Origin of the sequence: Microcoleus sp. A2-C3 (assembly GCF_036706065.1) — a bacterium.
Taxonomy (GTDB): Bacteria; Cyanobacteriota; Cyanobacteriia; order Cyanobacteriales; family Microcoleaceae; genus Microcoleus.
The window spans coordinates 1-93,748 of the sequence record NZ_JAUBVX010000025.1 but is presented as its reverse complement, the minus strand read 5'-3'; the positions used below and the strand labels follow the sequence as shown (position 1 = coordinate 93,748).

Annotated in this window: 89 protein-coding genes, 1 tRNA gene and 2 pseudogenes; 50 read left to right on the top strand and 42 right to left on the bottom strand. The window is 45.2% G+C overall.

The window, feature by feature from the left end; genetic code table 11:
• The 3 genes from QUB66_RS15670 to QUB66_RS15660 form a co-directional block, all read right to left on the bottom strand.
• On the bottom strand, positions 1-657 hold a 657-nt coding region (locus tag QUB66_RS15670; protein WP_332971250.1), incomplete at its 3' end, for a cadherin-like domain-containing protein.
• 497 nt (positions 658-1,154) lie between these two features.
• Complete coding sequence (locus QUB66_RS15665) at positions 1,155-1,847, bottom strand: response regulator transcription factor (RefSeq protein WP_332966162.1); 693 nt, start codon at positions 1,845-1,847, stop codon at positions 1,155-1,157.
• Positions 1,837-2,943, bottom strand: coding sequence for a sensor histidine kinase (locus QUB66_RS15660; RefSeq protein ID WP_442923270.1), 1,107 nt, complete (start codon positions 2,941-2,943; stop codon positions 1,837-1,839). The genes QUB66_RS15665 and QUB66_RS15660 overlap by 11 nt, the downstream gene beginning before the upstream one ends.
• A gap of 644 nt (positions 2,944-3,587) precedes the next feature.
• Here QUB66_RS15660 and QUB66_RS15655 point away from each other — a divergent pair.
• The 10 genes from QUB66_RS15655 (at position 3,588) to QUB66_RS15610 (ending at position 17,383) form a co-directional block, all read left to right on the top strand.
• Positions 3,588-7,343, top strand: a complete 3,756-nt coding sequence (locus QUB66_RS15655) for a DUF4347 domain-containing protein (protein ID WP_332966158.1) — start codon at positions 3,588-3,590, stop codon at positions 7,341-7,343.
• 332 nt (positions 7,344-7,675) lie between these two features.
• On the top strand, positions 7,676-8,014 hold the full coding sequence (locus QUB66_RS15650; protein ID WP_332971249.1) for a potassium transporter TrkA: 339 nt from the start codon (positions 7,676-7,678) through the stop codon (positions 8,012-8,014).
• Positions 7,999-9,756, top strand: coding sequence for a potassium-transporting ATPase subunit KdpA (gene kdpA, locus QUB66_RS15645; RefSeq protein WP_332966157.1), 1,758 nt, complete (start codon positions 7,999-8,001; stop codon positions 9,754-9,756). Before QUB66_RS15650 ends, kdpA begins: the two co-directional genes overlap by 16 nt.
• A gap of 75 nt (positions 9,757-9,831) precedes the next feature.
• Positions 9,832-11,937 carry a potassium-transporting ATPase subunit KdpB gene (kdpB, locus tag QUB66_RS15640; protein ID WP_332966156.1) on the top strand — a complete coding sequence of 702 codons (2,106 nt, stop codon included), beginning with the start codon at positions 9,832-9,834 and terminating at the stop codon, positions 11,935-11,937.
• Between the two features lie 99 nt (positions 11,938-12,036).
• Positions 12,037-12,645 (top strand): Uma2 family endonuclease, encoded by a 609-nt coding sequence (locus QUB66_RS15635; protein ID WP_332966155.1) that lies wholly within the window; start codon positions 12,037-12,039, stop codon positions 12,643-12,645.
• Positions 12,646-12,701: 56 nt separating this feature from the next.
• On the top strand, positions 12,702-12,971 hold the full coding sequence (gene kdpF, locus QUB66_RS15630) for a K(+)-transporting ATPase subunit F (RefSeq protein ID WP_332966152.1): 270 nt from the start codon (positions 12,702-12,704) through the stop codon (positions 12,969-12,971).
• Positions 12,972-13,130: 159 nt separating this feature from the next.
• Positions 13,131-13,760, top strand: a complete 630-nt coding sequence (gene kdpC / locus QUB66_RS15625; RefSeq protein ID WP_332966151.1) for a K(+)-transporting ATPase subunit C — start codon at positions 13,131-13,133, stop codon at positions 13,758-13,760.
• A gap of 200 nt (positions 13,761-13,960) precedes the next feature.
• On the top strand, positions 13,961-15,112 hold the full coding sequence (locus QUB66_RS15620) for a universal stress protein (RefSeq protein ID WP_332966214.1): 1,152 nt from the start codon (positions 13,961-13,963) through the stop codon (positions 15,110-15,112).
• Positions 15,113-15,430: 318 nt separating this feature from the next.
• Complete coding sequence (locus tag QUB66_RS15615; RefSeq protein ID WP_332966150.1) at positions 15,431-16,669, top strand: cation:proton antiporter; 1,239 nt, start codon at positions 15,431-15,433, stop codon at positions 16,667-16,669.
• Positions 16,670-16,909: 240 nt separating this feature from the next.
• A complete protein-coding gene (locus QUB66_RS15610; protein ID WP_265239161.1) occupies positions 16,910-17,383 on the top strand; it encodes a hypothetical protein in 474 nt (157 codons plus the stop codon).
• Between the two features lie 355 nt (positions 17,384-17,738).
• On the opposite strand, the gene QUB66_RS15605 is transcribed toward QUB66_RS15610, so the two are convergent.
• Positions 17,739-18,671 carry an ADP-ribosylglycohydrolase family protein gene (locus QUB66_RS15605; protein WP_265239160.1) on the bottom strand — a complete coding sequence of 311 codons (933 nt, stop codon included), beginning with the start codon at positions 18,669-18,671 and terminating at the stop codon, positions 17,739-17,741.
• Positions 18,672-18,880: 209 nt separating this feature from the next.
• Between QUB66_RS15605 and QUB66_RS15600 the strand changes: the two genes are divergently transcribed.
• Positions 18,881-19,003 carry a hypothetical protein gene (locus QUB66_RS15600; protein ID WP_265239159.1) on the top strand — a complete coding sequence of 41 codons (123 nt, stop codon included), beginning with the start codon at positions 18,881-18,883 and terminating at the stop codon, positions 19,001-19,003.
• Positions 19,004-19,022: 19 nt separating this feature from the next.
• On the opposite strand, the pseudogene QUB66_RS29750 reads toward QUB66_RS15600, so the two are convergent.
• The 7 genes and pseudogenes from QUB66_RS29750 to QUB66_RS15570 all read right to left on the bottom strand — a co-directional run.
• Positions 19,023-19,070: pseudogene (locus QUB66_RS29750) on the bottom strand (hypothetical protein); the annotation flags it as partial.
• 24 nt (positions 19,071-19,094) lie between these two features.
• Positions 19,095-19,937: pseudogene (locus tag QUB66_RS15595) on the bottom strand (IS4 family transposase); the annotation flags it as partial.
• A gap of 567 nt (positions 19,938-20,504) precedes the next feature.
• Positions 20,505-20,750 carry a hypothetical protein gene (locus tag QUB66_RS15590; RefSeq protein ID WP_265238855.1) on the bottom strand — a complete coding sequence of 82 codons (246 nt, stop codon included), beginning with the start codon at positions 20,748-20,750 and terminating at the stop codon, positions 20,505-20,507.
• A gap of 181 nt (positions 20,751-20,931) precedes the next feature.
• On the bottom strand, positions 20,932-21,582 hold the full coding sequence (locus tag QUB66_RS15585; protein ID WP_265238854.1) for a class I SAM-dependent methyltransferase: 651 nt from the start codon (positions 21,580-21,582) through the stop codon (positions 20,932-20,934).
• 6 nt (positions 21,583-21,588) lie between these two features.
• A complete protein-coding gene (locus QUB66_RS15580; protein ID WP_332966149.1) occupies positions 21,589-22,050 on the bottom strand; it encodes a cupin domain-containing protein in 462 nt (153 codons plus the stop codon).
• A gap of 83 nt (positions 22,051-22,133) precedes the next feature.
• A complete protein-coding gene (locus QUB66_RS15575; RefSeq protein ID WP_265238852.1) occupies positions 22,134-23,309 on the bottom strand; it encodes a serpin family protein in 1,176 nt (391 codons plus the stop codon).
• A gap of 71 nt (positions 23,310-23,380) precedes the next feature.
• Positions 23,381-23,671 carry a hypothetical protein gene (locus QUB66_RS15570; RefSeq protein WP_332966148.1) on the bottom strand — a complete coding sequence of 97 codons (291 nt, stop codon included), beginning with the start codon at positions 23,669-23,671 and terminating at the stop codon, positions 23,381-23,383.
• Between the two features lie 221 nt (positions 23,672-23,892).
• Between QUB66_RS15570 and QUB66_RS15565 the strand changes: the two genes are divergently transcribed.
• From QUB66_RS15565 to QUB66_RS15555, 3 genes are all read left to right on the top strand, one after another.
• Entirely contained in the window at positions 23,893-25,341 is a 1,449-nt protein-coding gene (locus QUB66_RS15565; RefSeq protein ID WP_332966147.1) for a folate/biopterin family MFS transporter, read from the top strand.
• A gap of 188 nt (positions 25,342-25,529) precedes the next feature.
• Positions 25,530-27,026: a carotenoid oxygenase family protein gene (locus QUB66_RS15560; RefSeq protein ID WP_332966146.1), complete on the top strand. Its 1,497-nt coding sequence runs from the start codon at positions 25,530-25,532 to the stop codon at positions 27,024-27,026.
• A 184-nt stretch (positions 27,027-27,210) separates the two neighbouring features.
• Positions 27,211-28,113 (top strand): DUF4436 family protein, encoded by a 903-nt coding sequence (locus tag QUB66_RS15555; RefSeq protein WP_332966144.1) that lies wholly within the window; start codon positions 27,211-27,213, stop codon positions 28,111-28,113.
• 233 nt (positions 28,114-28,346) lie between these two features.
• Here QUB66_RS15555 and QUB66_RS15550 read toward each other — a convergent pair whose 3' ends face one another.
• On the bottom strand, positions 28,347-29,225 hold the full coding sequence (locus QUB66_RS15550) for an SGNH/GDSL hydrolase family protein (protein WP_332966143.1): 879 nt from the start codon (positions 29,223-29,225) through the stop codon (positions 28,347-28,349).
• A gap of 38 nt (positions 29,226-29,263) precedes the next feature.
• Between QUB66_RS15550 and QUB66_RS15545 the strand changes: the two genes are divergently transcribed.
• The 10 genes from QUB66_RS15545 (at position 29,264) to QUB66_RS15500 (ending at position 38,537) form a co-directional block, all read left to right on the top strand.
• The gene (locus tag QUB66_RS15545) at positions 29,264-29,485 is read left to right on the top strand and encodes a nucleotidyltransferase family protein (RefSeq protein WP_321161649.1); all 222 of its coding nucleotides are present in this window, start codon (positions 29,264-29,266) and stop codon (positions 29,483-29,485) included.
• 99 nt (positions 29,486-29,584) lie between these two features.
• Complete coding sequence (locus QUB66_RS15540; RefSeq protein ID WP_265238846.1) at positions 29,585-29,815, top strand: hypothetical protein; 231 nt, start codon at positions 29,585-29,587, stop codon at positions 29,813-29,815.
• Complete coding sequence (locus QUB66_RS15535) at positions 29,790-30,077, top strand: type II toxin-antitoxin system RelE/ParE family toxin (protein WP_321161648.1); 288 nt, start codon at positions 29,790-29,792, stop codon at positions 30,075-30,077. Before QUB66_RS15540 ends, QUB66_RS15535 begins: the two co-directional genes overlap by 26 nt.
• A 106-nt stretch (positions 30,078-30,183) precedes the next feature.
• Positions 30,184-30,717 (top strand): RDD family protein, encoded by a 534-nt coding sequence (locus QUB66_RS15530; protein ID WP_332966141.1) that lies wholly within the window; start codon positions 30,184-30,186, stop codon positions 30,715-30,717.
• A gap of 38 nt (positions 30,718-30,755) precedes the next feature.
• Positions 30,756-30,944, top strand: a complete 189-nt coding sequence (gene rpmG / locus QUB66_RS15525; RefSeq protein ID WP_265238844.1) for a 50S ribosomal protein L33 — start codon at positions 30,756-30,758, stop codon at positions 30,942-30,944.
• A 164-nt stretch (positions 30,945-31,108) separates the two neighbouring features.
• Complete coding sequence (gene rpsR, locus QUB66_RS15520) at positions 31,109-31,324, top strand: 30S ribosomal protein S18 (protein WP_265238843.1); 216 nt, start codon at positions 31,109-31,111, stop codon at positions 31,322-31,324.
• Positions 31,325-31,626: 302 nt separating this feature from the next.
• Complete coding sequence (locus QUB66_RS15515; protein ID WP_265238842.1) at positions 31,627-33,639, top strand: ribonuclease catalytic domain-containing protein; 2,013 nt, start codon at positions 31,627-31,629, stop codon at positions 33,637-33,639.
• 411 nt (positions 33,640-34,050) lie between these two features.
• Complete coding sequence (locus tag QUB66_RS15510) at positions 34,051-35,496, top strand: 1-acyl-sn-glycerol-3-phosphate acyltransferase (RefSeq protein WP_332966139.1); 1,446 nt, start codon at positions 34,051-34,053, stop codon at positions 35,494-35,496.
• Positions 35,497-35,946: 450 nt separating this feature from the next.
• Positions 35,947-36,840 (top strand): sensor histidine kinase, encoded by an 894-nt coding sequence (locus tag QUB66_RS15505; protein ID WP_265238840.1) that lies wholly within the window; start codon positions 35,947-35,949, stop codon positions 36,838-36,840.
• A gap of 257 nt (positions 36,841-37,097) precedes the next feature.
• Positions 37,098-38,537 (top strand): IctB family putative bicarbonate transporter, encoded by a 1,440-nt coding sequence (locus QUB66_RS15500; RefSeq protein WP_332966136.1) that lies wholly within the window; start codon positions 37,098-37,100, stop codon positions 38,535-38,537.
• 253 nt (positions 38,538-38,790) lie between these two features.
• Here QUB66_RS15500 and QUB66_RS15495 read toward each other — a convergent pair whose 3' ends face one another.
• From QUB66_RS15495 to smpB, 3 genes are all read right to left on the bottom strand, one after another.
• Positions 38,791-39,021: an Osc7112_2153 family protein gene (locus tag QUB66_RS15495; protein WP_265238836.1), complete on the bottom strand. Its 231-nt coding sequence runs from the start codon at positions 39,019-39,021 to the stop codon at positions 38,791-38,793.
• A complete protein-coding gene (locus QUB66_RS15490; RefSeq protein ID WP_265238835.1) occupies positions 39,018-39,704 on the bottom strand; it encodes a tetratricopeptide repeat protein in 687 nt (228 codons plus the stop codon). Before QUB66_RS15490 ends, QUB66_RS15495 begins: the two co-directional genes overlap by 4 nt.
• A 554-nt stretch (positions 39,705-40,258) precedes the next feature.
• The gene (gene smpB / locus QUB66_RS15485) at positions 40,259-40,726 is read right to left on the bottom strand and encodes an SsrA-binding protein SmpB (protein ID WP_265238834.1); all 468 of its coding nucleotides are present in this window, start codon (positions 40,724-40,726) and stop codon (positions 40,259-40,261) included.
• A gap of 123 nt (positions 40,727-40,849) precedes the next feature.
• Between smpB and xrtO the strand changes: the two genes are divergently transcribed.
• The gene (xrtO, locus tag QUB66_RS15480) at positions 40,850-42,457 is read left to right on the top strand and encodes an exosortase O (RefSeq protein WP_265238833.1); all 1,608 of its coding nucleotides are present in this window, start codon (positions 40,850-40,852) and stop codon (positions 42,455-42,457) included.
• Entirely contained in the window at positions 42,435-45,299 is a 2,865-nt protein-coding gene (locus QUB66_RS15475; RefSeq protein ID WP_332966133.1) for a TIGR02921 family PEP-CTERM protein, read from the top strand. The genes xrtO and QUB66_RS15475 overlap by 23 nt, the downstream gene beginning before the upstream one ends.
• Here QUB66_RS15475 and QUB66_RS15470 read toward each other — a convergent pair.
• Together QUB66_RS15470 and QUB66_RS15465 are read right to left on the bottom strand one after the other, a co-directional pair.
• Entirely contained in the window at positions 45,272-45,430 is a 159-nt protein-coding gene (locus QUB66_RS15470) for a hypothetical protein (protein ID WP_265238831.1), read from the bottom strand. The genes QUB66_RS15475 and QUB66_RS15470 overlap by 28 nt on opposite strands.
• A gap of 2 nt (positions 45,431-45,432) precedes the next feature.
• Positions 45,433-45,732 carry a Rieske (2Fe-2S) protein gene (locus QUB66_RS15465; RefSeq protein ID WP_265238830.1) on the bottom strand — a complete coding sequence of 100 codons (300 nt, stop codon included), beginning with the start codon at positions 45,730-45,732 and terminating at the stop codon, positions 45,433-45,435.
• A gap of 359 nt (positions 45,733-46,091) precedes the next feature.
• Here QUB66_RS15465 and QUB66_RS15460 point away from each other — a divergent pair, with 359 nt between their 5' ends.
• The gene (locus QUB66_RS15460) at positions 46,092-46,295 is read left to right on the top strand and encodes a hypothetical protein (protein WP_332966132.1); all 204 of its coding nucleotides are present in this window, start codon (positions 46,092-46,094) and stop codon (positions 46,293-46,295) included.
• A 79-nt stretch (positions 46,296-46,374) separates the two neighbouring features.
• On the opposite strand, the gene QUB66_RS15455 is transcribed toward QUB66_RS15460, so the two are convergent.
• The 6 genes from QUB66_RS15455 to QUB66_RS15430 form a co-directional block, all read right to left on the bottom strand.
• Positions 46,375-46,581, bottom strand: a complete 207-nt coding sequence (locus QUB66_RS15455; RefSeq protein ID WP_332966129.1) for a hypothetical protein — start codon at positions 46,579-46,581, stop codon at positions 46,375-46,377.
• A gap of 5 nt (positions 46,582-46,586) precedes the next feature.
• Positions 46,587-47,006 carry a GIY-YIG nuclease family protein gene (locus QUB66_RS15450; RefSeq protein WP_332966127.1) on the bottom strand — a complete coding sequence of 140 codons (420 nt, stop codon included), beginning with the start codon at positions 47,004-47,006 and terminating at the stop codon, positions 46,587-46,589.
• A gap of 18 nt (positions 47,007-47,024) precedes the next feature.
• Positions 47,025-47,204: a hypothetical protein gene (locus QUB66_RS15445; RefSeq protein WP_332966125.1), complete on the bottom strand. Its 180-nt coding sequence runs from the start codon at positions 47,202-47,204 to the stop codon at positions 47,025-47,027.
• A gap of 39 nt (positions 47,205-47,243) precedes the next feature.
• Positions 47,244-48,053, bottom strand: a complete 810-nt coding sequence (locus tag QUB66_RS15440; protein WP_332966123.1) for a TIGR02391 family protein — start codon at positions 48,051-48,053, stop codon at positions 47,244-47,246.
• A 196-nt stretch (positions 48,054-48,249) separates the two neighbouring features.
• Positions 48,250-48,606: a hypothetical protein gene (locus QUB66_RS15435; protein WP_332966122.1), complete on the bottom strand. Its 357-nt coding sequence runs from the start codon at positions 48,604-48,606 to the stop codon at positions 48,250-48,252.
• 3 nt (positions 48,607-48,609) lie between these two features.
• Complete coding sequence (locus tag QUB66_RS15430) at positions 48,610-48,843, bottom strand: hypothetical protein (RefSeq protein WP_332966120.1); 234 nt, start codon at positions 48,841-48,843, stop codon at positions 48,610-48,612.
• 317 nt (positions 48,844-49,160) lie between these two features.
• On the opposite strand from QUB66_RS15430, the gene QUB66_RS15425 reads away from it, so the two are divergent.
• The 6 genes from QUB66_RS15425 (at position 49,161) to QUB66_RS15400 (ending at position 56,994) form a co-directional block, all read left to right on the top strand.
• Positions 49,161-49,301 (top strand): hypothetical protein, encoded by a 141-nt coding sequence (locus QUB66_RS15425; protein WP_332966119.1) that lies wholly within the window; start codon positions 49,161-49,163, stop codon positions 49,299-49,301.
• Positions 49,302-49,367: 66 nt separating this feature from the next.
• Positions 49,368-50,528, top strand: coding sequence for an iron-containing alcohol dehydrogenase family protein (locus QUB66_RS15420; protein ID WP_332966118.1), 1,161 nt, complete (start codon positions 49,368-49,370; stop codon positions 50,526-50,528).
• 418 nt (positions 50,529-50,946) lie between these two features.
• Complete coding sequence (locus QUB66_RS15415) at positions 50,947-52,131, top strand: aspartate aminotransferase (RefSeq protein WP_332966116.1); 1,185 nt, start codon at positions 50,947-50,949, stop codon at positions 52,129-52,131.
• A 388-nt stretch (positions 52,132-52,519) separates the two neighbouring features.
• Positions 52,520-55,117, top strand: coding sequence for a dynamin family protein (locus tag QUB66_RS15410; RefSeq protein ID WP_332966114.1), 2,598 nt, complete (start codon positions 52,520-52,522; stop codon positions 55,115-55,117).
• Between the two features lie 38 nt (positions 55,118-55,155).
• On the top strand, positions 55,156-55,698 hold the full coding sequence (locus QUB66_RS15405) for a hypothetical protein (protein WP_332966111.1): 543 nt from the start codon (positions 55,156-55,158) through the stop codon (positions 55,696-55,698).
• Positions 55,699-55,713: 15 nt separating this feature from the next.
• Positions 55,714-56,994: a hypothetical protein gene (locus QUB66_RS15400; RefSeq protein ID WP_332966110.1), complete on the top strand. Its 1,281-nt coding sequence runs from the start codon at positions 55,714-55,716 to the stop codon at positions 56,992-56,994.
• Between the two features lie 148 nt (positions 56,995-57,142).
• Here the strand turns inward: QUB66_RS15400 and QUB66_RS15395 are convergent, their stop codons facing one another.
• Positions 57,143-58,288, bottom strand: coding sequence for a hypothetical protein (locus QUB66_RS15395; RefSeq protein ID WP_332966109.1), 1,146 nt, complete (start codon positions 58,286-58,288; stop codon positions 57,143-57,145).
• A gap of 41 nt (positions 58,289-58,329) precedes the next feature.
• Positions 58,330-59,175, bottom strand: a complete 846-nt coding sequence (gene dapF / locus QUB66_RS15390) for a diaminopimelate epimerase (RefSeq protein WP_332966108.1) — start codon at positions 59,173-59,175, stop codon at positions 58,330-58,332.
• A 194-nt stretch (positions 59,176-59,369) separates the two neighbouring features.
• Between dapF and QUB66_RS15385 the strand changes: the two genes are divergently transcribed.
• Entirely contained in the window at positions 59,370-59,582 is a 213-nt protein-coding gene (locus tag QUB66_RS15385) for an Hfq-related RNA-binding protein (protein ID WP_265239432.1), read from the top strand.
• Here QUB66_RS15385 and QUB66_RS15380 read toward each other — a convergent pair.
• On the bottom strand, positions 59,566-59,811 hold the full coding sequence (locus QUB66_RS15380) for a hypothetical protein (protein WP_332966106.1): 246 nt from the start codon (positions 59,809-59,811) through the stop codon (positions 59,566-59,568). The genes QUB66_RS15385 and QUB66_RS15380 overlap by 17 nt on opposite strands.
• A 53-nt stretch (positions 59,812-59,864) precedes the next feature.
• On the bottom strand, positions 59,865-62,180 hold the full coding sequence (locus QUB66_RS15375) for a cation:proton antiporter (protein WP_265237931.1): 2,316 nt from the start codon (positions 62,178-62,180) through the stop codon (positions 59,865-59,867).
• A 118-nt stretch (positions 62,181-62,298) separates the two neighbouring features.
• Here QUB66_RS15375 and QUB66_RS15370 point away from each other — a divergent pair, with 118 nt between their 5' ends.
• The 3 genes from QUB66_RS15370 (at position 62,299) to QUB66_RS15360 (ending at position 65,233) form a co-directional block, all read left to right on the top strand.
• A complete protein-coding gene (locus QUB66_RS15370; RefSeq protein ID WP_265237889.1) occupies positions 62,299-63,390 on the top strand; it encodes an acyltransferase family protein in 1,092 nt (363 codons plus the stop codon).
• A 152-nt stretch (positions 63,391-63,542) separates the two neighbouring features.
• Entirely contained in the window at positions 63,543-64,484 is a 942-nt protein-coding gene (locus QUB66_RS15365) for a M23 family metallopeptidase (protein WP_375339819.1), read from the top strand.
• Between the two features lie 212 nt (positions 64,485-64,696).
• Positions 64,697-65,233: a late competence development ComFB family protein gene (locus QUB66_RS15360; RefSeq protein WP_265237890.1), complete on the top strand. Its 537-nt coding sequence runs from the start codon at positions 64,697-64,699 to the stop codon at positions 65,231-65,233.
• A gap of 302 nt (positions 65,234-65,535) precedes the next feature.
• On the opposite strand, the gene psb29 is transcribed toward QUB66_RS15360, so the two are convergent.
• Positions 65,536-66,249 carry a photosystem II biogenesis protein Psp29 gene (psb29, locus tag QUB66_RS15355; protein ID WP_265237891.1) on the bottom strand — a complete coding sequence of 238 codons (714 nt, stop codon included), beginning with the start codon at positions 66,247-66,249 and terminating at the stop codon, positions 65,536-65,538.
• A gap of 343 nt (positions 66,250-66,592) precedes the next feature.
• On the opposite strand from psb29, the gene QUB66_RS15350 reads away from it, so the two are divergent.
• On the top strand, positions 66,593-67,243 hold the full coding sequence (locus QUB66_RS15350; protein ID WP_332966105.1) for a chromophore lyase CpcT/CpeT: 651 nt from the start codon (positions 66,593-66,595) through the stop codon (positions 67,241-67,243).
• A 459-nt stretch (positions 67,244-67,702) separates the two neighbouring features.
• Here the strand turns inward: QUB66_RS15350 and QUB66_RS15345 are convergent, their stop codons facing one another.
• Complete coding sequence (locus QUB66_RS15345) at positions 67,703-68,065, bottom strand: STAS domain-containing protein (protein ID WP_265237893.1); 363 nt, start codon at positions 68,063-68,065, stop codon at positions 67,703-67,705.
• A gap of 60 nt (positions 68,066-68,125) precedes the next feature.
• Positions 68,126-69,169, bottom strand: coding sequence for an oxygen-dependent coproporphyrinogen oxidase (gene hemF / locus QUB66_RS15340; RefSeq protein WP_265237894.1), 1,044 nt, complete (start codon positions 69,167-69,169; stop codon positions 68,126-68,128).
• A gap of 189 nt (positions 69,170-69,358) precedes the next feature.
• Between hemF and QUB66_RS15335 the strand changes: the two genes are divergently transcribed.
• The 3 genes from QUB66_RS15335 (at position 69,359) to QUB66_RS15325 (ending at position 71,577) form a co-directional block, all read left to right on the top strand.
• The gene (locus QUB66_RS15335; RefSeq protein ID WP_332966104.1) at positions 69,359-70,429 is read left to right on the top strand and encodes an Mrp/NBP35 family ATP-binding protein; all 1,071 of its coding nucleotides are present in this window, start codon (positions 69,359-69,361) and stop codon (positions 70,427-70,429) included.
• A 165-nt stretch (positions 70,430-70,594) separates the two neighbouring features.
• Entirely contained in the window at positions 70,595-70,786 is a 192-nt protein-coding gene (locus tag QUB66_RS15330; protein ID WP_106149246.1) for an NAD(P)H dehydrogenase subunit NdhS, read from the top strand.
• 122 nt (positions 70,787-70,908) lie between these two features.
• The gene (locus tag QUB66_RS15325) at positions 70,909-71,577 is read left to right on the top strand and encodes an HAS-barrel domain-containing protein (RefSeq protein ID WP_332966102.1); all 669 of its coding nucleotides are present in this window, start codon (positions 70,909-70,911) and stop codon (positions 71,575-71,577) included.
• 613 nt (positions 71,578-72,190) lie between these two features.
• Here the strand turns inward: QUB66_RS15325 and QUB66_RS15320 are convergent.
• The 4 genes from QUB66_RS15320 to QUB66_RS15305 all read right to left on the bottom strand — a co-directional run bounded on the left by QUB66_RS15320 (position 72,191) and on the right by QUB66_RS15305 (position 77,340).
• Complete coding sequence (locus tag QUB66_RS15320; RefSeq protein ID WP_332966101.1) at positions 72,191-73,414, bottom strand: class I SAM-dependent methyltransferase; 1,224 nt, start codon at positions 73,412-73,414, stop codon at positions 72,191-72,193.
• Positions 73,415-73,521: 107 nt separating this feature from the next.
• Positions 73,522-75,003: a M16 family metallopeptidase gene (locus tag QUB66_RS15315; protein WP_332966100.1), complete on the bottom strand. Its 1,482-nt coding sequence runs from the start codon at positions 75,001-75,003 to the stop codon at positions 73,522-73,524.
• Between the two features lie 289 nt (positions 75,004-75,292).
• Positions 75,293-76,885 carry a M16 family metallopeptidase gene (locus QUB66_RS15310; protein WP_332966099.1) on the bottom strand — a complete coding sequence of 531 codons (1,593 nt, stop codon included), beginning with the start codon at positions 76,883-76,885 and terminating at the stop codon, positions 75,293-75,295.
• A 302-nt stretch (positions 76,886-77,187) separates the two neighbouring features.
• Positions 77,188-77,340 (bottom strand): hypothetical protein, encoded by a 153-nt coding sequence (locus QUB66_RS15305; RefSeq protein ID WP_332966097.1) that lies wholly within the window; start codon positions 77,338-77,340, stop codon positions 77,188-77,190.
• Here QUB66_RS15305 and QUB66_RS15300 point away from each other — a divergent pair.
• Both QUB66_RS15300 and QUB66_RS15295 read left to right on the top strand, forming a co-directional pair.
• A complete protein-coding gene (locus QUB66_RS15300; protein ID WP_265237905.1) occupies positions 77,339-77,953 on the top strand; it encodes a TetR/AcrR family transcriptional regulator in 615 nt (204 codons plus the stop codon). The genes QUB66_RS15305 and QUB66_RS15300 overlap by 2 nt on opposite strands.
• A gap of 152 nt (positions 77,954-78,105) precedes the next feature.
• Positions 78,106-78,612, top strand: coding sequence for a GNAT family N-acetyltransferase (locus QUB66_RS15295; protein ID WP_332971248.1), 507 nt, complete (start codon positions 78,106-78,108; stop codon positions 78,610-78,612).
• 8 nt (positions 78,613-78,620) lie between these two features.
• Here QUB66_RS15295 and QUB66_RS15290 read toward each other — a convergent pair whose 3' ends face one another.
• Positions 78,621-78,986 (bottom strand): hypothetical protein, encoded by a 366-nt coding sequence (locus QUB66_RS15290; protein ID WP_265237908.1) that lies wholly within the window; start codon positions 78,984-78,986, stop codon positions 78,621-78,623.
• A 121-nt stretch (positions 78,987-79,107) separates the two neighbouring features.
• Here QUB66_RS15290 and QUB66_RS15285 point away from each other — a divergent pair, with 121 nt between their 5' ends.
• Positions 79,108-79,869: a cobalamin biosynthesis protein gene (locus tag QUB66_RS15285; RefSeq protein ID WP_265237909.1), complete on the top strand. Its 762-nt coding sequence runs from the start codon at positions 79,108-79,110 to the stop codon at positions 79,867-79,869.
• Positions 79,870-79,876: 7 nt separating this feature from the next.
• Here the strand turns inward: QUB66_RS15285 and QUB66_RS15280 are convergent, their stop codons facing one another.
• Positions 79,877-80,242 (bottom strand): phage holin family protein, encoded by a 366-nt coding sequence (locus QUB66_RS15280; protein WP_265237910.1) that lies wholly within the window; start codon positions 80,240-80,242, stop codon positions 79,877-79,879.
• Between the two features lie 109 nt (positions 80,243-80,351).
• On the opposite strand from QUB66_RS15280, the gene QUB66_RS15275 reads away from it, so the two are divergent.
• Complete coding sequence (locus QUB66_RS15275; RefSeq protein ID WP_265237911.1) at positions 80,352-80,849, top strand: pentapeptide repeat-containing protein; 498 nt, start codon at positions 80,352-80,354, stop codon at positions 80,847-80,849.
• Between the two features lie 391 nt (positions 80,850-81,240).
• The gene (locus QUB66_RS15270; protein WP_332966096.1) at positions 81,241-81,516 is read left to right on the top strand and encodes a LapA family protein; all 276 of its coding nucleotides are present in this window, start codon (positions 81,241-81,243) and stop codon (positions 81,514-81,516) included.
• Positions 81,517-81,532: 16 nt separating this feature from the next.
• Here QUB66_RS15270 and QUB66_RS15265 read toward each other — a convergent pair whose 3' ends face one another.
• The 3 genes from QUB66_RS15265 to QUB66_RS15255 all read right to left on the bottom strand — a co-directional run bounded on the left by QUB66_RS15265 (position 81,533) and on the right by QUB66_RS15255 (position 84,924).
• Positions 81,533-82,483, bottom strand: a complete 951-nt coding sequence (locus QUB66_RS15265) for a hypothetical protein (RefSeq protein ID WP_332966095.1) — start codon at positions 82,481-82,483, stop codon at positions 81,533-81,535.
• Between the two features lie 155 nt (positions 82,484-82,638).
• Positions 82,639-83,700, bottom strand: a complete 1,062-nt coding sequence (locus QUB66_RS15260) for a hypothetical protein (RefSeq protein WP_265237917.1) — start codon at positions 83,698-83,700, stop codon at positions 82,639-82,641.
• Positions 83,701-84,249: 549 nt separating this feature from the next.
• Positions 84,250-84,924 carry an Npun_F0813 family protein gene (locus tag QUB66_RS15255; protein WP_265237918.1) on the bottom strand — a complete coding sequence of 225 codons (675 nt, stop codon included), beginning with the start codon at positions 84,922-84,924 and terminating at the stop codon, positions 84,250-84,252.
• Positions 84,925-85,673: 749 nt separating this feature from the next.
• On the opposite strand from QUB66_RS15255, the gene QUB66_RS15250 reads away from it, so the two are divergent.
• From QUB66_RS15250 to QUB66_RS15235, 4 genes are all read left to right on the top strand, one after another.
• Positions 85,674-85,747, top strand: a tRNA-Arg gene (locus QUB66_RS15250).
• A gap of 308 nt (positions 85,748-86,055) precedes the next feature.
• Positions 86,056-87,684 carry a site-2 protease family protein gene (locus tag QUB66_RS15245; protein WP_332966094.1) on the top strand — a complete coding sequence of 543 codons (1,629 nt, stop codon included), beginning with the start codon at positions 86,056-86,058 and terminating at the stop codon, positions 87,682-87,684.
• A gap of 137 nt (positions 87,685-87,821) precedes the next feature.
• Complete coding sequence (locus QUB66_RS15240; protein WP_332966092.1) at positions 87,822-88,769, top strand: PIN domain-containing protein; 948 nt, start codon at positions 87,822-87,824, stop codon at positions 88,767-88,769.
• Between the two features lie 16 nt (positions 88,770-88,785).
• Positions 88,786-89,427, top strand: coding sequence for a hypothetical protein (locus QUB66_RS15235; RefSeq protein ID WP_265237922.1), 642 nt, complete (start codon positions 88,786-88,788; stop codon positions 89,425-89,427).
• 19 nt (positions 89,428-89,446) lie between these two features.
• On the opposite strand, the gene QUB66_RS15230 is transcribed toward QUB66_RS15235, so the two are convergent.
• The 3 genes from QUB66_RS15230 to QUB66_RS15220 form a co-directional block, all read right to left on the bottom strand.
• Positions 89,447-90,826 carry a hypothetical protein gene (locus QUB66_RS15230; protein WP_332966090.1) on the bottom strand — a complete coding sequence of 460 codons (1,380 nt, stop codon included), beginning with the start codon at positions 90,824-90,826 and terminating at the stop codon, positions 89,447-89,449.
• Entirely contained in the window at positions 90,819-91,286 is a 468-nt protein-coding gene (locus tag QUB66_RS15225; RefSeq protein ID WP_332966088.1) for a hypothetical protein, read from the bottom strand. Before QUB66_RS15225 ends, QUB66_RS15230 begins: the two co-directional genes overlap by 8 nt.
• Positions 91,283-93,748: CHAT domain-containing protein (locus QUB66_RS15220; protein ID WP_332966087.1), on the bottom strand; the 2,466-nt coding region annotated here is incomplete at its 5' end. The genes QUB66_RS15220 and QUB66_RS15225, both read right to left, overlap by 4 nt.

Below are 93,748 nucleotides of genomic sequence, written 5' to 3'. Positions count from 1 at the left end.
AGTATAGCTGAAGGAACCGTCGCTGTTGAAAACTACCTTGCCATTGTTTGGCGAGGACACCAGTTTGGCAGTCAAGGTATCGCCATCGGAGTCGGAGTCGTTGGCTAGGACTCCGCGGGCTGGCAGGTTAAATACCTTGTCGTGGGGAATGCTGTAACTGTCTGGTTGTCCCGCAGGTGAAAAGTTGGTGACGTTGAGGTTCACCGGAATGGGGGGAGACGGCGATGTCCCATCGCTGACGCTGTAGCTGAAGTTGTCAAAACCTGCAAAACCCGGATTCGGAGTATAGCTGAAGGAACCGTCGCTGTTGAAAACTACCTTGCCATTGTTTGGCGAGGACACCAGTTTGGCAGTCAAGGCATCGCCATCGGAGTCGGAGTCGTTGGCTAGGACTCCGCGGGCTGGCAGGTTAAATACCTTGTCGTGGGGAATACTGTAACTGTCTGGTTGTCCCATTGCCGGCTGGTTAGTGAGGTGAATAACGAAAGTCTGGCTAGGCGAAGTATCGATACCACCGTTAGGTGTACCGCCGTTATCTTTCAGGTTTAAATTAATAGTAGCACTTCCGATCGCACCTATTGCAGGCGCAAAAGTCAATTGCCCCAAAGAGTCGATCGCAGGTGGTACGCTAAACAAAGCAGCATTGTCATTCCCCATCACTTGAAAACTAAGGCGTTGCTGAATTGGGAGATTTCATCATACTTTCATTCAGCAACGCCCCGTTAAAATATGTTTGTACAATATAATTTCCGGCTGATAAGTTAATTGGCGCTGTAGTACCGTTGTATATTTCTAAAGCTTTATTATTACTGCTATAGCAGTTCTCAGAAAGATAAGGATAGCCCAATGCCCAATGCCCTGTTTGGCCGAAGCGTACCTCACCTTTTTGAGAAAGGCTATACCTTCTACATATTCTGATAAAAATACATCTAATGATGGCATAATAAGAACATAATTAAATTAAATATTATAGATAAATATTACTACTATTTAATTATTTTTGTGTCAAGTAATTTTTCAAAACTTATTATAAATCTTATCAATTTAGGTTGCACCGTCAGGTGATGTTGAATGTTAACTGTTTGAACAATAGCGATGCAACCGGAAACGATATCAAACGATCAAGGTTTTGCGATTATTATAAACCACCAGACTTAAGATCGATCGCCTAACAGTTCTTTTGCTACCAATCCCTTCTGAATAGCGAGCACTGCTGCTTGAGTGCGATCGCGCACTTCTAACTTTTGCAAAATCGCGTGAACGTGCACCCGCACAGTCCCCGGAGCAATGTACAATATTTGTGCAATCTCCTGATTGCTTTTCCCACCAGCAACTAAAGCCAAAATTTCCTGTTCCCGCTTCGTCAGTGGATTGTCTAAAACTTCCGATTTTACCCCGACTTTCACAGGTTCAGCATGAGTAAAAACTGCCCTAATTTCCGCAGTTGCACCCTTATCCCACCAAGAAGCGCCCGACGCTACCGATCGAATTGCCAAAACCAAAGTTTCCGCCGCAATTCCCTTGAGACAATATCCGTGAGCTCCTGCAGCCATCAACCTTTCAATTAACGATTTTTGGGAATGGGATGTTAAAATTAAAACGGGAATTTCGGGATGTTGTTGTTTAATTTGGCGGCACGCTTCAAGGCCACCAATTCCCGGCAAACCTACATCCAAAACCACCACATCCGGCAAATATTCCTGAGTCAATTCAACCGCAGTTTCGCCATCTTCCGCCTCGGCAATTATTTGCAAGCAACTTTCCTGCTGCAATCGAGTTTGCAGTCCCAACCGAAACAGTTCGTCGTCTTCAACTAAGAGAATTCGTAAGGGAGAATTAGGTTTCATTGGCGGAGATTGCTGGTAGTCGGAATCCAAACAAAGCACCGTGGGGCAATTTGTTTTCTGCCCAAATTATACCGCCGTGGGCGTCAATAATTTGGCGAGATAAGTATAATCCCAATCCCGATCCTTTAGCTTGCCGATCGCTATTTCCTTGATAAAAACGCTCGAATAGCTGCGAGAGTTCCCCTGCGGTAATTCCCAACCCGCTATCGATCACTTTCACTACCTGATAATTTGAATGAGATGCCATCACAATTTCTACTTTGCCGCCTCGTGGAGAATGGTTGAGCGCGTTTGTTAGCAAATTAACAAAAACGCGCTGGAGTTGGACTGCATCGCCGTTTACCCACAAGGAGCGACGGAAATCTGACTCTCCGTAACTCGTACTAATATAAACTCGGCGCGCCGCTGATAAATCTGCGAGTGTGGCGATTACCTCTGTGGCTAAAGCTACTAAATTTACAGGAGCAAGTTGCAGTTTCAAACCTTCAGTATCGTTGCGGTAAACATCCAACAGGGTTTCTACTAATTGTAGCGACATTTTGTGCGATCGCGCCATTGTTTCGAGAACCTTTTGCTGATGGGGAGTGACATCGCCAAATTTTGCTGATTTAAAAGCTTTAATTGTTTCGATCGCCCCCAGCATCGGCGTTTTCAAGTCGTGACTCAAAGTAGACACAAAATCTTCTCGGATGCTGGCTAGCTGCTGCTGAGACTGTAACTGAGCTTTGGCGATCGCGATCGCTTCTTGGTACTGCTGATTGCGATCGCTCAAATATCCCGTCACTCCCAAAGCCATAATTGCGATCGCTCTATTTGCAACAGTTGCTAGGGCGATCGTTTCTCCAGGAGGAATAAACACATTCAACAGAGTCAAAACTACCGCTACCAGCGTAATTTGTAACTTTCCCAACCGACTCAAGCGCGAATTTGCCAGTATAATCGGCCCCGTGTAAAAGTATCCAAACAGATACTCCGACGGCGTGCTAAATTCCAGCGCTATCACAATAGCAAACAAAATGGCTATCGACCATCTTCCTCGCAAATACTTTTCTTGAAGTAGTAAATTTTGGGGGATTTTTAAGAAGTTTCTCAAGATTTTTATTAGCAAGAAAGAAAAATAATATAGCAATCGGCAAGGCGATGGCGGACTCGATCGATTGCTGAAAAAGATGAGCTTATTACTTAGGGCTTGCTGCCTCCTGCTACATCTAATTTACTCAAAATCTAAGAAAATGCGTTACGCCTTGGCCTATCTGGACAAAAATCTATAGGATTTAGGCATCGGGGCCCAGAAACCGGGTTTTTTTACGACAATACTTCGTCGCAGCCGACAGATTTGGTAAAAAACCCGGTTTCTTTGTCGGAGTGCATCCAGGACTGATCTAATTATGCGAGATGTCTAATGAAAAGTCGATGAGAAGTCGATGATAACTCACTCACGTTCTCAAATAGCTACGTGATTTAATAAAAATACGGTAGAAAGTGCGATCGAGCTGAAATCTTGCAGCATTCTCAATAAGCTCTAGGATGGGTTCACCTCCAAATTCGCAATAATTCACCGTAAATACTGTGCCACAATATCCACACCAACCCGGCGGATCTGCGGACAAACCTATAGATTCGATCGAGGGACTATGTATCAATAGATACTTGCTAAATATTTACATAGTTTTATGGAATCAACTGTTATGGTTGATGCAACAATTTTTAACTCTAGTTCAATCAGGAATAAGTGCTGTGATGCCAAACTTTAATTGTCAAGTTTCAGGAAGTGCGATCGCCTTTATCGATCGCCAAGTTACAGATTATCAAAGTTTGATTGCCGGGGTAACACCGGGTACCGAAGTTGTAGTGTTACATGGGAAAAGGGATGCGATAGATCAAATTACTCAAATCTTAGCTCATCGCACGAATATTAAGAGCATCCACATCATTTCTCACGGCAGTCCCGGCCGCTTGCAACTGGGTAGCGGCGGCTTGAGTTTAGACAATCTGGAAGCTTATTCAGAGAAATTGCAGCAGTGGCGGAATGCTTTTTGTCTGGGCGCGGACATTCTGATTTATGGTTGTAATGTGGCATTAAGTGCCGTTGCTTTCATCCAGCGCATCGCCCAACTCACAAATACCAACGTTGCCGCCTCCAAAAACCTCACCGGCAGTGCAGCAAAAGGTGGCGACTGGGAACTGGAAACGACAACCGGGAAAATAGCAGCCTCTTTAGCATTTCGGCCCGAAGTTCTAGCAGCATACAGCCACGTCCTTGCAACCTTCAGTGAAGCCAGGAACTATAGTGTACCAAATGCTGGAGACATTGATACGGGTGACCTTAATGGTGACGGTTTCCTCGACTTAGTAGTGACAGGTAAGCAGGATCGCTTCTTCCCAAGAGATATTTCCATATTATTGGGGACGGGTACTACGGGAAGCTTTGCTACTCCTATCAGCTTAGTTAAGCCAGCAGGTAAGGAGAATCCCAATGGCGTTGCAGTGGGCGACTTTAATGGAGACGGCAAACTCGATTTAGCTGTAGCGAATCGTAAGGATTTACAAGGTAACGGCAATTTCGTTTCCATCCGGCTGGGGACAGGTACTGGCAGTTTTGGTGATCCTACCAACTTCGGTGAAAATATAGATCATGCTTCGATCGTAGCCGGTGACTTTAATGGAGATGGCAAGTTAGATTTAGCCACAACTCCTTATCTCGATAACTTCATTTCAATATTTTTGGGAGATGGTGCTGGTAGCTTTGGCACTGCCGTTAAGATTAATACACAAACACGCAAGTTTACTCTTGACACAGCCGACTTTAACGGCGACGGCAAACTTGATTTAGTCACATCGAACTATTCATTGACTGATAACATCTCCGTTTTATTAGGAGATGGTAAGGGCAACTTTAACTCCCCCGTTAACCTTACCTCCCCTGGGACTGAGTATCGCACTGTTGTCACAGGCGACTTTAATGGCGACGGCAAACTCGATATCGCGGCTAATAATAACACCAATAAATCTGTCTCAGTCTTTTTGGGAGATGGTACGGGTAATTTTGATACTGCTAACAACTTTAGTGTCAAACGTTCTCTATCTTTTGGTCCCGAATCTGTGGTTGCAGGGGATTTTAATGGCGATGGCAAATTCGATTTAGCCACGCCTAGCTTCACGAATAAGGAACTTTCAGTCTTGTCAGGAGATGGTACGGGTAAATTTGGTACTCTCAGCAACTTTACGCTCCCGTATGCCCCGAACAATGATGCTTATTATATTGCTTTTGCGGTTGCGAGAGATTTTAATGCTGACGGCAAGTTGGATATAGCTACGGCTTCCGGTCAAAATGTCTCGGTTCTGCTGAATACATCGAATACAGTTAATTTCGGTGCGGTCACTTACAACAGTGTGGAAGGAACAACAGACACAGTAGTTAATATTCCCGTCAAGATCACCGGTGGCACTCCCTTAAACGATGTCGTTGTGCCAATTCTCCTCGACCCCACTAGCACAGCCACCGAAAATTCTGACTACACCTTTTCCCCTACTTCGATTACTTTCCCCGCAGGTGCAACAGGTGACGCACTCACCAAAAATATTGCAGTTACTATCAAGTCTGACAATATCTCTGAAAACCCAGAAACCGTAATTTTCAACCTTGGCACAATTACCGGTGGCATTGCGGGTTCCACAAAACAAACCACACTAACTATTTCAGATCAAGTTTCTGTTGCTTATGACATTGCCACCAATGCTGCCACCCTTGATGAAGGCAATAGCGGCAAAAAACCTCTAACTTTCACTGTAACTCGCAGCAACGTCACTAACGGGGCAAGTAGCGTCAAATATGCGATCGCAGGAACAGCTACCAACGGCAGCGATTATAACAATATCGGCGGTACTTCTGGGGCAAAAACTGCTACTGGCACGATTAATTTTGCGACGGGTGAAACATCAAAAACCATCACTCTGGATGTGTTGGGCGACACCACGGTTGAACCCGATGAAACTATTACCGTCACCCTGTCAGATCCCACAGGCATCGCAGCGGTAACACCGATAATTACCGCTGATACCGCTACCACGACTATTATTAACTACACTGCACCGACGCCAATATCGCCAACGCCGACACCGACGCCAATATCGCCAGTGCCAACGCCGACACCCACACCGACACCAATACCATCGGAAACTCCAACGCCAACGCCAGCGCCAACACCAGCGCCAACGCCAACGCCATCGGAAACCCCAACACCAACGCCATCGGAAACCCCAACACCAACGCCAGCCCCAACACCAGCGCCAGCCCCAATACCAGCGCCAATACCAGCGCCAGCGCCAACACCAACACCAGCGCCAGCGCCAACACCAGCCCCAACACCAACACCAGCGCCAGCGCCAACACCAGCCCCAACACCAACGCCTGCGCCAATACCAGCGCCAACACCAACACCAATTCCCACACCATCGGAAACTCCGACGCCAGCGCCAACTCCAACTCCGACACCAAGTTCAACTGAAAGTGATTGCATTTGCAATACTATTAAATATCCAAATTGGGATTTACCCAATGAAGCTGAAAATATTATCACCAGCAATGGCAGCGGTGAAATCCAGTTTGGTACTCCCGATAATGACGCTTTTTACGGCAGTTCAAATCCGAACATATTCGATGCGGGTTTCGGCAATGACAACTTATACGGAGGCGAAAACAACGATACTTTTTACGGAAACAAACAAAATGATTTTATTAGTGGCGATCGGGGAAATGATACCCTGTTTGGTGGCAAAAATAATGACATCATTGTTGGCGGTGAAGGTGAAGACCTCATTTTGGGCGATCGGGGCAATGATTCAATCAATGGCAAGGAAGATAACGACTTAATTTTTGGCAATGTCGGTGCTGATTTTATCGACGGCGGTGAAGGTAACGATCGCGGCTATGGGGGCAAGGGAAATGATATTATATTTGGCAGCGAAGGTGAGGATAGTCTTTACGGTAACTTCGGAGATGATAGTATCTGCGGAGGTGCTGGCAATGATTTCTTAAATGGAAATCAAAATAACGATTTGCTAGACGGATGCCTTGGGAATGACACTCTTTATGGTGGCAATGATAACGATACATTGCTGGGAGGTAGCGGTAATGATGTTTTGTTCGGAGAGAACGGTGATGACAGTTTGAATGGCGGTGATGGCACAGACCTTTTGTTCGGAGGAAATGGTGATGATTTGCTGACTGGCGGTTTGGGAAGTGATATTTTGTCAGGAGGTGCTGGCAATGATAAATTCTTGATTTCCACCAATTCTGGCATCGATACTATCTTGGATTTTGAGGATGGCAAAGATTTGCTAATACTCGCCAAAAATCTCACTTTTTCCCAACTGTCGATTACTCAAGAAAACAGTTCAACTTTCATCCGTTTGTCAGCAACCGGTCAAATTTTAGCCTCTCTCAATGGAGTGTCTGCCAGCTTGATCAGTGCTGCCAATTTCAACATAGCTTAGACAGTCCCGGACGAAGGTATTCTATATGTAGGGCGCGTAGTGCGCGCCTTACTGCTACTTGTAGCGCATCAAACTATATGAGTGCGTAAATCCTGTTTGTTAAAGCATCGATCGCAATTGTGGCGCAAAAAACAGCGTTTACACAGCATCTATACCTGCAAGTATAGATTTCAAACATTATCTAAACATTCGCCTATTAGTAAAAGTATATAGCAGATAATCATAAATCCTAAACAGTAACTTATATCTTAAGACTAATTATCAAACACCCCCAACTTCTGTACAGTAATCAATAAGAGTAAACCTAACCTTGCGACCTACGGGAGTCGTTCATGAGCTTTGTAGAACCAAAACTCATTCAAGTACCGATCCAATTCAACAGCAGTTATTGCGGCCTAACACTAAGTACCATACAATTGCCAGATAACTGCTATTGCTTGGGATTAATAAGAGAAGACAGATTAATTCTAGCCAGCGAAATTTCTACAATTTTCTGGGGAGATCGTATCTTAGCAGTAGCAATTAATCGGGCGATTGGCTGCGAACTAGAAGTAATCTTAAAGAAAACTCACCCAGTTTTGTGGACTTCTTTCCGAAGCCATTTTCCGAGGAGTGAAGCGGATTTATTCAACAACGAGGATTTTTTAACTAAGTTATGCTGCAAGGATTAACTCAAATCGGATTAACCCTAATCATTTTAATCGCGATCGCGCCCGTCTTGGGCAACTACATGGCGCGAGTGTACATGGGAGAACGAACTTTCCTCGATCCCGCCATTAAACCAGTAGAACAACTCATCTATAAAGCCGGCAACATCCGTGTTGTAGATTCCATGACAGGCTGGCAATATGCGCGATCGCTATTATACAGCAATCTAGCAATGGGCATATTTGTATTCTTAAGCTTCATGCTTCAGGGAATGCTACCTTTAAATCCCACCAGCCTCAGCGCACCAACCTGGGATACAGCCCTGCACACAACAATTTCATTCCTCACAAATACCGATCAACAGCATTACTCCGGCGAGACAACATATAGTTATCTATCGCAATTAACGCTGGGTTTTTTAATGTTTACCTCAGCCGCCACAGGTTTAGCAGTAGGAATTGCCTTTATTCGGGGACTTACCGGGCGCCCGTTAGGTAACTTTTACATCGATTTAATTCAATCAATCACCAGAATTCTACTACCAATATCTTTAATAATCGCCTTGCTATTGCTAATTTCGGGAGTACCGGAAACCCTAGCAGGCCCCCAAGTTGCCACCACCTTAGAAGGTAGCACCCAAGTTATTGCCCGCGGCCCAGTCGCTCACTTTGAAAGCATCAAACAACTAGGAGAAAACGGCGGCGGATTTTTCGGAATTAACTCGGCTCACCCTTTTGAAAATCCCAACCCTTTTAGTAACCTGCTGGCAACCCTAGCAATGGTTTCAATCCCTGCAGCACTCATTCATACTTACGGCAGATTTGCCAACAACAAAAAACAGGGATGGCTGATTTTTTGGATGGTATTTATAATTTATGTGGCCTTGATTGGCATTGCAGCAGTTGGTGAATACCAAGGAAATCCTCAAGTCAATAATTTACTGGGTTCCATACAACCAAATTTAGAAGGAAAAGAAGTTAGGTTTGGCTGGGCAGAAACTGTACTTTGGGCGGTGACTACGACTGGCACAATGTGCGGGGCTGTGAACGGAATGCACGATTCTTTAATGCCTCCCGCAGGTTTTGCTACTCTGTCTAACTTGTTTCTGCAAATTGTTTGGGGCGGACAAGGAACCGGAACAGCTTACTTATTTATTTACCTAATTTTGAGCGTATTTCTCACCGGATTGATGGTGGGTAGAACACCTGAGTTTTTGGGACGAAAAATCGAAAAACAGGAAATAGTTTTAGCCAGTGTAGTTTTGTTAGTTCACCCGATCGCAGTTTTAATCCCAGGCGCCATTACCCTCGCCTTTACCGACAGCTTGAGCGGCATCAGCAACCCTGGATTTCACGGCATCTCGCAAGTGATGTACGAATACGCTTCAGCGGCGGCAAACAACGGTTCAGGCTTTGAAGGATTAGGAGATTCTCAACCCGCAGCAACAGGACTTTGGTGGAACTTAAGCACCTGTTTTAGTTTGCTGATGGGGCGCTACGTGCCAATTGTGGCGATGCTGCTGCTAGCTGACAACATGACCAACAAACAACTGGTTCCCGAAACAACCGGAACACTCAGAACCGATTCCATTTTATTCACCTGCGTAACCGCAGGAGTAATCGTGATTTTGGGCGCGCTGACATTTTTCCCAGTCCTAGCTTTAGGGCCAATTGCTGAAGGATACGAAATCAGCAGCAGCAAATTAGAAGCAGCACCAGTATCTGCGCCATCGCCTCTGGGAACACCAACTCCTCCACCTCAGTAGCGAAAAAAGATCAACCTCACCCTTCTCATTCTCTGTGCTCTCTGCGTCCTCTGCGGTTCATTAAAAATCCAAATTATGGCTTCCTCCAATTCCCCCAATTCCGAAAAAACTCCCCGTTCCAGAGGCTCTCGCGAGTCTCGCAAACACACACCCAAAGCAAATACAAAAGGTCTTTATCAAAGAGCTTTTAAAGAAGCTTTTATCAAGCTAGATCCACGGGTAATGGTGAAAAACCCAGTGATGTTTGTGGTGTGGGTTGGCACAATTGTAACTGCACTTTTGACGATCGACCCCACGCTGTTCGGCCCAGTTCCAGGCAACAATCAGGTAGTTTTTAACGGTTTAGTCACGTTCATTTTGTTCTTTACTTTAGTATTTGCTAATTTCGCGGAAGCGGTAGCAGAAGGGCGCGGGAAAGCGCAAGCAGATGCACTGCGATCGACCAAAGCAGATACAACAGCCCGCAAACTCCTACCAGACGGTTCAATCCAGGAAGTTAGTTCGACATCTTTGAGACGGGGCGATCAAATTAAGGTGATCGCAGGCGATGTCATTCCCGCTGACGGCGAAGTGATCGCAGGTGTCGCATCGGTGGACGAATCTGCGATCACCGGCGAATCCGCACCGGTGCTGAAGGAACCGGGTTCGGACATCGCCAGTTCCGTCACCGGCGGTACGCGCATCCTCTCCGACGAGCTGACGCTGCGGGTGATGGCCGACCCAGGTAAGGGCTTTTTGGACAGGATGATCGCGCTGGTGGAGGGCGCAGAACGCTCAAAAACGCCGAACGAGATCGCTCTGACGGTGCTGCTGGCGGTGCTGACTCTGGTGTTTTTGATTGTGGTATCGACGATTCCGCCGATCGGCAATTATGTGAAAACTCCTGTGGGCGTGGTGACGCTGATTTCGCTGCTGGTGGCGCTGATCCCGACAACGATCGGCGGTTTGTTGAGCGCGATCGGCATTGCGGGGATGGATCGCGTCGCTCAGTTTAACGTGATAGCGACCTCTGGACGCGCCGTTGAGGCCTGTGGTGACGTGAATACGCTGATTTTGGACAAAACGGGGACGATTACGCTGGGCAACCGTTTAGCCGAGGAATTCATTCCGGTAAACGGTCATTCGCTGCAACAAGTGGCGCAGGTAGCGCTGACTGCGAGTGTGTTTGACGACACGCCAGAGGGAAAGTCGATCGTCCGTTTGGCCGAAAAGTCGGGCGCAGTCGCCGAGTTCGATCGCACCAACGATCGAGGAGCCACCGGGCTTGATTTTTCCGCAAAAACGCGGATGTCGGGTACCGATTTACCCGATGGTACGGAGGTTCGCAAGGGTGCGGTGGATGCGGTGAAGGGTTTTGTGCGATCGCGCGGCGGCAATATCGGCGCGGATCTCGATGAAGCTTACGAGCGGGTTTCGCGGTTGGGAGGCACGCCGTTAGGTGTTTGTCAAGGTAGCGACACCTACGGAATTATCTATTTGAAAGATGTGATTAAACCGGGAATTCGCGATCGGTTTGACCAACTCCGAAAAATGGGAATTCGCACCATCATGCTCACCGGAGATAACCGCATTACAGCCTCAGTAATTGCCGACGAAGCCGGGGTTGACGACTTCATAGCCGAAGCAACTCCAGAGGACAAAATCGAAGTAATTCGCAAGCAACAAGCCGAAGGCAAATTAGTAGCAATGACGGGAGACGGAACCAACGACGCACCCGCCCTAGCCCAAGCAAACGTCGGACTCGCGATGAATTCTGGAACCCAAGCCGCCAAAGAAGCCGCCAACATGGTGGACTTAGATTCTGACCCCACAAAACTCATTGACTTAGTAACAATCGGCAAACAATTGCTAATTACTCGCGGCGCGCTAACCACATTTTCGCTAGCCAACGACATCGCCAAATATTTTGCAATTATTCCGGCAATGTTTGCTCCAGTTGGCGCTTTAAACATCATGGGTTTAGCCAGCGGTCAATCAGCAGTTTTATCCGCATTAGTTTACAATGCTTTAATTATTCCCGCCTTAATTCCCCTAGCATTAACCGGGGTCAAATTTAGACCGCTGAGTGCCAATCAACTATTGCAGCGGAACATTTTAATCTACGGATTAGGCGGAGCAGTCGCACCGTTTATCGCCATCAAAGTCATTGATGTGTTTATTACTGCGATCGGGCTAGCATAGAGGTTCGGTAGCGAGCAGAGTACGAGATTTAATGGATAGAATAGATTTAGAGGTTCTGCCTCGACGCTCATCTGAAAACCACTCATTGCAAAATGACCTATGAATCCTCAACTTTTGGATAAACCAGTCAGTGAAAGCAACCAGTGCCTCACGCTTTATGATGTTAGCTGGGAGAAATTGGAAGCAATAGAAGCAGCTTTAGAAGATTTTCCAAATGTGCGGCTAGCCTACCTCTATGGAACCTTAGATATTATGTCTCCTCTTTCAGTAGAACATGAAGATGGTAAAAGCACTATCAGTCTCTTACTGCTGGCTTATTTTCAACACACAAACATCCGATTTTACAAGCGTGGTAGCAAGACTCTCGGCAGTATCCAACTAGGAGGAAGAAAAGAGCCTGATGAATCATTCAATCTGGAAACTAAGAAAGAGATTCCCGACATTGTAATAGAAGTAGTTGTCACCAGCGGCGGAGTAAATACTCTGGAAATCTACAGGCGAGTCAAGGTTCCCGAAGTATGGTTTTGGAAAAAAGGCAAGCTAGCCCTGTACCGTTTGCAAGACGAAGAATACAAACAAGTCGATCGCAGTGAATTGCTACCTGATTTGGATTTAACATTGTTCGTTCGTTGTGCCAATATCCCCGATCAATACGATGCTGTAGTTGAGTTTCGCAATCAACTGCGCGAGGGACAAGAGGAAGCATAATCAAAACATATTTGCTGCAATTTGTCAAGAAACATAATCGAAAAACAAGAGGAATTATGAAACGAAACGATTTGCTGAATGATATTTTGCCTAGAGATTTTCAAGACACCGTTGAGTTAGGACAAATGCTGTGGCAGCGCCACCCAATCCCGGTGCAGCTATTTCTAGTAATGTGCTTTAATTTGATAATAGCTCCCGCTGTGTATGCCGCTACAGATGAAAGTTTAACTAAAAAAGCTGCATGGGGTTTAAGCCTTTTGGGTTTAGTAATCATCGGACTCGCAGTTTATTTGTTTACTGTAATTTTTCAACCAGAAAGATTTTAGTTAAACATCTACATTCCGACTATTAGAAACCGGGTTTTTTCCCGAATCTGCGGGCTAAAACGAAATATTTCGCAAAAACCCGGTTTCTGAGTTCCAAAGACATCCGTTACATCCGTTACATAATCCGTTGCCGAACTTCCTTATTCATTGAGGTAATTTATGAGAGAATTAATCAGAGCAATTCGCGTGACTTTAGTTTTGTGGGGAATCACCGCAATTATTTATCCCTTAATCGTGCTAGTAATCGGTCAAGTCGCCTTCAACTCGCAGGCTAACGGCAGCTTAATTACTAAGCAGGGAGTTGTAGTCGGTTCATCGTTAATTGGTCAATCTTTCAGCTCGGATAAATATTTTTGGAGTCGCCCCACAACCACAAATTACAGTAGCTTTGCACCTACTGATTTCGACCCGACAAAGGCCGATAATTTAAGTCAGAGAACGGGGTTTTCTGGAGCTAGCAACCTTGCACCCACTAACTCGGATTTGCTGAAGCGAGGTAATGAGAAAGATGGTTTTCAAGGCGTGGAAGTAGAAATAGCCCGCCTCAACCAAGCCGGCATCAAACCGACGGCAGATTTAGTCTACACCTCCGGCTCTGGGCTCGATCCGCACATTAGTGTAGAATCAGCTAGGGCGCAAGTTGAGCGGATAGCAAAAGTGCGATCGCTAAATCTCAATCAAGTAGAAATGTTGGTATCCAAAAATACAGACGGCAGATTTCTCGGAATTTTCGGCGAACCGGGAGTTAACGTCCTCAAACTAAATTTAGCTCTCGACGGTTTACAATAGTTTAGAGTCAGTTGTTAGTTGTTATTTGTTAGTTGTTATTTGTTAGTTGTTATTTGTTAGTTGTTATTTGTTATTTGTTAGTTGTTATTTGTACCAACTACCAACAGTCAACAGCCAACAGTCAACAGTCAACAGTCAACAGCCAACAGTCAACAGTCAACAGTCAACAGTCAACAGTCAACAGTCAACAGTCAACTGCTATGATTCACTCTAGCGAACTCACAAACAATCCAGATGAGGTTTACGCCCAACCAAACCGCACTTACGATCGCCCGCGTCGCCGGGGAAAGCACAAAATATTTATCGGGATGGCCCCCGGTGTCGGCAAAACTTTCCGAATGCTAGAAGAAGGACACAGGCTTAAATCTGAAGGCATAGATGTGGCTGTCGGACTGTTAGAAACTCACGGGCGGAAAGAAACAGCAGCTAAAGCTGAAGGACTGGAAATAGTCCCGCGAAAAACTATGCTGCGAAGCGAAAAAAAGCTCGCAGAAATGGATGCGGAAGCAGTCATAGAACGCCGCCCTCAACTAGCATTAGTAGACGAACTGGCTCATACAAATATTCCCGGTTCTCTGCGAGAAAAACGACATCAAGATGTCGAAGCAATTCTCAATGCTGGAATTGATGTTTTTTCCACGCTCAACATTCAGCACATAGAAAGTCTCAACGATTTAGTAGCTCGAATTACTGGAGTTGTCGTGCGAGAGCGAGTGCCCGATAGCGTCCTCGAAACTGCTGACGAAATAGTGGTTATCGATGTCACGCCGGAAACTTTAGAAACAAGGTTGTTAGAAGGCAAAATTTACGCTCCCGAAAAAATTGAACAATCTTTAAAAAACTTTTTCCAGCGCCGTCATTTAATTGCTTTGCGAGAACTCGCCCTGCGAGAAGTTGCAGACAGTGTTGAAGACGATGCAGGAACTTTAAAAGGTCAAGTTTGCAACATTCACGAACGAGTTTTAGTATGCCTCTCTACTTATCCCAATTCCTTGCAACTGCTGCGGCGCGGCGCGAGGATTGCTAACTACATGAATGCCCCGTTTTATGCTGTGTTTGTAAACGATCCAGACAAATTTTTAACAAAACCGGAAAGCTTGCACGTTGAAACTTGTGAGAAACTATGTAAGGAATTTAACGGACAATTTTTGCGGGTAAACGGTAACAATATAGCCCAAGCAATTTCGGATGTAGCCAAACAGTATCGAATTACTCAAATTGTGGTCGGCGAAAGCCAGCAATCCCGGTGGAATTTGCTGCTGCGCGGCTCCTTGACTCAAAAGTTAGTGCGATCGCTCAAACACGTAGATTTGCACATCATCGCTACCGAAAAAAGCGGGGCTCCTAATTAGTCAGTTGACAGTTGACAGCTCGCCCTGAGCGACTTGTGATCCCGCGAAGTCGAAGCAAGCCGAAGGGTTGACAGCTCGCCCTGAGCGAAGCCGAAGGGTTGACAGTTGTATAAGTAAGTCCACCTAATTAAACATAAAAGACGGATCGATCTCCAGCTTGCTGTGTATATCTTGTCCCTTCTTCCTTCTTCCTTCTTCCTTCTTCCTTCTACTTAACAACTGCAACTTTCGGAGGGTAGCAGACTATAGCATAGGACGGATGCGCTAAAAGTATTTACCTGTTATAGTCGCAATTGTTAAACTGATTACAAGTGCGTCATGGTAGATCCTTACATTCTCAACTTGCTAGCAATTGGCATCCTCTTGCTGACAGTCACCTTGGCTTCGGGATGGATTTCGCGATTGCCACTTTCTTATGCTTTAATTTATTTAATTGTCGGTATCGGATTGGGGCCCTACGGCATCAACCTAATTCAATTGCGCCCCGAAGCTATATTTTTAGAAAGACTTACAGAATTTGTAGTAATTGTTTCTCTATTCAGTTGCGGCTTAAAAATGAATCGCCCGCTGCAACTTTGGGCTTGGAATTCCACAGCGCGGCTGATCGGTTTTTTAATGCCAATTTCGATTTTTGCTGTGGCTGCGCTAGCTCATTGGTTTGTGAAATTAGATTGGGGGTCGGCTATTTTATTAGGAGCAATTCTCGCTCCCACCGATCCAGTTTTAGCCTCAGAAGTTCAATTAGCTAATATAGACGATAGCGATGAATTGCGTTTTGGTTTAACATCGGAAGGTGGTTTAAACGATGCTTTATCTTTTCCCTTTGTTTACTTCGGTATTTATGCGATCAAAGATGACAATTTGTCGAACTGGTTTTTGCAATGGGCAGCAGTTGACTTAATTTGGGCGATCGCCGCAGGTATCGTCATGGGAATTTTAGTAGCTAAAGCCGTCACCTGGATCGATTTAAGATTGCAACGCTACAGACCGGCCGACCAATTAATGGAAGATTTCATCGCTCTCAGCACAATTCTGCTCACCTATTCCCTCACAGAAGTAGTCAACGGCTACGGATTCCTCGCAGTTTTTGTAGCAGGAATTGTCGTGCAGCGCAGTTACCGCGATCCAGAAAAACCGCTTTCCCAACTGCACTTTACCGAGCGCATTGAAAAGTTAATGGAAGTAGCAACTCTTTTACTATTAGGTTCGCTCCTGCGCCTAGAACCTATGTTGGCATATGGCGGCTACTCGCTTTTAGTAGGTGGATTGTTAATTTTTTTGATTCGGCCTGTGGGAGCTTGGATTAGTACGATCGGCAGTCCTTTGCATCCCGCCAGCCGATTGCTGTTCGGTTGGTTCGGCATTCGTGGCGTCGGTTCTATCTATTATTTTACCTATGCTTTGGGTCACGGTTTGAAAGGCGAAACTGCCGAGAAAGTAGCCTGGATAACCTTTACAACTATCGTAATTTCTGTGATAGTACACGGCATTAGCGCCACCCCGTTAATGAACTGGTACGAGCGCCGAATTAAACCCAAAGTACCGGATTTAATTTAATTCAGTAAGGTGCGTGACTTTAATAGTCCTGGACGCAACTGTCACACAACAATCGACTTGTAGGGTGCGTCAGGCGAAGTTCTCTAATGGCGATCGGGAATTTCGGGAGCTGACGCACCTTACTATATAATCTAAAATCGACTTGTAGGGTGCGTCAGGCGAAGTTCTATAACGACACCGAAAGAAAAAAAGATTATAATTTTTTCGATAACTCTAATATAAACATTCGCGGAATCAAACATGGATCGATTTGAATTTCAGCTAGCAATGCTGCAAAAAGGAGCAGAGGAACTAGAGAAAAAAATAGCTAACTTCACAACAATTCTGATGCAATTAAAAACTGCGGCAATTACCATTTGGGTAGCCTTGATTGGTTGGGTTTTTACAAGCAAAATAGATGCGTTGGTTCCCCTAGGATACGTTATAATTTTTGGTTTTTGGTTTTTAGAAGCTACCTACTGGAAGGTGCAATTTTATTACCTGCAAAGAGTCAATGCAATTACCCAATTCTTGAATAATGAAAGCGCCTTAAATGAAAGTTTTAATACTCGCTCAATTCCTGAAGGTCTTGTTCACCCGCTCGGTTCATTAAAAACAATTAAAATGCCTTCTTTATGGAGAGCTATCTGCGCTCCATCAATCTATATTTTTTATACCTTTTTGTTTGTTGTTAATTCGATCGTTTGGTTAATAACTCTTAAAACAGCCCTCTAACTGGGTAAGATCCCAATGTGCGATCGATCGCACAATATCTTCCATCCCAACTAACTAAAAGTGTAAATTGGAGGTTCAATTTGCTTGCTACTCCAAAAAACGGTTGCTTTTTGTATGGTTTGGCTTAAGAGTTCGCCTGTTTTCTTCTCAATACTCTGTTGGTTATTTTCAAAACACAGATTTAGACTTTTATCGCATCATTCGTTTGTTTGCAGAGTTGTTATGCCGCCTTCTACCTACAGGGAGCATCTCATTTTTGTAAAAAGCATTTTTTCTTATAGTGCTGTCCTCGCTCGCGTATCGTATAATACGCGAGCGAGGACAGCACTATATAAATGCAAAGCTGAGATGCTCCCTACCTACATCTCCAATCGACTAATTTTTGTAACTCTGAATATAAAATATCTTTACCTCTTAAATCAGCGAGCCATCTTTTAGGAATTGCTTTCATTCCATCGCGTATTCCAGCTATCCCACCCGCCACACACGCCGTTGTATCTGTATCTCTACCCAGAGAGATAGCAGCTTTTACAACCTCTTCGTAAGTATTTTTTTTCATCGCCCATTTAGCAGAACGTAAAGTATCAACCACATAGCCACTTCCCTGCCCATCAATACTATCGTCAGGTCTTACTGCCCACATTAGTTCTGCATATTCATCTGAGTCTTGACCATAGATTTCTTTAATTTTGGTTACTGCCTCTTTCCAAGAATTGGCTTTTCCCTCTAAAGTGTACCTAGCCCACAAACAGTATAAAGCACAACATATTTGCGATCTAAGATGTCCATGAGTCACAACTGACTGTTGATGAGCATCGTTAACAAGTTGTTCATCACTACCTTTATGCCATAGTGCCAGCGGCAGAACTCTCATTAATGAACCATTGCCCTTGGCTTGTTCAGTTTGTCCAGCTATTGCTGCCTTAACTCCTAATCTTAGTTTTCTAATAGCTTGACCTGTTTGGATGCCAACATCAAACACATTGCCATCGACTGCCATATACCCAGTTTCATACCAATCAACTAATCTCGTGCCAAAATTGTCAATATCTAATCTTCCGCAATCTAGGAGGGAAGACAACAGAACAAGTGCTTGTGCCCCATCATCAGACCAGGTTCCAGGTGCGATAGTTTTATGCGATCGATCGAAATAGTCAGGTGGGGTAAATTCTATTTCCGATACAGGAGGAATTTCAGTTTGTGCATGAAACTCATAAGGTACACCAAGGGCATCACCTATCAATAGCCCATAAACACCTCCTTCTATTCTTTCTTTGAGCTTTACCATGAATTTATCCTAAGCGATCGTATCCTTATAGGAAACATAACAAAGTATTCTACAGAAAATTTAAGTACATCTACCCAACATAGGGCGATCGCACTAAAAGTTTCTAGATAACATACCCAATTCGATGTAATACCCCGAAAGTTTCTGGAGCGAACCCCATAAAAGCATATTATACAGAAAAATTTAGGAAGCAATTTAAAAGGAAACCCGTGTCAGGACAGTTGCCGCCCGAAGCGGTTGATGCTGATACCCACGATCGCGATCGCTCTTTCAAACCATATCAATATCTATGGAATCGCCAGCCAAATCGTTTCTATAAGCCTTTGGCGTAGTTTTAACCTGTTGGCGAAACACTCTGGTAAAATGACTCTGACTTTGAAAGCCGACTTGATGACAAATTTCCCTGTCGGGGCGACAAGTCGCCTATAACGCTGATAGAATAAGCCTCATAGCTCTTAAGCCTTGTTGATAATTAGGTAGTTTATGTGGGGACAAAGACATTAATTCAACAACAACCTGCCAATTACCAAACATCGAATCGACCCATGATTCACCCCAAAGTCCAATATAAAAAGTGCTATGACGTGCATATTTTCTGTGACTTTCTGTTTTTCTACTTAGATATTCTTGAACTTGTTTTGACTTAATTTTTATCCCTTGGATTATACTCTTCAAGTATGCTAGTGATAACAGAATTAATAATTTACTCAATCGCTCGCCCGTAAGATTAGTCCTTTCTAGGTTATATCCTCCACCCTTAAAGTCTCTAAACATTTCTTCAATTCCAAATCTTTTTGCATAAGCATCAACTGCTGCTTGTATATTTGCCAAGCTTGTCAGAATATACCAAGGTTCTTCTGTAGTAATATTTCGATATTTACCCAGCCACTTACCGGCTAAATTAAACCCCGTAATTGGTGCGGTTTTTCGGATTGTTACTTCTTGATTGAAAAAGCTATTTCCTGGCTCTAATCCTAGCATTTTTAGTTCAGTCCATAACTCTAATTCCGTCTTGATACAAACATTTTTTTTTAGTCGTAAACAGAAATCTACTTTCTTCTCCCTCAGCCAGTTTGCCAGGGTAACACTACAAAATTCACGATCTCCTAACACGAGCAATTTATAATCTGATAAGCCGGCGAATACTGGCGTTAATACTAATTGTTGATTTTCTAATGTGCTGTTCCCTTGTTTGTCAAGAACTTTCCAATAGATAGGAATAGCTCTTTTTCGCCAAATCATGCTGACCATCAAAATATTATTTGATTGCCATTTCGTTTTTGTCTATTGCTAAATATACAACCTTATTTTGTTTGACATTACCTTTGGTCCAACCAATCACCAGTGGCAACCAAATATTATCTAGACTCCATTCATCCTCCGATAAAAATCTCTGAATCTTTTTTCTTCTACTTTAAAATTTAATGGGCATCCCTAGTTTTGTTGCTATGCTTTCCAATGTAACTTCTTTAATCGATTGCACTACTTGAATCAATAAAATTGTCAATAAGTAATTAGAAGGTGTCAGCTTTTCTGACAAATGGGCATGATATAATTCTGGTATCATTTAATTGTTTTTGGGTAAGAAGCTTTCTTACTCTATCTTTTTCTAGGCAATTTGTCTAGGATTGCCTGACTGTCTGATTTTCAGGCAACCTGTCACCCCGTCAGCAAATTTCCACAAGAGTCAACTCCCGCCGCCGAAGCAACTGCTTTGCTCTCTCGATGCGACATTTCATCACATACTGATGGGGTGTACTCCTGTAGATTGCTTGAACAAACTCACAAAATAATGCGAACTAATCTGCACCGCACTACTCAGTTTTTCCAAGCTCAAATTACCATAGCAGGAATAATTGCAATATCGCCGCTGGCATAATCTACCTCTTGCCAACTTCCATTAAACATAAAACTCGCCCGAAAATCATTTTTAGCTATGATAATAAAGTGGTGTTCTAAATCAGTTTCCGGTATTTCGTCAGCAGGTTCTAGCTCGTAAATGAGATTCATCAAACCATCCCATCCCAATTCAAAGCTAGAAAGGAGGTGCAAATGCGGTGCAGGTTCGTTATCAGACACGGCAAGTCTCGACTTCAAGCGATAAACAAGGTTTGATCGTTCGGAATTTAGTCCACAGATTCAGAAGACTAAAGTCCCAACGATTTGAGATATTGCACCACGGCTAATAACTTTGGAAAGAGCGGGCGGGACGCCCATCCCACAATCACAATTAAAATTGTAAGTTATTTAATTTGCGCTCCTAATCTGATGGCGATGCGGTTGGTTTCACCCCAACTAATAAAGCGAGTTCGCGCCACTTCCAATAACAATCTACATCTGTAAAACCAATTTCTCTAAACCAGCGCAATTGCGTTTCCACATCGAGCAATTTATTAGACGGATCGTCGGGCGAATCGCTAATACCGAGCGCCTCTCGAAATTTCTCGTGTAAAGCCTTTGTTGGGGATGCTACGTGCTCCAAATTGCCAAAAATGCCTCCGGGTTCCAAAAGCTCGAAAATCTCGGTGTAAAGGTCAAATTTGCGATCGTCCTTTACGTGATGGATAGCAAAACTAGAAACGATCGCATCAAACTTGCCCAAATCCGGCAGCGGTTCGTCAAAATTGTGCTCGATTACCGTGACATTCTTATCATCAGCAAAGCGAATTCTGGCTTTTTCCAGCATTGTCGGCGAAAAGTCGATCGCCACACACTCAACATTCGGGCGATCGCACTTAAGCAAACCCAACAACCGTCCATCACCCGTACCTACATCCAGAATACGGCGCACAGTTTTCGGCACCTCCTCCAACAAAACCGCCTCACCCTCAGTGCGGTGAGGAATACCATCAGCCTTAGCCAGATACCACAAAGCGTGTTCCGCCGAGCCCCAAAGATTGACTTGACTCATAATTTTTTAACCCTCATAAATCTCGCCATTTTTGCGAGTAAAAATCCAGCTATTATCGTGAGATTTAGCAACTAAATCATCATCGGGATAATTCGCTGAATCTCCCGGAGTGCGATCGCCAACTTCCAGATAAACAACAACAGAATTCGTGCGGTTAACCAAATGATGCCCATCAGCATCACCCGCCCGAAAACCAGCCGCCATACCCGGTTGCAGCGCTTCCTCACCCGCATTAGAAATCAGAGTAATCTCCCCTTCCAGAACATAGACTAACTCATCTTGACGAGAGTGCCAATGTCTCAGAGCAGAACAACTTCCCGGCGCAAGTCTCACCAAATTTACCCCAAAATTCTGCAAACCCGCAGCATCACCCAAGCGTTTCTTCACCCTTCCCGCCACCGCAGATTGAAATTGCAGGGGATAATTCGAGCCTGTAATATCCGGCACATTTTCAGGATTTACAATCATAAAATACTCCTTCCAGTAGTTGTGAGATCTCTCTTTTCTTGCTTCGCGTCCTTTGCGCCTTCGCGGTTCCTTCGTTTTAAATTCTAATCAGCCAGTGGATCAACCATACGACCCAGAAATAAGATACTATCCGATTGAGTGTCCCGAATCAGAAACATAAAAGGGCGATCGGCTCTAAACATTGGTGAAAGGCTCCTATCCTGCATCACAACCGCTGTAGCCGCCGCCGCCTCAGTCCCCTCCTCATTCACATCGACGAAAGCTTTGTGAATTACCGCTGAGATATACAGCCCTTGCTCATTACTTAGGTTAGATAAGTCAGTTTCCGCAGTTGTCATGCCAGTAAAGTCAGCCTTTTCCCTATCAAAAGCAAGCGGCATCCCCATCTCTGAAAGTGCTTGGTTGAGTTCAAACTCTGAAGTCAGCTTAAATTTAGGCAACCAAACTAATAACTCGCTCATTAGGGAGAGTGAAGATAGCCATTTCTTCAAGTTTTCGATTGTCAATTGCTGCTCCAACTGAGCCAACCCATCCAGCTTCCTTGGCAAGAGAATCACCATAGATAGCCGATCGCCCACATAAGGAAGTTCCAGCACTTCTAGGTCTTTTAGGGAAGCGTAGCGGAACGCTCCTTTCTGGTACATCATTAGCACATTAACCTGCCGATATGGTGCAATTGTAAAGGGTTCTTCCTTTGTGGAAATTGGCTCGAACTGACTTGCCCAGTTGCCTTTGAAATAGATAGCATTAGTCAAAACCAATCGTGTATCTTTGGTTAAAATCCCTGCACAAATTAGGTTTTGAATCTTCTCCTGAGTTTGTTGCGCCACCCAAGTGTTAATCGTCCAACGAGTCTCCTCAGTAGCTCCCATAAAGTCCACAAATGCTAGTGCAGCGTTGTAGTATTCTTGGGTAGTTTGAAGAAACACATCAAGGAAATGAAACCCCTGCTGTCCCCAAAGTCGATTAGCAGTGTTCAGTTGATAGCCGGAATTTTGACCCATATTGAGGTCAGCTATCAGTGCAGCAAAGGCTGGGTGCAGGTGCTTTTGTTTTAGCTGCAAGTGCAAAACATTGTCCATCTCCGAAGCTGTCTCGCTTCTAGCACCCGCATAAGTCATCGCCAGCGCTGTTGAGATGCTGTAGGGAGAGAAGAAAAGGTTTCCTTCTTCGTGGCGCAGTTTGTTATAAAGGTCGATCGCGAAAGCATTGTTGCCTTTCACCAAGATAGTCACATGATCTAAACTCTTTATTTTCATTGAATAAGTTCTCCTTTTTTATGGTTCGTTCTTAGTGGGACAGGCGTCCCGTCTGTGATTGTGAGTGTTCCTTATTTCAAAGGTTTAAAATTAGTAGGATTTTCCCTAATCGGCTTAATAAAACGGCTGTTAGCCCGCACAAAACAATTACCCTTATCCGTTGAAATCGGCAACCAAGGTTTACCCTGAGAGTCAGCAATCATAATTTGATTAGCATTATTTCCAGTCACCGCTTGCAAGCGTTCTCCCAGACGAAAAGTAGTCACCACCGGCCACTGAGAAATATTGTGTTTATTTCTTTCAAACAAATCAGCAGGCGCATCAACGCCATCTACAGAAACCGATCGAAATCGCTGAGCCATAAGGCTAGATTAACCCCAAATCCTCAAACCAAAACCACCGCCAGAGAGACAATTCTAATTTCTGCTTTCATCGATCGCAAAAAATCCTTAAATCCAAGCTCATCACAATTTTATACCCGCTGGCAGTCGCCCGTCACCTTAATATCCCACCTCCGACAGTTTCCGCAACCCATTAAGAATGTGTTATATAATATTTAGATTCATTAAGAAATATTGCAAAAATGCTTCTTTCACCCTCTGGCGCCAGCAAACTCAAAGAATCTTTAAAAGAAAAAGTATTCTTTGGGAATGAGCCAACCCCCGAACTCATAGCCATCTTACTGATTTACTTCGTCCAAGGCATTCTCGGACTAGCTCGCTTAGCCGTCAGCTTCTTCCTGAAAGACGATCTTGGCATGACTCCGGCCGAAGTATCAGCAATGATGGGTGTTGTCGCCCTACCTTGGATTATCAAACCCTTGTTCGGCTTCATGTCGGACGGTTTGCCCATATTCGGCTACCGCAGACGACCTTACATCGTCCTCTCCGGGCTCTTGGGCACGTCAGCATGGGTGAGCCTTGCAACAATTGTACACACGCCACTGGCCGCCACAGGGGCGATCGCCCTAAGTTCCCTCTCCCTCGCCGTCAGCGACGTCATCGCCGACTCCCTCATAGTCGAAAGAGCTAGAAAAGAATCCGTCGCCGACGCAGGTTCCCTGCAATCCTTATCCTGGGGCGCATCAGCCCTCGGCGGACTAATCACCGCCTACCTCAGCGGCTACCTGATGCAACACTTGGGCACCAACACCATCTTTTTAATTACCGCATCATTCCCGCTCATCGTATCAGCAACAGCCTGGTTAATTACCGAAGAAAAAGTCAACAAAAAAACCGACTTTGCAACAGTAAAAAACCAATTCAAACAACTGCGGCAAGCTGTTACCCAAAAAACAATTTGGTTGCCCACCGCCTTTCTATTCCTGTGGCAAGCCACCCCAAGCTCCGACTCAGCCTTCTTCTTCTTCACAACCAACGAACTAGGCTTTCAACCAGAATTTCTCGGTCGAGTGCGCCTCGTCACCAGCATTGCTTCTCTCCTCGGCATTTGGCTGTTTCAGCGATACCTCAAAGCAATTCCATTTAGAGTAATTTTCGGCTGGTCAACAGTCATTGCAACAGCCTTGGGCTTGACTACATTATTATTAGTAACTCATGCCAACCGAGCATTAGGAATAGACGACCAGTGGTTCAGCATCGGAGACAGCCTGATCCTGACAGTAATCGGACAAATTGCCTATATGCCAGTGCTGGTGCTCTCAGCGCGATTGTGTCCTCCCGGTGTCGAAGCCACATTATTTGCAGTGCTGATGTCAGTCACCAACTTAGCCGGACTTATTTCCCACGAAGGCGGTGCACTTTTGACCCACTTACTCGGAATTACCGATCGCAATTTCGACAACCTCTGGCTGCTAATAACCATCACCAACCTCTCCACACTGCTACCCCTGCCATTCCTAAATTGGCTTCCCGCAGAAAATGCAGAACTCAGCGACCAAAACAATCAAGAATTACTCCCCTTATTACAACCAGAACTAGGAGGCGCAAAACAAGGCGGCCAGAACTTCATACCCGAATACTTTCCAGACTTAGTACCGACAGTCAGATCAGAAAAACGCCGATCTGACTAACGCAAAAGAAGGAAGAAGGAAGAAGGAAGAAGGAAGAAGGAAGAAGGAAGAAAATTGACTGCGAATATCTTTCTAGTTTGATTTCATCTCCTTTCATCTCCTTTCATCTCCTTTTTTCTTACTTTATTTCTTTCTCTCTGCGCCCTCTGCGCCCTCTGCGGTTAAATCAATAAAAACTTATTCCACCAATGCAAAACTTACAAACTTCCGAATCTCAAATAGCAGCCAAAAGCTTATCATACGATCGCACAGACTGGCAGCGCGGCTACGAATCCCAACCCAACGAATCCGACTACTGGATTGACGACATAGAAGGCGAAATCCCAGAAGGCTTACAAGGCACATTCTTTCGCAACGGGCCCGGATTGCTAGATGTCAACGGCCAGCGCATCCATCACCCCTTCGACGGCGACGGGATGGTTTGTGCGATCGCAATTTCCGACGGCCGCGCCCACTTCCGCAACAGATTCGTCCGCACCGAAGGCTACCTCGCCGAACAAAAAGCCGGAAAAATCCTGCACCGAGGCGTTTTCGGCACACAGAAACCCGGAGGCTGGCCAGCCAACATCTTTGATGTCAAAATCAAAAACATAGCCAACACAAACATCATTTATTGGGGCGACAAACTGCTAGCACTCTGGGAAGCAGCACAGCCCTACAGACTCGACCCCCGCAGCCTAGAAACACTCGGATTAGACACCCTAGACGGCATCTTAGAACCCGGTGAAGCCTTCGCCGCCCACCCCCGAATTGAAAAAGGCAAAAATGGAGCCGGAGACAGATTAGTCAACTTTTCCGTCAAGCCCGGTTTATCAAGTACAATTACCATTTACGAACTCGACACAAGCGGCAAACTTTTACAAAAACACGCCCACGCAATCCCCGGTTTTGCCTTCCTGCACGACATGGTAATTACCCCGAATTACTGCATATTCTTCCAAAATCCCGTCAGCTTCAATCCCCTACCATTCTTGTTAGGATTTCGGAGTGCGGCCCAGTGCATTCAATTTTCGCCAAACAAGCCCACGCAAGCAATTTTAATTCCCCGCAACGGCACTGACGAGGTGAAGATATTAGAAACCGAACCTTGTTTTGTCTTCCACCACTGCAACGCATGGGAAGAAGACGGCGAAGTTTTTGTGGACTCAGTTTGCTACGAATCATTTCCAACAGTAGAACATGACGGCGATTTTCTGGAGATTGATTTTAACACTATTCCAGCGGGGGAATTGTGGCGGTTTCAGCTCAATTTAAACGAGAAAACTGTCAAGCATCAAGTTGTTGAAAGTCGGTGCTGTGAGTTTCCGACTTTGCATCCAAATAATGTCGGACAACCTTACCGATATCTTTACATCGGTGCCGCAGATTCTCCCACGGGGAATGCTCCTTTGCAAGCTATTCTCAAAGTTGATTTCGTGACTGGTGAAAGGCAAGTGTGGAGTGTTGCGCCGCGCGGTTTTGCGGGAGAACCTGTCTTTGTTCCCCGTCCCGATGCTATGGCGGAGGATGACGGCTGGCTGCTAGTTTTGATGTATGATGCAGCTAATCATCGATCGACCTTAGTGATTTTAGATGCTAGCGACATCACCAAAGGCCCAGTAGCGCGCCTGCATTTAAAACAGCACATTCCCTACGGTTTGCACGGCAGTTTTACACCAAATGTACTGCTTCCTATGGATTCGTAGTTCGTAATAGTCGGCAATTAAAATCGCGAATAGACAAACAAAGTCCGCCTCTTACACGGTGCCCAGAAACCGGGTTTTTTACGAAAATACTTGCTTACTACCCGAAGTTATGGTAAAAAACCCGGTTTCTTTAGTCCCTGTTCGTAATTCCTGAACTATTCAAGATGTAAAATATCTATAAGAAATGCAAAATGTCAACAAATTAAATCTCAAAAAAATACTTATTTTAATTTGCAGCATCGCCGTAAGCTTGGCAATTATCTTATCTATTTACTCTCATAATGCTAATGCCCAAGAACCTTACAAGCCAGCTCCAGAAAGCACTGTAGCCCCCAAAGGCTTGGTTGAGGTCAAAATGACGGTAATTGGGGTAGACCCGATTAAAAATGAATTAGAAACCCGTTTACAGTTTGAACTAAAAGGTATCTATAAAAAAGGGCCGACTTACCCCGCTCAAGACTTGTTAATGACAGTTAATGGCGCAAATGTAGTGGATTCGGAAATTACCTTTAAAGAAGGCAAACCGATGATTGTCCCTGCATTAAAGTTTAACTTAGTCAAGGGAAAAATTAATAATTATCCGTTTGATACGCACATTGCTAAAGTGGCTATTTCAATCGATCCGCTGGCTTCTATCGGCAAAAAATTTGCTCCCTTTGAACTGAATCCCGTGCCGCTGGAATTTAATTTTAATGCCGATGTTCCCGGTTTTGACATCAGTTATAAGCCGATGGAAGAGAATTCGTCTATCTTTATTTATATTGATGTTTCTGCAACTCGCTCGATTCCGGTGAAATTCTTTGCTTTAGTGATTATTGTGATTATGTGGGTGCTGTCAAGTATGGCGCTGCTGCTAGCATTAAAGGTGATGAAATCTGGCAAGTTACCGGAAGTGGGAATGCTGAGTTGGACTGGTGTGATGTTGTTTGCTTTTCCTGCCATTCGCAACTCTCAACCGGGAGTACCACCAGTGGGAACTGCTAGCGATTTCCTCTCGTTTTTTTGGACTGAAATTATTGTTGTGGTGGCGTTGGTGATTATCGGTAGCTGTTGGTTGAAGCGGTATCATCCGCCGGTTGATGAGTAAACCTGCCCCGACATAACTATTGGGTGGGGGCGGGTTTTTGAGATTTTCGATTATTGCTTGAGATTGTTGGTGAACCCGCCCCTACAAGATATTATGATTCAATATGGTTCAGTTAACCCTAATGTCCGAAGAAAACTCTTAGCGCAGCAATTGTAAAGACTAGGTTGCTTCTGAATTAAGTGAATCGGTTAATCCGTTACATCCGCTACAGAATCCGTTGCCGAACTTCTTCGTTACTTTTTTACCTGCAAGTTCTCAATATCCTGGGCGGGTACACCCAAGCCGCGCAAGATAGTAAAAGCAATAATTCGATATCCCGATGGATTCGGGTGAACTCCATCGGCTGCTAACAAATTCAGAGTTTTTCCCGCGTGTTTTTGATAGGTGCCGATTACTTCGCGAAAAGGTGCATTCAAATCAATAAATAAGCACTGATTTTGCTGGGCAATTTCTCGCATGGCTGCTACGTATTCTTGCAGTCGGCGATTTTCCGGGCCGTCTAGAATTTCGCGAATGGGAGTAGGAGAAAGCAGGGCGACTCGAATTCCGGCGGCTTTGGCTGCCTGCACCATTTGGGTTATTTTGTCTATGTATTCTGCCAGCGATACTCCGGCGGCTAGGTTGCCTTGCGGATGAAACTGAAGCTTTTGGAAGTCGAAGAAAGCGTGCCAAACGTCGTTAACTCCGGCGTTAATCATGACTAAATCTGGCTGTTTGTCGATCGCATCTTTCTGAAAACGCGCCTGCATATCACTCGCCTTGTTACCGGAGATGCCGGCGTTGACGACTTCGATTTGGCGATCGGGATACAGGGCATTCAGATAGCGTTGCAGCAGCCAAACGTAACCTCCGGGGTATTTCCCGGCTTCGGTGATGCTGTCGCCCACAGTCACAATTTTGCGCTTGCCGGCGAGCACGTTCTGGATTTCTGGCGGCGGCGATGCTTCGGATACGGGTTCTTTAAACATGGGAATTAAGGAGTGAGGAATGTTGAAGATGATAACAACCGCAATTACGGCGAGAGCAAGTCTGATTAAAACTTGCTTCAGGGGGGATTGGGGACGGGGCGATTCCCTACGGGATAGCTTCGCCGCGCGTACATTTGGAGACATTACGCAGTTTGTATTAAATTGATGCTTGAGGAAATTGTATGATGAAACTACAACAGTTATTACAATCCAAGGGCGAGGATATTCTGGCGGTGGCGCTGCGACATGGGGCGTTTAATGTACGGGTGTTTGGTTCGGTGGCGCGGGGTGTTGTCGATGAGAGTAGTGATATTGACCTTTTGGTGGATTATGATTTACAGAAAATTTCGCCTTGGTTCCCAGGCGATGCTCTTGATGGATTTGCAAGATATGTTAGCTTATAAGATAGATATTGTGACGGAACAAGGATTAAGCCATTTGATTAAGGATCGGGTTTTGGCGGAGGCGAAATATTTCGTTGATTTTACTTTAAAGGAGGCTGTATGATGACTTTACAAGAAATTATCGCTCAGGTCGAGAGTTTATCAATAGAAGATCAGGATCAGTTGTTTGAGTTGATCCGCAAGCGACGGGTCGAGAATCGGCGGGATGAAATTTTGGCGAATGCTAAGGAAGTGATGGAAGCTTTTAAGAATGGGACAGCAAAGAGGGGAAGCGTTGATGATTTGATCGCAGATTTACTAGGAGATGATGATGGAAGTTGTCTGGAGTAGTGGATTTAATCGGTCTTTTAGGAAGATTACAAAGAAAAATCCACAATTAAAGGATCAAATTGCTAAGGTGTTAAGGCTATTGGCAGATGATCCATTTACGCCATCTTTGAAGTCTCACAAGTTAGGAGGGGAGTTAGCCGGATTATGGTCTTGTTCTGTTGCATATGATTGCAGAATAATTTTTAATTTCTCTGAAGATGAGGAATTGTTAGAAATGGTGATTCTATTGGTTGATATTGGAAGCCATGATGAGGTTTATTAATATGTAGCTGCGCCTTGACCCTATGCCCTACGGCTCCAAGCCCCTTGATTTCGATTACGATAGAAACAGGACTTACGCATTTCAAAGTAATTCTTTTTTTTTGCCCATGAGTTCCGACTTAGTTCCCCTGCTTCCGAAAGTATCGATCGGCCGTCGCGCTGCTGCTTTCTGCATCGACGCGATCGCAGTTGGGTTGCCCAGCTTGCTTCTCGGCACTAATCCGATCGCCCAAACCATCTTTTTTGTCCTACTGTGGATGATCCTGCGCGTACCCATCGTCAGGAAAAACCACGGTCAAAGTCTCGGGCGCTGGGCGTTGGACATGAAAATTGCCGATGCTAGATTCCAACGGATTCCCGGAGTGCAGGAACTTTGCAAGCGCGAGGGATTGCTGGGCATTTGCGCCGCCCTAGCCTTTGCGGGTGTAGGCGGACTCACATCCACCAACGCCGCCGTCTTGCTGCTGATGCTGCCGCTGGCGATCGACTGTAGCACTGCCTTCATCGACACCGCCCGGTTTCCCCAAGCTTTTCACGATCGACTCAGCGGGACGATGGTCATCGGAACCAAGCGCGGCTACTCCCTCGACATCAAAGTTAGAAGATTGCTTGACCAAGTGCAGAGCAATGTGAGAAGATAATAAATTGTGTTTAAATTAGTCGAAATTTATTTAGAATTATGGCTAAAGGCGTCCGCATCATAATTACCCTAGAGTGTACTGAGTGCCGAACCAACGCGAGCAAACGCTCCAAAGGCGTGTCTCGGTACACCACCACCAAGAACCGTCGCAACACGACGGCGCGGCTGGAACTCAAAAAGTTCTGCCCCCATTGCAACAAGCACACTGGCCACAAAGAGATCAAATAGTCATTAGTCATTAGTCATTAGTCATCAGTCATCAGTAGTTGGCAATTGATATTGACCCGCGAACAGCAGATAACTAACAAATGCTTTCCTGACGGCTAGCAACTAACGGCTAATAACTAGGAACTAACAGTTAACAGTAGTCAACAGTCAACAAAGAACAAACCATGACTTACTTTCGCCGGCGCGTTTCGCCAATCAAACCAGGAGACCCGATCGACTACAAAGATGTCGATTTGCTCAAAAAATACGTCACAGAACGCGGTAAAATTTTGCCCCGCCGGATTACCGGTTTGACGGCAAGACAGCAACGCGACCTGACTCGTAGCATCAAAAGAGCAAGAATTGTAGCTTTGATGCCCTTCGTAAACCAAGAAGGTTAACTGGATTTTGGATTTTAGATTTTAGATTTTGGACTGGAAATAAGACTTACGCGAAAACAACGTCTTTTTGTCGCCAGCGATGGTCGCTAATCGATCGCAATATTTTGTATTGAGTCGCTGCTGCGTAAGTCTTAGTCAAAATCTCAAAAGTTAAAGATTAAAGGATGAAAAGCATAACTTTTTAGATGTTATTTTTAACAATTGATGTAAAAGTTGTCAACATCCAAAATCTAAAATCCCAGATCGTAACCAGATAAATGGTAATAGTAAAAATATCAAATATAAAATAATAAAGCTGCCAAGTGGAGAAGGGAACGTTAGTAGAATTTAGAGTGCACGGCGACCGTCGTCTGGCAGTTGCCGATCGCCCCGACGGCAAGAAAAACTGGGTTGTCGTAGACGAAAACGGTCAACCGCACAGCATACCGCCCAAACAAATCAGCTACGAAACAGTCGGAGAAACTTACAAACCCTCCGACATTTCCAAATTTATTAAAGAAGTAGAAGGTTACTCAGATCCATCGAGTCTAGAAGTGGCTTGGGAACTGCTAGTGGATGACGGAGAAAATACAGACCCCGAATCCCTGGCAATCTTACTATTTTCCGATCGCACTCCGGCGCAATGTTATGCAGCTTATTGTTTGCTGTCAACTGATAAACTGTATTTCAAACAAAAGGGCGATCGCTACGAACCGCGATCGGCCGCCCAAGTAGCCGAAATCAAACACCAGCAAGAAGTAGAACAGCAACGACACCAAGAATCCCAAGGATTTTGGGATCGAGTCAAACAGCGACTGGCTGGGGAAAATAATGTAGATTGGCTTCCTAGCGATCGAACTCGCCTCGATGCCCTAGAACGGTTTGCCACCCTCGGAGAAGAAGCAACCCATCGCACGCCGGCATTAGAAACTTTAGCCAGCTTACAACGTCCCGAAAACCCCGAAGCAGCATTTGGGCTTTTAGTCGATCTCGGCCTGTGGAGTCCCCACGAAAACCTGTTTTTGCGGCGCAGCCAAATTCCTCTACAACTATCGGCAAAGGTATTAGAAGTGGCGCAAAGCTGCCTAAAAGAACCCTCAACCGACTCCGATGCAGATCGTCTCGATTTAACTCACCTCAAGGTTTACACGATCGACGACGAAAGCACCACCGAAATCGACGACGGGCTCAGCTTAGAATTCCTCGAAAACGGCCAGCAGCGCCTGTGGATACACATCGCAGATCCCACCCGCTTGCTTACCCCCGGAGACGAACTCGACCTCGAAGCCAGAAAGCGCACCACTACGGTTTATCTGCCCACGGGCATGATCCCGATGTTTCCTCCAGCTTTGGCAACCGGGCCGATGAGTTTAATTCAAGGTAAAGAGTGTAGCGCCCTCAGCTTTAGCGTCACCTTAGACGAAACAGGCGCCGCCCAAGATGATTACAGCATCCACATCAGCAAGATCAAACCTACCTACCGCTTAACCTACGATGATGTAGACGAAATGCTGGAGTTGGGAATCGAAGCAGAACCGGAAATAAGCGCGATCGCCACTTTGGCGAAACTGCGCCAAAAATGGCGGGAAGCCCAAGGCGCAATCAGCATTTTCATGCCCGAATCGGTGATCAAAGTCAACGGCGACGAGATCAAAATCCACGTCATCGACGACTCCACAGCCAGACTGCTAGTAGCCGAAATGATGATTTTAGCTGGCGAATTAGCCGCCCGCTACGGTCAAACACACAGCCTACCAATTCCCTACCGCTATCAGGCGCAGCCAGAACTCCCCCCAGAGGAAGAACTGCTAGCCGTACCCGCAGGCCCAGCCCGTGCTTGCGCCGTGCGCCGCTGTATGCCCCGCAGCGAAATGGGTCTGACCCCAGGACGGCACGCAGGCTTGGGTTTGGAATCCTACACTCAAGTTACATCTCCCATCCGCCGTTATACCGACTTGTTGACTCACTTCCAAATTAAAGCCCATCTGCGGGATGAGCCCCTGCCTTTTTCGGCCCAAGAAATACAGGATATTGTGATGTGTCTCGGTACCGCAGTTAGAGAAGCCTCTACCGTGGAACGCCAAACTAACCGCTATTGGGGATTGGAATATTTGCGGCGCAATCCTGATGAAGTTTGGGAAGCTTTGATGCTGCGCTGGTTGAGGGAAGATAGCAATCTTGCTTTGATTTTGTTGGAAGAGTTGGGTTTGGAATTGGCGATGCGATTTGGTCGATCGGTCGAAATTGGCGATCGGCTAGAAGTCAAAGTCACTCACTGCGATCCGCGATCGGATGTGATTAACTTCCAAGAAGTGATTCTGGAAGCGGCACAATAGGATTTGAGATTTTGGATTTTGGATTTGAGATTTTAGTTATTGTAGGGTGCGTCAGGTGAGAAGGTAACGATCAAAGACTCAGAATTTTCCTCCTGACGCACCCTACGGTTAGTTAGCTATTGTAGGGTGCGTCAGGTGAGAATATAAGGATGGCAGACTCAGAATTTTCTGCCTGACGCACCCTACGGTTAGTTAGCTAGAAACCAATACGCTTAGGTTAGCAATCTCAGACGAATTTTATCTCACGAATTTATGGGAGATACACACCTGTGAAAGGAAGTCTAATTGTTCTTCTCTAAACGCTATTCGGTTAAAACTGCTCACTCTTCAACCCGCGCATCCGGGTTTTGTTTCTGTAGAGGCGGTTTCAACCGTACGTCTTAACTAAAATCTAAAATCTAAAATCACAAAATGCCCAATTCAATTAACCAAGTTCAGCCGCCGCTGGAATTCATACCCCCAGCCTACAACCCCCTAGTAGTCAAGGGTTGTCAGCAAATACTCCCTTGGTGGCTGCGATTTAAGACGAATATCAGCCACATTCAAGCCGAAAACGTCGAAACCCTCGCCGAATTATTCCACCAATTTCAAAATCAGAAAGTTCGTTTCTTGCTAGCCTTCCGCCACCCCAACTGCGACGATCCCTACTGTTTGGGACAACTGGTTTGGAAACTCGTTCCCCAGGCGGCGCGCGCCAAAGGCATTCCCCTGCAATTCCCCGTACATTCCCACTTTATCTACGATCGCGGAATTCCCCTGTGGGCCGGTTCTGGCGTCGGCTGGCTGTATTCTCGCCTCGGTGGTACTCCGATTGTGCGCGGTAAGATCGATCGCGCTGGATTGCGATCGGCCCGCGATTTATTTGCTAACAGCCAATTCCCGATCGCCGCCGCCCCAGAAGGCGCTACCAACGGTCATAATGAAATAGTTAGCCCCCTGGAACCGGGAATCGCTCAAATGGGTTTCTGGTGCGTTGAAGATTTGCTGAAAGCCGGACGTACTGAGGAAAAAGTGTTAATTGTGCCGATCGGCATTCAATACCGTTATGTCAATCCGCCTTGGGAACCCTTAGAAAAACTTTTAACTCAATTAGAAATAGATTGCGGACTGCCACCCTTAGATCGCACCAATGTTGCCAATTTAGAGGCGGAAAATTCCGCTCCAGAAGACCAAAATCACAAATTTCAATATCTGCGACTGATTCGACTTGGCAGCCACTTATTAACAGTAATGTCAGAGTTTTACAGCCGTTTTTATCATAAAAAGATACAACCAACAACCTCGATTTTAACATCATTATCCCTACCAGACACAACGACCAATGATTCGAGCAATGAAGTGATGGTAGCTCGACTGACAGCACTGTTAGACGTGGCTTTGCAAGTAGCAGAAGAATATTTTTACTTAAAGCCCAAAGGCAGTTTAATAGACCGCTGCCGCCGTCTGGAACAAGCAGGCTGGGACTATATTTATCGAGAAGATATCAAAGATATTGCAGCACTTTCTTCCTTAGAAAGAGGATTAGCCGATCGCCTCGCCGAAGAAGCAAGTCTGCGGATGTGGCATATGAGACTGGTAGAAAGTTTCGTGTCCGTCACGGGCAGGTACGTCGAAGAAAAGCTGACAGCAGAACGTTTGGCAGAGACAACTTTACTGCTATGGGACGTACTGGCTCGCATCAAAGGCGGAAATCCTTTTGGCCGCCCTTCTTTGGGCAAGCAGCAGGTGCAAATGACCGTGGGCGAACCGATATCAGTGGGCGATCGCTGGGAGGCATATCAAACCAGCCGCCGTTTAGCAGTTGCCGAACTCACCCAAGACTTGCAATCAGCTTTAGAAGGAATGATTAAATCTTAATTACTCCAAATTTGCAATTAGGAATACGAAGAGAGAAGTAGGAAGAGAGAATCAAGAAGAGAGAAGCAAAAATAAGGATGATATAGCAACCGCCACATAGGTTAGGACATAAATAATGTCATGAATAGATTCTATAACCCTGTAACCTAAACGGTTTGATTCTCATACTATGTAACTGTCAACTGTCAACTGTCAACCGCTATATCTTGCCTTTCTGTTCCCGCTCCGTTTTTGATTGGTCATGAAGCAAACAACTTGTTATAAACTTGGAGAAGATGTATAATTAACAGCAACTAATATCCAGTGCCGGTTAATCACTGACAATAAACTTGTTGATAGAAGAATTTATATGTTTGAGGATTTAATTTTTCATGATCAACTTAATTAGAATGGTTTAACCGGACTCGTTCCAACAATAAACGCTCGACAATGAACCAACAAAAATAACCGATGAATAACAAACATATAGATTTGTATACTAACTCAATCAAGCTAAAATTGCTGAATTATTTAGCCCAGGAATTGCTCACCCCGCTCACTTCTGTCATCGGCATGACGAGCGTGTTGAACCAAGAAATTTATGGCCCATTAACCAGCAAGCAAAAAGAATATATTGATGTGATCCAAGACAGCAGCCAGTCTTTGCGATCGCTAGTTGAAGAAATTTTGGGACTGGCAGAACTAGATGATTCCGCTTTCACCTTGAAGCGAACCGCAATTGATATAGAAACTTTGTGTCAGCAAGTGGTGACAACCCTCTCGCCGGCGGCAAGTAGACGAGAAGAAGAAATTAACTTGTCGATGGGGCCCGGGCCGCGCATCTGGTTGGCGGATAAGGATAAAGTTCAGCAAATGCTGCACCACTTAATTTTTAGCATTATTCAATCTGCTGGGGCAGGCAGCGTGATTCGAGTCCACCTTTCTCGGAAAGAAGACGGTATCAACATCGGAGTTTGGGTTTTTCATCCTTGGTTGGGAGAAAGTTTGCCCCATGCTAAACTCTACTCCGACTACTTGCAGAAGGTCGGAGCCGATAGCGGTGCGCGATCGAACTCCGAAACCAGTTCCCTCGGACTCGAACCGCAACTCCCGAAACAGACACAGGGTTCCCAGCGATTAACGCTGGCGTTTTCTGAGTTGGCGGCTTTGGTGGCCCAGGATGCTGCGGATACCGCACCTGTGTTAGCTGGTTACGGCGCCAGGGAACGCTTGGGGCTGCTGCTTTGCTGCCAGTTGGTGGAAATTCAGGGCGGCCAACTCTCGATTCAGGGCACTCCAGAATCTGGATATCGCTACGTGCTCTGGCTCCCCTGCACCAATGCTACGGAGTTGTTGGAATGGTAAAAGCGGTTGACAGTTGACAGTTGACAGTTGACAGTTGATAGTTGACAGTTTTCAATTGATAGTTGACAGTTGATAGTTTTCAATTGATAGTTGACAGTTGATAGTTGATAGTTTTCAATTGATAGTTTTCAATTGATAGCTGATGGTAGTAAATTACCGATTGCCAATTGGCAATTACCAACTTCTAATTTTCAATTAGCAATTCTCAATTACCCAATTACCAATTACAGATTACTAAGTACAAATATAAAATAGAAATGAATTCAGTTTGGCAACAGTTAACTCTGGCAAATTTGCCGCTCTCTCAGTGGCAAAGTGGCAGTTATTTATTGAATCTGGCGATCGGCAATGTGCGTAGTTGGCGACAGAGTAGCTGGCTGATGCAGTGGGCTGAACCCCTGGGTTTTGGTTTGCTGGCCTTGACGTTCGGTATGGGCCCGTTTGTGAATAATGCCCTAGTGGGGGTGTTGATGGCTGCTGGTGCTGCATTTTGGGTGCTGCTGACTGTTTCGGACGATCGCGCGATCGCCCTCACACCCATTCACTTACTGGTACTTTTGTACTGGGGCATTGCTACCGTCGCCACCGCGATGTCGCCGGTGAAAGCCGCCGCTTTTACAGGTTGGACGAAGCTAACGCTGTATTTGCTATTTTTTGCCATGATGGCGCGGATCTTGCGAGATCCCCGACTGCGATCGTGGTTAATCGCCGTATATTTGAATGTCGCTCTAGTTGTCAGTTTCTATGGCGTGCGGCAGTGGATTGATAAAGTGCCACCATTAGCTACTTGGAACGATCCAACTTCTACTCAAGCTGATGTCACGCGAGTTTACAGCTTTTTGGGCAATCCAAACTTGCTGGGTTCCTATTTGCTTCCAGCCATTGCCTTGAGCGCCGCCGCACTTTTTGTGTGGCAAGGATGGGGAACCAAACTTTTAGCGCTGACGATGCTGGTGGTGAATTGTGCGTGTTTGCGCTACACCGACAGCCGGGGTGCTTGGATCGGTTTTGTGGCTCTGCTTGTGGTGTTTTTGGTGCTGCTTTGGTACTGGTACAGCCCTTTGATGCCTAGGTTCTGGCGGACTTGGGCGCTGCCGTTAGGGTTAGGAGGTTTGGCTGGGGCGTTAATTTTGGGAGTGGCTTTGGTGGAGCCTCTGCGCGATCGAGTTTCGAGTATGTTTATCGGTCGTGGTGACAGCAGCAACAATTTTAGGATTAATGTTTGGACGGCGGTGATTGACATGATTCGCGATCGGCCAATTATCGGCATTGGGCCGGGAAATACTGCTTTTAATAAAGTTTATCCGCTTTATATGAAGCCAAAATTCACTGCTTTGAGCGCTTATTCTGTGCTGCTCGAAATTGCTGTAGAAACAGGCTTTATCGGTTTAATGTGTTTCCTGTGGCTGATGACTGTCACCGTCAATCAAGGTTTATTGCAGATAAAAAGATTGCGCGATGCCCAATTTAACATCTCTAACTCGCAGGAAGCATCCCCAAATCTTAACTCGAATCAGGGGTTTTGGTTGATTGGGGCGATCGCAACTTTAACTGGCATGATGGCTCACGGTTTTGTCGATACCGTTTGGTACCGGCCAGAAGTTAATATGCTTTGGTGGTTGATGGTGGCGATTATTGCTAGTTTTTACAGCAACTCGCAACAGCAACAAGATTCAGCTTTAACCGAGGGCGAGTAGAGAGAAACTGGTAGCGGGGTTTTCTCCCCGCAGGCCTGCGGATGCTAGTTCAAAAAAAGAATGCAGCTTTAGGCAAGCTGCAAGCGATGATAGTCATCAGTCATTTCCAATTCTTTAATCTCAATTCTTTAATCTAAAATCTCAAATGGTATAAGGTGCGCAATGCGCACCTACACAACTACTACTACATACTACATACCTGTGGATGTAAAGTGCTGATGGCGCACTCTAAAAAATTCCTTGAAAATAACTCTTATTCTTCGCTCGTAGGAGGCATGACGAACCTAGGACACGGATAATTTCCACCATTTCTATCTCTGCACCGCCGCCACGTTGACTGATTCGAGTTGAACGGCGTTTCGACTGATTCATTCACTGTGGGCTTAACAGTCGCAGGAGTTGGCAGTGCTCTTGAGGCTTGACTTAGCTCCAGTACCGTTATAATTGCCAGTATGGTTGATGAAAGCAAAACTGTGCGTTTCATTTATTTGTTTTTTCCTCTTTTAATCGTTGACGTGCCATTCCTATCCATATATCCTCATCGAATTCTTGGGAATCCGCATACTTTAGACAAATCTTCCACTGTGGTAGCGCCTCCTTCGTCTTTTTCATCCCTTCGAGGACTTGCGCTTTTAAGCAGTAAGTTGCTGGTCTTTCGCTATCCAGCTTAATTGCTGCATCCAGATGCTGCAATGCTTCTGAATATCTACCCTGCTTCAGCCGAGCCCATCCCAAATTTTTGAGTAAAGAATATTTTACTCGATCGTCCTCAGCTAACTTTAAACCTTGCCACAGCAAGTGAACGGCAGCAGGATAGTTTTTTTTGTCTACTATATATAATCGAGCCAAATTGCTGTAAGCAGCAGGCATACCGAGTTTTGCAGCTTGCAGATATTTTCCTCTGGCGCATTCTAAATCTTGCACCTCTTCGCAAAGCCATCCCAAATTGTAAAGAGCTGGTCGGCTTTTGGGATCTACGGAGAGCGCTAACTCATAGGCTTCTTGAGTATCAGCCAATCGATTGGCTTTATAGTTTTCCAAGCCTTTATTGTTAAACAGTGAGGCGAGTTCTGGCAACCCAAATTGCCAGCCACCAAAGCCTACTGCTAACATCAGTAGAAATGCCGCCCATTTGGACTGATGATGCTTTTTTGTTGGCTCTTTCATGACATTAAAAATTTTAGCTAACGGTGTCGTTTTTAGCATCTTTTAACTTGAGAGTTGGGATATTTTCTTGTCTAGATTTAATTACCACCCTCATGGCATCATAATTTTACGAAATGACTCAAGCTTGAGCCTATTTCTCATTTCTGGTTTGCAATTCCACAACCGAATGCTGGCGTAATGCTGTGATTACGTAGATGTATTCGAGCATAGGTTAATCTTTCGTGGGACTCCACAAGCAATCCGGATATTTTCAGAAAGATTGAAGATTGAAGCGGGAAGCGGGTAGGATGCTTACGAAAATAAGTAATAATACTTAGTCTGGACAGCAGATAGGGGACAGTAGACAGTTGAGAGGTGACTGACTACTGACTACTGACTATTGACTACTAACTACTAACTACTGACTACTGACTACTGACTAAGCTGTTGGCCATTTAAATTGAATATTCGGGGCAGGCAAGATGCCTACCCCACAAGACTTTGATTGTTTCTTGACACACAATTTAAAAGCATAACAGCTTACTGACTACTGACTACTAACTACTAACTACTGACTAAAATTGCTTCATTGCGCGCTGCATATCCCGGTTGTCTTCCCGTTTCTTCAAATCTTCGCGCTTATCGTACAATTTTTTCCCTTTCCCCAAACCGATATCAAGTTTTACCCAGCCACCTTTCAAATACATTTTTAACGGCACTAAAGTCAAGCCTTTTTCTTCGACTTTGCCGATCAATTTGCGGATTTCTTGCTTGTGCATCAGCAATTTGCGGGTGCGGCGAGGCTCGTGATTAAAATAGTTGCTAGCACTTCTCCAGGGCGAAATATGAACGTTAATCAGCCATATTTCGCCGTTTTTGACCAAGGCATATCCGTCCCGCAAATTTGCTTTTCCTTCTCGAATTGATTTGACTTCGGTTCCTTTCAACTCGATGCCGACCTGATATGTATCTATAATTTCATACAGATAGCGCGCTTGTCGGTTGTCGCTAAGAATCTTGTATCCTGTACTTTTTTCGCTCATTTTTACCTCCGATAAAATTATTATAAGGCTAACATTTATGTATAGAAAATAGAAGCTTGACAAAACTTAATTTACAGGTCTAGGCATTACCAATTTTGCTGAGCTAAGATTTCATCAATGTGAATGTCAAGCGGTATTATGCAGCGCACCAATATTCCCGATTCGGGAATTTCAGATTCTGTTAGTCCCTCTCAGGCGGTTAATTTGGTTTGGCTGGCTCCTTTTTTGCTGGCTCTTGCTTGGTTTTGGGCCAATATCTCGGCTGTTAAGTGGCTGTTATCCTCGTTTGTTGAGATACCGGCACTGTACAAGATAGCAATTGGTTTTTTGATTGTAGCATTAGTAGTGCGATCGCTCAGTTCGGGCGATCGCCCGTTAGCGAAGCCCGCCTCTACGGGAGGCTCATCAACGAAGAGGAGCGCCCTTTCCCCAAATATCGTTTTGAGGCGCAATCCGCTGCTGTTGATGTTGGGTGCAGGTGTTTTGTCGATCGGCACAAGGTGCATAATAGATATCCCACAACTTACCGTACTGCTATTTATCCTCGGAACTTACGGGCTGTGCGGCTTGTTTGCGGAGCCGAATTTTTGGCAAAAAAACTTGCCAATAGCCGGCTTACTGGCTTGTATTTTACCCTTCAGCAACCAGTTTAATAGCGGATTGGGTTTACCCGCGCGAGTAATGACTGCTCATGTAGTAGAACAATTGCTCTCAATCCTGCACGTAGGAGCTATTTCTTCTTACGATATCCTGATTTTGGAAAACGGTATCGCTCAGGTTGACGTGCCTTGCAGCGGCATTAAAACCCTATTAGTCGGCACGCTATTTCTGCTAATGGCTACCTGGTTAGAAAGCCGAAAATTGAGTTTTCAATGGCTAGCAGTATGCGCTGCCAACTTGTTAATGTTGTTGTCTGCTAACGCTTTGCGGGTTGTCGTGTTAGTGCTGGTAGCCCAAGCTTGGCAACAGCCAACCTATGCAGAAATGCTCCACGTACCTCTAGGGATTGTGGGTTTAGTCTGCGCTTGTTTTGTAAGTTGGTTGATGCTACAACAAGTTCCCAAATTTCAGGCAAACCAAGAAAGTGATTTTAACTCGCAACAACATTCAGAAATACTGAAAAATCAGCCTCTGGCAAAACCCGGACTAATTGTGGCAGTAGCTGTTTTGGCAGTAATTGCTCAATTATATCATGTAGAAAGTGACAAATTGGCGATCGCCCCTTTGCAACTACCGACACAAATCCTATCCGAAGCAATCCCCCTGAATGCCAGCGAAGAAAAATTCTTCGGCAATTACCCAGACACCCAAACCGAAAAAAAGAGATTTGTCTCCGGCAACTTAAACGGTTCCATGTTGACAGTAGCCAGCACATCTTGGCAAACCTATCACGCACCAGAGTTGTGCTTTGTCGCCAGCGGCATCCCCGTCAATCGCATAGAAAAAAAACAGCTAACTCCTGCTATAACAGCGCGCTGGCTGTCTCTCAAAAATAACCAACTATCTGCTGCATACTGGCTGCAATCTTCCCAGCAAACCACAGATAACTTCTTGTCGCGCATCGGCAGCGACATCACCCATCGCAATCAGACTTGGGTGCTAGTTTCTATTCTTTTTGACAGTTCCGTAAATCCTGATAATACCGAGGTACAAGAGTTTACTGCTAACGTACATAATGCTGTTAAACAAAGCTTAAAAGGAGCAAAAAATGAAAGCCAAGCAGGTATTTGATGCAATTTTTAAAATTATTTTCTGGGTGTGGAACATGACATTTTTGTCAATTGTTTATCTGGGAATTTTGCCGTACCTGGCAATTCCCTTAATCCAAGCAACAATAGACCGAATTATTCCCATTGAATTTTCCTTGACTCTAACAGCACTGATCGCAGTACCGACAGTATTTACCATAGTCGGAGCAAGGCGTTTTCAAAGGCAACCGCTACAGCTAATGCGCTTATTTTACGGAGTAGAAGCGCCGTTATTTTTACTCTGCTTAATTAGGCTATTTATGCTGCGAGAACTGAATCCAGCTAGCTCGCTAATTATCGCTACAATCGTTTTGTGCATCGCAGCATTTTTAGTAGAAATGCTCTACGGATATTTGGGTAAACAAGAAAAGCTTGAAGATATTTCAATATCTCAAAATTCTGACAAAAAACAGCCAAGTTTGATGGGATTCCTGGGAAACAAGCGAAGTGCGTGGATACAGTTAGGATTTCACAGCTTAATGTTGTTAGTGGGAACTTGGGCGGCAACCTTGCTGATGTTTTATGCTTTACCCGTCGCACTTGTGAGCATAGTTGGATTTTTTAGTTTTGGCTGGGTGACACCACTGATAGAGTCTTTAAAGTACAATTCATTTGAAATAATTTGGTGGCTACCATTATCCTTAATTTTGTTTGGTCTTACTTCCAGCTTATTCGTGGTAATGCCTTCACTTTACGGCTTTCTTTACATCCAATCCGCGCGCAAAATATTAAACAGTTTTGCTTCCCAATACGGAAAAAATAAAGCAATCATGGGCAGCTTGGGAGTTATGGCGGCTTGGCTGGCGATTTTCGCAGCTTTGCTACAGCAACCCCAAATTCAAGCAATGAAAATACTGGCAACTCCCGCAGCCAATGATACTGCGCGTCAAACTTTATTAGCCAAATCTGATATGATTCGATCGGGCTTAGTTAACGCTTATTTATCTCCGTACCGCTACCTCAGCACTGTGGGAGAAAACAACCACATTTATGAGATGTACAAAAATACTTTCAGTTTGCCCGATCGCGCGGCTCGGAACGTGCAGAACAGCTACAATTATTTAATGTCGCCGTTTTTGTATCAAGGCTCTACTTCCGATGTTAAAAAAGCCGAAAAACTCTATGCTGGATTCTTCGATACCGAAATTCAAAAAGGCGACGCAGCAGCAGTAAAGCACGCGGTGCAGTCAACATCTAACCGCGAAGAAGCTAAGGCAGGTTTGCTGAATGTCAATGAGGAAAAAGTATGGTTGCAATCGCAAGAAGTTACACTCACAGAAAATGGCGATTGGGCTGATGTTCAACTCTACGAAGTTTACAAAAATCAAACGCCGAACTTGCAGGAAGTATTCTATTACTTTTCACTGCCAGAAAGCGCCGCAGTTACAGGAATTTGGCTGGGCGATACTGGGGATTTGAAAAAGCGTTTTGTATTTACGGTATCGCCCAGAGGTGCTGCACAACAAGTTTACAACCAGCAGGTGAGAGAAAGGGTAGATCCGGCTTTGCTCGAACAAGTTGGCCCGAAACAATACCGTTTGCGAGCTTTTCCAATCCCGCGTAAACGAGAGTTTTCGCGCACGCAAACTAACGCGCCAACGGAGATGAATTTGTGGCTGACTTATAAAGTGATGCGACAGCCACAGGGTTGGGCGATGCCAATTTTGGCTGAAAAACGCAATATTTTTTGGAATCAAAATACTCGCCGAGTTATAGGGGGAAAGGAGATTAAATATAGTAGCACAGAGGCAAAAGAAACTTGGTTGCCGACTTTTGTACCAGCAGTTTCGCAGCAGCAAGCAATACCGCGTCTGGCGAATTTACCGGGAAAAAATACGATTTCTGCTAAGCCGCTGGTTGATGCAAATTATTCGCTACCGCAGGGCAAAAAGTTTGCAGTGATTCTGGATACTTCCCGCAGTATGGCGGGGGAAATGAAGGAGGTTAAGGAGAATTTTGAATGGTTGAAAGCGAATACTGTAAAAGCAAATACGGTTGATTTGTATGTGGCGAGTGCTGCGGGAATGCCGCCGAAGTTGGTGGAAGATTTGCGGAGTTTTGATGTGGAAAAGTTAACGTTTTATGGTACGCTTCAACTTAAGGATATTCTGCAACAGTTTGCAAAGTTACGCGGTGATCAAAGTTATGATACTGTATTCTTGGTGAGCGATCGCCATAGTTACGAGTTATCGGACGATCGCAAAAACGCAATTTCCATGCCCTCACCCCTATGGACTGTGCATTTGGGAGGCTTACCACCCGGTTATGATGATGGAACTTTAAAGCTGATTCAAGATAGCGGCGGCGGAGTTGCGACAAATATCACAGAGGCTATGCAGCGAGTGGCGACGACAGCAGTATCGGGTAAGTCTACAATTAGTGTTGTTGATGGCTATGTTTGGAGTTACAGCAAAACTCCGAAGGCGGCAGCGATTCCGAAAATTACAGATGATGAAAATGAAGGTTTTAAACCGATAGCTGCGCGGCAGTTAATCACCGCACTTAGTAAAGAGAAAACTTCCAATCAGTTGACTCAGTTGGATGCGATGCACTCACTGGCTAAAACCTTTAAAGTCGTGACGCCCTATTCTTCGATGATTGTGTTGGTTAATGATGCGCAAAGGGAGCAGCTAAAGGCGGCGGAAGCTAAAAATGATCGATTTGAAAGAAAGGTAGAATCTGGTAAGGAGGAGTTGACGAAACCTAGCAATCCTTTGAATGTTTCTGGGGTTCCTGAACCGGAAGAATGGTTGCTTTTGATCGTTGGGGCGATCGGGCTTTTGGCGGTTTTTCTCCGTCAGCGGCGCGCCAAAGTGATAGGTTGAGAGTGAAAAGTGCGATCGCCCAGGGACTCAGAAACCGGGTTTCTTAACCAAATTCCGGTCAGGATAGCCAAATTCTCGCAGAAACCCGGTTTCTGGCGATCGCCCAGGGACTCAGAAACCGGGTAAATCATGACTAATCTATATCGACAAAAACGCGATCGCCCTCGATCTTTACCGGATAAGATTCCAGGGAATCGGGTGAATTCAAACACTTACCAGTATCTAACTTGAACCGATATTTGTGAAACGGACAGGTAATAATGCCGTTATCAACCTTACCCATGTCGATCGGATATTCTAAATGAGTGCAAGCATTGCGGTAACAAGTGACATTCGCACCTTGGCGATTCAAAATCAGTGAAGTATCCTCAACTTTTACCTTTAAAATATCCCATTCTGGGACTTGATTCAGCGCTGTTATCTCTACCCACATAAAATATTTTTGCTCCGAAATGAATTTTGTCTAGACTTACGCAAAATCTTTATATAGCGGTTCTCAAAAAAGTGAGATATGCCCTATGCCCTATGCCCTATGCCCTATGCCCTATGCCCTATGCCCTATGCCCTATGCCCGATAGTACCTCATATGAGAGCTCGAAAGGCTATAACTTCACCCGGCTTTTGGGCTGGTTGCAGCGGACTCTACTCGCTGACAGAGGCAAAACTCAAAACGATCGCCCTCTGAGACAATCTGAGGCATGGGAAAAGCAGGCAAAGCACTCAAACAGGTGCTGAAAACTTACGTTCAAACACGATCGTGATGCCATTAAATCAGCCTGGTTTTGCACATTTATGAATGGTTTCCTGCGCGATCGCACAGATTCGGCGATCCGAGGTGGTTTCAGCCTTGGCTGTGCCTGTGTTTTTCTAGGATATGGGAAAAGGGCGATCGATCTAAAGAAGTTGCGGGCGATAATACTGCGTATCGCTAGCGCGATCGTGTTTCACATCTGGGAAAATAAAAATGTAACGTTCCGGTTAAGTGGCTACAAATAACTTTTGCATCACCACCAATATCTTTCGGTAGTCCGATCCAACCTGGTTGTTAGACCGTCGCGATCGCCAATTGACGCTGTTATTGTCCGCGTCCTGGTTTGCAATCTACAAAACCTAATGCCTCTGTGTCAAGGAAACTAGCGATCGCCATTTCAATGACAGCTTCGATTGGGTATTCAATTTCCGCAGCACGAGCAATTAGGGCAGCACGAATTCGTTCAGGGAAACGTCCTAAAATAACTTCGGCATCAGCGAGGGAAAGTTGCTCTTGAAGTTTGGCTTGCATGGCGTTTACATCTCAGTTGGAATTTGGACGTTGTAAGGGGGTTCAGTAGCTCTTAGAATGATGGCTTCTAGCTCCAATAGTAACGCAGGCTTCTCCCAATGAGAAATTGTCTGTACTGCAATCCGTATGTCTTCATCGCTATATTTATCGAGCCATGCCCACAAAAAAGCTTTGTGCCCGCCACTGAAGCGACCTCGTAAACTCTTGGTTTTACCGATGTAGAGCAATCCATCAGTTCTGTGCCTGATTGCATAAATGCCAGGACGCGCAGGAATGCTCTCAAACCCACGGGTCAAAGGTTGACATTGCTCAAAAGGAATGAAAGCAATCGCGTCTAGAATTCTTCGCGCTTGGATTTGTATGTCAGAATCATTCGTTGGCATGAAGGCAAGAAGGCTAATTGCACAGAAATCATAATCCCACAAATTCTGTTACAACCATCATCAACTACGGATGGTTTCCTGCGCGATCGCACAGAGAAGGCGATCGAGTCCGAGCTGATTTGAGCCTGGGCCGTGCTTGTATTTTTCTAGGATATGGGAAACGGGCGAGCGATCGGGTTTCACCTGTCGGTAAAAAATGTAACGTTCGCACTCACTGGACGCTAGTAACCTCTGCATCATAACCGATCAACTCTCTGCGGTCGGTGTGCATGGGCGTTGTTAGACACCATTTGAGCTAGATGGTGTTACAGTTGTTGCATCATCTAGCATACGCATTAATAAACTTGCAAAACCTAGAATCTCAAAAGTTTTTATTGGATCAGAGGTATCCAAGAAACGATGGCTGAGTGGATTCTTAAAACTACCGATTGCGCCTCGGTACATAGACTGTGCTGCCTCCTGTTCTGAATTTACTTCACTAAAAATTAGCTTTGGTTGATTAGGACTCATAACCTTTGAAACCAGCTTAACTCCTAGATCAGTTGGTTCTGCTGATGCACGAGCTCGAATTTCTTCTTCGACAGTTTTCATCGCATTGAATATTGCATCATCATACTGTCCCAATTCAAACTGTTGCTGGCACCGCTGAATAATTTTTGGATGCAAAGAATTGATTGTAAATTTGAAGCTAGTCTGGGGTTCAGGTATCATCTGACCTAACCTGCGCTGCAAGTCGTCAATTAGTTCTTCACTCGACATCGAATTTGCGCGATGCTTGTAGAGAGTATTTTCAAATGGTGTTAGAACCTTTTCGTAAACTTCCTGAACATACTGACGACGTAAAGCATAACTACTTAAATGAGCTGACCAGTAATTATACCAATCCCACAGGGATCTAAAAGAATTTGGATTCTCAACATTGAAGCCTTCATTTTGTAGAGATTCCAGCTTCAAACTCACTTCCATATATAGCTGCTTATACTCATCATCTTTTTCCTGAATACGTGCTTCACCTGTTGCAACTGTCACCATAAGTGTCTGAAGTTCGTGAATTTTCTGCACAAGTTGTTCAAGTAATTGTGGTGTCATATAGAAAAATAATCTCTATTATTGATTAGTTATCAGTTTGGAGGTCTAACGATTTAGTTTAACTGCTCGCGCTCTTTCCAGGATAGAAAGACTTTTTAATAGTGCTGCTACAACTTCTCTTTTTCGTCTCATATATTAATTACTAATATAAAATCAAACAACTTACAGTTTCAGCAATGCTCGTACTTGTATCTCTCTACTTGTACTTTATGTTAATAACAGTCTCCCCTTGGGACCCAACTCTAAAATTCACATTACAAGGAATACCTATTTCATTTAGGTTAGTACCAATATTTATACCTGCTTCTTTGGCAATTTTTATCTCTAACTCATCGACCCCGTTTTCTTTGCCGGATCTAATTATTTCCTTGATATTTTCAATATCATTCCCCTGACTTAAAGTAGCAGCATCAATAACCTTCTGAGCTAGTGGTTCAATCAATAGTTTCCATATGTCATAACCAGGGATAAGGCTTCTCCAACCATGAGGAAGGACAGATTTAAAGGCAATTGCAGCTATATCATTGTAATCAATTGAGACTTTCTTAGTCATCGCTTAATTTGCCTGAGCAATCTCTAGAACTTCGTTGTGATCCGCAGCAACTGCGTACACCTCCGCGTCAAATTCACAATCAAAAGGCGTGTGAACCACTAGCTGAACACAAAACCAAGGACTGTCGATCGCAGTTGCGACGTACTCCCCCACAATGGGAATCTGGGCAAACTCTCGTGTTTCGTTGTTAGACCAACCCCGTTCCTGCGGGCTTCTAGTGTGAAAAAACACTTTCATTGACATCACAAACTCCTTTGAGTTGCATAACAGTATAGCTCAACCGCAGCAGCTACTGTGCACGCTTAGCTCTTTTCGCTACATAGCTATAAAATACCGCAAATTGCTCATGTATGTCAATTTCTTCTTACTCCCGTCGGAATCTCCTGTTGCGGGTATAAAAGCATAGCATATCGTGACTAGCTCCTTCCTTGACAACAGCGATCGACTAAAGAACGCATCAAACAGTGTAAAGCCCCTCAATCTACAATTGTTATGCTGAAACAAAGCATCTGTCCTTTCAGCACTATCCAATATACATCATTAAAACGAGCGAATTGGAAGTCTACAGTTGGGTGAATACTCGCGATCGCCACCTAGAACCGATCGCCCCTCAACTCCCTTCTCCCATACCCACCCCAACCACAATAGTTAATAAAAACTTTACAAAACTTACCAAGTCGCCCAATACGAGTTAGAGTTATCCTAGAAAATCCAGCAATCCTGCAAAGCGTCAACCTTCCCGTAACTCATCCAGTGGTTCGATGACTCAAACCCAAAGCACAAAAACTACCAACACAACCGCAATTTATTCCTTGACAATTGCTCCCGCCCGTGTATTGCGGGGTCAAAAAGCCCTATCACAAGCCGGAGATGCGATCGCCCGTTTCGGAAAGCGGCCCCTCATCGTCGGCGGCAGCAACTCCCTCGCCGCCGCCCAACCCTACCTGCAACCAACCCTCGAAAGGGCGAGCACGGGGGCATCGCCCCTACAATCCGCCCACACAGACTACGGCAAAGATTGCAGCGAAAACAGCCTCGAAACCCTCCGCGAAGCCGCCCAAACCCATCAAGCCGACTTCATCATCGGCGTCGGCGGCGGCAAAGCCTTGGATGCAGCCAAACTCCTCGCGCATCAGTGTCAAATTCCCATTGTCACCATACCGACATCAGCAGCCACCTGTGCCGCTTGGACAGCCCTTTCTAACATTTATTCCGAACAAGGCGCATTCCAATACGATGTCACATTAGCCAGATGTCCCGATTTATTGATACTCGACTACGGCTTAATTCAAACCGCACCTGAACGAACATTAGTAGCAGGAATTGGAGATGCGATCGCCAAATGGTACGAAGCATCAGTCAGCAGCGGACACTCCGAACAGACAATGATAATTGCCGCCGTCCAACAAGCTAGAATCCTACGCGATATCTTATTCCAAAAATCAGCCGCCGCCCTCAAAGAACCCGGTAGCGAAACCTGGCAAGAAGTCACAGACGCAGCCGTATTGCTAGCAGGAGTAATCGGCGGCATCGGCGGAGCCCAATGTCGCACCGTCGCCGCCCACGCCGTCCACAACGGCCTAACTCATCTATTAGCAAGTCACGGCACATTGCACGGAGAAAAAGTCGCCTACGGCATTTTAGTACAACTGCGACTAGAAGAAATGCTGCAAAACAATCAACTCGCAGCCACCGCCAGACAGCAACTGCTAAAATTCTACGCCGAGATTGGATTGCCCCAAACTTTAGACAATCTAGGACTTGGAGACATTAGCCTCACACAATTGCAGCAGGCCGCCGACATAGCCTGCAATCCCGACTCTGACATCCACAGACTGCCGTTTAAAGTCGTACCCGAACAATTAATGGCGGCGATGGTTTCTACTACCGCACCTGTGGGAGAATTGAAAATCAAGCATTAAAACCTTTTGTAGTAAGGACTAAAGTCCTGAAAAAACCGTGCTAGAAAGCAATACGGTTCAGTTCATTAGTGTCAACGTAGCCCGCAGACCGCCTGGGGTTTAAACCCCAGGCTAATAGCGAAAGTCCTCTTAAGAGGACTGATGAGTTTTCCAGTCCTCTTTAGAGGACTTTCGCTTTGAGGCAGGGTTTAAACCCCTGCCGGACTGCGGGTTTGACCCTAAGTTGACACTAATGGGTTCAGTTAAGTCCGATCTCCCTGGCACACCCCTTAAGAAGGGGGAAACAAGAGTATTCTCAAAGTCCCCCGACCTAAGGGGGATTTAGGGGGATCTCCGGGTGTTAACTAAACCGTATTGTGCTAGAAAGGACTGAAGTCCTGACTACAAACCAGAAAAACTGACAACTGACAAAAAATAAATGACCTTGGATTGGATTACCCCTGCTGACAGGTTGCAAACACTACCGCCCTACGTATTTGCCCGTCTCGACGAACTCAAAGCCCGCGCCCGCGAACAAGGACTAGATTTAATAGACTTAGGAATGGGAAACCCCGACGGTGCCACTCCTCAACCAGTAGTAGAAGCAGCCGTCGCAGCCATCCAAAATCCTGCAAATCACGGCTATCCACCCTTTGAAGGAACTGGCAGTTTTCGCCGCACAATTACCAAATGGTACAGCCGCCGCTACAATGTTGAACTCGATCCAGAAAGCGAAGCATTGCCTTTATTGGGTTCCAAAGAAGGTTTAGCACATTTTGCGATCGCCTATATCAATCCCGGCGACTTAGTATTAGTACCGAGTCCCGCTTATCCGGTATTATTTCGCGGCCCGATTATCGCCGGTGCCAAAGTTCATAACATCATCCTCAAACCCGAAAATGACTGGGTAATTGACTTAGGTTCGATTCCCGATAGCGTAGCCGAACAAGCAAAAATTCTCTACTTTAATTATCCCAGCAATCCCACCGGAGCCACCGCCCCCCGCGAATTTTACAAAGATATTGTTGCTTTCGCCCACAAACATCAAATCTTGCTAGTTCATGACTTGTGTTATGCGGAGTTAGCCTTTGACGGCTATCAACCGACAAGTTTATTAGAAATTCCCGGCGGCAAAGAAATCGGCATCGAATTTCATACGATGTCAAAAACTTACAATATGGCCGGCTGGCGAGTGGGTTTTGTAGTAGGAAATAGTAAGATAATTCAAGGTTTGCGAACGTTAAAAACTAACTTAGATTACGGTATATTTTCCGCCTTACAAACAGCAGCGGAAACAGCACTGCAATTACCGGATAGTTACTTGCACGAAGTGCAGGAACGCTACCGCACTCGCCGCGATTTTATGGTTGCAGGGCTGGCAGAATTAGGGTGGAATATTCCTAAACCTCTGGCTGCAATGTATCTTTGGGTTCCTTGCACTCCGGGCATGAGTTCGACTGATTTTGCCCTGAATGTTTTGCAGCAAACGGGTGTGGTTGTTACTCCTGGTAATGCTTTCGGCCCTGGTGGCGAAGGATATGTGAGGATTAGTTTGATTGCAGATTGCGATCGGCTGGGAGAAGCTTTGCGCCGCTTGAAACAAGCAAACATTCGCTATCAGTAGTCATTGGTTATTGGTTATTTGCCGCTCACTCTGCATCAACTCATTATTATGTTGAAGGTGACACCCATTATCCCCTAAACATAATAATGAGATTAACAAGCTCAGGCGCATATAAATTGTACAATCAAGTTTGATGAAATTATTGTGCGGTGTCCCGCCCGCCCGAAAAATATAACGCAAGGTGCGGGACAGCTTAGTGCGTAGGATGCCCCAGAGCAGAATAAACCTCTTAAAATTGAAATAATCAATCTCCGACGCACTCTACAAGTTGATTTAAGAGTCACTCTTTATTTTGTGGTCAGGTTTAAAACATCCGTGGATGTACGATGTCCGACGCCGTGCATCCTTAGTTATACTTAACAAAGATCATTAAGAAAGCATTCTTGCTATGCCCCTAATTGAATCTAAGTTAAACAACACCCGCAACCTTTTACAAGAATTAGGCAACTCAGTCTCTAGCTTAGTTAACTCCTCCCCGGATGTTTTTGATGATTTGGGGATTCAATCTTGCCTACAGGAATTTTTAACTGTTCATCAAGAAGCCGTCCAACGCTTAGAAAATCCTAGTTTTCGGATTGCTACTCTGGGCACAACTTCCTCTGGAAAGTCAACGATTGTTAACGCGCTGATTGGTCGGAAAATCGCACCGATTGAAGCCGGAGAAATGAGTGGGGGTGTATTAACCATCAAACATTCTCAAGAACAGAGATTAATGATTGCAGAAACGGAAGATGCTGCTTGGGATACTGGTGAATGGACGGGATTAAGCGATGAGGATTTATACCAGCGGATTCGCGCAGTTATGCACTCCTATCACGCGGCGCGGAAAAAGCGTGAGTATGTTGCGCCACAAATAACCGCTCATGTTCCTCTTTTACCTGCTTGTGATGCTTCTTTACTGGGTTTACCCAACGGAATCTCAGTTGAATTGATTGATTTACCGGGATTGAAATCAGTTCAAGACCGGGCTAACTTAGCAACTATCCAAAAGCAACTTAATAAAGCTTTTAGTTTAGTGGCTTTGGACTATATGCAGGTAGATGATGAGCACAGAAAACGCCTATTGGAAGAATTAAAGAAAGTTGTCGAAGATCTACAAGGTCGCACAGATTCGATGATTTTTATCTTAAATCGGGTCGATAACCGAGGAACCGATGATTTACCCCTATCAGAGCGGATTGATAAGTTAAGAGAAGAAATTAAAGAGGTCTTATCACTTCCAGAACTTCCTGATGTTCTGCCTTTTAATGCTCGTCTTTTATATTATGCTCAGTGTGCTTGGGGTTCAGGAGCGGGTAACGAACCGTCAGTGATCAGTCAGGAGATACGGTTAAAACTCCTTAAAGCTATGTTTCAAGACTGTGCAGGAGTTATTAAATTAAATACTAAGGAGAACCGCAATTTAAAGGATTGGTTTCGCGATATTGAAGATCGGGTAGATGACAATAAGACTATTGATGATGAAACCATGCGGCAAATTCTCCACTCTTCTTTAGAATGGAGTGGAGGTAGAGAACTTTGGGATCGTTTCCGTGTGCGGGTTCAAGAATCATTTGCTGAATTGGTAATACTTCCTGCATTGTTGGAAGTATTCGATCCTTACAATGCTTTAGCAGAATCTCTGGAAATTAGGATTCACCCCATAAAAATTTCCCAACAGGAACAGGTTGAGCAAGAAAGAAAGAAAATAGATAAAAGCCGTCATTATTTTCATAATATCAAAGAAGTTGGGAAAGAATTTAAGGTAGAAATTGAGGAACTGAAAGCAGGCTTGAAAAGCGATGATCCTAAAATTAATGATCAACTCGTACAAGAGGCTGTCAAAAAAGGACGTAATGGATTTCAGCGGATTTTTGATGCGGTTAAAAAAGATATAGTAGGGGATTTAACCACATCTCTAATTGTTCCAGTTCGCGATGCTTTTAAAAATAATCAAGGAGCTTTTGAGCTAAGAGATAAACTAGGGGAAGTCACATTACCTTCATTAGCGGAGGATATTTGTAAATACTATGATCATGTTAGTCGCAGACTCAGTAAATTTTCTGGTGAGTCAGAATACTTAGTTAAGCGGATACGGGCTGATGATGATAAGGGGGAAAAAGAACTTGAATATGATGCGGTAAAAAAAAATGTAGTAGGGGATTTAACCACATCTCTAATTGTTCTCATTCGCGATGCTTTTAAAAATAATCAAGGAGCTTTTGAGCTAAGAGATAAACTAAGGGAAGTCACATTACCTTCATTAGCTGAGGATATTTCTAAATACTATGATCATGTTAGTCGCAGACTCAGTAAATTTTCTGGTGAGTCAGAATGCTTAGTTAAGCGTATACGGGCTGATGATGATAAGGAGAAAAAAGAACTTGAAGATGATGAACGCTATGTTCGCTTGCTATATCACAGGATGAGAGAAGCTATATTTGTAAGGGCAGAGTTTGTTCTACAATCAAACGCACAACAGTTTGAACAAGCTTTAGAATCATTAGTTGAGGAACAAGTTAAGAAACTAAAAGTTTTTCTGACCGAGGGCAATTTTTCTTCGATTAATCTTGAAAAAGTAGCCATCAGTAATTTAGGCAAAAAGTTAACTCAAAACTTGCCAACTTTACCAGAAAATTTTTTTGAGGTATCCGAGAATAATATCAAGCAAAACCGTTATAAAAAAACAGAGGTTGAATACATCGAACTTTTCCTTCCGTCTCCAGGCTTAATGGCAAAACAATGGTCAAGTGGAATTGAAAAAGGGAAAGGGAGTTTGTGGGATATTTTGCTTGAGTGGATTCTCCAACGGTTAGATTATGTTAGCGATATCTTTAAAGAATCCGTTGATGAGATTACCAATCTAGCTGAACGTGATTGGCAGCAACAATCAAGTATTATTGAGGGCAATTTTGAGCAAAAAAAACAGTTTTGGCGTGAGTTTGAAGCTAAAAAAAATCATGCAACAGCAGATTGTGAAAAGTTACAAGAGATTTTTCGTCAGTGAAGCAAGTTTTAAACCTAATGACATTCAGGAGTTAAAAAATGGAATCTAGTGATATGGATAGTTTATTATTAATAGTAGTAGGAGTACCAGTAGTAGGAGGAGCAGTATTAGGAGGAGCAGTATTAGTAGTAAGAGCAGTATTAGTAGTAAGAGCAGTAGTAAAAGCAGTATTAGGACCACTTCCTCCCAAACCAGTAATTCCACCTTCTTTAGTTTTAGTGATTTCCGCCTCGCACGCATATTTTCTTGAATCGCTAAAAGACAAAAAGCAGATTGATGTTAGTGAGGGAGAACAACTTTACCAAATTACGAGATATTTATGGCTAGGATCTGAAACTGAACTTTCTCAGAAAATACCTGATATTAATGAGTATTCAGTCGCCCAAGGAGCCGAATCAGAATATAACATTTACTTGGTTGAGATTAAACTCAAGCAATCTGACGAAGGATTTAAGCCTAATGTCAATCAACTCGATAGATATGATGCTTTTCGTAAGTTAGCTGATTTAGCAGTTGATATTAAAGTGTCAAATAGATTGCAAATAGAAGCCTATGAAAAGCTTGAAGTTTATAATCGCTAAACAGGATAAAGTAAAATGCTGATTGATGCCACTCTTTTAGTTAAAAATCCAGAAATTATCAAGGGTTTACTTGATGGTTCCATGAAACGCTATGGAAGCGTTATTAGATGGGCTGCGGGAACTGTAAAGGCTGGTCAAATTGTCCGCCATTTAGCCGAAACTCCCGGACTGACTAGCAAACTGATGACTGTTCCATTTGATCCCATTTTGGCAGGAATTGATGTGATTGGTCATGGGCTCACCTATCATAAATTAATCGGTATCGATCGTAAATTAATCGGCTTTGAAAAAACCTTATCCTCAGTGATGGGGCTAAGTCAAATTGCTGCTGGCGCAAGTGTTTTAAACCTTGGTATCAGTATTGCTGGCTTTGCCTATATGGGATCTAAACTGAACCAAGTACAAAAAACTTTAGGTCACATTCAACAGTCAATGGAAGAAGGCTTTAACCGTGTTGAAGCTGGCTTAAATCGGATTGATAATCGCTTAGATATTATCTCTGAACAATTGGCATATCTGTATTTATTGGTAGAAGACAGCCACCAAAAGCAAAAAAGCCTCGCGAAAGCTATTTCCAATCTTCATCAAGCCATGCTAATTCAAGAAATTGCTGCTTTAAAAGCTGAACTTGATGATCGTTCTCGTTTTCCTGATGGATCACGGAGTTCAGCCCTTAAAACAGCTTCGAGAGTGCGACTATTTCTCAGTAATCAAGCAATGCAAGCTACCCCAGAATTAGATGCTGAAATTATGCTCAATGCTGATGTTTCTATTCAAGGTTGGGCCGTAGCCACAGCAACAGAAGCCAATCTTCTCCTAGAAATAGGAAAACATCAAGAAGCTAAAGAATTACTGGCGTTAGAAATCCCCCAATTTAAACAAGTCGCGGAAAGATGGGGTAAGGCACTAATCAATGATGAAAACACTTATCTATCTACTGCTTATCGCTTTACTAATTCTCGGTTTAAAAACCATATTGCCTCAGAACGAGTAGAACGAATTACGGAAATATCACCAAGCGATCGCACTTTATCTCCTGACCAAATCCGAGGCAAAAAAAATTATGTTGATGTAGAGTTTGAAATGTCCTATAGTTCTGCTAAATTTGATCGAGCATGGACACATCGCCAAATTGCTGTAGCTGAATATTTGGATGGGTTGAGTGAACTTTTAGCAAGATTAGAGGGTTTAGAATCGTTTGCAAATCTGTGCGAAAGTAAAGGTGTTAAAAGCAGCCGTGAAATTCTGCCTGGGCCAGACACTGAACCGGGCATATACATACTACCCAGCACATAGAGTAGGGTGCGTCATATCAAATCCGGTAGCATCGGAATTAATATTAGCCACAATCAGGAGAGGACACGGCAGTGCCGTTTCCCTACAATTAATCGGGGTAGGGAAACGGCACTGCCGTGTCCTCCGTTTCTCTCATCTGTGAGTGTAACTATAACGTTTTAATTTGCTCGATCGCCCATTCAAAAGTTTCCATAACTTGCTTCAGGGCTGATTCGTCTTGCAAAGTAAACAAAGCCAGACTCGGCGACCTTCTTTCCCCTGGTTCTGTAGGTAGTGAAAGACCGATCGAACTAAACCTATTTCTCAATTCCAGCCAATTTTCCTCCGCATTAAACGGCGGTACAGAACCGTAATTGTCAGCAGAAATCTCCATTCTGCCAGCAATATCTACAGTAAATAACTGATAGGGTTTTCTGCCCTTGTGAGGAAACCAAGCGGTAAAACCGCCGTAGATATCTCCTGTTCCCCAGTGGATTTGAACTTCGGGTTCTTGACTTTTTGCCCACAGGTAAATTTCTCTTGCCATTTGCGCCTCGTCCGCGCCCCGTCTAGCTTTGATTTCCGCAAAAAATGACGATTCATCCCAGCGCCTTCTTTCGCGCGTTGAACTGGATTTTTTATGCTGTGCTTCGGCTGTCTGACCGATAACTCTGGGAACCAAGGTTTTCAAACCATCTTCACTTACGTACTGCTTAATTTCCAGGGCTAAAACTTCAACCGGGTCCATTTGTTCGTTGAGAAATTCGACAACTCGGCGCATTTCAGCGGAAATCTCGTCAGCGACAAACACTAAGCGAATTTTACCCGCTTGCAAATTAGTTTTAACCTTCTGCCAAAATAGGTCTTCATTAGCATCGGCGCCGAGAAACTCTTCAAAAATCTGTTCGGGATCGCGATCGCGATCGCGACAATTAGCTTCAAACAGAGCAATAATTGAATCGACTGGCCAGTAAACTACCGCATTCGCAGCATAGTCGATCGACTGACCCAACACTTTTTGCCGCAGTTGGGAATTAGGAGTTCGCCTGACATCCACCAAGGTAGGAACTGCATTTTGGTCGAGAAACAAATGATTCAGCGACCACTGGACGGCTGTTTCCTCATCGGTGGACACTGCTGTTTCCCGCGAAATTAACAGCCACCTCCGCGCCGTCGCGCGATCGATTTGGTCTCCAGCGATCAAATTAGGATAAGTTACTAGCAAATCTTGTAACTGGTCTTCCGAGTCGTAGGGCTGTTCCATCATTTCTACCAGCCTGTCGTCGTCCTGAATCAGATAAATACCTCCAGCCATGCACATTCACCTAGTAAATTTTAGATTTTAGATTTTAGATTCTAGTCAGTCAACTGACAGCCAGTAAATACTCGCTGTGCCGGCCCAGTCATGTAAATCCGCCCAGAAACTTCTGCCCATTCGATTTCCAAAACGCCGCCGGGGAGTTCAACTGAAGTTGTCCGATCGCACTTGGCGACCAACACCCCAGCCACCACAGCAGCACAAGCACCAGTCCCACAAGCTAGAGTAACACCTGCACCCCTTTCCCACACCCGCATTTTTACGTAGTTCGATCGTATAACTTGAATAAATTCCGTATTGGTGCGCTTGGGGAAGGCTGGGTGGTGTTCAAACCCGGGCCCGACAGTTTCCAAAGCAACAGCCGAAACATCGTCTACAAAAGTAATACAGTGAGGATTACCCATGCTGACGCAGGTAACAGACCAAGATTTATCAGCAACTTCGATCGGCACATCTATCACTTTCGCATCCGGTGCAGCTAAAGTTGTCGGAATTTCCGCAGCCAGCAGCCGGGGAACTCCCATATCCACCTTAACTTGACCGTCCGATCGCAATTCGGGACTAATCACACCAGCCAGAGTGTGGATGCGGTAGTCAGTTTTCGCCTTCTCACCTTCCAAATCGGCGATAAACTTAGCCAAACAGCGAATTCCGTTGCCGCACATTTCCGGTTCCGAACCGTCGGAATTAAAAATCCGCATCGTATAGTCAGTGCCGTTTTGACCCGGTAGGGCAAAGATCACGCCGTCTGCGCCGATCCCGAAATGTCGATCGCACATTTCGACAGCTTGTTCTGGTGTTAAAACTGGTTCTGAGGAGTGGCGGTTGTCAATCAGAATAAAATCATTGCCCAGTCCGTGATACTTCGCAAACTCGATCGGCATAAAAACAAACCTCTTTTGGTTAAAACTGATTAGTTGATACACTGCATAAAGTCATTAAGTCATTACTCATTTGCCAGTTGCGTCCCGCCCGGATGTCATTAGTTCTCAATCCTCACTCCTCAGTTGGCCACCCTACGACTAATGACTAATGACTAATGACCAATGACCAATGACCAAATTACCCATTTCCCAGTATGTCTGAATTTGAGACCGGATTGCCCAGCATTCGCTTAATACAAAGCTACATCAAAGAAAAAGAACAGGTAGAGATCAAACTCATGACCGGCGACTTGCTAGCCGGCAGAATTTTTTGGCAGGACAATAGCTGTCTTTGCCTCCTAGATCCCTCAGAAACACAAATTATGATTTCGCGATCGGCAATTGCCTATATTAAACCCAACAAGTGAGGAGATGGGAAGAGGGGGAGAGGGGGAGAGGGGGAGATGGGGAGAGGGGGAGATGGGGAGATGGGGAGATGGGGAGAGGGGGAGATGGGGAGAGGGGGAAAATATTCCGTCTTCCGTCTTCCTTCTTTCTTCTTCCGTCTTCCGTCTTCCTTCTTTCTTCTTCCGTCTTCCGTCTTCCGTCTTCCGTCTTCCGTCTTCCTTCTTCCTTCTGACTAATGTCAACTGTCAACTGTCAACTGACAACTGCCAACTGCCAACTGCCAACTGCCAACTGCCAACTGACTAATCGCTAAACAGCTTTTCGCTGACTTGGGCGGTGAGAAAAGGCAGCTTTAAGGCTGGTTGCCGAACTGGCGGTGAGGCAGTCCGCTGCATCAAACCGAGCTCGTAGAAGCCCCCACACAGCAACAAACGATCGCCCTCTTGCAAACTGGTAGTTGCGTCCGGCCAGCGAGTAAATTTCCCCTCCCGGCGGATTGCCCGCACCTGCACCCCGTACTGGATCAGCAAATCTACCTCTGACAGTTTTTTGCCCGCCCAAAGGCTGTTGGCTGGCAGCCTCAGCCACTGGCAAGAACTACCGCCCTGCGGCACTGCAACTTCGCCCTTCGCCAGCAACTCAAAGCTGATGATTTCTTCCGGTTCTCCCACTACCAAAACTCGATCGCCAGACTGCAAAGCTGTCTTGCCGTTGGGATAATCAATTTCCTCGCCATCTTGGCGGACGATCGCCATTACGCTGACCCCTGTCAACTGCCGCAAGTTAGTTTCTTCCAGAGTCATGCTGGCGATAGGAGAACCCTGCGGCAAGTTGTACCACTCGCTGTTCATATCTTGAACGGCCACCTTCAAATCCCGCGAAATCGCCAAAGGTTCGCGCGCTGGCCGCAATTCCAGATAACGGCTGCTGCGAATTTGCTGCACTTCCCGTCCAATTGCCATTGTTGAGACGCCCATGCCAGCCAGCAAGTGGGCAGACAGTTCTAAACTAGCCTCAAACTCCGGCTGCACAACTTCCCACGCCCCCAGTTGGTAAAGCAGTTCGATATCTTTATCTTTGTTGGCCTGCACGACAATATCCAAATCTGGAACTAATTCTAAAGCCCGCTTCAGACACAAGCGAGTGCTCATGGGATCGGGAAGGGCGATCGCCATTGAAGCGGCCCGTTCGATCCCGGCAGATTCCAAGACGTGCAAGCTAGCAGCATTCCCGTAAATGTAGGGAATTCCTAGCACTCTGCAATCTTGAATTCTCCTTTCTGACTCATCGATCACCACAATTGAACAGTTGCGGCCCTGCAGCATTTTGACTAAATTTCTGCCAACTCGCCCGTAGCCGCAAATCACAACATGATTTTGTTCCGGCAAATTTTCCGCGATTTCCACAGGTTGAGATGTTTCGTCAAAATATCGCTGCAAAGGCCCGAAATTTTCCGCCCAATTCAATAATTGCGGCACGCTTCTCAATACAAACGGAGTCAGCACCAAGGTGACTGCTGTCGTTCCTAAAATTAATAGATAAACTTCTCGCGAAACCAGTCCCATCATTTGACCGGAACTAGCGAGTACAAAGGAGAATTCTCCGATTTGAGCTAAGCCCAAACCTACGATCAATGCTGTTTTTAGCGGATAACCAAATAGTCGAACGAGCGGCGTGATTATCAAGAATTTGCCGACAAATACTAGAAATACCAGTCCGAGAATTAATTCTAGATGGCTCCAGAGAAACATCGGGTCGATTAACATTCCGATGGTGACAAAAAATAAGGATGCAAAAATATCTCGCAAAGGCTCAACGTAAGTTAGAGTTTGGTCGGCATATTCCACCTCCGAAATCATTAAACCCGCCACAAAGGCGCCCATCTCGATCGAGAAACCCAGATATTCTGTCAGCAGCGCAATCCCTAAAGCCAAAACCACAACTCCCAGCAAAAACAGTTCCCGGCTTTCCGTTCTCGCGAGGTAGCGCAGCAATTGCGGTACGATCCAAATGCCCGCCACTACTGCACCAGCAGCAAATAAGCTGATCCGCACCAGAGCCCAGACTACCGTCATGCCGATCGCCTCTGCGGGCTGATTGAGGGCCGGCAAAACTGCCAGCATTAGCCCCAAAGCCAAATCTTGAACTACCAAGATTCCCAGCATGACTTGCCCGTGGGAAGTACCGCCTTCATTGCGTTCCATCAAGCATTTGAGTACAACTGCTGTCGAGGAAAGCGACAGAATCGACCCTAAAAACACGCCTTGGGCGGGGGATTCTACCCAGCCTACAGCCAAGGAAATTGCAGTAGTAAAGGCGATCGTCAGCACAATTTGCAAGCCCCCCCCGCCCAGACTAATTGCTTTAACTCGATTTAATTCGGCAAAGGAAAACTCTACTCCCAAAGCAAACAACAGAAAGGCAACACCGAATTCAGCGAGGGTGTCTACCTGAATTAATTCTTTAATCAGCCCCAAACCAGCCGGCCCAATTACGATCCCTCCCAGGAGGTATCCGAGAATTACCGGCTGTCGCAACAGCGATGCAAAGAGTCCTCCTGCTGCGGCAGCAGCGAGAACTATAACTAAGTCAACGATCAGTCGGAAGTCTTCTTGCACAACTTTATGAAAAAAGTGTAAAGTTATATTATAGTGTTTAATGTGTTGACTATGTTGGGGGCGTTGATTATAGTTGAGTAGCAAGCCCAACTGCCACTGTTGAACAAGGTATTTTTTCATGACAAAGAGTTCTACTCCTCACAAAAAGCTCAATCTCTTGCAAGTTTATCGAGGGATTGGGGCGTTATTGGTGGTAATGTTTCATGTCAACCAGATGAGCACGGAGAGATTAAATCAAGTTACTTTTTTTAATCTATTTCAGGCTGGCTGGAGTGGTGTTGATTACTTTTTTGTATTGAGCGGTTTTATCATGGTGTATGTTCATCGATCGGCGATCGGGAAAAAAGACCAGTTAAAATCATTTTTAGTCAAGCGCTGCGTCCGAATTTACCCGATCTACTGGATAATTACTCTGATAGTTTTGTGTTTCTTTCTAGTTATTCCCGGTTTTGCTAATGCTCAAGATTTAAATTTTGGAAAGATAATTCTGTCGCTGCTCTTGATTCCTCAAAATGACAAGCCGATTCTGGATGTAGGTTGGACTTTAGTTTACGAAATGTATTTTTACGTATTGTTCAGCATAGCTATCTGGTTCAAGCCTAAACAGTCAGTGCCTATACTTTTGGCTTGGCTATTGATTACACTTCTACATTTTTCTAAAGTCATACAATTTTCCGATACTTTTTTCTTACTAAATCTAGTATTTGGTAATATGAATCTAGAATTTGTTTTGGGTGGATTGGCTGCTTATATAGTGATTAAATATAACAATAAAATTACCAATTACAGATGGTTATTATTTGGGATAGCCAATTTAGGATATCTTATATTAGCAATACTGGTAGCTTGGGGTAACATTGAGTTCGATCGGATCCAAACTTTTGCAGTGCTGGCCGCTCTGTTGATCGTTGCTGCAAGTTCGATCGACCTTAAGGATTCTCCGAGAATTCCTGCTCTTTTCATCTTCCTAGGCGATGCCTCATATTCAATATTTCTGCTCCACAGCCCAGTGATATCAGCAAGTACAAAAATTGTGCAAAAGGCGAATTTAGGAAAATATTTCGACGGTTTCTTTGCTCCGGCTCTGGTGGCATTGTTTGCCGTAGTTGTCGGCTGCATATTCTACTCTTTGATCGAAAAACCTCTGACGGTTTATCTGCGGAAAAATATAGTTGAAAAAATGAGCCTTCCAAAGACACAAGCAGGCTAATTGTGTGGTGCGTCGGGGTGAGATTGTCGATTTGATGCGAATATTGGCGATCCCGACGCACCCTACATCTGAGGCTATCGGATCACAAAAAAAGTGCTAAATTTGCCAGCTTTGTGTAACATTAGCTTGACAAAGGTTAAGGAAGCCTAACTATGCTCATGACTGTGAATCGAGGCAACTGCGGGCAAAGTGCGAACATATCTGTGGGTGCTATTTCCCGGTGGCGACAGTTGAAAGCAAATAAGCTAACGATAAGTTCGATCGCGCCTATGGTGGCCGGCTTTCTGAGTTTGGCCCTGCCGGTGCAAGCTTTGCAGGTAGTCGTGACACCACAAAATCCCGAACTGGGAGATACGCTGTCAGTAATCATTCAGGTTGACGGTAACGGCGGGGAAACTCCAACAGTTTCTTTACAGCAGAAAAACTACCCCGCGTTTCCGATCGGCAACGGCCGCTTTCGGGCCCTGCTACCGACGACGCCGGTAGAGAAACCCGGTGCCCGCCTTCTGCAAGTCTCCGGTGACGGACAAGTGCAGAAGTTGAACGTGCAAGTGCGCGATCGAGATTTTCCCACTCAATCCATCTGGCTGCCACCCGGTAAAGACGAAGAAGGTACAGATGCCGAATTCGATCCCGTGGACGCCTTTAAAGCACTGGTGACACCCGAAAAATTTTGGGATGGCAAATTATTGCGCCCTAACTCTGGCGAAGTTACCACTATTTACGGCGTGCAGCGATACTATAATGGAGTATTTGCTAAAGACTACTACCACCGTGGCGTGGATTACGGCGGCGCTTACGGTTCCCCTGTAGTCGCACCGGCCGCTGGTAGGGTTTCTCTCGTGGGACGGGAATCCCAAGGGTTCAAAATCCACGGTAATGTGGTTGGTATCGACCACGGTCAAGGGGTAGCAAGTATTTTGATGCACCTCAGCCGGATTGATGTCAAGGAAGGTGATTTCGTAAAAGCGGGTCAAGTAATTGGTGCTCTGGGGTCAACGGGGGCTGCGACAGGCCCTCACCTGCACTGGGGACTTTATGTGCACGGGCAGTCGATCGATCCGGTACCTTGGCGGCTTCAGGGAATTGAGTAGGACTTTTTACCGATTTTGACGAATTTAACGGTCAATTATGGGGTAAGTTTGTGGCTGGGGTACACAGATAAGTGTTCTAGGCGATCGGTATTGAGTTAGGATTTGTATGAAAATTCTCAACTCCACCATCGAAACTCGAATCTGAAGACGCCAGCAATTGCGTCTTTAAAAAACAAAACTGTATTAATGATGCCGTTGAGCGGGAAGCATATATGAGTATTGAAAAAATTGTTGAACAGGCTTTGCAAGACGGCTATTTAACGCCGGCTATGGAAGCTGAAGTGGGACGGATCTGCAATACGGCTTCTGAATTGTCGATCGAAGAGTACATGGCTCTCGATCGCCTGATGGGAGCTTTGTTGACTGGGGAAGTTGTGGTTTTGCCACGCAAACAGTTCATCAATGTGATGGAAGAGTTGGTGCTCAGCGATGCGATCGCTAGGGTGGCAGAAATTGAAGCGACGAGCGAGCTGAATTTGGATGTAGGAGATATTGCAGCTTATGCTTTAAATAGGCTGCCGCCTCTGTACGCTACGACGGAAGAGGGAGCTCACTTTCAAAGGGCTAGGGCTAAAGAACAACTTCACGATTTGATTTCCAAAGAAGTCAATGCAGCGATCGACCGCAACTTGGACAGACCAGATCCCGTCCACCCCACAGCTTTGGGCAAGTCTTCTGGAAGCGAAGTTCTGTCTAATCTCAGCAATTGGCTGCAAGCTAACGCTGTTAACTTTGAACTCCAGCCGTAGTACCACCTCCAACAGCTCTATTTTGGTTAAGTCGATCCCGCTCTATTCAGAAAGCGGGATTTTTAATTTGTGAGCCACAAACATTCATTGATCCGCAGAAGCCAGAAAGCAGAAGGGATTCATCAGAATGCCTTCGTCATAATTAAAGAAAAAAATTTTTAAGAGTTTTCTTGGTTTGTTACCTAAAACAAACAATTCCCTTTTCCTTCTTCTCTCTTCCCTCTGACTGATGACTGACGACTGACGACTAATGACCACTAATGACCACTGACTAATGACCAATGACCAATGACTTCAAACGATTAATTATTGCTCTCAGAAGAGTCTGCTGAGGGGGCGGCAGTAACTTTTATTTCTCGCTTTTCACGTTTTTTCCGTTCCGCTTGGATGACATCTTGAAGCACGATTCGCGCTTGGGCCATTTTTTCCAAATTGCTCCGGTACAAATCTAAATCTTTGCTAACTTTGTCTTCAGGGAGGTGCAAGGCCGCACTGATTTTGGCGATCGCGCCATTTCGCGTTTCTTGGTCTTTTACCATTTCGGGGTCAGCTTTTTCTAACAGCGAAAACAAGCCGATCGCAAATAAGCGACTGTACTTAAATTGAGCGTTGCTGGCGATCGCCCCTAAAGACGCTTGCAAATCTCCTGTATCCTCAAAGCTGGTTGAGCGATCGAGCCACGACAGCAACTCAGACCCGGAAAGTCGCTCGGCCAAGCTTTCCAATCTGTGAGCGTCTTGCTTGTAGCGATCGGGATCGTCTTCTAGGGACTTGCACAAAGCGTTAAAAATCGAAAGTCTATCTGCTTCTGGGGCGTAACCGAGCATGAATCGATCGAAAGCTGTCACCACACCCAAAGCATAAATCGGGTCGTATTGAAAATCGACATTCGCCAAAAGCAAGTGCATTTCTACCATCAACTCTTCCACCACTCGACGGTAAATTGAGTTAATTGGTCGAGTGTGAATCGTATAGAAACTTCGCTTAGTATCTGAAACAGTACGGTTATTGTTCACCTGAGTTTTATAGATAAATAATTTTGCCGCAGCCTATGGGCGAGCGCGGCATGAGTAAAGTCGGGGGAGTCGATTGGCGATCGCGCTGACAAAATTTGCCAGTTTTTTTCAAAGTGCAGCAGCCGGGAAGACAGACAAAATTTTATGAAAAAGATTTTGCGGGCGATCGGCAGCAACAATTAATAGGTCGCACTACGAGGACAAAAGCCAAGTATCTTTACAATCATAGCTTAGCTGGGATCGCTCAGAAATCTAATCTTTTGACTTGTCCAGCCCATCTCTCGCCAGCCATATCACAATAAATTTTTAATGTCAAGCCCAAATCCTCAAAAATCCCACAAAAATGACAATTTCTCCTGAACTAAGAACGTTAGCCCAGTACATGGCCGGTGAATTTGACAACCGGGAACAAGCCCTAGCAGACCCGGCTTGGTACGTTCACCTGCGTTTCTGGCAAAGACCATTGCCCGTGCCTCTATTTTCCGAACCCAGCATTGCCCTGTTTGCCGAACAAGCCAACATTCTGGAATTAGACAAGCCCTACCGCCCGCGAATCGTGCAACTGAGGTACGTGAAGACAGCACCGGGACTTATAGAAGCTCAGTATTATATGTTTAAGGATATCGAAACCGTCAAAGGAGCCGGTCGCAACCCCGACTTACTGGCAAAACTCAAGGGCGAGCAAATCGAACTTCTCCCCGGTTGCACTCTTTCCATTGCGGTGCAAAATTTAGGCTCAAATCGCTATCGTTTTCGGGCATCTCTGCCGGAGGGAACTCGTTGTGGATTTACCTACGGCGGGCAAAGTTACCAAGTAGACTTGGGGTTTGAAGCCGCAGAGGAGGAATTTCTCAGCTATGACAAAGGAATAAGCCCCACGACAGGCAAGGCTATCTGGGGAGCTTTAATGGGCCCTTTTAGATTTGTGAAGCGTCAGGATTTTGCTTCTGAAATATTGGCTAATACGCTTGGGATCAGATCGGACGGCGGTTGAAACCGCCTCTAAACAAACAAAGATCGGACGTACGGTTGAAACCGCGCCTACAAAAACAAAGTCCGCCTCCGCGGACTAAAGAAGAAGTTGACATTCTCACCGCCCTAAAAGTGCGGCGATTCCCAAACATCGCTATTTGGGTTCCTGTTTCATTGCAACTGCCTCCACCTCCCGAAGGGTTTTCCGGTCTTATGCTCGCTCCACAGGCTTTGGCTATTGCCTCCCGCAAGCCCTGCGGTAGACTTTTAATTAGAGACTAAAAGTCCCCCTAAAAGGGGGGAGGTTTCAACCCTCCGCTACGCTCCGCCCAATTTTTCGATGACGTAATTTTCACCGCCCGGTCTTCAACCTGCGGAGGCAGGTTTTGTTTGTCTAGACGCGATTTCAATCGCCCGGTTTTCTTCAACCTGCGGAGGCAGGTTTTGTTTGTCTAGACGCGGTTTCAACCGCCCGGTCTTCTTAACTTGCGCGTGGCACCCCCTCTAGAGCTTCTTCTTCCGTGTCAAAGATTTCAAACACAGAATCCATCATGGTGACTTCAAACACCAGTTTGGCTTCTGGATGAACATTGCAAATGCGGAAACTGCCCTTAACTTTATCCGCATCGCGCATACCGGCTACCAACGAGGTCAGGCCAGAACTATCGATAAAGTTTACCTGACCAAGATTCACGACGACATGACGGCTGAGTTTGGAAATACACTCTTGCAACTTGAGGCGGAATTGCCAAGCTGTCGTGATGTCCAACCGTCCTGTCGGTGCTAAGACGATAACTGTTGTACCGTCTTGAAGCGTGTGGGTTTTTTGATCAATATGAATCACTGACCCTTCCCTCAAAATTATTACTATTTATCGCGGTGGTTACTTTCTCAGTAGTTTAACTCAGGTCGGTGACTGCTGAGGCATCCAATTCGCCCAATCTTGCGGTTTTAAGAACTTCGAGTAGAGTTCGGCTTCTGGAGAGTTGGGTTCTGGCTCGAAGCAATATTCCCAGCGTACCAGAGGCGGCAGGGACATCAGAATCGATTCGGTGCGTCCGTTGGTCTGTAAGCCAAAGGTCGTGCCCCGATCGTACACTAAGTTAAATTCAACGTAACGGCCGCGGCGATAAAGTTGGAAATCGCGCTCGCGATCGCCGTATGCTTTCGATCGATGCTTTTCAACAATTGGGGTGTAAGCCGGCAAAAATGCGCGGCCGCAGTCCTGTACGAAGGCGAACAGCGACTCCCAGCTTCGGGGTTCCGGGTTGCCGGCATTCTTGCTGTACTCAGCGGCTTTGCCTTTGACGTTATGGTCGCGGTAAAGCGCGCCTTGAGCGCTTTGGTAGTCAAAAAACAGGCCGCCCACGCCGCGAGTTTCTTGGCGGTGTGGGAGATAGAAATATTCGTCGCACCAGAGTTTAAAAGTCGGATAATAGTCCGAGTGGTGTTTGTCGCAAGCTGCTTTCAGAGTTTTGTGAAAATGAGCTGCATCCTCAGCCAACGGGTAATAAGGAGTCAAATCCACACCGCCGCCAAACCACCAAATCGGCCCAGCCTCAAAATAGCGGTAATTGAGGTGAACCGTAGGCAAATAAGGATTGCGGGGGTGCAGCACCATCGAAGTCCCAGTGGCGTAAAAATCGTGACCGGCCGCTTCTGGGTGCTTCGCAAGAATCAAAGCCGGCAAACTTTCGCCCCAAACTTGGGAAAAATTAACTCCGCCTTGTTCAAACACATTGCCTTCGCGCATGACGCGAGAACGTCCGCCCCCGCCTTCGGAGCGTTCCCAAGAGTCCTCTTTAAATTTGCCACCACCGTCGAGCTGTTCGAGGGATTGACAAATTTCGTCTTGTAGGCTTTTCATAAATTGGCTGACTCTAGCTCTAGAATCAGCGGGCGGCAAAAACGGGGAAGTGGCTGTTTTAAGTGTTGTAGAAACTGTCATAAAATTTCTGTTGTCAGATTTAAGTCTGAGATGGGCGATGATTCCCAAATCCAGTCGCCATGTAATTATGCCACCGTAGGTCTGCAAATGATCGCAATGAAGATACATTAAAAAATAGCAACAAAAATATACTTAAACCTGCGATCGAAAATTCGCTAACCCAATTGCAGAGCTATGGTGGAGAACACAATGCCCGATACACTCGATATTAGTTCAGTCTTAGAGATCCTGCGACCAGTGCAAGACCCCGAACTACAAAAAAGTTTGGTGGAATTGAACATGATTCGTAACATTAAAATTGACGGCGGTACAGTCAGTTTTACCTTAGTGCTGACAACGCCTGCTTGCCCCCTGCGAGAATTTATTGTCGATGATTGCAAAAAAGCGGTCAAACAGTTGCCAGGAGTCGAAAAAGTGACCGTGGAGGTGACAGCGGAGACGCCGCAGCAGAAGGGAATGGTCGATCGCCAAGGCATAGAAGGAGTCAAAAATATTATCGCCATTTCCAGCGGCAAAGGCGGCGTCGGCAAAAGCACGGTGGCGGTAAATGTAGCTGTAGCACTGGCGCAAACTGGCGCTAAGGTGGGTTTACTCGATGCCGATATTTATGGGCCCAACGACCCAAATATGTTGGGTTTGGGGGACGCGAAAGTGATGGTGAGGGACGGAAAAAGCGGGGAAAGCCTCGAACCGGCTTTCAACTACGGCGTCAAATTGGTGTCGATGGCATTTTTAATTGAGAAAGACCAACCTGTGATTTGGCGCGGCCCGATGTTGAACGGGATCATCCGGCAATTCCTCTATCAGGTGAATTGGGGCGATTTAGACTATCTGATTGTCGATATGCCTCCGGGTACTGGAGACGCGCAGTTGACAATGGCCCAAGCGGTGCCGATGGCCGGTGTGGTGATTGTGACGACGCCGCAGACGGTGGCTTTGTTGGACTCACGCAAGGGATTGAAGATGTTCCAGCAGTTGGGAGTCTCGGTATTGGGAATTGTGGAAAACATGAGCTATTTTGTGCCGCCGGATATGCCTGACAAGCAATATGATATTTTCGGTTCCGGCGGCGGGGAAAGGACGGCTGCTGAGTTGGGAGTGCCGCTGTTAGGCCGCATTCCGCTGGAAATTCCGCTGCGGGAAGGTGGCGATTCGGGTGTGCCAATTGTGGTGGGACAACCGGGTTCTGCTTCGGCGAGGGAGTTGCGGGCGATCGCGGGTCGGATTGCTGGTAAGGTTTCTGTAGCAGCCCTAGCTTAACAAAGTTAGTCCAGGACGCACGGGTGTCGAGAAACCGGGTTTTTTAGGAAAAAACACAGGTTGCAGCCCTAGAATTGATAAAAACCCGGTTTCTCAGAGTCGCAGTGCGTCCTAGAAACCAGAAACGGTAAACTATAAACAGTCAAACTTAACTTTGAAACAATTATGATTTTTCCAGGTTCGGCAGTTCGAGTTAAAGATAAGGGCGAGATTTACTACGGCTTTCAAGGACTTGTGCAGCGAGTTACCGACGGGAAAGTCGCGGTACTGTTTGAAGGTGGCAATTGGGACAAGCTGATCACGTTCCGCCTTTCGCAGTTGGATCTCGTGGATGCTACGGCTGGCCGCGCGAAATAGTAATTAGTCAGTAGTCAATAGTCAGTAATCAGTAGTCAGTAATTATTGGTTACTGATTATTGGGAGAGATTCAAAAATAATAACTGTCAACTGTCAACTGTCAACTGTCAACTGACTAAACTATGCGTTTACCTTTACCCCAATTTGCAACAAAAGAGCGACATCCCGATCGCATTGCTGAAGTCATCGAGACAGCAACTTCGGAATTTTTGGCTCAATGTTTGGAACCGGAAGACTTGAGTTTTCCGGTGATGCCGCCTTTTGGGAGTTGGGTGAAGGCGGAAGATGAAGAGTCAAAAAATCAAATCTATGGCGTGGTTTATCATGCTACCACTAGCCCGATCGACTCGGTGCACAGAGCCCGCGCCTTGGGTTTGTCCCTAGAAGAGTTGCGGGAAGAACAACCGCAGATTTTTGCGATGCTCAAAACCGAGTTTCGAGTGGCGATTGTGGGGTTTGAGAAGCCACCGGAAAGGTTCAACGGCCACGGCCAATCGAGGGGTACAATTTATCAGTATTTGCCGCCACGCCCGCCGCAAATTCACCAGGCTGTTTATCGCTGCGAATCGGATGAGGTGATTGATTTTACGGTGCAGTTGGATTTTTTGAGGACGCTGCTGGGGGTGACTAATGCGCCTGTGGATGCACTGGCGGCGGCGACGATTCGAGAGATTTATCAGTTGCGGATGCGCGATCGAGCTTGGTTGGTAGAAGCCGGGAGGAATTTAAGTGTTTTGTTGAAGGATGATTATGACAGATTGCGGGTGATTTTGAGCCAGATTCATCCCTAGGATATGGTATAGCTTTTCTCAAAAAAATGAGGTACGCGAACGGCATAGGGCATAGGGCATAGGGCATAGCGCATAGCGCATAGGGCATGAGGCTCTCCTCACTTTTTTGATAACCGCTATAATTGTTTAAATAGCCGAATCTTCCCAGAATTTCCGATTATCGAACTGATAGCTCAATACGGTTCACTTAAGACAGATCTCCTTGGCACACCCATTAAAAAGGGGAGTAGGGGGTGGGACAAGAAAGCTCTCAAAGTCCCCGTTGCTTTCGGGGGATTTAGGGGGATCTCCGGGGCATAAATAGTGTTAAGTGAACCGTATTGACTGATAGCTGAGTTTAATGAAATATTTTTTATCTAAATCCTTACAGTTAAGCTAGTAAGCTGTTCTAAATTTAAATTGTGTGTGAAAAATCAATCAAACTCTTGTGGTACGTTGCTCCGACGCCGTACCGAATATGTAATTTAAATGGGCGACAGCTTAATAAATGATTCAAATCAACTCAACAAATGATGGGCGATACAAAAAACAAATCGGTATAACATTTGACATCAATAAAATATCAACAAATTCATATTCACTCAGTCGTTTATTATAGCATCGCTGATGTTATTCAATTTAATTCCTTAGCTAGATCGGGGGAAAGCAATAGTTCAGGAAATAGTAAAGTTTCTAAATAGTGAAAGTTGATGCCATAAAGTTTTTTGATGTCCTTGATTTGTCCAATAATCTGCTCCTTGTTGATACTCTGATTGCTTTTGATTCCCACAATCATTATATTCTTACTCGTATGTTCAGCAGCTATAAACTCAAAAACCTTGGTCTTGTAGCCAGACAATTCCAGTAGAAGTGCTCTTAATCCATCAGTTACTATTTCCGATTGCCTCTCTAGCAAAATGCCAGACTTCAGCAAATCCTTCAAAACCAGATTCGGATGAATTTGTTTCCTAACTTGCTTGTGGCAGCATGGTGCTAAAATAATCAAAGAAGAATCAGACTGTATCCCTTTATAAATCGCATCATCTGTTGCAGTATCGCACGCATGAAGCGCGATGGTTATGTCTGATTTTTCTGCGCTATAGTTACTGATATTTCCTTGTTTAAAATGTAAATCTTTAAAGTCAACTGATTGGGCAACAGAGTTACAAAAATCTACTAAATGTATTCTGCTTTCTATACCGACAACTGATGCTTCTTTATCTAAAATATTGTTCAAAAAATCATATATTGCGAAGGTCAAGTATCCCTTGCCTGAACCCATGTCAACTACAGAGATATGACTCTTCGCTGCCAATGCTGATGATTCAAGTAAGCCATGTATAATTTCCACAAACTTATTTATCTGTCTAAACTTATCTTCCATCGTTTTTACGACATTACCTTGACTATTGGTAATGCCTAATGCTGTGAGATATACATTATTTTCGGATTCAATATAGCGTTTTTTCTTGTGATCATGTTCCTGCGGAGTCGTATCAACAGGATTGGTAAAAGTAGGCTTAATACATTTAAGTTTAGGATTCTGATCTTTGCCATATTCAAGTTGAACATCTTGCTTGACCGAGAATAATCTAATACTCATAAATTCACTCCCAATCAGGGTTTTTATCAAATTTATCCCCTCTTCGATTGGGTGATTTTTGACTATTTCCTTAGTTTTATAGCTATAGGTAAAAGAAAGTTTTATGCTTGATTTAAATTGTACGATTCTCACAATGATTTTAGTTAAACCGTCTTCTCCTCCTCTATATTTTCCTAAAGTTAATCTGACAAATTCTTGATTCTCTATACTAGAACCTAGAATTAACTCGAATTGCTCTTGCGTGTTGATATTCATTATATTATTCAGTAGCCCTAGGGTTCGCAATCATAAATCCCAAAATTATATCCACAATCTCACAGTGACGCACCACACAATAGTCTGGTGCGTCACACGAATCATCGTCAAGTCGCTGAGGGAATTGTGATGTCAACAGATTGCACTTTCACCGAAGTTCCTAAACTCGATAACGGCGGTTGAATTGCCGCAGTATTTCCCACTACTAATGTCACCAGATTCTCCGGTTTCAAGTAAGTCTTGGCTACGCGCTGCACGTCAGCAATTGTGGCTGCTTCGATGCTGCGGCGGTAACGAAAAATGAAATCTTCGGGATAACCGTAGTATTCGTATCGCATTAGTCGCGACAAAGTTTGACTGGGATTTTCAAATTTGAAGATGAAAGAATTGAGGGTAGAATCTTTAGCAAAAGCTAATTCTTCTGGGGTAATTGCTTCGGTGCGGATACGATCGATCTCAGCGCGAATTGCCTTGATAAACGGTACTGTCGCGTCCGATCGCGTTTGGCCCCCAGCCACAAACGTCCCAGGATAGTCATATCTCGGACTCCAAGCCGCATAAACAGTGTACGCTAAGCCTTGGCGCGATCGCACATTATTAAACAAACGCCCGCCAAAACCATTCAGAACCCCATTCATCACGTCCAAAGCACCGTAATCTGGACTGCTGAGCATTCCGCCCAAATGCCCCATCTGCACGTAACTTTGACTCAATTGGGGCTGATCCACCAAAAATATGCCGCCTTGATTTGCGGGCGATACCGTTGGTAGTGCAGGCATTTCAGCACTTTGAGTCGGTAGCCAATTGCCGAATTTTTGCTCCACGAGCGATCGCATTTTAGCAGTATCAAAATCACCAGAAATACCCAAAATCATATTCTTGGGGTGGAAATACTTCTGGTAGAAACCCACCAAATCGTCGCGGGAAATATTGGCGATAGTCTTGTATTCTACCGTGCGCGCGTAGGGACTGCGATCGCCATAAATCAACTTTTGAAACTCGCGGCTCGTAATATCATTAGGATCATCATTGCGGCGGGCGATACCACCTTGCTCTTGATTCCTCGCTAAATCGAACTTTTCTTTAGCAAAAACTGGCTTCTGAATCACTTCTGCAAACAAGTCAAAAACAGGTTCCAAATCTTCAGTTAAAGCACTAAAATTAGTGTTACCAGAAGTAGCATCAATTCCTGTTTCTACCGAAGCAGCACGCTGTTCTAACAACTGATTTAATTCATCAGCCGTATGCCGACTTGTGCCACCAGTTCGCATCACTTCTCCCGTCAAACCTCCCAATCCAATTTTATCAGCAGGTTCAAAACGATCGCCCGTGCGAAATAATGCCGTCCCCCCAACTAACGGCAATTCTCTATCTTCCATCAGATACACGCGGATGCCATTTTTCAGCTCAAAGCGAGTGTATTTAGGCAGTTTAATTTCAGCCAGCGCCGGGAATTTTAATTCGTCATAGTGTTTGGGCCCAGCCGCTAAGGAAGGCAACAAATTAAACGTGCCAAGTGAAACAGTAAAAAAGCAAAGCGAGAGCAAAAATAACTTTACTTTCTTCAGTCTCAATTTAGTCCTTTTCATTCTTTTTCCAATGTTTCCTATGTTGACAATTCGAGGCAGAGCCTCTGGATCTGCGTTCCCAGGCAGAGCCTAGGAACCAGTAAATCTAGCTTTTATCCGAGGCCCGATCCCCCTAAATCCCCCGAAAGCAAGGGGGACTTTGAGAATACTCCTGTCCCCCCCTTCTTAAGGGGGGCTAGGGGGGATCTAGACCTAATCGCTAGACAGAATATCGGCACTAGGTTTCAGCTTAAATTGACACCAATGCCCTCTTCCTTCTTCCTTCTTCCTTCTTCCCTCTTCCTTCTTCTTAGAGCGACAAAAGCTTACCAATCGTGCGGTTTTCCGGGCGGAAAGTAGCCTGAGAGACACGTTGAATGTCAGCAGGAGAAACAGCCGCGATCGCATCCAACTCCTTAAACAAATTTTTCCACGAACCAGTTTTAACTTGATAATCCAGCAACGAAAATGCCATGCCCATATTAGAATTGAGCGATCGCAATAAACCAGCTCTCGCCTGAGTTTTCACCCGCTCCAACTCTGCATCAGACACCGGCTCCGTTTTTAGGCGATCGATTTCCTTGCTCAAAGCCACCGCCACCTCATCAACAGTCTTACCCGGAGCAGTTTGAGCATAAAACAACATCAAATTCGGGTATTTATCCCCCGGATAACCACTGAAACCTTGAGCAGCTAACGCCAATTGCTGTTGTTCTACCAAAGACTTATAAAGCCGAGAAGTGCGGCCACTGCTGAGCAAAGAACCAATGATTTCATAAACCGCATTGTCGGGATGATTCATCGCTGGTCTGTGGTATCCTTCCAAATACCAAGGTTGAGTTTTTAACTTCAGCGTCACTTCCTTAGTTTGCGTTTGGGGAGGCTCCACAATTTGCAATTCAGGAGGCGCTGGTTTCGCCTTGTAGCGCCCGAAATAAATTTGAGCGAGACGCTTCACCTCCGCAGCTTTCACGTCTCCTACCACCGCCACAGTCAGTTTACTAGGGATGTAGTGACTATCGAAAAAATTCTGCACCTGGCTGCGGGTGAGGTTTTTAATGTCTTCAGTGTAGCCAATTACCGGGCGACGGTAAGGATGAACAGAAAAAGCTTTGGCGGCAAAAACTTCGACCATTTGCCCGATCGCCGAATTTTCAGTTCGCAGCCTCCGTTCTTCTAGAATTACCTGTTTTTCCTTATAAAATTCCCGAAAAACTGGTTCTAGAAATCGCTCCGATTCCAGCGACATCCACAATTCTAATTTGTTAGCTGGGAGACTATAAAAATACATGGTCGAGTCGATAGAAGTGGCGGCATTTAATCCGACTCCGCCTGCTTGTTCGACTATTTTGCCGAGTTCATTGCGCTTGACAAATTGCCCAGCTTCGGCTTCAACCTTGTCAAATTCTGCTTTGAATTTGGCGATTTCTTCAGTTTTGCCGATCGCCTTCGCTGCTTGCATTTGCTCGAAGAGTTGGTCTTGTTTTTCTAGCAGCGGCTTTTCGGCTTTGTAGTCGGTAGTGCCGATTTTTGGCGTACCTTTAAAGGCTAAATGTTCGAGATAGTGGGCGACTCCGGTTTGGCCGTCGGGTTCGTTTGCCCCTCCCACATCAGCGTAAATTAGAAACGATGCTACCGGAGATCTGGGCCTTTCGAGCACGACGAATGTCATGCCATTGTCGAGCTTAAATTCCGTGACTTGCTTGATTACGCGATCGAGCGACGGTTGCACAGACACTGTTTGGGAGCCGTTAGCGGGGTTCTCGCGGGCGAGGGCGATTTGGGGGGAAAGTCCCCACCACACCAGTACAGCAGCCAGCAGGGAGGCGATAAATCGAGTTTTGCGGGGCGATTCCCTAGGGGATAGCTTCGTCGCGCGTGGTTTTTGGAACTGCGGGGTCATTCGATTTTAGATTTTAGATTTTAGATTTTGGATTGTCAAACAAAAAAATGTTTGCGCTCAATGCCAGAGACTCTTTTCTAAGGATAAAGATTTTTGGAGGCATAAGCGATCTGTTGCGCCGCAGATGTTAGGCTGATACAGCAAATCTCAAAAAGGGTCTGGGCCCGGCAAGGAGTTTTGAGTTTGGGATTAAAGTCGCGCACAACTTAAAGCGTAACATTATTTCACCCGCCCGTCCCAAACCCGCAGTTCCAAGTGAATCCACCTAAGTAAACGTAAAATACGGCTCGCTAAAAAGCTGGCTATGTATGTCTTCTTCCTTTTTCCTTCTGCCTTTTTCCTTCTTCCTTCTGCCTTCTTCCTTCTGCCTTCTGCCTTCTTCCTTCTGCCTTCTGCCTTCTGCCTTCTTCCTTCTTCCTTCTACTTAAGTCGCCAATTACCGATTGCAAAGCCATGCGAATTTTTAATCAGTCTCCTCCTTCAGAAACAGAAACCAAAAAGCGGATTTTACAAGCGGCTGTGCGGTTGTTTGCCCGCAGCGGATACGACGGTACGACAACTCGCGATTTAGCAGCGGCAGCAGGGGTGGCGGAGGGTACGCTATTTCGGCATTTTGATAATAAAAAAGCGATTTTGATTCAGGTAGCGACGGAAGGATGGGTGGAAATATTGACAGATTTGCTGACCGAATTGAGCGAGATGGGCAATTACAAAGCAGTGGCTCAGGTGATGCGCCGACGGATGCTAAATATCCGCGAGAATAGCGATATGATGCGGGTGTGTTTTTTGGAGGCGCAGTTTCACCCGGATTTGCGCGATCGCATTCAGTTGGAAGTCATCGGAAAAATGAGCGTTGTGGCTGAGGCTTTTTTTGAGACGGCGATGGAAAAAGGAGTTTATCGAAAGATGAATCCGAAGATTGTCGCTCAGGTATTTTTGGGAATGTTTGCAGTAGCCGGTTTTAGTCAAAATACGATTGGGGAACCGAATGCTTCTCCGCAAGAAATGCAGGAAATAGCCGAAGGATTAGCGGATATTTTTCTGAATGGGGTTTTAGTTAAGGATTAGTCATTAGTCATTGGTCATTAGTCATTAGTCATTGGTCATTAGTCATTAGTCATTAGTAGTTCGCGTCTTTTTTCCTTCTTTATTCTTCCATACATCCGTTACATCCGTTACAGAATCCGTTGCCGAACTTCCTTCTACTTATGGACAAAATCTTGGACTATTCTATTCGGCCGCTAATGCAGGAAGACGAACCTTTTTTGTGGCAAATGCTGTACGTCGCGGCGCACATGGCAGAAGAAGGTGAATCAACGGTGCAAGCTGTTGTGAATCATCCTTTAATTGCGAGATATGTCAAGGATTGGGGACGTGCAGACGATACGGGATTCGTAGGAATTGAATTAAACAGCAGCCAGCCCGTAGGAGCGGCCTGGCTGCGTTTATTTACAGGGGATGACAAGGGATTTGGCTGGGTAGACGATATCCCGGAATTGGCGATCGCGGTTCTTCCAGAATATACAAATCAGGGTATAGGAACGCAGTTGTTGGATCGTCTGTTGTCAGCAGCCAAAGCATCTTATCGATCGGTATCGCTGAGTGTTAGAAGCTCAAATTCGGCCCTGAATCTCTACCAGCGATCGGGATTTAAAGTAATTGAGGGAAGCGAGACAATCAACCGCACAGGAGGGACATCATTAACCCTGCAAATAGATTTTAATTGATTGAATTATTACTCGTCGTTAAACTCGTACACTTGCTGTACCCAATTCTCCCGAATTTCCTGCCATTCATCGGACAATACTTCCCAAGTTGTATTGCTTTCTAGTTCCAGCAATAAACTTGATACTTCTTCCAGAGTCGATGCTACATGACAGTCTTCTACCCAACTTTCCCGGCAAAGTTTCCAGTAATTTTGCACTGCTTCCCGCTGGATGTCTGATTCCAATTCAATTAGATATTCTGCTAGCTGTGAGGGTTCTACTGCTGCTTGCACTTCACTCATCCAACTGTCGCGACGTTCTTTCCATTCTTTCGTCACTGCTTCCCATGTGAGGTTGCTTTCAAACTCTAATAGTAACTGGTTCAGTTCTACCATATTAAATGTTTTTTGTTTGCAGTTTGTGCTAAAAGTATTATACAAACTTTTTTAATTAATGATCTTAAAAAACAATTAAAGATTGCGGCCTCGGTGAAACTACCGAATACATAACTGAATCATGAGCGATAAATTTACTTTAGATATGCTAGATATTCCCAGCGGTTGGAATCGGGGGACAGGGGACTGGATGGGAGTGGCGGCAGCTATGAAGAGAGGGGAAACTGTAGAAGTAATTCAAGAAGTTGGTTCTACTTTGTGGCAAAACAGTTTACCTGAAAAATATTCTTTGTGTTGGGAAAGCGAAAATTTGTCACCTATCAAAGGGCGAATTTGGATTAGTTTTACCCAGAGAAGATTTGCGCCGGAATCTGCTTTGCCAAAGGTTCAATGGCATCCGAGAGTGTTGTGGGTAGGGATAGGTTGCAAGGCTGGAACTTCGCGAGAATTAATCGAAGCTGCGATTCAAAATGTTTGTCGCAGTTATCATTTAGCTGAAGGTGCGATCGCAGGAATTGCTTCAATAGACACTAAAGCAGGTGAACTTGGCTTGCTGGAACTTTGTCGATCGCGAAATTGGCCATTAAAAACCTTTGCTGCTGACATTTTGAGTTCCGTAGAAGTCCCGAATCCTTCAAATCTGGTAGCAAAAGCAGTCGGCACGCCCAGCGTAGCAGAAGCGGCTGCACTTTGCGCGATCGCCCAAATTTCAACCGCCCATCAACACCAAGAAACGCAGATATCCATCAATCATCTGCGTTTATCTGCGTTTATCTGCGGTTCGCATCCCCTCTTAGTTCCGAAAAAAATATTTCGCTCGGACAAAAAACTAGGCTCTGTTACAGTAGCAGTTGCAGTTTGCCCGATCGACTATCTAGGATAATATCTTACTAATCCAAAGTACCCGTATTCACAAAACGACCAATCAGCCCAGAAACGAACGACAACACAATCGAACCGAACAAAGCAGGCCAAAAACCGTTAACCGCAAAGCCGATACTGAACGCACCCGCCAACCACGAAGCCAGGGACAGGGAAATTGCGTTCACAACAAACAAAAACAAACCTAAAGTAATAACAGTCAAAGGCAGGGTCAGCAATGTAATAATTGGTCTGACAACCGCATTCACCAATCCGATAACCACAGCAGCCACCATCGCCGCCGGAAAGCTAACCACCACAATACCTGGTACAATGTTAGCGGTAATCACCAGCGAAATTGCGGCTACTATCCAAGTTAAGAAAAAACTTAGCATATCTTGTTTTTCATCTCCATCACTATTAATTGAGATTGTAACTGTTTAGGCGATCGACCAAAGTTCGGGATACACTACAAAATACCCACCTTACGAGAATATCAGACATATGAAACTCCGGCAACTAGCAGCATTCCTCTTAGCGCTAACTATCTTCATCCTGCCGCGCGCAGCCCAAGCTCAATCTAAATATTACCCACCGCCGCTGTCCTTTAGCAACGCGGAACTGACAAGACGCGATTTTTCCGGTCAAATGCTGCGCGCCGCCGAGTTTTCTAACGCTAATATGGACTTAACTAATTTTTCTAATGCCGATTTGCGGGGAGCAATTATGAGCGCTTCGGTGATGACTGAGGCGAATTTGCACGGAGCAAATTTAACTAATGCCATGATAGATCAAATTAAATTTACTAAGGCTGATTTAAGCGATGCAATTTTAGTCGAAACAATTTTGCTGCGTTCTACTTTTGACGGAGTTAATATCACAGGCGCTGATTTTACTGATGCAATTATGGACGGCGCACAAGTTAAAGAATTGTGCACTAAAGCCAGCGGGATTAATTCTCAAACTGGGATTTCTACTCGCGATTCTCTGGGATGCCGTTGATTTATTTTCTAATCCCATAATTTTAATTTGTGGAACAGGCATCTTGCCTGTTTCGGGCGATGCTCAAAGCCCACGCCACAAGTAATAAATACACAAAATTCATGTGATTGTGGAACAGGCATCTTGCCTGTTCCCGGCGGGTTGTCCGGCCCACCCCACACCATATAGCGGTTCTAAAAAAAGTGAGGAGAGCCTCATGCCCTATGCCCTATGCCATATCCCGGAATCGTACCTGATCTTTTTGAGAAAGGCTATAACTTCCCCCGCACTTACTTGACTTATTCCCGAATCTTGTTGTATATTATTAAATAATGGGTAGTTAATTTTGTGGACACATATTCAAATTATAAAACGAGTTTATTAGTTAAATTTTTAGCTTTTCAAGCCTTTTATGAAAATAATTCCTCTGCTCACAATTAGTTTTTTAGTAGCAATTTTAGTTAGCGCGATCGCCATAATCTCAGTGCAGAACGCCGCCCCAGTCGCCTTAAGCTTTATCTTGTTTAAATCCATACAAATTCCAGTAGGATTAGTATTGGCAATCAGCATTAGTGCGGGACTGCTCGGCGGTGCACTGCTACAACCGCTGTGGAATTTTTCAGATTCCCAAGACTCGCGTCCGAAATTTCCAGCAAATCCCGAAGACTCGGACACCGTAGAATATTAAGTTAATTTTTCAAACCTTAGATGGAATAAACCTGACCGTCAATCAGCAGCCGAGTAATTCCTTTGGCTAGCAAGTAAGGTGCGGCTTTTTGCAGCAGCCTGCCATCTGGAATCTTGAAAACTCTTTGATTGCGAGTAGCAAATCGGCGGGCCACTCGGTGATTGTCAAAAACTGGTAGGGTTTTCTCGCGAATTTCCGCCGCCGGAATTTGACCGAGTTCCCCAAATGCTTTCAAAGGTCTAGTAATTAATTCTGCCGCCCGATCGACTACTAAATAGCAAATTTTGGGCAGAGACGCTTGGCTTAAAGGCAAAACTTGAATCGGCCCCTCCGCCCGCAGCTCCATCGACTCCCCCGACATCGAACCCAGCACACTCCCTTCAAACAGAGAATCTTCATCCTCTAAATCTTCGTCGAAGTCGTCATCTAAATCATCCTCATCCTCATCCTCATCGAAATCGCTAAAATCTTCACCATCAAGCATTGCCTGTAGTTCTCCAGTCACAACAGCACGGTGGCTGCGCGAGGCAATATTTTCTTGGGCATCTGGCACATCAGAAACGTCCAAATCCGACTCTAAAGTTCCTGAAATTTCGATTTCTGAGACAGGTTGGGCGGCTGATACATAACGCTTTCGGATCGTCGGCCTCGAATTGGGGGCTGATTGCGCGATGAGGAGTGACTCAGACAGGGGAGTATCTACAGGGGCGATGGAGCTGGCAGCCGACGATTCAGCAGTCGCCTCTGTTGGTTCAGAAACGCTGCTGGTGCGATCGGACGAACGCTTTTGTTTTTGCTGTACCAAAAATTCGTATTCTGACTCCGACAAAGCCCCCTGAAGGATGCGCCTCACAGTCGAACTACTCACTCCGTAGCGCTTTGCCAGAGTGATAGTATTCTCGTCCGACTGTCGGTACAGCCGCAGGAGTTCGCGTTTGTCTGAATCGGATAGTTTTGTGGGCGTCATGCCAAATTTTCCAGCAAAAAAATGTGAAAAAACGCAGGAAGTGCGATCGGCGAACTGTGATTTTTCATTTTCGATTTAAAGTTGACAGAGGCCGGCAAGGGCAAAACAGCTTTCGCGTTTCCATCTCTTGCCGAAGCAACCCCAATCTCCCATTGCTACGCGGAGCGACGAGTCCGCCTGCTCTGACGAGAACGGGTTGAGATGTCATGTTCCAAGACAGCTCCAATTCCGAACAGGATGCCACTGAAAACAAAAAAGACTTCCAGCAAACTGCCGCTTTGATAACTACCCTCAGCCTGAGTATCTCGCCATTTAAAGTACATATCTGCGATGTAAAGCGAAAAAGTTGCAGCCGCAATCATTCTCCAAGATTGGGAAAAACGTCCTCCCCAAAACGCCAGCAGCAGTGCAGTAGCAATAATCAGCAGCAAAACGTCCCCGACGATGTAAAACAAATTGATCGCATAGGCGTAAGGTGACAGTTGTTTGTCAAGTGCCATCACCCATGCGGGAGCTTTAGGTACTTCTGCTGATTCTTCTTCCGATGCAGGTTCATCAGCAGTCGCGGCCGCTCCTTTTGCCTTTGACTGGGCCGAATTGTCCAAAGCAGGCGCTTTTCCTTTGGCAGGAGTTGCTGGTGCAGATCCTGTCACTAATTCCTGAGGAGCAGCCGGAGCCATTCCTAGCTGTGTCCTCCAAGAGTCCGGTGCAGCAACCCAGATAGCTATAGCAATCCCAAAGGCTGCTATTCCGGCTAACAAACCCCACTGCCAAACTTCTAGATTCAGACGCTTGGAAGTCACAGCTACAACCATGCCTCCGATCAGCACCACATAGCTGCCCAGATAAAACGCATCTGCTGGGGACACGTCTGGATCTAACTCGAAATAGAGTTCCCAAATCCCGAACAGCACGCCGGCGATAAAATAGAAGAGCATCCCCAAACCAATGCCCAGCCAGACGTTGCGCCCGCTCGCCATCTGGGGGCATTTCCAGTTTCTGAAACAGACTAAAGACGCTCCGAGGTATGCCCCGCATTCAAAAACATAAGTGCCGATCGAGTACCAAGGCGGTAAACCATCTTCTTTTGAAAGGGGGACGCTGAACAGCAAAAAGAACAGCAGCGCCATGACAGCCCAGACAATGCCCACAATCACTAGGCTCTGAGCTGATAGTAAAGATGTAGATGTAGATGACTTTTCTGAAGTGCTACTCATAGGGATTTCACGATACCTAACTAGCGGTTGAATGCACCCCATCTCAATTTTTGATTGTAGATGAGGATTCTTTCGCCAAAGAACCTTGATCTGACGCTCCCGGAAAAACTGGCGTCTTCAGCGTGTCTTCGGGTTTTTTGCCCTCGTACACTCTCGAAAGACTAAGCAAGAATAATATCTATTTACTAATTCAAATAATTAGTTCTTAGTCGATCTTTTTCCACGTAATAGATGATAGAGATACGGTCTATGTCTTCACCATTAAGGCTTTTACCGTACCAAATTAATCTGTGAAATTATACCCTCAAATGTTGCTTTCTCTGTTTTTTGCTTTCGCACTCCCCCACTCATATCAATGATTGTGGGTGGGGACTGCGATCGAAATTTAGTTAAATTGCCAGAGTCTAGCTGGGTTCCTAACTGATTTAACAATTATGTCGCATCGATACAAGTTGGCCATCCAACCTGTATCTTCCTTGCCCCCAAAGAGTGCAATTATCTCAGATCGATTATCTACACCCAATTGTTAGAGCAATTGTCAGAGATTTTCTATCCTGCGATCCACAACTTGTTGAGGGCTGATTGTTTCAGCCAATCTAAAAACTGAGTGCGATCCTGTGCTGGCATATCTTGCAGCACATCGCTCACTCCCTCAGCAAAGTCGGTATTGCCAAAATATGATTTGCCCAAACGGTGAAGTTCTTGCAATAAGGTCTTGAGATTTTGCTCTTGCCAAGGGGGCACCTTATGATTTTGCAAGGGACTAACGGTTAGCCAATTTTTGATCGCATCAGCGGAGTCTGCCTGGGGGAAGTTTCCTTGCTGAAATACCTTGGCGATATCTTTCTGAAACGATGCGGCTTGCCTTGCGCCTAAGAGGTCTTCTACATCGAAGTAAACAGCTTGGAGGAGCAGCAGACAGCCCTGCGCGAATAGCGGTGCTTTAGCGGATTCTGTACCCGCCGGTTCTTCACCGGCAAGCTGATCTAAACGAACTTTTCCCCAGACGCTGTATCTATCCGGCTCTTCTAGCAGAACACAGGCTTTGCCTCGGTTGTCGGTTAAATCCCGCCACAAGGCTCTGGCGTCTTCTGCTTGCTTGCCGTTGAAGGCGCTGATTAGGCGAAAAGTCTGCCCCTGATAATTGAGAATGGGAATTTGTTGATCCCGTTTTGGGTGTTGAAAATTGGATATTTCAACATCCTGCCGTTTCAGAATAAACATGACACTGCGATTTGACTCCTGTCATGGCCGAGGTGCTTTGCTTTTGAAGCTCTCCAGGCTTTTAGGCTTGGGGATGCTTGATTCGACAAGTCCGCTTAAATTAGCAGGATTGCCCTCCTCAAGCGTTCCGATACTTTTTTGTTAACAAATGCTAACAAATATCTAAGCTGAGATTGTCTCTCAACCCTGGCATATAAACTAATGCAACAAGGAAATTCCCCCGCGCACAACTTACGACTGCTGTACTGGCAACGCTTGATTTTCGAGGTCGTGCCGATCGGGCGATTGACTGTTTTGCTTTGATGCCGTAGAGGAAGCTTATATATAGGCTCCGTACCATCAGGGATTCTCACCTGAGTCTTTCAATCCTAGTTCTACCACATTTTTATCAAATATCAAGTCGAGCAGAATGTTGGCAAACATCACTCAACATCAGCAAGTTAGTCACGCTGGCGTCAACTCATGCCTAAAATCAGGGGATCTCTGGTTTTTCGATAATGCGGCCTGCGTTTTAGGATTGGCAACTATCGAATGTTAACAATTGTGCTGTTTGCAAGTGAGTCCCTCCAGCTTGTGTGAATTGCTATCCTCAACCCACGGGCCATCACCAGGGTGTTCACTCCCGATCGCGCCGCGCTCCACATCATAGTTTTTTTAGATAGAACCGTTTCTGTGTAAGTCAAAAAAAATTTACTTGCTCGATCGCACACTTCACCGATACAATCATATTGTTAACGATTTTTTAAGTTGGGTGCGTAACTCAGTTGGATAGAGTAGCTGCCTTCTAAGCAGCGAGCCGCAGGTTCAAGTCCTGCCGTACCCATTAACAAAACCCAATAGCATCAATGGTTTGAGCCTGATCCGCTGCGGATTTGTTGCCGATGCCCGAATCCGCAACCAAGTCAAATCTGCCCAGAAGCGTCGCCTGCTTTCGCGGCTGCCAATCTTCCCGCTTCCGGGCGATCGACACTCCCGCCCATCTGAGTAGATGTTTGAGACAACCGATGTGGTATCATAAAAAGTCTGTTGTGTCAATAGCCCAGAAGTTAAAACCGCAGCAGCCGGTTGTGGGCCGAGTAGCCCTCAGAGGTTATCCTTAGTGATCGGGCTAGTTTCGGACAAGTTTGGATAATGCTCCCAGCAATTTTATTTCACATACCCCAAAATTTAATGTTATTACTCGACCGCAGCGCGATCGGCCAATTACAGCCGGTATTGGCGCAAGCAACCGGACTCCCGATAATTGCATCGGAAAATACCGCAACAATTGCGCTGTTATTGGTTGCTGTGGGAATTCTGGGTTGGGGATTTTATCGCGCCAGACCTTTTGGCAAACTGGGAATTTTGGCTTGGTTGCAGTCAGTGGTGCTGATGAGTCCCTGGCTACTATTCTTTGGTTTGTTCGCAGCGGGGATTTACCTCAATTTAGTTGCGGTATTGTTGCTGCTGGTGGCATCCACGGGATTGTACATTTATCTCGGCCGGCAATTGCGTAAGGCGGCAGCCGATGCAGTGCTGGACTCGCGCCCCGCTCCTGCTGAGCTAAAGTCCCAAAGCGATGGAACCTCCCAGCCAAACGAACAGCCGGTACCAGCGAAAGAAACAATTAAGATCGTCACATCGCGTGCAACTAATGAATTAGAAATAATTCCCGTTCCAGTTGAAGATCTTAAGGCAATTCAAGGCATCTTTGGCATCGATACTTTCTTTGCTACAGAAACGATTCCCTATCAAGATGGCGTAATCTTGAAAGGCAATCTCCGGGGAGACTCTGAACAAGTACACTCGCGTTTGACGGCAAGTTTGCAAGAAAGATTGAACGATCGCTACCGCCTGTTTTTAGTAGAAAATCAGGACGACAAGCCGGTAGTTATTATCTTACCCAGCACCAACGACCCGCAGCCAACTACCGTATCTCAAAAAATTCTCGCAGTCGTGCTGTTACTCGCAACAATTGCTACTAGCTTGGAAACAGGCGGTTTGCTGCTGGGTTTCGATTTCTTTGACTCGCCTGGTAGATATCTAGAAGTTCTGCCAATTGCGATCGGAATTTGGGCGGTTTTAGGCTCAGGCGAAATTGCTCGCCGAGTGCTAGCAAATCAGTACAAGGTGGGCTTGAGTTGGCCGTTTTTTATACCAACATTCCAGATAGGTTGTTTTGGGGCGATCGATCGTTTTGAGTCGCTGCTTCCCAACCGTAAAGTTTTGTTTGACATTGCTTTTGCCGGGTCAGCCGCTGGGGGAATAATTTCTCTGCTAATGCTGGTAACGGGTTTGCTACTTTCTCACCCCGGTAGCTTGTTTCAAATTCCCGCAGAATATTTTAAGGGCTCGGTTTTGGTGGGAACTTTGGCAAAAGTGGTTTTGGGTTCTGCCTTGCAGCAGCAGATTGTTGATGTTCATCCGCTGGTAGTTATCGGTTGGTTGGGCTTGGTAATCACGGCGATTAATTTGATGCCGGCGGGACAGTTGGACGGGGGTAGAATCGTGCAAGCAATCTACGGCAGGAAAATTGCCAGTCGCGCTACTTTGGCGACATTTGTGGTGCTGGCGATCGCTTCTTTAGTTAATCCTTTAGCTCTGTATTGGGCGATCGTGATTCTGATTTTACAACGGAATCTGGAGAGGCCGAGCCTCAACGAGCTGACTGAACCTGACGACGCTCGCGCAGCTTTGGGTTTGTTGGCTTTGTTCTTGATGATTTCTGTACTCTTGCCCTTGACTCCGGCTTTAGCTGGGCGTTTAGGAATTGGCAACTAATCATCAGACCATTGGTGGGCTGGGTGCGCCCAAGCGCACCCCAGATATTTATCAATTGACCCAATAGAAAAGCTCGGAATTTGTTTAAACTTAATTTAGCAAGTAAAAATCACTTATGTAAGCACTAGGCTAAAGTTATGGCTAATCAACTTCCTCCTGTATTTGTAACTTTTGATGCGGATCTTTTGATGGCTGGCAGAACCCAAGTGTGGCAAGAATATGCCAAGGTGGGAAGTTGCTATCTCCCAGAAGTAGTGTATGACGAAATAGATTATTTGACAGGGAAAGCGGTAGAAAAAGCTCAAGAGCAAGTGGCTAGGGAGTTTATGCGCTTTTTTGCAGACAGTGGGTGGATTGTGACTGATGCTCAAGAAACGCATCGGGCCCTAGAACCCTCGATTAAAAATCAAAGCGCACAAGCAATGCTGGTTGTAGCTACAGCTCAGTGCGTTTACGGTTTGGCTCAGGAACACCCCGATGCACTGGTGATTTTTGTGTCCAACAGTCAGCCTCTGCTGAAGCGGATAGCTTCTGTGGGGGCTGCGAATCTTTGCGGTATTACTGCGGCGATGCTGTTAAATTGGGCGAGGAAAGGGGAACGCCCGCCGGCGGCGACTCAGCAATTGCAAAGTTTGATGCGAACTTTAGCCGATCGGCAATCAAGTCAGCGCTCTAATAGTAGAATTCAAAATGCTGGTGTTGGCAAAACCGGGACATCTACTAGCAAGTTCACGATGCGTGGCGATTCCGAGTTGAAGTCGGCCAGCAATTCTACTAAAACTAATCACACGGGTTTGAGTGGGAGCCCTCGTGCGAGTTCGCGCGCCAAAAAGCCGATACCCAGTCGCGAGGAGTCCAGAGATTACGAGCCGGCTGTATATCGCATCAAACATATTACGGCTCCGAAAAAAAGGGACAGCGGTTTTCTCTCTAATGCGTTTAATTTTTTGGGAGCGTTATTTTTCTTGACAGTAGCGGTGGGTATTTTGTGGCGAGTGTTCGATGTTAGGGGTTTTAGAAAGACTTTTGTGCCGGCTCTACCGTCGCCTGTGCGAGAGTTTGTTAAGTCGATCGACCCTAAATAAGAGAGAGGGACAGGAGTTGAATTGGAACGAAATAATTAGTGGATTGGCCTTAGCTTTGGCGGGTTTTGCTTATGCTACATTCTTTTATGTAGTTCTTCCCATCAGATATTACGATTCTGGGACATCCGTTTGGGCCATAGGAATTGCGATCGCCCTTACTGTAGCAATGAATTGGCTACTATCTGAATCATTGCTGACTGGGTGGAGTTGGGTAGCTGCATTATTTGGTTTTCAGATACCGCTGATGATTTTTTGTAGCCTATTTTTGGGAGATGGGCTGTACCTGCCAAGTTTATTATTTTTCGGAACTATGGTAGTGGGAGTTGCGAGCGTTTATACCAATTTTTCGCAACAAAAAATACTGTTAATTGTGAGTTTATGTACGGTATTTTTCCTAGCTTCAATGTACTTATCTTTGATTGGTGGCTATGTGCTTAGAGGCAAAAATCCGTTTCAGGGTTCTTCAAAGCAGATGCAGCCGCTGTTGAATCAAAGAGTAGAAATTCGCACCGACGATCCGAAACAATTGCAGTTGAATGGTAAAACGGGCGAACTCACTCAGATCGATCGCTACGAAGTGACAGTCAAGCTCGATGATGATAAAATATTCTGGCCTTACGTCCAAGTTTGGTGGCAGGATGTTAAGGCGGCTAACTAACAAAAATCCTCAGAATTGTTCATTTCGATCCCCGAATTCGGTCAAATAATTTTAATAAACCCGCACTGACTAAGCCTCCTGCAATTCCCAGAAGCAGACTCAACACGAGAACTTGATTCGCAGACATGGGATTTTCTGGGCTAGCGGGGCTTTTGATTTGGCTGGCGTAGATGCTGGCGGCGACTCCGCTGGTGCCAATGCCCACGCCCACTGTACCAATGGTAAAGTTTAAAGTGCGATCGCCCTTAGCCCTCTCAATCTCGATAATCCCCTCTACAGTCTCGATCGCATTTTCCAACAACCGCAATCCCGCACTCAAACTTCTATTATCCGCTTTAACTTGCGTGACATACTTTTCTTCAGCAAAATCGCTGAAATTCGTCATAAAATCTAACTCATTTTCTGGCTTTTCCATTCTCTTGGCTATTGTTTTTAGCCGTTTCTTATAGTTATTTAGATTAGTTTTAATTGTATTTTCTTGTTCTTCCAATCGACTAATATAATTAGCATAAATCGAGAAAATTGTCAAGCAATAAACCAGATTTTCCTGCAATTGTTTCAGGTCAACTTTAGCAGCATTGACTTGTTCTGGCAGTTGGCTGACTATTTCTTGAATCTTCCGGGAAGCATCCTTGAGATCCGACTTAAGTTGGCGGCTTTGGTGGTAAGCCCAAATCACTTTATTGCGGTATCCAAATAATCGGATAAACTGCGGATAAAGTTTAGTCATTGTTTGGCGAGTAGTGGGAATTGATGCCTCGCCACTGTTAGGAAACAAGCAAATTAAAACATGATAATTTTGGCTGATATTGCCTCTATCTCCCGGAGGTAGCCACAATTCATAAAAATTTGCCCCGAAAAATTGCCCTGATGCTTTTAAATCCAGATCCCATTTAGCAGTCGGGACTAACTTAAGTTGGTCGTAGCAATTTTTTGCAGTTTCTAAAGCATATTGGCCGCTAGTCAATTCACCCCAAACTAGCCAACTTTGACCGATAGTAGCAGGTTGATTGAAGCGCGAGATGATTGTTGATTTCAGCCATTCTAAATCGATTTCTTTCGGTGCAAATTTCTTATCGCTGTCGGGTTCTATTTTGCCGGATAAGTCAAACTGCACCGCATAAGTATCGCCGAATTTGACAGGATAAGCATAGCCATCGAGGGGAGACTCAAATGCTGCTACTTTTTTGTTACCGAGTAAATCGATGTAATCACCGGTTTCGGTTTCAGCTTGTTCGAGTTGTTCTAGCTGTGGCTGCGAGAGTTTGTCGCCATAGATTTTTTGCCAAAACTGCTGGCGGTTTTGGCTGATTTTGTCCTCAGTTTGTCCGATACCATCGGCTAAATCGTAGACAAATAAATCGACGGTAGGGTAAATCAGCCAATTTTCGTTAGTCATGGGCGAAACTGTTTGCTATTGACGATAAAATTGTATCGCGACTTGCTTGCACCGAATCCCCAGCTTGCAAGATTTTTCCGAGAATTTTTCGTAACCCTCGCGGCTTAACTTTGGTGTCGATTTTTTCGATGATTTTTGGTAAATTTGTTAAATCGCTGATATCGCTGGCGACGTTACTAATTTCGGGGTTCGTAGTGTTTTCTTTTTCAAATTCACTATCGGGTAAAACATCTAATCCTTTGCTACGTTCACTGCTATGATATATCAACCAATTATGAGTCTCTTCATAAGCAGCTAGCAGAGGGGGATGCAATTCGGCAAGTCTTTCGATATCGACAATTGTGAAAGTTTCATCAATATTATTAAACTCTGATTGAACTGCTGCGGGTAGCGGTTCTGTTTGTTGGAGTACCGCGCCAATAAAAGCTGTGAAAATATCGTCATTATTGTTTTTCATCATAATCCCGTTAGAGTGAAGGCTGCCCAGTAATACGGATGTTGATAAGGTTGGTCTAATTCCATTTTAGCCAAGTTTTGCCGATTGCTTTTAAAGAATCGGCGCAGGCTAACTTCATCTTCAGAAAGTTCGCTGCTGTTTTCGGAAATCTTGTCAATTTCCCGCTGACACCAAGTGGCTAAATCTTCACCTGTGGCTGATTGCAGCCATTTTTGAGAATTTGCTAAAGCGACGGGTAGGGAATCGCCACCTTCTCGCCACCGTCGGTAAAAGTCTATCATTAATAACGTACTCGCCCCGGATTCGACTGGCCACAGGGTACTGACGACACAGCCAACTCCCGCGCACATGAAACCGCTGATTAATCCTACATATTCGGCGAGAATTGTTTGTTTGTCTGTGACGGCGGTTTCGCAGGCGGAAAGGCAGATTAATTTGTAGTTACTGAGGTTGAGTTGGATGATTTCTTTAACTGTTAATCGGTGAGTATCGCTTAAGTATAAAGTTGATTGTTGAGGATTGTCAAAATCATAGCTACCGTGTCCGGTAAAGTGAAAAATGTTGTGGGGCTGTGGCAATAATTTGGTGACTTCATCGAGGGTAGCTTTGTCTTCTCCCCGTCGGGTAGGGTTGGGAAACATTCGGCAAATGATTTCGGATTCTATTTCGGCGGCAGGTAAAGGAAGCAATTTTTTTCGTTTGCCATTTTCATCAATAATTATACTGTCGGGATTTTCAATACTGAGGATAGAGTTTTTATCGTTTATAGCCGAGGCCAGATCCCCCCTAGCCCCCCTTAAGAAGGGGGGGACAAGAGTGTTCAAAGTCTCCATTGTGCCGGGGGAGACAGGAGTGTTTAAAATCCCCGTTGTGTCGGGAGAAACCGGAGTGTTCAAAGTCCCCCTTCTTAAGGGGGATTTAGGGGGATCTGAACTTGGAGATAAGCGAGAAATTTCGGAATTCAACCGATGTTTCAAATTCAGTCCAAATTGAGCGCTAGGCAAATAGGTAATCACAAAATCACTGCTAAATAAAGCATGAATTGGGAACCGGTGCAAGTCGCGGTGAGGAATCAGAATTAAGTTGGTAATGCCGTTTAATTTTAATTGCTGTTCGATGTTGGCCATCTGCAAAATTTCCTTGAGGCGTGCAAATTTACTGGGCATTTCGGCGCGCCAAGGATGATTTTGTTTATTGGCTTTATCCTGGGATTTATCTTGATAATCGGCATATTGTTGATTCCAATCTTTTACCCATGCTTCAAATTCATCTGGGGAATTGCTAAAACAATCTTCTGGCGACAGCAAGCCATCGGATTTAATGATGAATGTTGTTAATGCTGCATCGCTGAGATGCCAGTAAATGGCGCAGGTTTCGGGATTGAGAAGTTGCTGAATTTGAGCGTGAGTTACTTTCTCTTCTGTTTGTTCTTGGTAATCGGGGATTGATAAGGCTTTTAGCAGCCAAGACAGGCAGACATTTTTATCTTGTTCTGCTGTTTCTAATGCTTCGGTTAATTTGCCAGACTGAAACAAAATATTTACGGTTAATTGTTTAAATCTAACCAATTTGTCGGCGAGTTGTTTTTCGCTGAGTTGGGAATAGTTTTTATCTGTTAGTAAGCGATGCAATAAGTCGGTTGCATCTCGTCGTATTTTATTCGCTGCTTCAAGTTCCTTTAAGCCGACTAAGGTTTTGATTAAAGCCTGCAAGACTTCTAGGTGCGGTTCGAGGAAAGCTTCTTTAGTTAAAGTTTTGAGTGCTGCTTTGTAGTTGGTGGTGGCTTTACTCCAATAGGTGTAATAATAATTGAGTTTACCTCGGTTGTAGTGAGCATTTCCTAGTGCTTGATGCAGTTCTCCATATCCTTCGGGGTGGGGTTTTTCTTGGCAATACTCCAAGCCTGCTTTTAATGTGAATATTTGCCCTTCATAGCCACGTCGATTTAGGTTGGGATTTGAAATATTTCGAGTTACTGGTGGAGAAGCAGGGAATTGTAGCTGCAACATTTCATAAATAAAGTGATTATATGTAGATGCGTTTCTGACGGCAATACTTCGATTAATCCAGGCTTCGTGTTTATCTGGTTTGATTTCTAAAGCTTTGTCGTAGGATGCGATCGCCTCTTCAAACCTTCCTAAATTACGCAGTGCAATGCCGCGTATGAACCAGGTTGCATGATAATCTGGTTTGATTTCTAAAGCTTTGTCGTAGGATGCGATCGCCTTTTCTAACATTCCTAAATTAACCAGTACATTGCCCCGTATGAACCAGGCTGCGTGATAGTCTGGTTTGAATTCTAAAGATTTGTCGTAGGATGCGATCGCCTCTTCTAATTTTCCTAAATCACCCAGTACATTGCCCCGTATGAACCAGATACTGTGGTCATCTGGTTTGAATTCTAAAGATTTGTCGTAGGATGCGATCGCCTCTTCTAATTTTCCTAAATCACCCAGTACATTGCC

Excerpts from the sequence above, each read along its gene's own strand:
- QUB66_RS15665 (WP_332966162.1), bottom strand. The coding sequence starts at position 1,847 with ATGAAACCTAATTCTCCCTTACGAATTCTCTTAGTTGAAGACGACGAA.
- QUB66_RS15655 (WP_332966158.1), top strand. The coding sequence starts at position 3,588 with ATGCCAAACTTTAATTGTCAAGTTTCAGGAAGTGCGATCGCCTTTATC.
- QUB66_RS15650 (WP_332971249.1), top strand. The coding sequence starts at position 7,676 with ATGAGCTTTGTAGAACCAAAACTCATTCAAGTACCGATCCAATTCAAC.
- kdpA (WP_332966157.1), top strand. The coding sequence starts at position 7,999 with ATGCTGCAAGGATTAACTCAAATCGGATTAACCCTAATCATTTTAATC.
- kdpB (WP_332966156.1), top strand. The coding sequence starts at position 9,832 with ATGGCTTCCTCCAATTCCCCCAATTCCGAAAAAACTCCCCGTTCCAGA.
- QUB66_RS15635 (WP_332966155.1), top strand. The coding sequence starts at position 12,037 with ATGAATCCTCAACTTTTGGATAAACCAGTCAGTGAAAGCAACCAGTGC.
- kdpF (WP_332966152.1), top strand. The coding sequence starts at position 12,702 with ATGAAACGAAACGATTTGCTGAATGATATTTTGCCTAGAGATTTTCAA.
- kdpC (WP_332966151.1), top strand. The coding sequence starts at position 13,131 with ATGAGAGAATTAATCAGAGCAATTCGCGTGACTTTAGTTTTGTGGGGA.
- QUB66_RS15620 (WP_332966214.1), top strand. The coding sequence starts at position 13,961 with ATGATTCACTCTAGCGAACTCACAAACAATCCAGATGAGGTTTACGCC.
- QUB66_RS15615 (WP_332966150.1), top strand. The coding sequence starts at position 15,431 with ATGGTAGATCCTTACATTCTCAACTTGCTAGCAATTGGCATCCTCTTG.
- QUB66_RS15610 (WP_265239161.1), top strand. The coding sequence starts at position 16,910 with ATGGATCGATTTGAATTTCAGCTAGCAATGCTGCAAAAAGGAGCAGAG.
- QUB66_RS15605 (WP_265239160.1), bottom strand. The coding sequence starts at position 18,671 with ATGGTAAAGCTCAAAGAAAGAATAGAAGGAGGTGTTTATGGGCTATTG.
- QUB66_RS15585 (WP_265238854.1), bottom strand. The coding sequence starts at position 21,582 with ATGAGTCAAGTCAATCTTTGGGGCTCGGCGGAACACGCTTTGTGGTAT.
- QUB66_RS15580 (WP_332966149.1), bottom strand. The coding sequence starts at position 22,050 with ATGATTGTAAATCCTGAAAATGTGCCGGATATTACAGGCTCGAATTAT.
- QUB66_RS15575 (WP_265238852.1), bottom strand. The coding sequence starts at position 23,309 with ATGAAAATAAAGAGTTTAGATCATGTGACTATCTTGGTGAAAGGCAAC.
- QUB66_RS15570 (WP_332966148.1), bottom strand. The coding sequence starts at position 23,671 with ATGGCTCAGCGATTTCGATCGGTTTCTGTAGATGGCGTTGATGCGCCT.
- QUB66_RS15565 (WP_332966147.1), top strand. The coding sequence starts at position 23,893 with ATGCTTCTTTCACCCTCTGGCGCCAGCAAACTCAAAGAATCTTTAAAA.
- QUB66_RS15560 (WP_332966146.1), top strand. The coding sequence starts at position 25,530 with ATGCAAAACTTACAAACTTCCGAATCTCAAATAGCAGCCAAAAGCTTA.
- QUB66_RS15555 (WP_332966144.1), top strand. The coding sequence starts at position 27,211 with ATGCAAAATGTCAACAAATTAAATCTCAAAAAAATACTTATTTTAATT.
- QUB66_RS15550 (WP_332966143.1), bottom strand. The coding sequence starts at position 29,225 with ATGTCTCCAAATGTACGCGCGGCGAAGCTATCCCGTAGGGAATCGCCC.
- QUB66_RS15545 (WP_321161649.1), top strand. The coding sequence starts at position 29,264 with ATGATGAAACTACAACAGTTATTACAATCCAAGGGCGAGGATATTCTG.
- QUB66_RS15540 (WP_265238846.1), top strand. The coding sequence starts at position 29,585 with ATGATGACTTTACAAGAAATTATCGCTCAGGTCGAGAGTTTATCAATA.
- QUB66_RS15535 (WP_321161648.1), top strand. The coding sequence starts at position 29,790 with ATGATGATGGAAGTTGTCTGGAGTAGTGGATTTAATCGGTCTTTTAGG.
- QUB66_RS15530 (WP_332966141.1), top strand. The coding sequence starts at position 30,184 with ATGAGTTCCGACTTAGTTCCCCTGCTTCCGAAAGTATCGATCGGCCGT.
- rpmG (WP_265238844.1), top strand. The coding sequence starts at position 30,756 with ATGGCTAAAGGCGTCCGCATCATAATTACCCTAGAGTGTACTGAGTGC.
- rpsR (WP_265238843.1), top strand. The coding sequence starts at position 31,109 with ATGACTTACTTTCGCCGGCGCGTTTCGCCAATCAAACCAGGAGACCCG.
- QUB66_RS15510 (WP_332966139.1), top strand. The coding sequence starts at position 34,051 with ATGCCCAATTCAATTAACCAAGTTCAGCCGCCGCTGGAATTCATACCC.
- QUB66_RS15505 (WP_265238840.1), top strand. The coding sequence starts at position 35,947 with ATGAATAACAAACATATAGATTTGTATACTAACTCAATCAAGCTAAAA.
- QUB66_RS15500 (WP_332966136.1), top strand. The coding sequence starts at position 37,098 with ATGAATTCAGTTTGGCAACAGTTAACTCTGGCAAATTTGCCGCTCTCT.
- QUB66_RS15495 (WP_265238836.1), bottom strand. The coding sequence starts at position 39,021 with ATGAAACGCACAGTTTTGCTTTCATCAACCATACTGGCAATTATAACG.
- QUB66_RS15490 (WP_265238835.1), bottom strand. The coding sequence starts at position 39,704 with ATGAAAGAGCCAACAAAAAAGCATCATCAGTCCAAATGGGCGGCATTT.
- smpB (WP_265238834.1), bottom strand. The coding sequence starts at position 40,726 with ATGAGCGAAAAAAGTACAGGATACAAGATTCTTAGCGACAACCGACAA.
- xrtO (WP_265238833.1), top strand. The coding sequence starts at position 40,850 with ATGTCAAGCGGTATTATGCAGCGCACCAATATTCCCGATTCGGGAATT.
- QUB66_RS15475 (WP_332966133.1), top strand. The coding sequence starts at position 42,435 with ATGAAAGCCAAGCAGGTATTTGATGCAATTTTTAAAATTATTTTCTGG.
- QUB66_RS15470 (WP_265238831.1), bottom strand. The coding sequence starts at position 45,430 with ATGATTTACCCGGTTTCTGAGTCCCTGGGCGATCGCCAGAAACCGGGT.
- QUB66_RS15465 (WP_265238830.1), bottom strand. The coding sequence starts at position 45,732 with ATGTGGGTAGAGATAACAGCGCTGAATCAAGTCCCAGAATGGGATATT.
- QUB66_RS15460 (WP_332966132.1), top strand. The coding sequence starts at position 46,092 with ATGAATGGTTTCCTGCGCGATCGCACAGATTCGGCGATCCGAGGTGGT.
- QUB66_RS15455 (WP_332966129.1), bottom strand. The coding sequence starts at position 46,581 with ATGCAAGCCAAACTTCAAGAGCAACTTTCCCTCGCTGATGCCGAAGTT.
- QUB66_RS15445 (WP_332966125.1), bottom strand. The coding sequence starts at position 47,204 with ATGATGCAGAGGTTACTAGCGTCCAGTGAGTGCGAACGTTACATTTTT.
- QUB66_RS15440 (WP_332966123.1), bottom strand. The coding sequence starts at position 48,053 with ATGACACCACAATTACTTGAACAACTTGTGCAGAAAATTCACGAACTT.
- QUB66_RS15435 (WP_332966122.1), bottom strand. The coding sequence starts at position 48,606 with ATGACTAAGAAAGTCTCAATTGATTACAATGATATAGCTGCAATTGCC.
- QUB66_RS15430 (WP_332966120.1), bottom strand. The coding sequence starts at position 48,843 with ATGAAAGTGTTTTTTCACACTAGAAGCCCGCAGGAACGGGGTTGGTCT.
- QUB66_RS15420 (WP_332966118.1), top strand. The coding sequence starts at position 49,368 with ATGACTCAAACCCAAAGCACAAAAACTACCAACACAACCGCAATTTAT.
- QUB66_RS15415 (WP_332966116.1), top strand. The coding sequence starts at position 50,947 with ATGACCTTGGATTGGATTACCCCTGCTGACAGGTTGCAAACACTACCG.
- QUB66_RS15410 (WP_332966114.1), top strand. The coding sequence starts at position 52,520 with ATGCCCCTAATTGAATCTAAGTTAAACAACACCCGCAACCTTTTACAA.
- QUB66_RS15405 (WP_332966111.1), top strand. The coding sequence starts at position 55,156 with ATGGAATCTAGTGATATGGATAGTTTATTATTAATAGTAGTAGGAGTA.
- QUB66_RS15400 (WP_332966110.1), top strand. The coding sequence starts at position 55,714 with ATGCTGATTGATGCCACTCTTTTAGTTAAAAATCCAGAAATTATCAAG.
- QUB66_RS15395 (WP_332966109.1), bottom strand. The coding sequence starts at position 58,288 with ATGGCTGGAGGTATTTATCTGATTCAGGACGACGACAGGCTGGTAGAA.
- dapF (WP_332966108.1), bottom strand. The coding sequence starts at position 59,175 with ATGCCGATCGAGTTTGCGAAGTATCACGGACTGGGCAATGATTTTATT.
- QUB66_RS15385 (WP_265239432.1), top strand. The coding sequence starts at position 59,370 with ATGTCTGAATTTGAGACCGGATTGCCCAGCATTCGCTTAATACAAAGC.
- QUB66_RS15370 (WP_265237889.1), top strand. The coding sequence starts at position 62,299 with ATGACAAAGAGTTCTACTCCTCACAAAAAGCTCAATCTCTTGCAAGTT.
- QUB66_RS15365 (WP_375339819.1), top strand. The coding sequence starts at position 63,543 with ATGCTCATGACTGTGAATCGAGGCAACTGCGGGCAAAGTGCGAACATA.
- QUB66_RS15360 (WP_265237890.1), top strand. The coding sequence starts at position 64,697 with ATGAGTATTGAAAAAATTGTTGAACAGGCTTTGCAAGACGGCTATTTA.
- QUB66_RS15350 (WP_332966105.1), top strand. The coding sequence starts at position 66,593 with ATGACAATTTCTCCTGAACTAAGAACGTTAGCCCAGTACATGGCCGGT.
- hemF (WP_265237894.1), bottom strand. The coding sequence starts at position 69,169 with ATGACAGTTTCTACAACACTTAAAACAGCCACTTCCCCGTTTTTGCCG.
- QUB66_RS15335 (WP_332966104.1), top strand. The coding sequence starts at position 69,359 with ATGCCCGATACACTCGATATTAGTTCAGTCTTAGAGATCCTGCGACCA.
- QUB66_RS15330 (WP_106149246.1), top strand. The coding sequence starts at position 70,595 with ATGATTTTTCCAGGTTCGGCAGTTCGAGTTAAAGATAAGGGCGAGATT.
- QUB66_RS15325 (WP_332966102.1), top strand. The coding sequence starts at position 70,909 with ATGCGTTTACCTTTACCCCAATTTGCAACAAAAGAGCGACATCCCGAT.
- QUB66_RS15320 (WP_332966101.1), bottom strand. The coding sequence starts at position 73,414 with ATGAATATCAACACGCAAGAGCAATTCGAGTTAATTCTAGGTTCTAGT.
- QUB66_RS15315 (WP_332966100.1), bottom strand. The coding sequence starts at position 75,003 with ATGAAAAGGACTAAATTGAGACTGAAGAAAGTAAAGTTATTTTTGCTC.
- QUB66_RS15310 (WP_332966099.1), bottom strand. The coding sequence starts at position 76,885 with ATGACCCCGCAGTTCCAAAAACCACGCGCGACGAAGCTATCCCCTAGG.
- QUB66_RS15300 (WP_265237905.1), top strand. The coding sequence starts at position 77,339 with ATGCGAATTTTTAATCAGTCTCCTCCTTCAGAAACAGAAACCAAAAAG.
- QUB66_RS15305 (WP_332966097.1), bottom strand. The coding sequence starts at position 77,340 with ATGGCTTTGCAATCGGTAATTGGCGACTTAAGTAGAAGGAAGAAGGAA.
- QUB66_RS15290 (WP_265237908.1), bottom strand. The coding sequence starts at position 78,986 with ATGGTAGAACTGAACCAGTTACTATTAGAGTTTGAAAGCAACCTCACA.
- QUB66_RS15285 (WP_265237909.1), top strand. The coding sequence starts at position 79,108 with ATGAGCGATAAATTTACTTTAGATATGCTAGATATTCCCAGCGGTTGG.
- QUB66_RS15280 (WP_265237910.1), bottom strand. The coding sequence starts at position 80,242 with ATGCTAAGTTTTTTCTTAACTTGGATAGTAGCCGCAATTTCGCTGGTG.
- QUB66_RS15275 (WP_265237911.1), top strand. The coding sequence starts at position 80,352 with ATGAAACTCCGGCAACTAGCAGCATTCCTCTTAGCGCTAACTATCTTC.
- QUB66_RS15270 (WP_332966096.1), top strand. The coding sequence starts at position 81,241 with ATGAAAATAATTCCTCTGCTCACAATTAGTTTTTTAGTAGCAATTTTA.
- QUB66_RS15265 (WP_332966095.1), bottom strand. The coding sequence starts at position 82,483 with ATGACGCCCACAAAACTATCCGATTCAGACAAACGCGAACTCCTGCGG.
- QUB66_RS15260 (WP_265237917.1), bottom strand. The coding sequence starts at position 83,700 with ATGAGTAGCACTTCAGAAAAGTCATCTACATCTACATCTTTACTATCA.
- QUB66_RS15255 (WP_265237918.1), bottom strand. The coding sequence starts at position 84,924 with ATGTTTATTCTGAAACGGCAGGATGTTGAAATATCCAATTTTCAACAC.
- QUB66_RS15245 (WP_332966094.1), top strand. The coding sequence starts at position 86,056 with ATGCTCCCAGCAATTTTATTTCACATACCCCAAAATTTAATGTTATTA.
- QUB66_RS15240 (WP_332966092.1), top strand. The coding sequence starts at position 87,822 with ATGGCTAATCAACTTCCTCCTGTATTTGTAACTTTTGATGCGGATCTT.
- QUB66_RS15230 (WP_332966090.1), bottom strand. The coding sequence starts at position 90,826 with ATGACTAACGAAAATTGGCTGATTTACCCTACCGTCGATTTATTTGTC.
- QUB66_RS15225 (WP_332966088.1), bottom strand. The coding sequence starts at position 91,286 with ATGATGAAAAACAATAATGACGATATTTTCACAGCTTTTATTGGCGCG.